The organism is Uliginosibacterium sediminicola (assembly GCF_039631295.1).
GTDB classification, from domain to species: domain Bacteria; phylum Pseudomonadota; class Gammaproteobacteria; order Burkholderiales; family Rhodocyclaceae; genus Viridibacterium; species Viridibacterium sediminicola.
In genome coordinates this window covers 113,111-206,825 of the sequence record NZ_JBDIVE010000009.1, presented here as the reverse complement: position 1 = coordinate 206,825, position 93,715 = coordinate 113,111, and the positions used below count along the sequence as shown (strand labels likewise).

The following is a 93,715-nucleotide window of genomic DNA, read 5'->3' as shown; positions in this document are numbered from 1 at the left end:
CCGAAGACAGAAACCCAACCAAAGACCAAGCACCCACACCTATCGGTTGTCACATTTTTAAAGAGCTTTACTGCCTTATTCTTTACCGCCAACCGCTGCTGCTTACGCTGCATCTCGTTTAGCGAGGGGCGAATTCTACACGCTATATTCAAGGAGTCAAGCACTTTCGAAATTTATTTCTCAGTACTTAGCAAGAAAATTTCTCTTGCAAAACAACAGCTTGAACAGCCTTTTCTTCGCCCCGCTGCCGTAGCAGCAGAGAAGCGAGATTATGGACAACCACGCACATCTCGTCAAGCCTTCTGTCACAAAAAACCCAAGTTAGTGCAAAAAAACTGTCTCAATTGGTGCGCCGCATGAATGCCCGTGCTTTCAAGCCAGAAATCAGGCGTGCACAAGCTCTTGTAAGATGACAGATCAGCCAAGGAGCAAGATCGTGTCAGAGCTATTCATAGGAATTATGTCGGGGACCAGCCTGGATGGCATCGATGTGGTGCTTGCCGACTTTTCTGCGGCCCCACGCTTGCTCGCCTCGCATTCGATTCCCATGCCGCAGGACTTGGCCGCACAACTACTGGCGCTCAATGCCCCCGGCTTTGATGATTTGCGTCTTGCTCAGGAGGCCTCGGTCGCAGTGACACGCCTGTATGCGGAGGCTACGCAGCAGTTGCTCGACCAATCTGCGCTCACCACCAAGGAGATCCAGGCGATTGGCTGCCACGGCCAGACCGTACGCCATCGCCCGCAGGACGGTTACACCGTGCAGCTGCAACAACCGGCCTTGCTCGCAGAGCTGACCGATATCTGTGTGGCAGCGGACTTCCGCAGCCGCGATATCGCAGCGGGCGGTCAGGGCGCGCCGCTGGTACCCGCCTTCCACCAATGCGTACTCGGCGATGCACAGGAACACCGCGCCGTACTCAACCTGGGCGGCATCGCCAATGTGACGCAGCTCAAACCCGGCGCGCCAGTGATCGGCTTTGATACCGGCCCCGCCAATCTATTGATGGACGCCTGGTGTCAGCAGCACCGCGCACAGCGCTTTGATGCGCACGGCGCATGGGCCCGCAGTGGGCAGGCGGATGAGGCACTGCTGGCACGCTGCCTGAGTCATCCGTTTTTTGCGGCGACACCACCCAAGAGCTGCGGACGCGAGGAATTTTCGCTCGCCTGGCTGACAACCCAGCTAGGCGGCAAGGAAGCGGCGGCGGATGTCCAGGCGACTCTGGCGGAACTGACTGCACTCAGCGCAGCCAGCGCCATCAAGGCCTGGTATGGGGCGCCGGAACGCCTGCTGCTCTGTGGCGGCGGCGCGCGGAATGATTTTCTGCGCGAACGCCTGGCGCAGCACCTGCCTGGCGTGATCGTCGAGCGCAGCGATGCGCTGGGCGTGCCGGGCGACTGGCTGGAGGCGTTCGCCTTTGCCTGGCTGGCCTACCGTCTGTGGCATCGCCTGCCCGGCAACCTGCCGGAAGTCACCGGAGCCGCCGGGCTACGCCTGCTGGGCGCCATCTACCCGGCGTGAAAAAGGCGCCCGCAGGCGCCTTTTTGAGTACAGCTTGATCGAGCGACTCAGACCGAGAAGGACGAACCGCAGCCGCAGGTGGTGGTGGCATTCGGATTGCGAATGACGAACTGCGAGCCTTCGAGGCTGTCGGTGTAATCGATCTCTGCGCCAACCAGGTACTGGTAGCTCATCGCATCGATCAACAGGGTGACGCCGTTCTTGCTCAGCACGGTGTCGTCTTCGTTGGTTTCTTCATCGAAGGTGAAGCCGTACTGGAAGCCGGAGCAGCCGCCGCCCGAGACGAACACGCGCAGCTTGAGCTCGGCATTGCCCTCTTCTTCGATCAACTCTTTGACCTTGTTGGCCGCGTTGTCGGTGAAGACCAGCGGATCAGGCAACTCGGTGACAGCGTTCATGTTGGGCGCTCCTAGAAAACAAAGGGGATGAATTCATTATCGAACCGGCTCATGCAGGCGTCAATGAACTTCATGTGGGGGCAAGATCAGATTTTTCAATGCAAAACGCCTCGCAGAGCGAGGCGTTTGCGGAGTCAAAGCACTCAGGCCTTGCGTGCCACCAGCTTTTCCTTGATACGTGCCGACTTGCCGGAACGATCACGCAGGTAGTACAGCTTGGCACGGCGGACATCACCGCGGCGCTTGACTTCGATGCTGGCAACCAGCGGCGAGTAGCTTTGGAAGGTACGTTCCACGCCTTCGCCGGAAGAGATCTTGCGGACGATGAAGCTGGAGTTCAGGCCGCGGTTGCGCTTGGCAATCACGACACCTTCGTAAGCTTGCAGACGCTCGCGGTTACCTTCCTTCACCTTCACTTGCACGACGACGGTGTCGCCGGGCGAGAATTCGGGAATGGTCTTGCCCAGACGGGCGATTTCTTCTTGCTCAAGTTGCTGAATGATATTTGCCATGTCGCGTAACTCCATTTCATCAATAGTGGTGGCCGAGTGTGTTTACCGGCCTCACATGCAGAGCAGGTCGCCACCTGATACATGCTTTTCTTCTACGCAGCCTTGCGGCTACGTGCCTTGCTCCCGCTTGAAAGCTTCAAGCAGTTGCATTTCTTCGCGGCTCAAGACCCGCCCCTGCAACAGGTCGGGCCGTTTGAGCCAGGTTCGGCCCAGCGACTGTTTGAGCCGCCAGCGCCGGATTTCCGCATGGTTGCCGGACAGCAGAACCGCCGGCACTTCCTGATCCGCAAACACTTCGGGTCGCGTGTAGTGCGGGCAATCGAGCAAGCCCGCCGCGAACGAATCCTCAACCGCCGAATCCGCATCATTGAGCGCCCCGGGCAGCTGGCGGACGATGGCGTCCATCAGCAGCATGGCGGGAAGCTCACCGCCCGATACGACAAAATCCCCGATCGATACTTCCTCATCCACGCAACGGTCGATCAGCCGTTGGTCGACGCCTTCATAGCGCCCGCAGAGCAAGGTCAGCGCGTCTTCCTGCGCCAGCTGCAGCACACGTTCGTGCGTCAGCGGACGGCCTTGCGGCGACAGGTACAGCACCCGCCCCACGCGCCCCTTGTCGGCCAGCTGCGCGGCCTGCGCCGCGTTGATGGCACGCTCCAGCGGCGCCGGCAACATCACCATGCCGGGACCGCCCCCGTAGGGCCGGTCATCGACCGTGCGATGTGCATCTGTCGTGAAGTCACGCAGCTGCCAGCAGTGCAAGGCCCACAACGCGCGCTCATGCGCGCGCCGCGAGATGCCATGCTCGCGCAACGCGGCGAACATCTCGGGAAACAGCGTGATGACATCAAAGCGTGGCTTCACTGCATTCATGAGGCCGTGCCTACCAGTCCGCTTCCCACTCCACGAGAATCTCGCGTGTCTTGAGATTCACATCCTTGATGAACGCAGCCACAAAGGGAATCAAACGCTCGCCCTTGGCCTCTGCCTCACCGTATTCCATCACCAGCACGTCGTGCGCACCGGTTTCCAGCAACTTGCTGACGACGCCCAGATTGACGCCTGCCGTGTTGAGCACCGTCAGGCCGATCAGATCGCCCCAGTAGTACTCATCAAAGCCGGGCCGTGGCAGATCTTCACGCGGCGCTGCGATGAACAAGCCATCGAGCTGCTCGGCCGCGCTGCGGTCTGGCACGCCATCAAAACTGGCCACCAGGCTGCTGCCTTGCTCGCGCAAGCTCAGCAGACGATAGGCTTTCCAGTCAGCTTCATCAGTGGACTCGGGATTACGCCCCAGCCACCAATAAATCATCTTGCCCCAGGACAGCGGATCGTCCCCGAAGGGATGGATCTTGACGCCGCCCCGCACACCGTGCGGTGTGACGATGCGCCCCAGCACAATCATGGCGCGCTCCGCCAGGCGATCAAGCGGCAGCCTTGGCGCCTTGCTTGACGAGACGAGCAACCGTCGGCGACAGCTGAGCGCCTTGTTGTTGCCAGTAAGCCAGACGCTCGGCATTGACCGAGAGGCTGGTCTCAGCACCCGAAGCAACCGGGTTGTAGAAGCCCACGCGCTCGATGAAACGGCCATCACGGCGGTTACGCGAATCGGTGGCAACGATGTTGAAGAAGGGGCGCTTCTTGGCGCCACCACGGGAAAGACGGATTACGACCATGATTGGGTTCCTGTCGCGGAATCGGAAAAACCAAGCATTCTAGGAGAAAGCCGCCAGTAACTCAAGCTAAAGCTGCGAAGAGATGCGCGAGCCCCTGCCCGCTCCGCGCCAAGCGCCGCTCAGAAGCCGCGCCAAGCCTTTACAATAGGCTCGATTGCCAAGCCAACCTCCTTGCGGATTGCCCATGTCAGCTGAAGACTTGCCCGAGCCAGCCCCCGCAGACGACATCATCCAATGGCTGACCGCGCCGATGTCCGGCGATCTGCACGCACAGACAGAGGCCCTGGCGCAGCATCTGGACACCCTGCATGAGCCGGGCATCAGCCGCGCGCAATTTCACCGCTGCATCGAACTCTTCTATAGCCGGGCCCTGCAGTTATCCGGCAATGTCCGCGATGCCCTGCGTGGCGCGCAACTGCCACTCAGCACTGAATGGCAAACGAGCAGCGCCCGCCTGACGGCCAGCCTGCTGCAGATTGCCGAGGGCTTCGGACAGGTACTGGCCGAAGCGGGCCGCACGGCCTTGCGCACACGGGGACGACTCAACGAGACAGCCTCGGCGCGCGCCCTGCGCCTGCTGTTTGAGTACTACATCATCAGCTGCCAAGCCGGGCGAGAGCCCGAGCTCCTGATCTGGCGCAGAGCGCATGAGCTGTACGAGCTGTCCCACTCTGAGAATGACAGTGCCCCTGAGGAGAGCAGTCCGGCGGAAACCTCGCTGTTCAACTACAAGCGCCTGCTGGCGCTGGGCACGCTGGACCCGCACAGCCTGTCGGCCGGCGAACTCGATTGGTCGGCCGAGTTCATCACCCGCACCTGCGGCCTGCTCAATCTGCAGGACACGGCGCCCGAACCGCTCGACAGCACCTGGTACTGGATCGATCTGCTCAAAGGCGCCGAGCCCCAGGCTTGCGCGCGCCGTGCGCCCCCTGAACTGACGCGTCTGCTGTTTTTCTCCAGCCTGCCTCTGGCGCGGCGCGCCTCCGAACTGCTCAGCCGTCATGAGGGTGGGCGCAAGACACCGGAGCTTGAGCGCAGCGAACGCCTGCCCGGCGTACATCCAGCCAGCTTGCTGAGCAATCTGCGCCAGCGCTGGCATGCCGCCCCCAAGCGTGAATATCCGCGCCGTGCGCAAAGCTACCGCATCGAGGCCTGCGTCGGCCTGGCCGGCATCTGGCAACTGCTGCGCCGGGGCAGCGAAGCCGCGCCACTGTCATCCTGGGAGGTGGTCAACGAGAGCCCAGGCGGCTACGCCATCATGCTGGTGCGTGGCGCCGGACCGGGCTTATCCGCCGGCGCTGCCGTCGCCCTGCGTCGCACAGCCGAGGAGGTATGGAGCATTTGCGTGGTGCGCTGGCTGCGCAGCGAGGGGCCAGACCAGATCGAGATGGGTCTGCAGATCGTCTCCCATGGTGCGGCGCCAGTGCAGGTCGGCTTCCGCAATGGCGATGTACGCCGCGCGCCGATGGTCGATGCCCTGGTACTTCCGGTCCTCCCCGTGCTGCGTCAGCATCAGGCCGTGCTGGCCCCGGCCGGTACCTACACATCGCGACGCTTTTCCCTGGTTTCGGATGTAGATCGGCTGTATGTCGCACAAGGGCGACTGCTCAGTCTGGACATGCAAACAGCGAGCATCGAGCTGTTCCAGTTCGAGATCGACCCCTACCCGCTTTAAGCGCGCTCAGGCTTTGGCCTCATCTTCGAGCAGCGAAGCGACCGGCGCATCGAGCGCGCTGCGCAGGCGGGCCAGCGCATGGCGAATGACGCGCTGCTCCTCGATGCCGGCATCCGGCTCGGGCCCGCCTCCCAGCGCCAGCCAGGCCATCACATCACCCAGACTCAGGCTGTGTGCCGAACGACTGAGGGCCCAGTCGCCATCCTCGGTACGCAGCGCCCAGCCGGCCAGCTGCATGTCGTCGAGCATCTGCTCGGCGCCCACCTGGCTTTGCCCGCTGCGCTCGGCCAACAGGCTCAGCGCACTGGCCCGCCCCTGCTGCTGCGCCTCAGCCAGCGCCACGACAAGGCGCAAGGCAGCATGGATGCGGCCGGAAGGCGTCTCCGGCAGCAAGTTGAAGCGCTTCTGGAAGTCAGGCAGGACAGCCGCCACCACCGCACCGGTGAGCACCGCAACCCAGGTGAAATAGAGCCACACCAGAAAGATCGGCACCACCGAAAAGGTGCCGTAGATCAGGGTGAAGTTCGGCAGCTTGGCCAGATACAAGCCGAACAGACGCTGCACCAGCGCCACCCCGATCGCCGCTACGACACCGCCTATCACACTATGGCGCAAGGCCATCGGCCGATTGGGCACCTTGTGGAACAGATAGCTGAACAAGCCGCACAGCAGGACAGCAGGCATCAAGGCATGCACGCTGGAGGCGACCCAGGACGGCTCATCGACCATGCCCAGCGAGCTATTGACCAGCTGCCCGAGGGCGCTGATGCCGGCCGCCAGCAGGAAGGGGCCGATGGTGAGGATCAGCCAGTAAGTCGGCATGCGCACCCACCAGGGCCGCGGCCGACGGATGCCCCAAATGCTGTTGAGCGTCTGGTCGATGGTTTGCAGCAGCATGACCGCCGTCACCAGCAACATGGCCGTGCCGACCAGGGTGAGGTTGGAGGCCTTCTGGCTGAACTGCACGGCATAGGTGGCGATGACTTTGCCGGCGCGGTCGGGCAAGAGATTGTCGAGCAGGAAGCCACGCAAGCCGCTGCCCAGATCTGCAAACTGGCTGAACTTCGACATCAGCATCAGCACAATGGTCAGCAAGGGCACCAGGGACAGCAGCGTCGTGAAGGTCAGGCTGCCCGCCGTCTGTGCAATGCGCGCCTCGGTGGCCTTGGCGCGCATGCGCTGCCACAACTCCCGTGCGTCCTGCAGTAGCGTGTTCGTCGGATCGCGTTGCGGCGATTGCGGCATCTCGGGTCTCCATGAGGCCTCCGCCCTATAATGCGGAGCCATCCAGCCAAAAAAAGAAATCAGAGCATGACGCTCCAGCCCCGCAAGCATAGCCCTGAACCGGACCGTCCCGGCAGCCATACGGCTGGCATACTCGAACTGGCACGCTACACGGCGCTGTTCTGCCTGCTCGCGCTGATCGCCCTGGGCCTTGCCTGGGAGCTCGGTCTGGCACCGCTGCGGCCGGGCGGCTCGTGGCTGGTGCTCAAGGTGCTGCCCCTGCTGGCCGCCCTGCGCGGCATGCTCTACGGGCGGCGTTACACCTTTCAGTGGATGAGTCTGGCGATCTTGCTGTACTTCACCGAAGGCGTGGTGCGTGCGACGAGTGACAAGGGCCTGTCGGCAACGCTCGGCGGCATCGAGACTGCACTGAGCCTGCTGATGTTCGCCACCTGCCTGGCCTTTTCCTGGTACTCAGCGCCGTCACGACAAGGCCGCGACGGGCCGATTCAGACCACACGCAGCGAACCTTAGTCGCGCCAAGACGCGACGCCGAGGTCGCGACTCAGACCGTCTCGCCTTGCGGATCGACGCGCTGCGTGGAGTCGTGCAGGCGGTTAAGGGCATTGATATAGGCCTTGGCCGAAGCGATGATGATGTCGGTATCCGCGCCCTGCCCGTTCACCACGCGATCATTGCGCGCCAGGCGCACGGTCACCTCGCCCTGCGCGTCGGTGCCGGAGGTGATTGCATTGACCGAGTAGAGCAGCAGCTGCGCTTCGCTCTTGGCGATCAGCTCGATGGCCTTGAAGATCGCATCCACCGGGCCCGAACCGTTCGCTTCGGCGCGCTGCTCAACACCGCCAAGCTGCACGGTGATCGCCGCTTGCGGCGTCTCGCCGGTCTCCGAATGCACGCTGGAGGCAATCAGCTTGAAGAACTCCTGCGCCGGCGTCACTTCTTCGTCGGACATCAGGGCATGCAGGTCTTCGTCGAAGATTTCCTGCTTCTTGTCGGCCAGCGCCTTGAAGCGCGCAAAGGCGATATTGAGCTGCTCTTCGGACTCGACCGTGATGCCGATATCCTGCAGGCGCGAACGGAAGGCGTTGCGGCCGGAGAGCTTGCCCAGCGTCAGGCGATTGGCGCTCCAGCCCACATCTTCAGCACGCATGATTTCGTAGGTTTCGCGGTGCTTGAGCACGCCATCCTGGTGGATGCCGGACTCATGCGCAAAGGCATTGGCACCGACCACCGACTTGTTCGGCTGCACCGGATAGCCGGTGATCTGCGAGACCAGCTTGGAAGCCGGCACGATCTGCGTGGTATCGATACGCGTGGTCACCGGGAAGAAGTCGCCACGCGTGCGCACGGCCATCACCACTTCTTCCATCGCCGCATTGCCGGCGCGCTCACCCAGACCATTGATCGTGCATTCGACCTGACGCGCACCAGCCACCACGGCCGCCAGGGAATTGGCCACGGCCAGACCCAGGTCGTTGTGGCAATGCACCGACCACACCACCTGGTCGCTATTGGGCACGCGCTCGATCAGGCTGCGGATCAGGGCCGCATACTGGTCGGGCATGTTGTAGCCGACGGTGTCCGGCACATTGATGGTCTTGGCGCCGGCCTTGATGACCTGCTCGAAAATGCGGCACAGGAAATCGATCTCGGAACGGCCAGCGTCCTCGGCCGAGAACTCGACATTGTCGGTGTACTCGCGCGCCCAGCCGATGGCCTTGACTGCCTGCTCGACGACCTGATCGGGCGTCATGCGCAGCTTCTTCTCCATGTGGATCGGGCTGGTGGCGATGAAGGTGTGGATGCGGCCAGAGTTCGCCGGTTTGATGGCCTCGCCGGCACGGCGGATATCGTTCTCGTTGGCGCGCGCCAGCGAGCAGACGGTGGAGTCCTTCACCGCTTCGGCCACCGCACGAATCGACTCGAAATCGCCATTCGACGCCGCAGCAAAACCCGCTTCGATCACATCGACGCGCATTTTTTCCAGCTGGCGTGCGATGCGCACTTTCTCTTCACGCGTCATGGCGGCGCCGGGGCTTTGCTCACCGTCGCGCAGCGTGGTATCGAATATGACGAGTTGGTCTTTCATGGCAGAACTCCAGTCAGCTTCAGGCCGAGGGCTGGCGCGGCCCGCGCTTGCGCACGCGCCGCAAGGCCGCCATCACGTACCCCGAGAGCGCGTAGCAGACGAATACACCGAACAGCACGCCCGGCGGATAAGAAGAGACCAGCAGCAGGATGATCACCAGCACGATGGCTGCCGCAAAGGGCACGCTCTTGCGCAGGTTGAAGTCCTTGCCACTGTAGAAGAACACATTGGTCACCATGCTGATACCGGCAAACGCGGTGATCGCACAGGCCAGATAAGGCATCGACAGGCCGAGGAAATCTGCCTGGCCCGCAATGTTGTTGTCGATCATCACCCACACGAAGCCGGTCACCAGCGCCGCTGCAGCCGGGCTGGGCAAGCCCTGGAAGAAGCGCTTGTCGACAACATCAATATTGGTGTTGAAACGCGCCAGGCGCAGTGCTGCGCAGACGCAGTAGATGAATGCGGCGATCCAGCCCAGCTTGCCTAGATCGCGCATCGCCCACTCGTAGATCACCAGCGAGGGCGCTGCGCCGAAGGACACCATGTCGGAGAGCGAGTCGTACTCGGCACCGAATGCACTCTGGGTATTGGTCAGGCGCGCGACACGACCGTCGAGCGCATCAAGAATCATGGCGATGAACACGGCCACGCAGGCATGTTCAAAGCGCCCGTTCATGGCCTGCACGATGGCGTAGAAACCGCCGAACAGTGCTGCCGTGGTGAACAGGTTGGGCAGGATGTAAATGCCGCGACGACGACTTTCGGGACGACCCGCAACCACTTCATCGTTCGACACTGCACGTCTCCTTTTTTACTGCCATCAAAACCTCATCGGCTGCCGACCAGGCGGCCGGCAGCGATGAGCTTGCTAGGTCTTAGTTCTTCGACTGGTCGACCAGCTTGTTCTTGGAAATCCAAGGCATCATCGAACGCAGTGTGCCGCCGACCGTTTCGATCGGATGCACGGCGTTGAGGCGACGACGCGCCGTCATCGACGGGTAGTTGGTCTTGCCTTCCTGGATGAACATCTTGGCGTATTCACCGGTCTGGATGCGCTTCAAAGCATTGCGCATGGCTTCGCGGGACTGGGCGTTGATGACTTCCGGGCCGGTCACGTACTCGCCGTATTCGGCGTTGTTGGAGATCGAGTAGTTCATGTTGGCGATACCGCCTTCGTACATGAGGTCAACGATCAGCTTGAGTTCGTGCAGGCACTCGAAGTAGGCCATTTCCGGCGCGTAGCCGGCTTCGACCAGGGTCTCGAAGCCCATCTTCACGAGTTCGACAGCGCCACCACACAGCACGGCTTGTTCGCCGAACAGGTCGGTTTCGGTCTCTTCACGGAAGTCGGTCTCGATCACACCACCCTTGGTGCCGCCATTGGCAGCAGCGTAGGACAGGGCGATGTCCTTGGCCTTGCCGGACTTGTCCTGGTAGATCGCGATCAGGGACGGCACGCCGCCACCCTTGAGGTATTCGGAACGCACGGTGTGGCCCGGGCCCTTCGGCGCGATCATGATCACGTCGAGGTCAGCGCGCGGCACGACCTGGTTGTAGTGCACGTTGAAGCCGTGGGCGAAGGCCAGGGTGGCGCCTTGCTTGATGTTGGGCTCGACGTTGTTCTTGTAGACGTCGGGGATGTTCTCGTCCGGCAGCAGGATCATGACGAGGTCAGCCGCCTTGACGGCTTCATTGACTTCCAGAACCTTGATGCCAGCGGCTTCGACCTTGCTCCACGAAGCACCGCCCTTGCGCAGGCCAACGACCACGTTGACGCCCGAATCGCGCAGGTTTTGTGCGTGTGCATGGCCTTGCGAGCCGTAACCGATGATGGCGACCTGCTTGCCCTTGATCAGGGAGAGGTCGGCGTCCTTGTCGTAATAGACTTTCATGGTTTTCCTTTGTAGAAGATGAGAGTCGAGAGTCGGGAGTTGAGAGTCGGAGATCAACAACAGCGTCGATACTGCGCCACTCACAACGCCCTACGCCCCACTCACTAGACTTTAAGAATGCGGTCGCCGCGCCCGATCCCGGTGGCGCCGGAGCGCACGGTTTCGAGAATCAGGCCTTGGTCGATCGCGTTGATGAATGAATCGAGCTTGTCTTGCGTACCGGTGAGCTCGACAACATAACTGGACTCGGTGACATCGACGATACGGCCACGGAAGATGTCGGCCAGGCGCTTGAGTTCATCGCGATCCTTGGCCACCGCACGCAGCTTGATGAGCATGAGCTCGCGCTCGATGTGCGGTGCTTCGGACAGATCCACCACCTTGACCACTTCGATCAGCTTGTTGAGCTGCTTGGTGATCTGTTCAATGACTTCATCGGAGCCGGATGTCACGATGGTCATGCGTGACAGCGAGGGATCTTCCGTCGGCGCCACGGTGAGGGATTCGATATTGTAACCACGTGCCGAGAACAGGCCGGCTACGCGCGAGAGCGCGCCAGCTTCGTTTTCGAGCAAGAGGGAAATGACATGTCGCATGGTGTGTTGTCTCTTACAGGTCTTCAGCCAGGATCATCTCGGTCAGGCCCTTGCCGCCTTGAACCATCGGGAAGACATTCGCGGTCGGATCGACCTGGAAGTCGATGAACACCAGCTCGTTCTTGTGCTTGACGAAGGCATCGCGCAGTGCGCCCTCGACATCCGCCGGCTTGGTCACCTGGATGCCGATATGGCCGTAGGCGGCTGCCAGCTTGGCAAAATCGGGCAGGGAATCCATGTAGGACTCCGAGTAGCGGTTGCCATGGAAGAACTCCTGCCACTGCCGCACCATGCCGAGGTAGCGGTTATTCAGCGAGATGATCTTCAGCGGAATGCGGTACTGCTTGCAGGTGGACAGTTCCTGGATGCACATCTGGATCGAGCCTTCGCCGGTGATCACGGCGACCGGTTTGTCCGGATTGGCCAGCTGGATCCCCATCGCGGCGGGCAGGCCGAAGCCCATCGTGCCCAGACCGCCGGAGGTCACCCAGCGGCGCGGCTTGTCGAAGCCATAGTATTGCGCCGCCCACATCTGGTGCTGGCCGACGTCGGTGGCCACGAAGGCATCGCCGCCGGTGATTTCCCAGAGTTTCTGCACGACGAACTGCGGCTTGATGACTTCATCGGAGTTCTTGAACTCCATGCTCTTCTTGTCACGCCACTCGCCGATCTGGCGCCACCAGGCTTCGGTATTGCCGGGATTGAGCTTTTCAGCGTCAATCAGGCGAGCCAGCTCTTCGAGCACTTCCTTGACGTCGCCAACGATGGGCACATCGACCTTGACGCGCTTGGAGATCGACGAGGGGTCGATATCAACGTGAATGATCTTGCGCGCTTCCGCCTGGAAGTGCGCGGTATTGCCGATCACGCGGTCATCAAAACGCGCACCGACCGCCAGCAGCACATCACAGTGATGCATCGCCATATTGGCTTCGTAGGTGCCGTGCATGCCGAGCATGCCGACAAACTGCTTGTCCGAGGCTGGGTAAGCGCCGAGGCCCATCAGCGTATTGGTCACCGGAAAACCCAGAGCACGCGCCAGACGGGTCAGCTGCTCGGAGGCATTGGAGAGCACCACGCCACCGCCGGAATAGATCATCGGCCGCTTGGCTTCCAGCAGCAGCTGCGCCGCCTTCTTGATCTGGCCGTGATGGCCCTTGACCGTCGGGTTGTAAGAACGCAGCGAAACGGTCTCGGGATAGACGAACTCCGCCGTCTGCGCCGAAACATCCTTGGGAATGTCGACCAGCACCGGGCCGGGACGGCCAGTACGTGCGATGTAGAACGCCTTCTTGATCGTGTCGGCGATGTCCTTGGCGTCCTTGACGAGGAAGTTGTGCTTCACACAGGGACGCGTGATGCCCACTGTGTCGACTTCCTGGAAGGCGTCCAGACCAATGGCCGCAGTCGGCACCTGGCCGCTGATGATCACCAGCGGGATCGAATCCATGTAAGCCGTGGCAATGCCGGTCACCGCATTGGTCGCGCCGGGACCGGAGGTCACCAGCGCCACGCCGACGCGCTCGGTCGAACGCGAATAACCGTCCGCCGCGTGCACGGCAGCCTGCTCATGACGGACCAGTACGTGACGTACTTTGTCCTGCTTGAACAATTCGTCGTAAATGAAGAGGACTGCGCCGCCAGGATAGCCGAATACGTAATCGACCTTTTCTTCCTGAAGACACCTCACTACAATCTCGGCACCCGTCAGAACCATTGCCATTGAATTTCCGCCGTTCTCACGCTTAGATATACAGGTTTCAGGCAAGCCGGGGCTTCACAGAACTGCCGCACACGCATGTTTGCCAAGGCAAACCAAGGTGTAGCCGAAGCGACCCGACTCAAAAGAACCCGCTAAGTTACCGGCCGCGGCAGCTTTGGTCAAGGCGCAAGCGTTCGTTGCACGGCCGCAATCCATCTGGAACAAAGGTAAAACCCTGTCTTCCCGCGCTGAACTGTCGGACTTTCTGGCCTCGGTCGAACGACGCGCCTTCAAGCAAGCTCAGTACGCGGTGCGTGACGAGCAGGCGGCGCTGGACATCGTGCAAGAGTCGATGATGCGACTGGCTGACAAATACAGCCAGCGTCCGGTGACCGAATACCCGATGCTGTTCCAGCGCATCCTGCAGAACGCCATCCGTGATCACGGCCGCCGCCACAAGGTGCGCAGCACCTGGGTCAGCCTGTTCTCAGCCTTTTCCCGCGAGGAGGATGAAGAAGACTTTGACATACTTGAAACTCTTGAGAGCGCCGACGACTCCAAGCACACGGATACACCCCACGGCCAGTACCAGCAGAACGAAACCCTGGCCCAGATCGAGCGCGAAATAGAAAAACTGCCGGCACGTCAACGCGAAGCCTTCCTCATGCGTTACTGGGAGGAAATGGACATCGCCGAGACAGCTGCCGCGATGGGATGCTCGGAGGGCAGTGTGAAGACACACTGCTCCCGGGCTGTTCACACGCTGTCTGCCGCATTACGCAGTAAAGGGATCGTGCTATGAGCACCTACTTTGAACCAGACAATCAGGAAGAACTGCTGTTTGCGCACAAGCTGCGCAACAAGCTCAATGCAGCCTCGGCCACGCTGGACAAAGACACGGCCGAGCGCCTCTTTGCCGCCCGTCAGGCCGCCTTGGCACGTCATACGAACACGGCTGGCGTGTTATCGCTGGCAGGCTTTGGTCGCAACGCGATGAATTTCGGTGCCGATTACCTGCGCCCGATGCTGGCTGCGCTGGCGCTGCTGGCCTTCATTTTCTGCGGCGACTACTTCGGCTCGATCGAGCACATCTCGGAGCTCGAAGAAGTCGACAGCGGCCTGCTCGCTGACGACCTGCCCATCAACGCCTACTTGGACCGCGGCTTCGATACATGGCTCAGTTCCTCCGCGCAGCGCTGATCGGCCTCGTCCTGCTGTTTAGTGCAGCAGGCTGGGCAGCGACCGGCGCCACGGTTACCACAGCACCCGACTGGGCGGCGCTAACGCCAGCGCAGCGTGAATTGCTCAAGCCCCTGCAGGCGGAATGGAACAGCTTCTCGCAACTGCGCCGCCTCAAATGGATCGGCATTGCCGACCGCTACCCGCGGATGAGCCCGCCCGAGCAGAACAATGTGCGTGAGCGCATGGCTGACTGGTCCAAGCTCACCCCGGAACAACGCGAAAAAGCCCGCGAGCAATACAAGAAACTGCGCAGCACCTCGCCCGCAGAACGCCAGCTGCTGGAACAGAAATGGCGTGAGTACGAGGCCCTGCCCGAAGAGCAGAAGCGCGCCCTCAAGGCCGCGCCCAAGCCGACGCCGAAAGTCCCTGCCGCCGGCAGCGCCCCGCTCGCGGGTAAGCAGACACCCAAGCCGCTGGCCGTCGCACCGCATATCGTCAAGCCTTCGCGCAAGCCGGCCAAGGCGCCGGACGCCGCCAGCGCGCCCAAATGAACGCCCCTGCCGGCACACTTCCGGCAGGCACCCTGCCTGCCGTCGAACTGGCGTCGCTACGGCGCCGCCTGGCCTGCATGCTCTATGAAAGTCTGCCGAGTTTCGGCGTCGGCGCGGTGTTCTGGTTCGCGCCGCTGGTCGCCCTGCATGGCCTGGGGATCAATGTCTCCGGCAGCATCGAATGGCTGCTGCTGTTCAGCGTGATGGGCGCCTACTTCGTCTTTGTCTGGTACAAGCTGGGTCAGAGTCTAGCCATGCAGACCTGGCGCCTGCAGCTGGTCGATGCGCGCACGGGGCGCCCGCCCAGCCTGCAGCAATGCCTCATCCGCTACGTAATGGCCTGGCCCTCGCTGCTGCTGATCGTCAGCGGTGTCGGCATTCTGTGGGCCGCTTTTGTTGATCGCGAACGCCAGTTCCTGCACGACCGGGCGGCCGGCACCTGCGTGATTTTTGATCCACCACGCAGCACCCCCCGCTGAACATGCTGATCCGCCCTTTTGCGCTGCCCGACGAGGCGGCGGTGATTGCGCTGTGGCAGGCCTGCGGCCTGCTGCGGCCCTGGAATGATCCGCACAAGGACATCCAGCGCAAGCTCACGGTACAGCCGGAGCTGTTCCTGGTCGGCCTCATCGATGAACAGATCGTCGCCTCGGCGATGGCCGGCTTTGACGGGCATCGCGGCTGGGTCAATTACCTGGCGGTTGATCCGGCGCGGCAGCAACAGTCTCTGGGCCGCCAGCTGATGGACGAAATCGAGCGGCAATTGACCGCCATGGGCTGCCCCAAGCTCAATCTGCAAGTACGCAGCAGCAATACCCAGGTGCTCGCCTTCTACCGCAAGCTCGGCTACCTGCCGGACGAGGCGATCAGCTTGGGCAAACGCCTGATCGCTGACTGAGCGCCCGGCATCAGCCTAGCGTCGTTCCACCCAGCGCAACATAATCAGCGCTGCCAGCAGGAACATCATGCTGGGCGCTGCTGCCGTCGGAATGGGCGGCCAGCCATTGATGACACCCAGATTGGACGACAAGCCATTGAGCAGGTAGAAACCCATGCCGAGGAAAACACCGAGCATCACCCGCGCATTGACGCTGCCCGAACGCTGACTGCCCAGACACAGCGGCAAGGCCAGGCCCAGCATGACCAGGGCGGTGAAGGGGTAGATCAGCTTCTTCCAGAAGGCCAGACCATAGCGTCCGGTACGCTGGCGGTTGTCTTCGAGATGCCTGACGTATTCGTAGAGACTGCTGATCGCCATGCGCTCGGGCGCCACCATCATCAGGCTGAGCATGTCCGGCGTCAGTTCGGAATCCCAGGGCATGCTGGCAAAACGCTGCACCTCGGTGCGATCCGCCTCAAAATGCGTCTGCACCACATTGAACAAGGTCCAGCCCTGGCCACGCTTGTATTCGCCACGCTCGGCCTGACTGGATGAGCGAAGACGGTAAGCATCATCCAGCTCGAAAATCCGCACACCTTCGATGGCCGCGTCCGGCTGAGCTTTGCGTACATTGACGAAGCTGTGTTTGTCACGCAACCACACACCGGTGCGCAGATCGGCCGGCACGCTGGCATTGGTGCTACGCAGGCGCCACTTTTGCGCCACCCGCTCCAGCGGCGGTGCGACATATTCGCCGAGCACAAAGGTCACCACAACGAACAACAACCCCACGCGCATCAGACTACCCAGCATGCGCATCGTCGACACACCGGCCGCGCGCATCACCGTCAGTTCGGAATGCCGCGCCAGCTGGGTCAGCGCGTAGAGGCCGCCGATCAGCACGGCAATCGGCATGATCTCGTAGGCACGGCTGGGAATGGTCAGCAGCACATAGATCAAGGCATGCTTGAGCTGGTAGGAGCTGCGACCCACCTGATCAAGCTCGCCGAGAAAATCGAAAAATGCGAACAGCGCCACAAAGGACAGCAAGACCAGCAAGCTGGCCAGCACGATCTCTCGACGCAGGTAACGACTGAGGGTTTTCAAGACATCACTTTCTGATCAGCATTCACGCGGCACAACCTATTTGCGCCGCACACAGGGCGCCAGACGCAGGAAGAACATCAGCAGCAAGAGCAGCAGCATCACGCCGTGCACACCCCAGGTTCCCTCGTTGGGACCGAGCTTGCCTTGCGTCACCCAGGCTTGCGCGACGCCCAGCAGATTGAAGTAGACGGTGAAAATCAGCACCGCGAAGATCAGGTTATTGGTCCGCCCGGCACGCGGATTGGCAAACGACAAGGGAATCGCCAGCAGCGCCAGGAGAATGGTCGCCACCGGCAGACCAATGCGCCGCACCAGCTCACCACGGCTGGCCTTGTTGTCGCTGGCGAACAGCTCGATGGTTGGCGCCACCGCCGGCGTGTGTTCGACGGCACTCATCTCCTTGGGTTCAATCCGCAGCAAATAGCGCTCAAATTGCAGCACGCGGTAGTCCGCCTGGCCCGGCTCGCCCTCGTAGCGGCGGCCGTTCTGCAGCACGACAAAGCGCTCGCCATCGGGCAAGGTGCGTATCGTGCCTTCTGCCGCCACGGTGATGTTCTGCTTGCCGTTCTGCACGGCACTGATGAACACATTGCGCACGCGGCCGGCCTTCTCGTCGAGGGTCTCGACGAAAAACACCCGGCGCGAATCGACCGATTCACGGAATACGCCCGGCGCCACGCGCGTCACTTCGTCACGCGTATCGAGGCGCTTGCGATACTCGGCCGCTTTTTGCTGCGCCCAGGGCGAAAGGAAGAAGGACAGGCCGGCGACCACCGCCGCCACCGGCAGCACGAAACGCAGGGTCGGCCAGATCCAGGCGGTCAGCGGCACGCCCGAGGCGAACCAGACCGCCATTTCGGAATCGCGATAGCTGCGCCCCATCGACATCAGCACCGCGACGAAGCTCGCCAGCGCCAGCACGATGGGCAGGTGGTTGAGCGTCGAGAAACCGATCAGCGCCAGCAGCGCATCGGCCGGCACGCGCCCGCCAGCGGCTTGCGCGAGCAAGCGGATCAGCACCACGGTCATCAGGATGAACAGCAGGGCCACGGAAATGGCACCGGCGGTGGAGGCGAACTCGCGCATCGCTGCGCGGCGGAAGATGCTCATGGAGGCAGGTCAGAGGACTCTGGTTTTGACTGCGCTGGAAGCCTGCGGACATAATGCTGTCAAACTGCATCCTCGCAAACGCCAGCGTCGGTTCTTAATTGGAAAAGCTCATGGAATTTAGCATAAAAGCCAGCACCCCCGAAAAACTCAAGACAGCCTGCCTGGTCTTGCCCTGCTTTGCCGACAAAGCCTTCGGTGCCCAGGCTCAAGCCGTCGATACCGCCAGTGGCGGCGAACTGGCCCGTCTGGCCAAGCGCGACCTCGAACACAAGGTCGGCAGTCTGCTGCTATTGCCGGTGCTCAAGGGCGTCGCCGCCGAGCGCGTGCTGCTGGTCAGCCTGGGCAAGCAGGCCGATTACTCGGACAAGGCTGCGCGCGCAGCGTTCAGCAGCGTCGGGCGCTGGCTGTCGAACGCCCATGCGGCGGATGCGGCGGTGGCGATCACCGACGCGATCCCGCCGGAGAGCGATCTGCCCGCCACCCTGCGCAATGCGGCATGGCTGATCGGCGATGCCGATTACCGATTCGACGTGCCGCGCGCCAAGCCCGAGCCGCGCAAGAGCGGCGTCCGCAAGCTTGAATTCCTGCTTGTCGGACGCAGCGACAATGCCGCCAAGGCTGCCGTGGCCGAAGGCGCGGCGATTGCCGAAGGCATCGCCCTGACGCGCACCCTGGGCAATCTGCCGGCCAATGTGTGCACGCCCAGCTATCTTGCCGAGACGGCCAAGAAGCTGGGCCGCCAGTACAAGTTCAAGGTCACCGTGTTCGACCGCGCCGGCATCGAGAAGCTCGGCATGGGCTCCTTCCTGTCCGTCGCCAAGGGCGCCACCGAGCCGCCGCGCTTCATCGTCATCGAATACAACGGCGCGCCGGCCAGTGCAGCCAAGTCGCGCAGCAAGGCCGCCGCCGCACCGATCGTGCTGGTCGGCAAGGGCGTTACCTTCGACACTGGCGGCATCTCGCTCAAGCCCGGCCTGGGCATGGACGAGATGAAGTACGACATGTGCGGCGCCGGCACCGTGCTCGGTACGCTCAAGGCGATTGCGCAGATCGGCCTGCCGCTCAACCTGGTGGGCATCATCCCGGCCACCGAGAACATGCCGGCTGGCAATGCCACGCGCCCCGGTGACGTGGTGCGCTCGATGTCCGGCCAGACCATCGAAATCCTCAATACCGACGCGGAAGGCCGCCTGATCCTCTGCGATGCGCTGACCTACGCCGAGCGCTTCAAGCCCGACACGGTGATCGACATCGCCACCCTCACCGGCGCCTGCATCACCGCCCTGGGCCACCAAACTTCGGGCCTGATGAGCAACGACGATGCCCTGGCCCGCGAACTGCTGGAGGTCGGCACCACCTGTGGCGACCGCGCCTGGCAGCTGCCCTTGTTCGACGAGTACCAGGATCAGCTCAAGAGCAACTTCGCCGACATCGCCAACATCGGTGGCCCACCGGCCGGCACCATCACTGCCGCCTGCTTCCTGTCGCGCTTCACCAAGGCCTACAAGTGGGCGCACCTGGACATCGCTGGCACGGCCTGGCGCTCCGGTGCGGAAAAAGGCGCAACCGGTCGCCCGGTGCCGCTGCTGACGCATTTCCTGATCGCCCGCGCCAAGGCCTGAGCGGCACGCCCGTGAGCGAAATCAAGTTCTACTTCAATGCGCCGGACCGCCTGACGACCGCCTGCTCGATCACCAGCAAGGCGGTCCGTCAGGGCCATCGCATTCTCGTCCATGCGCCGGATACGCAGCTGGCGCGGCGCTTTGACGCGCTCTTGTGGACCGGCCAGGCGCTCTCCTTCGTGCCGCATGTCGCCGCCAGTTCGCCGCTGGCACCGCGTACGCCAGTGGTCATCGCCAGCGATCTGGACAATGCCGCGCATCATGATGTGCTGCTCAACTTGGCCGACACGCCGCCGCAAGGATTCGAGTCCTTCGGCATGCTGATCGAGATTGTCTCCACCGACGAGGCCGACCGCCAGCTGGCGCGCCAGCGCTGGCAAAGCTTCAAGCGGGCGGGGCACACCATCACCGCCCATGACCTGGCCCAGCGCGCATGAACCCAAGTGAGTCCGAGCACGAGCAGGATCCCGACATGGCCGACCAGCTACTGGGCAAGGCCGATGCGCTGATCCGCCGCAACCGCGTCGATGGTGTCAGCTCCGGCTCCGAGGAATTGCCGCTGCTCACCGAGATCGTCGAGCCGCCACCGCAGGCCTTCAGGGGCGAAGCGGATGTCGACATCCCACCGGTGGCTGAAGCGCGCCACACGGTGGTGATCGGCCTCAGCCAGGATCAAGCATCGGTGATGGTCAAACAAGCCGTCGACCGTACCCGCCAGGAACTGCTGCAACAGCAGGAGAAGATGGTTCAGGAGAGCATCGAGCGCGCGCGCCAGGAGCTCATCACGTCGCAGAGCGCGATGCTGCAAGCCGCTATCGCACGCGGCCGCGCCCTGGGCTTTGCCGAAGGCCAGACTCAGGGCCGCAATGAAGCGCAGGCGGAAGCACAGGCCTTGGGCCAGGTCGCGCCTGCGGAGCAGATCGAAAACGCCCGCCGCGAGGCGCAACAGACGCTCAACCTGCATTTTTCGGAGCGCCTGATCGAGCTCGATGCCTACATCACCCAGGCCATCGACGGCTGGCTGGCGCGCGAACTGCCACATCTGGTGGCCAGCGAGTTCGAGGCCATCGCAGAGCGTCTGCGCACCAATACCGCCGCGCATATGCGCGCAACCTTGCTGCCGGAAATCTCCAACAAGCTCTCTGCCCTGCTCGACAGCAAGCCTCAGTAAGCACTTCACCGCAAAGGCGCAAAGAGAACGCAAAGGGCCGCCAAGGGATTCAAACACTTCGCGGGGCTTTCCTTGACAGCTTTGCGGTGAGACTTTTCGCGCACCGGTATAATCGCCGGTTCCCAAGCATTTACACGCTTTACTGCGTTTAGCCCCAATGGAACTTGCCAAGAGCTTTGAACCGGCCGATATCGAGTCGCGCTGGTACCCACAATGGGAACAATCCGGTTACTTCGGCGCTGGTCTCGACACCAGCAAGCCGGCTGACGAATCCTTCTGCATCCTGCTGCCGCCGCCGAATGTGACCGGCACCCTGCACATGGGTCATGGTTTCAACCAGACCATCATGGATGCGCTGACCCGTTACTACCGCATGGGCGGCCACAACACCCTGTGGCAGCCGGGCACCGACCACGCCGGCATCGCTACGCAGATCGTCGTCGAACGCCAGCTCGACGCACAGAAGGTTTCGCGCCACGATCTGGGCCGCGAGAAGTTCATCGAGAAGGTGTGGGAGTGGAAGGAATACTCCGGCGGTGCCATCACCAAGCAAATGCGCCGCCTCGGCACCTCGCCCGACTGGAGCCGCGAGCGCTTCACGATGGACGCCGGTTTGTCGAAGATCGTCACCGAAACTTTCGTGCGTCTCTACAACGAAGGCCTCATCTATCGCGGCAAACGCCTGGTGAACTGGGACCCGGTGCTGGGCACCGCCGTGTCCGACCTCGAAGTGGTGAGTGAGGAAGAAGACGGCAAGCTGTGGCACCTGCACTACCCGCTCGCGGATGGTTCCGGCCAGCTGACCGTTGCCACCACGCGTCCTGAAACCATGCTCGGCGACACCGCCGTGATGGTTCATCCGGAAGACGAGCGCTACAAGCACCTGATCGGCAAGATGATTTCGCTGCCGCTGTGTGATCGCGAGATCCCGATCATTGCCGACGACTACGTCGACAAGGAGTTCGGCACCGGCTGCGTCAAGGTTACGCCGGCGCACGACTTCAACGACTATGCGGTCGGCCAGCGTCACGGCTTGCCGATGATCTCCATCCTCTCGCTCGACGCCAAGATCAACGACAACGCGCCCGCCAAGTACCAGGGGCTGGATCGCTTCGACGCGCGCAAAGCGGTTGTCGCCGACTTCGAAGCCCTGGGCCTGCTCGGCGAAATCAAGCCGCACAAGCTGCAAGTGCCGCGCGGCGACCGTACCAATGTGGTCATCGAGCCGATGCTCACCGACCAGTGGTTCGTCGCCGTCAACAAGCCCGGCGCGGACGGCAAGTCGATTGGCCAGAAGGCTATCGAAGTCGTCGAGTCGGGCGAAGTGAAATTCGTGCCCGAAAACTGGGTCAATACCTATTACTCGTGGATGCGCAACCTGCAGGACTGGTGCATCTCGCGCCAACTGTGGTGGGGCCACCAGATTCCCGCTTGGCATTCGGAAGACGGCCGCGTGTGGGTTGCCCACGATGAAACGGAAGCCAAGGCGCTGGCCGCCAAGGATGGCTACAGCGGCAATCTCAAGCGCGACAATGACGTGCTCGACACCTGGTACTCGTCCGCCCTGTGGCCGTTCTCGACGCTTGACTGGACACCCGAGTGGCCGGAGAAATCCAACCCAGCGATGGACCTCTACCTGCCCTCCTCGGTGCTGGTCACCGGCTTCGACATCATCTTCTTCTGGGTCGCCCGGATGATCATGATGACCAAGCACATCACGGGGAAAATCCCGTTCAAGCACGTCTATGTGCACGGTCTGATCCGCGATGCGGAAGGCCAGAAGATGAGCAAGTCCAAGGGCAATGTGCTGGACCCGATCGACCTCATCGACGGCATCGGTCTGGAAGATCTGATCGCCAAGCGCACCACCGGCCTGATGAACCCGAAGCAAGCCGAGAGCATCGCCAAGAAGACGCGCAAGGAATACCCGGAAGGCATTCCCGGTTTCGGCACCGACGCGCTGCGCTTCACCTTTGCCTCGCTCGCCTCGCCCGGCCGCGACATCAAGTTCGACCTGCACCGCTGCGACGGCTACCGCAATTTCTGCAACAAGCTGTGGAACGCCACGCGCTTCGTGCTGATGAATTGCGAGGGCAAGGACTGCGGCCTCGATAACCACCAAGTCAATGCTTGCGATGGTCAGTACCTCAGCTTCTCGTTCGCCGATCGCTGGATGACCAGCCGCCTGCAGCGCGCCGAAGCCGAGATGGCGCAGCACTTCAAGGAATACCGTCTCGACCTCGCCGCACGCGCGATCTACGAACTGGTGTGGGATGAGTACTGCGACTGGTACCTGGAACTCGCCAAGGTGCAGATCAACACCGGCGACGAAGCTACGCAGCGCGGCACACGCCGCACCCTGGTGCGCGTGCTCGAAACCATCCTGCGCCTCGCTCACCCGCTGATTCCCTTCATCACCGAAGAGCTGTGGCAAACGGTGTCCGTGGTTGCGGATCGCAAGAAGACTGATTTCATCGGCACGGCGCCCTACCCCACCTGCGAGCCGACACGCATCGACGAGGCCTCGGAAGCCAAGGTCGCCCAGCTCAAGGAGATCATCAACGCCTGCCGCAGCCTGCGCAGCGAGATGAACCTGTCGCCCGCGCAAAAGGTGCCCCTGCTGGTCGCCGGCGACGAGGCCACGGTCAAGCTCTACGGGCCCTATCTGGCCGCGCTTGCCAAGCTCAGCGAAGTCACAGCCGTCGGCGCCGAACTGCCGCAATCGCCGGCGCCGGTGCAAGTGGTGGGTGACTTCCGATGCATGCTGAAGATCGAGATCGACGTCGCCGCCGAACGCGAACGCATTGGCAAGGAAGTCGCCCGCATCGAGGTCGAAGTCGGCAAGCTGGATGTCAAGCTCGCCAACGAGGGCTTCGTTGCACGCGCACCGGCGGCGGTGGTAGACACCGAGCGCAAGCGCCTTGCCGACTTCAAGTCTACGTTGGACAAACTGCGCGAGCAGCTCAGCCGCCTCGGCTGATTTTGGCCTCCGGCACTACACGCGAGGGCCGCAGAGAGATCCGCAAGGAGATCTCTGCGGCCCTTGTGCTATCCGCCCGCCGGCTGCAGCGCCGCAAGCAAGCTGATCTCCAACACATCCTGCGGCACAGGCTTGCCGAACAGATAGCCCTGGAAGCAATCAACGCCCAGCTGGCACAGCAGCGAGAGCTGATCCTGCTGCTCCACCCACTCGGCCAGGACCGGCAATTCCATCGCCGCAGCGATGGAGACCACGCCTGACACGGCCGCCTGACTGACGCGGCTAGTGGTGACATCGCTGACAAAGCTGCCATCGATCTTGATCTGGTCGAAGCCCAGATGCTTGAGGCTCTCCAGCGAGGAATAACCGGTGCCGAAATCGTCCAGCGCGAAGCACACCCCGCGTGCGCGCAGCTGATCGATCACCCGCGCGACATCCGTGAAGGAGCGTGCGCGCACGTGCTCGGTCACTTCCAGACACAGCTTGCCCGGCGCCAGCTGGTATTTATCGAGCAAGTTGATGACGGTGGCCACAAAGGCGGGATGCTCGAAAGCCTGGGCACTGATGTTGACCGAGAGACTGAGTGTTCGAAGCTGGGCGTCACGCTGCCATGCCCCCAGCGTGGCGCAGGCCGTGTCGAGCACCCAGTAATCAATGTCGTGGCTGAGACCGCAGGCCAGCGCATCGGGCAGAAAACTCATCGGCAGCAGCAAACCCCGCGTCGGGTGATGCCAGCGCAGCAGCGCCTCGGCCCCTACCGGCCGCTGCTGACGATCCACCTGGACTTGGTAGTACAGCTCCAGCTGACGCGACGTGAGTGCGACGCGCAATTCCTTCTCGACACGATCCTGCCGTTCCAGCTCGGTCTCCATGCTTGTTTCGAAAAAGCGGTAGAGATTGCGGCCCTCACGTTTGGCCTGGTAGAGCGCGATGTCGGCACGCTTGCTGAGCAGCTCGACGCTGCCGCCGTCCTCAGGAAAGCGGGCGAGACCAATGCAACCATAGGCCTTGAGCTGCAGCTCGCCCACCACATAGGGCTGCGCCAGGATGCCAAGCACGCGCTGGCAGATGGCCTCCAGTCGCGCGCGGAAGGCCGACGCATCCGCGTCACGCCTATGCAACAGCAAGACGAATTCATCGCCGCCGAAGCGCGCAATCAGTTCGCTGGCGTCGATGCAGGCCTGTAGACGCTGCGCCACCAGGCAGAGCAGCGTGTCGCCCACATCGTGACCGTAGAGATCGTTCACCTTCTTGAAGTCGTCCAGATCGACAAACAACAAGGCAAAGGGCTGCGCGCCCTCACCCACCAGGCACTGCAGGCGGTCATTGAGCGCACGGCGGTTATGCAGGCGGGTCAGCGGATCGGTGGTCGACAGCACGTCCAGATGCTTGTTCATCTGGTCCAGCTGCTGGTTCTGCATCGATAGCAGGCTGTTGATGCGCGCGAGCTCCTCCTCACGCTGCTTGCGATCATCGATATTGAAGGTGACGCCGATGAAGCGTGTGTTCCCGGTTTCGTCCGACGTCCCCATGAACTTGCCGTAATTGGCGAACCAGACCCAACGCCCGTCGACGCTGCGCAGCCTGAATTCACTGCGATAGTTCTCTACACGCCCCTCACTGTAGGCCAGCAGCGCAGCGTCGATGCCGGGCCGGTCATCCGGATGCACGATCGACAGCCAGAACGCGATTTGGTCCACCGCCTCATCGAGCACATAGCCCAGTTCGCGCAAGGTGCGCCGGGCAGGATAGGTCACCTTGCCGGTGGCAAGGTCGTTTTCCCATAGATCCAGGCCGGCAGCCTCAAGCGCCAGCTGAAGTCGGTTCTGGTCATTACTGAAAGACATAGGCTCCAAACTCTGCACAAGATGTGCTCAAGCACTGCACCGCCTGTGCAGCAGCAATGACACAAATCCCGCCACACGAGCACGCACTCAGAGGACAGCACGCGCCCACGAGGATTCTGCAGCTATATCGTGACAAAAACCCCACGACTTGAATACCCATGCGGGTAGCAAGCCGGCGGTAAACCACAGGACAGGCGTTCAGCGCTAGAAACGGAGCGGCGCGTCGGGCAATTCGTTGTCATTGCCCTCCAGCGCCGGAAAATGCAGCGCGAGCAAGGCACTGATCGCTTCGACGGCAGCGATCAAGCCGGCGAGATGCTGAGCTTGTGCGAAGCTTTGCGTCGCCAGCTGCGCGATCAGATCCCACTGCGCTTGCGGCACACGGGCGTGGATGCCACGGTCGGCAAGGATCTCCAGCTTGTGCTCGGCCATCAGCACATAGATCAGCACGCCGGAATTCTCGGCGGTATCCCACACGCCTTGATGTGCAAACTGTTCCAGCGCCAGCGCGCGGCTATCCGGCACACCACGCAGCGCCGCCCAACCGAGGCCACCCTGGATGACGACGCGCAGCTCGCCACGATGCAGGCGTTCGGAGGCCGCCACGGCGTCGGCAATACTCTGCAGCGCGGCCGGCGAAAAGGCTCGGCGCGCCTCGCGCTCGCCGGCCCACAGATGCCGCCAGAGTCTGTTCAGCTTACTCATCTACCAGCCTCCCGAGGCGCCACCGCCACCAAAACCACCGCCGCCACCGCTGAAGCCTCCGCCTCCGCTACCACCACCCCAGCCGCCGCCAAAGCCACCACCGCTGAAGCCGCCGGGCAAGACGCCACTTCGCGCCCCGCGACGCGAGACAGTACGGTAGCCACTGCCGCCGATGTCGAACAGCTTGATCAAGGCCATGATGATGACGACCAGAACGATCAAGGCAATCGGCCCGAGCGAAGAGACCTCGTCATGCTTGGCAGCGGCAGGCGGCGGCAAGGGTTCAGCGCCGATGCGCTCGGCAATGCGATCAACGCCGGCCGCCAAGCCACCATGAAAATCGCCCTGCTTGAAATGCGGCGCGATGTCTTCGCTGATGATGCGCTTGGCGATGGCATCGGGAATCGCGCCTTCCAGGCCGCGCCCGACCTCGATGCGCAGTTTGCGGTCCTGCAAGGCGACGAGCAGGATCACACCGTCATCAACCTTGCCACGGCCAATCTTCCAGGCATCGGCAACACGAATGCCGAAGGCGGCAAGATCCTCGGGCTGCGTACTCGGCACCAGCAGGATGACGACCTGGCTACCCTTCTGCGTCTCGATGGCCGCGAGGCGCGCGTCCAGATCCTGGCGCGCTTCGGCCGACAGCGCTCCGGTGGTGTCGGTGACACGCCCCTGCACAGGCGGCACGGCGACCTGCGCCTGCACCAGGCAAGCGACAGACAGCAGGCAAACGGCAATCAGGCTGCGCAGCAGGCTGAGCATCAGCGCTTATTTCTTGCTGCCGAAATCGACGGCCGGCGCATTGCTGATGGTCGCCTCGTTTTCCACCGTAAAGCTGGGTTTGGGCTTGTAGCCCATCACCATCGCCGTCAGGTTATTCGGGAAGGTGCGCACGCCGATGTTGTAGGTCTCGATGCTCTTGATGAAGCGGTTGCGCGCCACCGTGATGCGATTCTCGGTGCCTTCGAGCTGCGCCTGCAGGTCACGGAAATTGGCATTTGCCTGCAGCTGTGGATAGTTCTCACTGATCACCATCAACCGTGACAGGGCACTGGAAAGACTGCCTTGCGCCTTCTCGAAGCGCGCCAGCGCTTCCGGATCATTGGCCAGCTCGGGGGTCGCCTGGATGCTGCCAACACTGGCGCGCGCCTCGGTGACCTTGATCAGCACCTCTTTCTCGTGCTCGGCATAGCCCTTGACCACGTTGACGAGGTTGGGCACCAGATCGGCGCGGCGTTTGTACTGGTTGAGCACCTCGGCCCACGAGGACTTCACCGCCTCGTCATTGATCTGGATATCGTTGTAACCGCATGCACTGAGCAGACTCAGACACAGGGCCAGCAACAACACGCGCATCTTCAGCATTGATTCCTCCTGACAGGGCAATAACAGTGCATTCGCTCTCGCTGCAAGCGCGGCGAGACTCTCATCATACGCGCAGCCTGCCACGCAGATTGTGGATTGCCGCAACTGGTGCGGGTCGGGGAATTGCTTTCAAATCAGCCAACAACACCCACGCAAGCACCCGGATGCCAGCATGGCCACGACAGGGTGCCGCCCGCCATCATCAGGAGAACACCATGAAGCTGCTCAACACCCTCGTTGTGTCCGTCGCCGCGCTGGTCTCTTTCAGCGTTTCCGCGCAGGAAACCATCCGTCTCGGCAATCTGCGCTTCGCCCATTACGGTGCAATATCCTACCTCAAGGAACTGGCGCCCAAATGCGGCTTCAAGATCGAGGAACGCATGTTCGCCAAGGGCCTGGACATCGTGCCGGCGATCATCGCTGGCGAGATCGACCTGGCCGCCAGCGCAGCCGATGCGGCCGTCGCCGGTCGCGCAGCGGGCGCGCCGATCTTCGCCGTTGCCGGTTTTGCCAAGGGCGGCGCGCGGGTGGTGGTCGGCAAGGATTCGGGCATCAAGTCGGTGCAGCAATTCAAGGGCAAGAAAGTCGGCGTGGCGCGTGGCGGTGCGCAGGAACTGCTGCTGGTTGCCGAGCTGGCCAAATACAACCTGACTTGGTCCGATCAGCCGGGCAAGGACGTGCAGATCGTCTATCTGCCCTTCACCGACCTCAACCAGGCGCTGATGCAAAAGCAGATCGACGCCATGGTGCAATCCGAACCACAAGCCTCGCAGGCGCTGAATCTCAACTGGGGCGTCGAGCTGCTCAAGCCCTATGACACGCCGCTGGGCGAGCCGATCCGCGCGCTGGTGATGACTGAAAAGCTCTACGCCAACAAGCCGCTCGCTGAAAAGCTGATGAAGTGTTTCGTGCAGTCCACCAAGCTGTTCATGGACGACCCCAAGCTCGCCGAGAATTACGTGCGCGCCTCGATGTTCAAGAATCAGATCAGCTCCGACGACTACCAGGATGCCATTGGCAACAGCCCGTTCTCGTATGACCTGAGCGTCGAGCACATCCAGCTCACCACCGACATGATGGTCAAATACGGTGTCGGCAAGCTCAGCAATCCGCCGGTCGCGAAGGACTGGGTCAAGCTCGATCTGCTCGACAACGCCAAAAAATCCCTCGGAGTGAAATGACGCGATGCCTGCCTCACGCCTGAAAAACAGCTTGCGTGGCCTGATCGTGCCGCTGGCGCTGATCCTGCTCTGGCAGGCGGCGTCCAGCCTCGGCTGGGCCAAACCGCAGATTCTACCCTCGCCCTGGGCGGTACTGACCAAGTGGTATCAGTACGCGACGCCGCTGGTGCCCTACGATCCGGCGCAAGGCAGCCGGCTGGCCTGGTATTTCTCCGGCGAGCTGATCCAGGACGCCATCGGCAGCCTCTACCGCGTGCTGGTCGGCTTTGCGATTGGCGCCGTGCTGGCGCTGCCGCTGGGCCTGCTGATGGGCGCCAGCCGCCGCGTCTATGGCTTGTTCAACCCGCTGGTGCAGGTGCTGCGCCCGATTCCGCCGATTGCCTGGATTCCGCTCTCCATCCTGTGGTTCGGTCTGGGCAACCCGCCGGCGATCTTCCTCATCGCCATCGGCGCCTTCTTCCCGATCCTGATGAATACCATTGCCGGCGTGCATCATGTCGACGGCATCTACCTGCGCGCCGCACGCAATCTCGGCGCCAATCAGCTGACGATGTTCACGCGGGTGATCCTGCCCGCTTCGACACCCTACATCCTCTCCGGCGCGCGCATCGGCATGGGCACCGCCTTCATCGTCGTCATCGTTTCGGAGATGATCGCCGTGAACAATGGTCTGGGCTTCCGCATCCTCGAAGCGCGTGAGTACTTCTGGTCCGACAAGATCATCGCCGGCATGCTGTCGATCGGCTTCGTCGGCCTGGCCATCGACACCCTGATGAGCGCCCTCAACAACTATCTGCTGCGCTGGCATCGCGGCCTGGAGCACTGAGCCGATGACGCAGATCAGCATTCAACATGTCGACAAGGTGTTCAAGACGGCGCACAGCGAGGTCGTCGCCCTGCGCGACATCAATATCGAGATTCCGCAAGGCCAGTTCGTCTGCCTGCTCGGCCCCTCGGGCTGCGGCAAATCGACCCTGCTCAATGCCGTCGCCGGCTTTTCGCTGCCCAGCAGCGGCAGCATCCTCGTCGATAGCAAGACGGTCAGCGAGCCGGGGCCGGATCGTGGCATGGTGTTCCAGGAGTACGCACTGTTCCCCTGGATGACTGTCGCCGAAAACGTCGCCTTCGGCCTGAGCATCAAGAAAGTCCCCAAGGCCGAGATCAGCCAGAAGGTCGACAGCCTGCTCGACAAGCTCAAGCTCGGCGAATTCCGCAACCGCTATCCCAAGGATCTCTCCGGCGGCATGCGCCAGCGCGTGGCGATTGCCCGCGTACTCGCGCTCGACTCGCCAATCTTGCTGATGGACGAGCCCTTCGGCGCGCTCGACGCGCTGACCCGGCGCACCCTGCAGGAAGAGCTGCTGCGCATCTGGGCGGAGTGGAAAAAGACCATCCTCTTCGTCACCCACAGCATCGACGAATCGATCTTCCTCGCCGACCGCATCATCGTGCTCAGCTACCGGCCGGGCACACTGAAGAAAGATGTCGTCGTCGAACTGCCGCGCCCACGCGACGCCAGCTCCGAATCCTTCAGCGCCCTGCGCCGCGAACTCTCACTGCTGGTGATGGAAGAGCAGCAAAGACACGACCATGCCGAGCTCAGCGGACTGACGGCTGACTGAGGCAAGCCCGCTCTGGCCTGCCCGGTGCGCCGGCCAGGCCCGACAAGACTCAGACCGTGAAGCGCTTGATGGTGGAATCGAGCCGTTCGGCGACGCCGAACACAGCGCTCGAATGCGCCTGCGCAGCCGAAGCCGACTCACGATTCTCCTGGCTGACGCTGGCGATGCGCTCGATGTGGCCGGCAATCGCGTGGCTGGCGCTGCTCTGCTCGTGGATGGCGCCGGCGATATCGGCGATGTGATGGGCTGTGCTGCGCGCCAGCGCTTCGATGTTTTGCAGCACGGCGGCCACTTCCTGCGTGCAGCTGACGCCCTTGAGCACCATCTCGCTCGCGTGCGTCATGCCTTGGGCGGCGGTGCCGGTATCGCGCTGCACGGCTTCGATCTTGTCGTTGATCTGGGTGGTTGCCAGGGTGGTGCGTTCAGCCAGCTTGCGCACCTCGTCCGCCACCACCGCGAAGCCGCGCCCTTGCTCGCCCGCCCGCGCCGCTTCAATCGCCGCATTGAGCGCCAGCAGATTGGTCTGCGCGGCAATCTCCTTGATCACCATGACGATCTCGCCGATTTCGCCGGAGCGCTGATCGAGCATGCGCATCACTTCGGCGGAACGGCCAATCGAGTCAGCCACCTGCTGGATCTCCTCCGCCGCACGGCGTGCGGTCTGTGCGCCGGCACCGGCGGTGACCGAGGCATCAGCGGTTTCCTGCTCCAGCGTGCGTGCGCTGTCGGCAATCTGCGCCACGCTGCTGGTCATCTCCTGCACGGCGGCGGCCGAGGATTCGGCAGCGGCCGACTGCGAGGACGATGCCTGGGCAATCTTCTCGGCGGTCTTGTCCAGCTCGCGCGCAGCGCGCAGCAGCTCGGTCGAATTGGAATTGGCCGAACCGATGATCTGACTCATGCCTTCGAGCAGATGATTGACGGCACGCGAGGTCTCGCCGATTTCATCACTGGCCTCGACCGGCATGCGCTTGCCGATGTGGCCGGTGGTGCTGATGTTCATGATGGTGCTTTGCATCTGCGCCAGCGGGCGGCGGATGCTGACAATGATGCGCCAGGCCGCCACAGCGCCCAGCGCCAGCCCGGCGAGGATCAGCACGATGCTCCAGGAACTGGCTTGCTTGCGGATGCTGTCGAGTTCCTCATCGATTTTCTGCACGCGCTTGGCCACTTCCACCGATACCCCGGTGAGCGACTGCAGGGCGACCTGCATGAGCTTCTTCTGCGGCTCGAAGGCCATGTTCACATCGTTGGCCGTGGCATAGCTGCCATCATCAATCTTCGCCACTGCCTCATCCATACCCGCGTAATAGCCCTTGAGCTGGGTATCCATGTCAGCGATTTTCTGCCGTTCGGCATCGCTGGCCTTGCCGCGGATGGTGTTGAGCGAATCATTGACCGCGTCGAAAGACTTGCCCCACTTGCCACGGTATTCCTTGACCTTGGCCGGCATGCCGACCGACAGGAATACGTCTTTTTCATCACGGCGCATCTTCGAGATGCGCATCTGCGCTTCAAGCATCGAGAGATGCAGGCTCAGATCGCGCGCCAGCAAGGACTTCACCTCCGCATACTGACGATTGAGGCCCACCAGGCCCACGACGCCGACGGCAATCATCAGCCCCAGCATGAATGCAAACCCCAAACCGACGCGCTGTGCGATCGTGATGCGACTGAACATTTCTGTATCTCCTGAACAAGCTCGAAAAGCAGGCGCCGTGGCGCATGACAAGCAAGAGGGTGCGCAGGAAGCGAGCCCGTGAAGCATTAACGTCGCCCGCCGAAAATATTTGAGGAGAATTTTCAAGCCTTTACGCGAGCCCCTGAGCGACGATCAAAGCACTTGGCCTTCAGGCACTTAGGCCCTGCCAACGCCACAACAAGGCTTTGCCCACGGCACGCGCACGGGTATAGTGTGCGGTTTTCCAAAAACGGCGCACAGCCATGACAGCAAGCATTCTTGACGGCAACGCACTGGCCGCAACAGTTCGAGCCGAAATCGCCCAAGGCGCCAGCGCGCTGATCGCGCAAGGCGTCACGCCCTGCCTCGCGGTTCTCCTGGTCGGCGACAACCCGGCTTCGGCGGTTTACGTCCGCAACAAGGTCGCCGCCTGCGAAAAAGCCGGCGTCCGCTCGCTCAAGTTTGAATATGCCAGCGATGTCGCGGCAGAGACGGTGTTCGACAAGATCGCCGAGCTCAATGCCGACCCCAGCGTGCACGGCATCCTCGTGCAGCTGCCGCTGCCCAAGCATTTCGACGAGAACAAAGTGCTCGAAGCGATCTCGCCGGCCAAGGACGTCGATGGCTTTCATGCCGAGAACTTCGGTCTGCTGCTGCAAGGTCGCAAGTCCTTCTACCCCTGCACGCCCTGGGGCGTGATGAAGATGCTTGAGTCGGCCAATGTGCCGCTCAAGGGTGCCGAAGCGGTCGTCATCGGCCGCAGCAACATCGTCGGCAAGCCGATGGCGGTGATGCTGCTGTCGCAAGGCGCGACCGTCACCGTCTGCCACTCGCAGACCAAGGATCTGGCCTTCCACACGCGCCGCGCCGATATCGTGGTCGCCGCCGTCGGCAAGCCCAAGTTCCTCACCGGCGACATGATCAAACCTGGCGCCGTAGTCATCGACGTGGGCATCAACCGCCTGCAGGATGGGCCCGATGCCGGCAAGCTCTGCGGCGATGTCGATTTCGACTCAGCCAAGGAAGTCGCCTCGCTGATCACCCCGGTGCCCGGCGGTGTCGGCCCGATGACCATCACCATGCTGCTGGCCAACACCCTGGAATCCGCACGTCGCGCTGCGGCCAGCCGCTAATCAAGGAATAGCATGTCTGATCAAGCCATCCTCGTCGGTATCGTCATGGGTTCCAATTCCGACTGGCCAACCCTGCAAGCGGCGGCCAAGGTGCTCAAGGACTTCGGCGTGCCTTACGAAGCCCGCGTCGTCTCGGCGCATCGCACGCCCGACCTGATGTTCGAATACGCCGAAAGCGCGCGCGAACGCGGCCTCAAGGCAATCATCGCCGGTGCCGGCGGCGCCGCCCACCTGCCCGGCATGCTGGCTGCCAAGACGCCGGTGCCGGTGCTCGGCGTGCCGGTGCAAAGCAAGGCGCTGTCCGGCGTGGATTCGCTGCATTCCATCGTGCAGATGCCCAAGGGCATTCCGGTCGCCACCTTCGCCATCGGCGAAGCGGGCGCTGCCAATGCCGCGCTGTTCGCCGTCGCCATGCTGGCCAATGAAGACAAGCGCGTCGCACTGATGCTCGACGCCTTCCGTGCGCGCCAGACGCAGAGCGTGCTGGACATGACACTGGATGATCCGGCATAAAAACCAAGACATATTCACCGCAAAGGCGCAAAGAAAACGCAAAGGGCCGCAAAGAAAGACCAACAAAATAGCCCATGCATCCCAATGCGACGCAATTTGAGCCTTGCGCGAATTTCAGCCTGCTTTGCGGTCCTTTCTTTTCCTCTTTGCGCCTTTGCGGTGAAGGGTTTTGATTTTGACGAACACCATCATTCTTCCTCCCGCCACACTCGGCATGCTCGGCGGCGGTCAGCTGGGCCGCTTCTTCGTCCTCGCCGCACATGAGATGGGTTACAAGGTCTGGGTGCTCGATCCTGACCAGAACAGCCCGGCCGGCAAGGCGGCAGATCGCCATCTCTGCGCCGCCTACGAAGACTTCGGCGCGCTCGATCAGCTGGCCCAGCACTGCGCGGCGATCACCACCGAGTTCGAGAACGTGCCGGCCGCCACGCTGGATTATCTGGCCAAGTTCCTGCCGGTGCGCCCCTCGGCCGACGCCGTCGGCATCTGCCAGAACCGCGTCGCGGAAAAGATGTTCCTGCAGGGCAATGGCGTGCCACATGCAGCCTTCGCGGCGATCAACAGCCTCGACGATCTGCACAAGGCGCCTGCGGAGCTGTTCCCCGGCATCCTCAAGGTCGCCCGCTTCGGCTACGACGGCAAGGGCCAGGCGCGCGTCGCCAGCCGCGAGGAAGCCATCGCCGCCTTCCAGGCCTTCCAGCAGGAAGCCTGCGTGCTCGAACAGATGCTCCAGCTCGACTACGAAGTCTCGGTGGTGCTGGCGCGTGACGAAGCGGGCAACACGCAGAGTTTCCCGGTCGCCGAAAATGCACACGCCAAGGGCATCCTCGATGTTTCGATCGCGCCGGCCCGCAGCAGCAGCCCGCAACTGCGGCAGCAGGCGCAGCAGCTGGCCGAACATATCGCCGCGCAGCTTGGCTACATCGGCACCCTGGCGGTTGAATTCTTCGTCTCGCATGGCGCGCTCTACGTCAACGAGATGGCGCCGCGCCCGCACAACAGCGGCCATTACACGGTAGATGCCTGCATCACCAGCCAGTACGAACAGCAGGTGCGTGCCCTCTGCGGCCTGCCGCTGGGCGACCCACGCGCGCACTCGGCCGCGGTGATGGTCAATCTGCTCGGCGACATCTGGTACGACCCCAGCCAGCCGGGGCCGGACAGCTGCGGCGCGTATCGCGAGCCGGACTGGTCGCGTCTGCTGAGCATTCCGAATCTCAAGCTGCACCTCTACGGCAAGCATCACGCCCGCCCTGGTCGCAAGATGGGGCACTTCACCGTGGTCGACGCCGACCCGGTCAAGGCGCACGCTGTCGCGATGGCGGCGCGCGCAGCCATTGGCATCAAGGACGAATAAGCTTGCTTAGGGTGGCTTAGCGCAGCTAAACCCCTCACTTGTCGACGAATCCTCGCCCAATGCTTAATGGAACGCGTGCCCTGATGTATTCAATTTTGCGCGCCCTGCGGGCACGACTGTTTGCGGCCGGCGGATTACGCTCCGCTAAGCCAGCCTACGCAGTCTGGCTGCTGCTTTGGGCGCTGTCGGCCTTGCCTGCTGCGCAAGCCATCGAGCCCGAACAAGTGGCCGTTCCTGTTGGCACATTCTCCTCGTCTCCCGCCCCCCTAACAGCCTTCCTGTTCAAACCGACTGGCCAGGGCCCGCACCCGGCCGTCGTCATGATGCACGGCTGCGGCGGCGCCTACGCCAACTCCGGCAAACTCAATGCACGCCACCTGATGTGGGGCGAATACCTGGCCAGCCAGGGCTATCTGGCGCTGATGCTGGACAGCTTCAGCGCACGCGGCATCAAGGAACTGTGCACCACGCCGCTTGCCCAGCGCACGCTCAAGGAGGCTGATCGCGTTGGCGACGCCTATGCGGCGCTGAGCTTCCTGCGTGAGCGCGCCGAAGTCGATACGCAGCATATCGGCCTGCTGGGCTGGTCGCACGGCGCCGGCGTGGCCTTGGACACCCTCCAGCGCAAACCTGCAGGCATGGCCGGCTTCGCCGCAGCGGTCGCCTTCTATCCGGGCTGCAGCACGCGCAACAAACAAGCTGCGCGCTTCATGCCTTATGCGCCGCTGCTGATCCTGATCGGCGAGGCCGATGACTGGACGCCCGCCGCGCCCTGCCTGGCGCTGACCGAGACCGCGCGTGCCCGCGGCGCGCCGATGCAGATCCACAGCTATCCTGAGACCTATCACGACTTCGACAATCCGGCGCTCAAGGGCCCGCATCTGCGCAAGGAAGTCCCGAACGGCGTCCATCCCGGCCAGGGCGTGACCACCGCACCCAACCCGGTGGCGCGTGAAGACGCCCAACAACGCCTGAGCCGTTTTTTTGCGGAGCACCTCAAATGAGCCCGACCCCTGCCGACATCGCCCAAGCGGCCGCCTTGCTGCGCGCGGGCGAACTGGTCGCCCTGCCGACCGAGACGGTCTATGGCCTCGGCTCCGATGCGGCCAATCCGCACGCCGTGGCCAAGATCTTCGCCGCCAAGGGCCGGCCGGCCGACCACCCGCTGATCGTGCATCTGGCCGAGGCCGAACAGCTCACCGCCTGGGCGCGCGAGATTCCCAAGGAAGCCATCGCCCTGGCGCGTGCCTTCTGGCCGGGCCCGCTGACCCTGATCCTGAAAAAGGAAGAGGACGTGCTGGATGCGGTCACCGGCGGGCAGGACACGGTCGGGCTGCGCGTGCCCGATCACCCGGTCGCCCTGGCCCTGCTGCGCGCCTTCAATGGCGGCATTGCGGCGCCCTCGGCCAACCGCTTCGGGCGCATCAGTCCGACCAGCGCCGCGCACGTGGCCGAAGAGCTGGGTGAGGCGGTGAGCATGATCCTCGACGGCGGCGACTGCGAAGTCGGCATCGAGTCGACGATTCTCGATCTCTCGCGTGGCGAGCCGATCATCCTGCGCCCCGGCATGATCGGCGCCGAAGCCATCGCCGCAGTCATCGGCCGCGCGCCGCGCCTGCCACAGACACGTGAGGATGCACCGCGCGTGTCCGGCGCACTCGCCGCGCACTACGCGCCGCGCACGCCGATGCAATGGCTCAGCCCTGCCGCCTTGTCGCAGGCGCCCGCCGGCGCCGCCGTGCTCAGCCACAGCCAGGCCGCGCCGCCAGCGCACGCCGGGCGCTGGATCCACAGCGGCGGCGGGGCCAGTGCCTACGCCCATAATCTGTATGCCAATTTGCGTGCACTCGACGCCGCCCAGGCAGGGCAGATCTATGTCGAAAGCCTGCCTGCGGACAGCGACTGGGACGCCATCCGCGACCGCCTGGGCCGCGCCATCACAGGATCGGGCAAGGATTGAGGCGCTCTGCCGGGGCGCCGCCAGCAAGGCAAAAACGCCATATCCAGCAAATTCAACAGAGACGAACACAGCGACAAAAATGTGACAAAAGGCGTCTGCGCCCGACAAAGCCTCAAACGGGCAAGGCCTTTTACTTTATATTACGGACTTTTTGGCCGATTCCACGTGAGCTCCTGGAGCATTCTTTGTGATTTCGACGGCACGATCGCCGTTGAAGATGTAACCGATGTGATCCTCGAACGCTTCGCCCGACCGGGCTGGCGTGCCATCGAGGACAAATGGCGAGATGGCCAGCTTAGCTCACGACTGTGCATGCAACAGCAAGTTTCCCTGCTCGACATGAGCCTGGACGAGCTGGACGAGGCCATTGACGATATCCGCATCGACCCCGCCTTTCCGGCCTTCGTGCACGCCGTGCAGCGCACCGGCTGGTCGATCTGCGTGGTCAGCGACGGGCTCGATTACGCCATTCGCCGCATCCTTTCCCAATACGGCCTGGAAGCGCTGCCGATCTACGCCAACCACCTGACGCAGACCGGCACGCGCAGCTGGCGCCTCGATTCGCCCTGGGCCGCCAGCGGCTGCAGCGTCGATAGCGGCACCTGCAAATGCGCCCGCGCACGTCTGGTCAGCACGGCCCAGCAACGCACCTTGCTGGTCGGTGACGGCGCATCGGACTTTTGCGCCGCTGAACATGTAGACTTCGTGTTCGCCAAGCACCGTCTGATCGAACACTGCCGTGCCCACAATCTGCACCATGTCCCCATCGTCGGGTTTGACGACGCCATCCATTTCCTGCCGGCGCTCAAGCACAGCAGCGAAAAAATTCATCAATCTGCCCTGCAGAGTCTGGAACTGAGACCCCATGCGTGATCCACAGCTGTTGGCCGACGAGGCCATGTATTGTTCTTTCGGCGACACCGTCCACTACTCGGAACCGCCGCAAATCTTCGAACGCTGCGAAGGCAGCTACCTCTACGACGGCGAAGGCATTCCCTTCCTGGACCTGCAGATGTGGTATTCGGCGGTCAACTTCGGCTACTCGAATCCGCGCCTCAACGCGGTGCTGAAGAAGCAGATCGACACCCTGCCGCAAGTGGCCAGCCAGTACCTGCACCCGACCAAGATCGAACTGGCCAAGATCGTCGCCCAGGACGCGCAGAAGAAGTTCGGCTACAAGGGCCGCGTGCACTTCAACGTCGGCGGTTCGCAATCGATTGACGACTCGCTCAAGCTGGTGCGCAACGCCTCCAACGGCAAGAGCCTGATGTTCGCCTTCGAAGGCGGCTACCACGGTCGTACCCTCGGTGCCTCGGCAATCACCTCCAGCTACCGTTACCGTCGTCGCTACGGCCACTTCGGTGACCGTGCGCACTTCGTGCCCTTCCCCTACCACTTCCGCGGCCCCAAGGGCATGACCAAGGAAGAGTACGGCGAGAAGTGCGTGGCCGACTTCGCCCGCCTGTTCGAGACCGAATACAACGGCGTCTGGGACCCCAAGGGCAAACAGGCTGAATACGCCGCTTTCTACGTCGAACCGATCCAGGGCACGGGCGGCTACGTCATTCCGCCGATGAACTTCTTCAAGGGTTTGAAGAAGGTGCTCGACCAGTACGGCATCCTGCTGGTGGTCGATGAAATCCAGATGGGCTTCTACCGCACCGGCAAGCTGTGGTCGATCGAACACTTTGGCGTGCAGCCGGATGTGCTGGTCTTCGGCAAGGCGCTGACCAATGGCCTGAACCCGCTGGCCGGCCTGTGGGCGCGTGAAGAGCTGATCAACCCGACGGTGTTCCCGCCGGGCTCGACCCACTCGACCTTCGCCTCCAACCCGCTGGGCACCGCCGTCGGCCTCGAAACCATGCGCATGCTGGCCGAGGAAGACTACGAAACCATGGTCATGAAGAAGGGCGAGTACTTCCTCGCCGGCCTGCGTGAGCTGCAAAAAGCGCACAAGGAAATCGGCGATGTCGACGGTCTGGGCCTCGCCCTGCGCGCCGAAATCTGCCAGGAAGACGGCTTCACGCCGAACAAGGCGATGCTCGACAAGATGGTCGACATCGGCCTGGCTGGCGAGCTGGAGCACAAGGGCAAGCGCATCGGCCTGGTGCTGGACGTTGGTGGTTACTACAAGAACGTCATCACCTTCGCGCCCTCGCTGCACATCAGCTACGAAGAGATCGACCTCGGTCTGTCCCTGCTCGACCAGCTGCTGCGCAAGGTCAAGGCTGCCTGATCCATCCGGACGCCAGCAAAACAAAGGGCCTGCAATTGCGGGCCCTTTTGTTAAGACTTATGCGGTTTTAGCGATGGATCTTTGTCGCCAAGGCCGCAGAGAAAAACAGAAGGTCCGCCAAGGAAAACAAAATCATCTTCCTTTGCGGACCTTTGCGTTTCTTCGCGCCCTTCGCGTCTCAATATCGGCTTACAACAATGCAATCAGCCTGAAACGACGGCGTTGCGAAATTTTTGATTCCGCTGCAGCGTCAGGCAGCGACGACGGCCGGCCTTGCCCCCGATGCAGTCACCACGCGATTGAAGAAAGCCACCGAACGCGCAGCCAGCACATCGCGCTGCTGATCGACCGTCACCATGTGATAACTGTTGTCGAGCACCACGGTTTCGACGGGTGCGGAGACGCGCTTTTCGATCAGCGCGACATTGCGCAGGCTGGCCACATCGTCTTCCTTGGCATGCACGGCCAGACAGGGCACGCGCACTTCGTGCAGACGACGCTGCACATAACGCGAGAGGCGATAGAACTCGGCCAGCGAAGGCCAGGGATTGCCCGGCAAGCCCGCGGCGGCGCTGTCGCCACCGAGCATGCTGCCCGAGATGGAACGCCGGATGCGCTCGTTCTTGATACCGAAGGGATGCGTTTCCATGAACATCTTCTTGCGGCCGATACCCAGGCGGTCGAAGATCGGCAGCAGGAAGGCCAGCCGCCCCGTCGCCGGAATCGCCCAGCCGTCGTAGAAGAAGGTGGTGCCATAAAGCGCCAGGCCATCGACCTTGTCCGGATGCTCGATGGCGTACATCATCGACAGCACCGAGCCCATCGACAAACCACCGACGAACAGATGATCGACATGCTGGCGCAGGCGCTCGGCGCTCTCTTCGACGCTGGCGAACCAGTCGCGCCAGCCGGTCGCCAGCAGATCCGCCTCGGTGCCGCAATGGCCGGCCAGCTGCACGGCCTGGACCGAGAAACCCGCACGCTGCAGATCACGTGCAACGCGCTTCATCTCGTTGGGAGTGCCTGTCAAACCGTGAATCAGCAATACGCCGGTGCGGCCACCGGGCAGGAAAAATTCTTGTGATGCTTGAGACATTCGAACAGGAAATCCGGAAGATGAGAGATACTGCGCGGCCATCCCGTGCAGTGACGAGATCGGCCCTAGTTCATTCATTTTACGCGCATGCGTGCACTTGCAGAAGATCCTTGCCACACGGCGCCGCCTGGCGACGAACGTGACAGCCGCTGGCGCGCGCAGACCGATACAGAAATCCATGCAATCGAGCATCATCTTCACCCTCTGGCTGCTCAACATCGTGCTCGATGCCGGTGGCCAGCTGGCCTTCAAGGCCGCCGCCATGAGCCCCGACAGTGGCAGTCTCAAACAGCGCTGGCTGCACATGGCCGCACGGCCGTGGATCTGGGTCGGCGTGATCTGCTTCGTATTCGAATTCGTCGTCTGGCTGGCCTTCCTGTCCCTGGTGCCGCTGGCCGAGGGCATCTTGCTGGGCATGATCAATATCGTCGTGGTGATGCTCGCCGGCCGCTGGCTGTTCGGCGAAAAGCTCTCGCCGATGCGCGTGCTGGGCGTCTGCCTGATCGCCGTCGGCGTCGCCATTGTCGGAGGCGCCTGAGATGAGCAATCCCACGATGTCGCGCGCGCGCTTCTACTTCTTCGGCTTCCTGATCCTGCTGGCTTTCGACACCCTGGCCCAGGTCAGCTTCAAATACACGGCACTCAATACGCCTTTTGTCGCCAATCTCGACTGGCTGCTCACCGTGCTGCAGTCGCCCTGGTTGTTCGGCTGCATCCTCGGCTATCTGGGCGCCTTCTTCACCTGGATGAGTCTCTTGCAGCACGCCCCGGTCGGGCCGGCTTTTGCCGCCTCGCACCTGGAGATCGTCAGCGTGATGCTGCTCTCGGCGCCGCTGTTCAACGAACGCCTGACGCTGATGCAGCTGCTCGGCGCGGCGGTGATCGTGGCCGGCGTGATCTGCCTGGCAATCAGCGAAACGAGTGATGCCGACTGAAAGCGCAAGTGGATTCGCCCGCCTGGCCAGCCGCTGGGGCGAAATCCCGCCCAGCGCCGGCTTGCCACTGAGCCTCAAAGCGCTCTGGCCAGCCCGGCCGCGCGCCTTTGCCCAGGCGGCAGCTGCTTTTCTAGGCGTGGACAATGCGCAGATCGAGTGTTCGGGCACCGCCTGCCTGGTGCTGGTGCTGGCCACCCTGCAGCGGCTCAGCGCACGCCGCAAGGTGATCATCCCCGCCTATACCTGCCCGCTGGTGCTGCTGGCGATCCGCCACTGCGGCCTGCAGGCGGTGCTCTGCGATGTGCGCGCCGGCAGCTTCGAGTTCGATGAAGTCGCGCTCGCCGCGCACTGCGATGCCGACACCCTGGCGGTGATTCCGACCCATCTGGCCGGCCGCGTGGCCGACACCACCCGCGTCAATCTGATCGCCCGCAACTGCGGCGCCCTGCTCATCGAGGATGCGGCACAGGCTTTCGGCGCGCGGGTGCACGGCCTCAGCGTCGGCAAGGATGCTGACTTCAGCTTCTTCAGCCTGGCCGTCGGCAAGGGCCTGAGCACCTTCGAAGGCGGCATCTGGTTCGCCCGCGATGCGGCACTGCGCACGGAAATCCTCAAGACACGCGAGCAGCTGCTGCGCGGCCGGCCGGCTTTCGAGCTGCTGCGCTGCCTGCAGCTGATCGGCTATAGCGCGCTGTATCGCCCGCTGCCGCTGCGCCTGGTCTACGGCTTGCCGCTGCGCCGCGCACTGCGCCGCAATGATGTGGCCGAGGCGATCGGCGATGTGTTCGACGAGGCCATTCCTCTGCATCACATGAGCCACTGGCGGCAAGGCGTCGGCAGCCGGGGCCTGCAGCAGCTGCCCGCGTTCCAGCACGCGCTGCGCCAGCAGGCTGAACGCCGCGTGCCGGCGCTACGCGCCCTGCCCGGCCTGCAGGTGCTCGACGACAAGCCCGGCGTGCAAGGCAGCTGGCCGCTGATCATGCTCTTGATGCCGACGCAGGCGGCACGCGATGCGGCCCTGGCCGAACTGTGGCCGCTGCGCCTGGGCGCGTCGCGCCTATTTGCCGAGGCGATCGGCGACTACGCCTATCTGGCGGCCGGCGGCGGCACGCAGACGCCGAATGCGCGCGACTTCGCCGCCCGCACACTGAGCCTCAGCAATAGCCTGTGGCTCGATGATGCGCAGTTCGCGCAGATCCTGGCGGTGCTGCGCAAGCACTTGGCGGCTTCAGCGCAAACCTAGGCTCGGGTCTGGGCGGCAATCAGCGGCAGCAAGCGCTGATTGACCGCCGCCTGCTGCGCCTGCCACTGCGCCAGCTGCGCCGGCGAGATTTCGGGTTGTTCGTCGAGCGCACTGAGCCAGCGCTTCCAGGCGCTGCGATAACGGTAGGCGGAGATGTCGCCGGTGATGTCGCTGCCGACCACGCGGCCCGCCAGCAGGGCGATCAGCGCCTCCATCTGTTCGAGCTGCATGCTGCCCTGATCCCAGTTGGTGTGTGCCACCTCGGGCGCCAGCACATCCTTGTCGATGCTCAGGTACAGCGGCGTGGCGGTGGCCTGCAGATGAGCGCTGAAGGCCGCCAGCAAGGCCGCCTGATCGGCATGGGCGTGCATCTGCGCGGCCAGGCCGAAGCGCTGCGCCCAGCGCGTATCAACGCCGACGCTCCAGTAATGCAGCTTGCCGCTGCGCAAGGGCTGCCAGTAGTTCTCCCAGGCGTGGCTCGCGCCGATGTCAGCCGAACAGATGCCGACCACGTCGATGCGCCGCACCTGCGGCAAGCGCGCTGCATGGCGTACCCAGGAGCCGCAGTGGATGCCGAAGGGAAAGCGCATATTGTCCGGGTGGTTGTCGAACACCAGCAGATCGAATTGCGGCGCCTGACAGCGCTCGGTCAGCAGATGGCTGAGGTGGTGCAGATCACCGCTGCCGAGCAGCACCGTGCCATGCTTGTCCGGCATCTGGCGGGCCAGCTGCGCACGCAGCGCACGCCAGCGGCGCAGGCTGCAGCCAAAGCGGATTGCCTCCTGCCAGTCGCGCAAATCGATGCGTTGTGCCGCATCCAGGCCCAGCACCGAGGCGTCGAAATCAAGAACGAGTGGCGTCATCATTGACCGAATCAAACCAGGCGCGGTCGCTCTCGAAAAGGCCGGAGAGGCGCCGCAAGACAAAACGCAGCAGCGGATTGCGCACATAGACCGCGTGGCGCGTGAAGGTGAATCGTGCGCCGAGGTAGGCCTTGATCTGCGGATCAGTCCAGCCCGCCACGTAGTGCGAGAGGCCGTGCTCGCGGGCGTAGGCGAGGTTCTGCAACCAGCTCACGAAGTACAGGTTGTAGTCGCGCGCATCCGGGTAGTGCAGGCCGATGTACTTGTCGATCAGCATGCCGCGATGCTCGAAACACAGGTTGTAGCCGATCATCCGCCCGGCCACGCGGTAGAAGAACACCTGGCCCTTGAGCGCGGCGTCCTGCAACACGGCGCGGAAAAAGCCGGCATCGAGGCAGTCGAAGTGAATCTCGCTCTGCGCGAAGACTTCAAGGTAGCGCTGGTACATCTCGTCGAGCAGGGCCGCATCTGCAAAGCGCGCGTCGCCGGTGGGCCACACCTCGATCTGCAGATCGGCGCGGGCGCGCAGCTTGCGGCGGATGTCGCGGCGGCGGCCGGAGGACAGGCTGGCCAGCCAGGCCTCTTCGCTGGCGAAATCAATCGGCAGATAGGCCAGCGCCTGCCCTTCGACGATGATGAAATCGCGCGCCTGGCAGGCGGCGACAAACTCGTCAGCAAAGGCATTCTCTTCAGCGGACAACAAGGGCGAGCGCTCGGGCACATCCTTGACGATCAGCAGCGGCGAAGCGCGCTGCCAATCCTTGAGGATGCTGGTGCACAGCGCCTCGGCGCTCAAGCCGGCTGGCATCGGCGCGTATTCGCTGACCGTGGTGCCGTAAAAGCAGGTGTTCCAGCGCAGCAGGCGACGCAGCTGGCGCGCACAAGGCAGGCGCATGAATTGCTGCAGATCTTCGGCATCGACCGTGGTCAGCAGATCGAAGCGGGCAAGAAAACTCGGCCCGCCCTCGGGCGAGCGGCGCGGCAGAAAATCTTTGGGCGGGTGCTCGGCAAAATGCTGCAGCAGACCGGCCGGTTCCAGGGCATTGAGATACTGCGGCATCGTCACGGTAGGCGTCGGTGTTGCAGGGCGGGCAAGCGGTGAAGCTCCTTGAACAGCCGCAGCCGGGTCGCCAGATCCGGCGCCAAACCCCTCGGCTGTGCGGCGAGCGCGTGTTGCTCAGGCATGGCTATTTCTCCTGACTCGCAGGCGGCACGCTTTGCGGTGCCGCTTCCACTGCGCGGCTGGCCGACGTCAGCTTCTCGACTTTCGGATCGCTCCAGCTGCCGGTGACCGAGTAGTCGAAGCTGAACAGTTTTTCGAATGGATCGCGCAGCACCTTCTGCGCCACATAGACGCCCACCCCCACCACCGGATTGAGCGCCGCCGCGCCGATGCCGACGGCAAAGCCTTCGGAGAGCGTCGGCTGCACGGTCAGGCGCAGGTTCTGCGTCTCGTTCACGATGTCGGCCGAGCCCTTCATGAAGAACTTCGCCGCCGGGCCGCGCACTTCGAGATTATTGCTGTAGAGCTGGCCACGCTGCAGCTTGAAGTCGCCGCTGATCGCATCGAAGGCAAAGCCTTCGCTGAACACATCGCGGAAATCCAGGGTGATCCGCCGCGGCAGCGACTGCAGGCTGAGGATGCCCAGGAGGCGCGCCGCGCCCGGATCGAGCTTGTTGAACTGGCCATCCTCGGCATCGAGGTGCAGCTCGCCGCTGAGGCTGGGGTAGTCGATGCTGGTCGGCGCCGAGTTCCAGGACAGCTGGCCGTGCAGGTCAGCCTTGCCCTTGCGCAGCGCATTGGGCAGGCCGATGCGCCCGAGCAGGCCGCCGACATTGTCGCTATTGAGCTTGAGGGTGATGTCGGTGCGCCGCCCGCCATCGCTCAGGCGCCGGCTGCTGCCCTCGCCGCTGATCACGCCGTCGCTGCTCTCCACGCGCAGCTGCGGCAAGCGCCACAGGGCGCCCTGGTTTTCGGCATGCAGGCTGAGCTTGCCGAGCTTCATGTCATGCAGTTCGAACTGTTCGGCCGTGACATCCAGCGCTGGCAGATCGCCCTGCGCTTCGCTCTCGGCCAGCGCGGTGCTGTCTTCAAAGGACTGCAGGCGCAGCACATCAAGCTTGGCTGCCAGGCGCCCCTTGCCCTCGCCCAGCCAGCTCAGATCACCCGCGATGTCGGGACCGCTGAGCTTGACCACCCAGTGCGCGTCCTGCTGCACCGCGCGTGCCGTCACATTGCGGAAGCGATGCCCGCCGGCAATCACTTCATCGGCCTGGAACACTGCACCACCGAAGCTATTCGGATCGCTGGGCGCGCTGGGTTTGCCGTCGCCGGCCAGCGCTGCCACCAGCAGGCTGCGCCAGGGGTCGAGCTGCAGGCGCTTGAAGCGGCCCGAGACGCGCATGCCGCGCGCGGGCATGCTGAGGCTGTCATTGACGGCGATGGCGCCGCGCAGGAAAGCGCAGCTGTCCTTGCCGCAGCGATCCTGCCACTGTGCCTGGGCACGGCCATCGAGGCTCAGATGCCAGTCCTGCAGGCTGTTGCCGGCCGCCGCGCCGGGCTCGTCGCCCAGGCTCCAGCCAAAGCGCAGCGGTAGTCGTTCATCGCCACGCTTGGTGAGCGGACTGGGCAGGCGCGAGACGATGCCGAGCAGATCGGAGCTGACCTGCACATCGGCCTTGGCGCGCGTGATGGTGATCCGCGCCGTGGTTTGCGTCTGCCCGCTGAGTTCGGACCACAGCGGTGTATCGACGATCTGGCGCAAACCGCTGGCCGGCAGCGTACCGCTGCCATCGAAGACAATCGTGCCGTCCGCCAGGGTACGCCCGCTGATCACCGCCGAGCCACCGACGAACTCGGCCGTTGCCTGGGTCGGCCCGATGCCGGTATCGCTGAAACTCAGGGTGCCCTTGAGCTGGCGCATCGGCGGCAGGCCGTCGGCGATCCGCAGCACATTGCCATCGGCGCGGTAACTGCCTTGCACGCGCGTGGCATTGGCGTCGAGCAGGGGCACGGCGATGCGCAGATCGAGCTGGCCATCACCTTCCAGACGCATGTGCTGCACGGCGCTGCCCAAGTGTTCGGCCACCGGCGTGGCGCGCAGGTAATCGAGCATGTCACCGCCCGAACCACTGGCGCGGCCGACGATCAGCAAGGGCGCTTGCGCCGGGTGTTCGAGATTGGGCAGATCCGCCGACACCTCGCCCAGGCGCACCTGGCGATAGCGGCCACGGTGCGAGCGAATGGCCATGCGGACGCGGTCGAACAGCAGCTCGCCGCCGACGCCCTCCAGCGTCGGCCAGCCCGGTGCGAAAGCCAGATTGACCGCATTGAAATTGCCTTCGACGCGGAACGTCGCCTGCGGCGTATTCTGGAACGGGAACTGGTCGAGCGGCCCCACCACGCGGATGCGCAGATTCTCCGCCGCGCCGCTCTGCAAGCCATGCTGCAACCAGTCACGCGTATCCTGCGGCACTTCCAGCGGAATGTAACGCCACACCGCCGGCGCTTCGAATCTGCGCACGCGGCCCGTCAGGTCCAGAGTGCCGGCGCCGCCTGGCTTGCTACGCCAGTTGCCACTGAACTCGGCGGCCGTGATGTCAGGATTGCTCAGCGCCAGCTGGGCCAGTTCGACGACCAGCTCCGGGCTGCTTTCGGCCGGCTTGCTGTCGCGCCGCCAGCTGCCGCGCAGCTGCAGGCTGTTGAGCGCCAGGCGCGGCTGGGCGAAGACTGCGGGCAACTGCAGGGCACCATCACGCACACTGAGTGCGAAATCGCCCTTGCTCTCCGAGCCACGCAGGCTGCCACTGAGGCCCTCGACCCCCGGTGAGCCCTCGCTGCTGGCGAGACTCAGCTTGTCGAGCACCGCATCGATATTGAAGCGCGGTGGCCAGCTTTGCTGCCCGTCCAGCGGATCTTGCCAGCTCGCCTGCAGGCGCTGCACCAGGCCATGCGGATCGGCGCCCTGCAGACGCTGGCGCAGCGTCGCCGGCAAGGGCAGATAGGCGGCCAGCTGGGCCAGCACACGCACATCGAGACGTTCGCCGGCGAGCTCGCCGCCTGCTGGTTTGCCGGCCGGTGTATTACGCCGCAGGGAGAGCTGCGTCGGCGCCACCCGCAAGCCATCATTGGTCGCCAGCGTCAGGCGCTCGGCGGCCAGCGAGAAACCATCCGGACGCTGCGACAAGCGCAGACGGCCGGACAAAGTGTGCAGCGAAAGCATCGGCAAATCCTGCGCGAACTGCACATCGACATCAGCCAGGGCCAGATCCGCCGTCACGCTGGCAGTCTGCGCGCCTTCGAAATTGAGCCAGGCGCGCAGGCCACCGCGCCCGCGCGGCAGGTTGATGGGGTAATCGACCCAGTTGCGCCACACCGCCAGATCGGTGCTGTCGGTCGCGACATAGAGCGCGCCACGCCAGTTGTCGAGACTCGCCAGATCGGCGCCACGCAGATCGCCGCGCAGATCCAGCGGCCCCGACATGCGTGCGGCCGGGCTGGCCTTGAGGGCGAAACGATGACTGTCACCACGGTTTTCCAGCTGCAGCGAGAGCTTGTCGAAGACCAGTTCGGGCGCGCCGCGCAGGCGATCGACCCAGCGCACCCGCGCGCCGTCGATGAGGATTTCACGCTGATGCAGCAGCATGTTGGCGAAGTCGGCCTTGCCGCCCTGCTGCGTCTGCACCAGCAGACCGGCGACGTAGATCTTGCCATCGGCTTCGCGACGCACGCTCAGTTCCGGCTGGCCGATGTAGAGCCGATAGAGTTCCAGGCGCCAGCGCAGCAGCGAGCTCCAGGCAATCGTCGCATCGACACGTGGCAGTTCCAGCGCCTCGCGCCCGGCCTGGTCGAAAATGCGCAGGCCGCGCATGCCCAGCTCCGGCCGCAGGCTATGCCAGTGCGCCTCAAGCGCGCTGATCTGGACCTTGGCACCGAGGGCCGTGGACAGCGCTGTTTCGATCTCGCCCCGATGCTCGGCGACCTGCGGCATCAGCGCATAGCGCACAATGAGGAAGCAGATCGCCAGCACGATCCACAGCGCCAGCAGGACGCGCCACAGCCAGCGTCCGGCAGTGCGCGGAATGTGCAAACCCAGGCGCAAGGCGTGCAGACACCAGCGCCAGCGCCACAGCCGGGCTGGCATATGACGGGGGGGCGGTGCAGAATGCGGCGGGGACGAGTCTTCAGACATAAGCTTGCGCAGGAATCGGGCCAGCAAAAGGCGTAGCGCACAGAGACGCGATTCTAACCCAGTGTCACCCCGGCTCCCCGCAAAACGGACAAACGCCGGGCCTTGCAAGATAAAACCACCTCCAGCACAGACCCGCAGGCATGATCGACCACGACCAACTCATCGCCCAAGCCGCCCGCCACAGCCGCTTCCTGACCCGCCAGCTCGCCGCGCGCAGCTGGCTGGCGCCACGTCTGGGCCCGCTGCTTGAACGCGCACTGACGCGCGCCGAGCTCGACGCCTTCCTCGCCGAGGAAGTCCTCACAGCCGCCAATCTGGGCGCCCGCCTGCGCCAGCTGCGCGCCCTGGTCTACGCCCACGTCATGGTGCGCGATCTGGCCGGCCTGGCGCCACTGCACGAAGTCACCGGCGCGATGAGCCTGCTCGCCGAAGTCGCGGTGCAGACCGCACAGGCGGTGATCAGCGCCGACCTGGCCACCCTGCACGGCGTGCCGCGCAATGCGCAAGGCCAGGAACAGGCGCTGATTGTGATCGGCATGGGCAAGCTCGGTGGCCGCGAGCTGAATGTGTCCTCCGACATCGACCTGATCTTCGTCTACCCCGACGAAGCGCACAGCGATGGCCCGCGCCCGCTGGATGCCTTCGAATACTTTGCCCGCCTCGGCAAGCGCCTGATCGCCGCGATCTCCGAAAACACCGGCGAGGGCTTCGTGTTCCGCGTCGACATGCGCCTGCGCCCGAATGGCGATTCCGGCCCGCTGGTGGCCAATTTCGACATGCTCGAACAGTACTTCATCGCCCAGGGGCGCGAATGGGAGCGCTATGCCTGGATCAAGGCGCGGGCGCTCAGCGGCGAACGCCACGCCGAGCTGGACACCATCGTGCGGCCCTTCGTCTATCGCAAATACCTCGACTTCGGCGCCATCAATGCCATGCGCGCCCTGCATGCGCAGATCCGCCGCGAGGTGGCGCGCCGCGAGATGGCCGACAACATCAAGCTCGGCCCGGGCGGCATCCGCGAGATCGAGTTCATCGCCCAGGTGTTCCAGCTGATCCGTGGCGGGCGCGACACCAGCCTGCGCGAGCGGGCCACCTTGCAGGTCCTCGAACGCCTCGCCCAGCGCGGCCTGCTGGCGGACGAGAGCGTCGCAGAACTGGCCGCCGCCTACGACTTCCTGCGCCGCCTGGAGCACCGCATCCAGTATCTGGATGACGCGCAAACCCACATGCTGCCGGCCTCGCCGGAGGACCGCCAGCGCCTCGCCGAGGCCATGGGTTACGCCAGCTTCGAGCCGCTGCTGAGCGCGCTGGACGCGCACCGGCGCATCGTCAGCCGCCATTTCGATGCGGTGTTTGCCGACCCCTCGGCCGGCGAACACGTGCTCGATGAAGCCTGGTCGCCCGAATGCGCGGCCGACAACCAGCTCGACCTACTCGGCACCCTGGGCTTTGCCGAGCCGGCTCAGCTCGCCGAACGCCTGCGCAGCTTCCGCAACGGCCCGCGCTACCGCGCCATGAGCGACGATGCGCGGACCCGCCTCGATGCACTGGTGCCGCGCGTGCTGCAGCTCTGCGCCGCCGGCCCGCGCCCCGACCAGACCTTGCTGCGCGCTCTCGACCTGCTCGAAGCCATCTGCCGCCGCGCCGCCTACCTCGCCATGCTGCAGCAGTATCCGCAAGCACTCGGCCGCGTCGTCGAACTGCTGTCCAGCTCCAGCTGGGCGGCCAGCTATCTGACCCAGCACCCGCTGCTGCTCGACGAACTGCTGGACAGCCGGCGCCTGGCCGAGCCGGACAGCGCGCAGCTCTCCGGCGAACTGGCGCAGGCGCTCGACGCGCTCGGCGATGACACCGAGAGGCAGATGGACCTGATGCGCGAATGGCACCACGCCCAGGTGTTTCAGCTGCTCGGGCGCGATCTGGCCGGCGAGCTCAGCGTCGAAGCGCTGTCCGACCGCCTCTCGGCGCTGGCCGACATCGTCCTCGAACAAACCCTGCGCCTCTGTTGGCACAAGCTCAGCACACGGCACAACCATCAGCACCGCTTCGCCATCATCGGCTACGGCAAGCTTGGCGGCAAAGAACTGGGCTATGCCTCGGATCTGGACATCGTGTTCCTCCACGACGACCCGGACCCGGAAGCTCAGGCGATCTATGCGCGCCTGTCACAGCGCATCAATACCTGGATCGGCAGCCGCACCAGCGCCGGCCTGCTGTTCGAGACCGATCTGCGCCTGCGCCCGAATGGCGAGGCCGGCCTGCTGGTCAGCTCGCTCGAAGCCTTCGAACGCTACCAGCGCGAATCGGCCTGGGTGTGGGAGCATCAGGCGCTGACCCGCGCCCGCTTCTGTGCCGGCGATGCTGCGCTGGGCCAGCGCTTCGAGCGCCTGCGCCACGACTTGCTCTGCCAGCCGCGCGATATCGAGACGCTGCGCAGCGAGGTGCTGGCAATGCGCCAGAAGATGCGCGACACGCACGCCAACAAGGCGCCGGGCTTCGAGCTCAAGCACGATGCCGGCGGCCTCATCGATGTCGAATTCATCGTGCAGTTCCTCGTGCTGGCCTATGCCAGCCAGTGGCCGGAGCTGGCCGCCAACAGCGGCAACATCGCCCTGCTCGAACGCGCCGCTGCCGCCGGCCTGCTGCCCGCCGATCAGGCAGCTGCCGTCGCCGAGGCTTACCGCCAGCTGCGCCGCGAGCAGCACAGCCTGCGCCTGAACGAACTGGGCCGACGCGTCGATGGCGCTCACCTGGCCGAGGCGCGCGCGGCAGTCGAAGCCCTGTGGGTGCAGATTTTCGGCGCTACACCCTGATACGATAGAAACGTTTGATTTATGCCATAGCCTAGCCCTATCATGAGCTGCCATGATGCTGTGCCATCCACTCTGACTACGCGCAAGGCTTGACACTCCAACCAACCGACGATGCCCATAAGACCAACAAAAATTGTGCATCACGCGACCCAACTCTGGCAGCAGCGGCCAGCGGCTGAGGCGCTGCTGGGGTTTACCGAACATCGCTGGCTGGTCGCCATCCGCCGTGGTTTCCTGCAAGTGCTGCCGCTGATCATGCTCGGCGCCTGCGCCCATATCTGCGCCGCGATCAGCCTGCCATCCTGGCAGGCGGCCATGCAGGCCCTGCTGGGTCTGAGCTGGCATGAGCAAATCCTGCTGCTCTGGCAGGCCAGCTTCGGCGTGATGTCGCTCTGGCTGCTGATCAGCATCAGCCATACACTGGCCGAACTGGTGCCACGCCGCAACCAGGACCCCGACACCAATCCGATCAGCGTCGTGCTGGTCAGCCTGGTCTGCTACATGCTGCTGGTGATGCCCGGCAACGGCCAGATCAGCCTTGAAGAGCTTGGCGCGCGCGGCAGCTTTGTCGCCATCTGCACCGCCCTGCTCGCCAGCGAATTGTTCATTGCGCTGCGCCGCCTGCGTGCGCTGCAGGTACGCTGGATCAGCGATCTCGATCCGCTGCTGCCCGACGTCGTGCACAACATCCTGCCGGCGATCCTCACCGCGGCGCTGTTCTTCCTCCTGCATACGGCGCTGGCCGAGCTCGACACCCCGATCGAGCGCCTGTTCGACAAACAGCTCTTCGCCCTGTTCAGCAGTCTTGAAAGCGATCTGCTGCGCGCCATGCTCTACAGTCTGATCTCCCAGATACTGTGGTTCTTCGGCATGCACGGCACGCTGATGCTGCAGGACGTTGCACGCAACTGGTTCACCCCGGCGACCCATGCCAACGAACTGGCGGTCTCGCTCGGTGCCGCGCCCTATGAAATCTTCACCGAACCGGTCATCCGCAGCTTTGTGCTGATTGGCGGTTCAGGCGCCACGGCCGGCCTGCTGCTGGCCTTGTTCCTCAGCACCCGACATCGCAACAGCCGCAATATCGGCAGCCTGGCCCTGCTGCCTTCGCTGTTCAATATCAATGAGATCCTGCTGTTCGGCCTGCCCGTCGTACTCAACCCGCTGCTGCTGATTCCCTTCGTACTCACCCCCATCGTGCTGACCCTGGTCAGCTATGTGGCGCTGAGCAGCGGCTGGGTACCGCTGAGCGTTCATTCGCAAGCATGGGTGCTGCCGCTGGGCATCAATGCCTGGGAGGCCAGCAATGGCTGGCGCGGTCTGGCGCTGCAAGCGGTCAATATCTTGATCAGCGCCGGCCTCTACCTGCCCTTTCTGCGCCGTTTCGAGGCACGCCTGGACGCCGCCGGCAAGGCCAGCTTCCGCCAGCTGATCCATTCGCTGGAGGAGAGCCTCAGCAGCTCGCGGCAGTTGCTAGTCAATCGCCAGGATGCGGTCGGTCGCCTGGCTCGCCAGTTGCTGCTCGATCTGGAACGTGATCTGACCAATGGCGCGATCTACATGGTCTACCAACCCAAGCTCAATGCGCAGGGCGCGGTGGTTGGCGTCGAAGCCCTGCTGCGCTGGCAGCACGCCGTCTTCGGCATGGTGCCGCCGAACGTGCTGGTCGGCATTGCCGAGGACGCCGGCTGTATCAGCCGCATCGGCCACTGGACCATCGCCGTGGCCTGCCGCCAGCTGGCCAGCTGGCAGGCGGCCGGCATCACCAAGGTCTCGATGGCGGTCAATGTCTCGCCCCTGCAGCTCTCCGACCCGCAGCTACTGGTCAATGTGCGCGAAAATTTGGGGCGCTACGGCCTGCATCCGGGCGATCTGGAACTGGAGATCACCGAGAGCCGCAGCGTCAGCAATGACGAGCAATCGAACCGCAGCCTCAGCGCCCTAAACGAGCTGGGCGTCAGCCTGGCGATGGACGATTTCGGCATGGGCTACAGCTCACTACTTTATATGCGCCGTTTCCGCATCGACACCATCAAGCTTGATGGCTCACTGACCCGCGAAGTGGAGAGCAACAGCTCATGCTGCGACATCATTTCGCAGGTAGCCCAGCTGTGCCAGACCATGAACGTGCGCGTGGTGGCCGAGTATGTCGAGACCGAATCGCAGCGCGCCCTGCTGCAGAAACTCGGCTGCACCGAATTCCAGGGCTACCTCTACAGCCCACCGCTGCGCGCCGCAGACTGCCTGCAGTTCATCGAGCAACGCGCCCGATCCGCCGGGCAACACGCAGCCTGAATCCCTCCCCTCTGCTGACCAAAGCTGGTGCAGCCCGCTCCGTGCTGCGCCGCCATGGCGCATCAGCGCCTTCAGTACGCGGCAAACCCTGAGCAAGACGGCTTTCCGATCATGCACTTAGCCGCCAAGCCAAACATCGGCACGCGCTTTGCTTGGCAGCACCCTATCGCGACATCTGCCCCACGGGCACGCTTCTCTCCAGCAACGGCGCTGGCGATTGCGGATCAACGACGATCTCTGTCAAAGCTGAATTCGATTCTCAGGGGTTTCCCCGGCTTTCTTACAGAGGTATCACATGCGCAAGCTCAAACTCGTCATGGTCGGCAACGGCATGGCCGGCGTCCGGACACTTGAAGAACTCCTCAAGACCGCGCCCGACATGTACGACATCACCGTCTTCGGCGCCGAACCCCATCCGAACTACAACCGCATCCTGCTCTCGCCAGTGTTGGCCGGCGAGATGACGATCCAGGACATCATCCTCAACGATCTGGACTGGTACAAGGACAACGGCATCCGCCTGCTGACCGGCCGCACCGTCACCCAGATCGACCGCAAAGCACGCACCGTGACGGCCGACGACGGCACCGTCGCCGAGTACGACCGCCTGCTGCTGGCCACCGGCTCGCTGCCTTTCATCCTGCCGGTGCCTGGCAAGGACCTGCAGGGCGTGATCGCCTACCGCGACATTGCCGATACCGACACCATGATCGCCACCGCCGCCACCCACCGGCATGCGGTGGTGATCGGCGCCGGCCTGCTGGGTCTGGAAGCGGCCAATGGCCTCGCCATTCGCGGCATGGACGTGACCATCGTGCATATCGGCGACTGGATCATGGAGCGCCAGCTCGACAAGACCGCCGGCCAGATGCTGCAGAAGGCGCTCGAAGCCAAAGGCATGAAGTTCAAGCTGCCGGCGCAGACTGCCGAGCTGATCGGTAACGAAAGCGGCCGCGTCGCCGCCGTCAAGTTCAAGGATGGCGAGACGATTCCCGCCGATCTGGTCGTCATGGCCGCTGGCATCCGCCCCAACACGGCACTCGCTGAAAAAGCCGGTCTGCACTGCAATCGCGGCATCGTCGTCAGCGACACCTTGCAGACCTTCGACCCGCGCATCTACGCCGTCGGCGAATGCGCCAATCACCGTGGCATCGCCTACGGCCTGGTCGCGCCGCTGTTCGAGCAGGCCAAGGTCTGCGCCAATCACCTGGCAATGTTCGGCATTGGCCGCTACCAGGGCTCGGTGACCAGCACCAAGCTCAAGGTCACCGGCATCGACGTGTTCTCTGCCGGCGATTTTTCCGGCGGTGAAGGCACCGAGGACATCGTGCTCTCCGACCCCGGCATGGGCGTCTACAAGCGCGTGGTGCTCAAGGATGACAAGATCGTCGGCGCAGTCATGTATGGCGACACGGTCGACGGCTCCTGGTACTTCCAGATGATGAAGGACGGCCAGGATGTGCACGAGATCCGCGACCACCTGCTGTTCGGCAAGTCGCACCTCGGTGACGTCGGCCACAAGGGGCAGAACTCGGCCGCATCGCTGCCCGACACGGCCGAAGTCTGCGGCTGCAATGGCGTCTGCAAGGGCACCATCGTCAAGGCGATCAAGGAAAAGGGCATCTTCACGCTCGAAGACGTGCGCAAGCACACCAAGGCATCGAGCTCCTGCGGCTCCTGCACCGGCCTGGTCGAACAGATCCTCGCCTCGACCATCGGTGGCGCCTACACCCCGGCGGACAGCAAGAACAAGGCGATCTGCGCCTGTACCGATCATTCGCATGGCGATGTGCGCGCCGCCATCGTCAATCAGCACCTGACCAGCATTCCCGCCGTGATGCAGGCGCTGGGCTGGAAGACGCCCAATGGTTGCGCCACCTGCCGCCCGGCACTCAACTACTACCTGATCTCCAGCTGGCCGCACGAGGCGCAGGACGATCCGCAATCGCGCTTCATCAACGAGCGCGCACACGCCAACATCCAGAAAGATGGCACCTACTCGGTGGTGCCGCGCATGTGGGGCGGCCTCACCACGCCGAACGAATTGCGCGCGATTGCCGACGCCGCCGAGAAGTACAAGGTACCGACCGTCAAGGTCACCGGCGGCCAGCGCATCGACCTGCTCGGCGTGAAGAAGGAAGACCTGCCGAAGATGTGGGCCGACCTCAATGCCGCAGGCATGGTCTCCGGTCATGCCTATGGCAAGAGCCTGCGCACGGTGAAAACCTGCGTCGGCGCCGAGCACTGCCGCTTCGGCACCCAGCTGGCGATGGACATGGGCGTCAAGCTCGAAAAGATGCTGTTCGGCATGTGGAGCCCGCACAAGGTCAAGCTCGCCGTCTCGGGTTGCCCACGCAACTGTGCCGAAGCCGGCATCAAGGACGTTGGCATCATCGGCGTGGATTCCGGCTACGAGCTCTACGTCGCCGGCAATGGCGGCATCAAGACCGAGGTGGCCGAATTCTTCTGCAAGGTGAAGTCTGACGAAGAGGTGATGGAATACTCCGGCGCCTTCCTCCAGCTCTACCGCGAAGAAGGCTACTACCTGGAGCGCACGGTGCATTACGTGCAGCGCGTCGGCCTCGACTACGTCAAGGCCAAGGTCGTCGAAGACGCCGCCAATCGCAAGGCGCTGTTCGAACGCATGCTGTTCGCCCTGCAGGACTACAAAGACCCCTGGCTGGAACGCAGCGCCGACAAGGGCGAAGCCGAGCTGAAAAAGCCCTTCGAAGACCTGACGGTCTGATGCCACCGGGTGCGCGCCGTGCGCACCCGCCCCTCACTCTTCACGCCTCACTCACCACCATGACCGACTGGAAAAAAATCTGCGCCCTCACCGACATCCCGGTACTGGGCTCGCGTGTGGTCAAGAGCACGCAACACGGCGACATCGCCATCTTCCGAACCAGCGCTGACGAAGTCTTCGCCCTGCATGACAAATGCCCGCACAAGGGTGGCCCGCTGTCGCAGGGCATCATCGCCGGCCGCCAGGTCACCTGCCCCCTGCACAGCTGGAAGATCGAACTGGACAGCGGCAATGTGGTCGCGCCCGATAGCGGCTGCAGCAAGTCCTTTGCCGCCAAACTCGTGGATGGCGATGTCTATCTGAGCGTCTGAACCGCACCGCAACATAAAGCACTGAGCCGCCCTCAGGAAGCGGGGGCGGCTCAGTGCATGGCGAAGGCATTCTATAAATTATGTAAATTCACTCTGAAACCCAAACCAAGATGCTTGACAAAGGCATCTTGATGAACTTTGAAGTACATAGTCATTTCATCCCGCAGTACGCTCGCCCCCCATCCGCGCCACCTGGGCCGTAAAACCTGCACCGCCCGAACCGTGGAAAACCCCTAGGCAATTCCATCATACGAGTGCCTGCCACGCCATCCACTCCGCTTGGCTAGCGCCTCCCGCAGCGCCGGGAACGTCACCCGAAGTTTCAGCGCACTACACTGAAAACCATTGCCTGGCAAGGGTTTCAGAGGCGCGCTCACCACAAAGCTGGCACGCAGCGCAGCGCAACTCAGCACGAGCGGCGGCGCCACCCGCGGCCCCAAGCTGCAGCCCCCAAGTCGCCCCCTGCCGCCCAGGGGAACAATACCCCACGCGGAAACCATAAAGTTTCCCGCGCAAGCTCCGTTAGTCAACATGGATACCGATTGTGCACAAAGTCCAGTAAGGACGTCACACAGCGGCCAGCAGACAACAACCCGGACAGACCTATCGATCATGAAACCAAACCAAGCCCGTACCGCGCTGCTCGTTGTCGCAGCCGTCAACCTGGTGTTCGCCCTGGCCCTTGCCGAAACATGGTGGCTGGGCGGCCTCTGCGGAGTGCTGGTCGCCGCCGCCATTGCCTGGCTCAGCCACGCGGCAAAGACCGAGACCGCGGCCCAGACCCTGCAGTTTTCTAACGCCCCCGCCACCCCCAGTTTCAGTGAACCGCTCAAGCGCAATACCGAGCGCCTGCCCGAGCTGGTGGCCGAGGTGGTGCCGCTGTGGAATCGCCATGTTTCGCTGGCCCAGAGTCAGGTCAAGGAAGCCATCGATGCGCTCGCCATGCGCTTCGCCTCCTTGTCCAGCCGGCTCTCCGAGGGGGGCAGCAATCAGCAATCGGGCAGCGAAGCCATCGCCCTGCAAACCATCCGTGAAGCGGAAGACTCGCTGCGCGAGATCGTCGCCAAGCTCAACGCCACCCAGGAATTCCGTACCGCCCTGGTCGCCGAGATGGGCGGCGTCGCCTCGCACACCGATGATCTGCGCAAGATGGCCGAGGAAGTCGCCAATATCGCCAAGCAGACCAATCTGCTGGCCCTCAACGCGGCCATCGAGGCTGCGCGTGCCGGCGAGGCCGGCCGTGGCTTCGCGGTGGTGGCGGATGAGGTGCGCAAGCTCTCCAGCCAGTCCGGCGAGACCGGCAAGCGCATCCACCAGACCGTCAACACAGTCAGTGCGGCCATCGCCCAGGCCCTGCAGATGTCAGAGCAATTCGCCAACCGCGAGGCCCTGGCAATCAGCGCCTCACAAGAGAGCGCCGAGAAGATCATCGTCAATTTCAACAGCACCGCCAGCGCCCTCGGCCAGTCCTTGCAAACCCTGCAGGATGAGCGCCGCGCCGTCGAACACGATGTCGGCGAAGTGCTGGTCAACCTGCAATTCCAGGACCGCGTGCATCAGATCCTCGATCACGTGCTCTCCGACATGAGCCGCATGACCAGCGCCGCACAGGCGATCCATGCCGACCCCTCGACGCCGACGCCCGATGCGCGCGAATGGCTCAACGATCTGGCCAAGACCTACACCATGCTGGAGCAGCGGCAGCTGCACCCCGAGCACGCCACGACCCAGGTCGAACAGCAAGGCATCGTGTTCTTCTGAGCCGCCCCCCTATTCAAATAACCGGGAACCGCCATGAGCAAAACCATCCTGATCGTAGATGACTCCTTCAGTCTGCGTAAAACCCTGGCCATCGCCCTGCGTGACGCGGGCTATGCGGTTGAAGAGGCCAGTGACGGCAAAGACGGCCTGAGCAAGCTCGACGGCCGCAAGTACAACCTCATCATCTCCGACGTGAACATGCCGAACATGGACGGCATCAGCTTCGTCAAAGCCGCCAAGCAATTGCCGAACTACCGCTTCACGCCGGTGATCATGCTCACCACCGAGAGCGACCCGACCAAGATCCAGGCCGGCAAGGATGCAGGCGTGCGCGCCTGGGTGCTCAAGCCCTTCCAGCCGCCCGCTCTGCTCGACGCCGTAGCCAAACTCGTCATCGCCTGAGGAGACCCGCATGAGCGACTTCGAACACACACAGACCGAGCCGGGACATCTGGCGCTGGCTGGCGACATGAACATCTTCGCGGCGCATGCCATGAAAGATGTGCTGCTCGACAACCTCAATGCCACCGACATCCTCAAGCTGGACCTCTCCGGCGTCACCGAGATCGACACCACCGGCATCCAGCTCCTGCTTTTGCTGCAAAAGGAAGCCGAGCGCCGTGACAAGCAAGTGCATGTTCTTGCACTGAGTCCGGCCGTACAACAAGTCGTCAGCCTGCTCAAGCTGGAAGCCAGCCTTGGGCACGTCTCAATTGTCTGGAGCTGAGCATGGATCTGTCTGCTGCCCGTAATGCACTTGTCGAAGAAGCCCGTGAACTGCTCGACGCGATGGAAGCCGCCTTGCTTGAAATTGAAGCCAGCGGCCAGGATCCGGAGCGCGTCAACGCCATCTTCCGCGCCGCCCACACCATCAAGGGCTCGGCCGGCCTGTTCGGCCTGGACCTGATCGTCGGCTTCACCCATGTCATGGAAAGCGTGCTTGACCAGGTGCGCAGCGACGAACTGGTGCTCGACGCCAGCCTCGTCTCCACCCTGCTGCGCTGTGGTGACTACCTCGCCCGCCTGGTCGACAGCATCGAGAGCGGCGCCGATGGCGTCGACCCCGACGCCGCCGAGCGTGCCAGCCTGCTGGCCGTCCTCGAAGCCCTGCTCGCCAAGCCGGCCGCCGCCGCCACGAAAGCCATTGTCAGCCAGCCGGACGACGTCAAACTCGAACGCGAAGAGAGCGGAGACCAGCTCTCCAACGAGCACTGGCACCTCTCGCTGCGCTTCGCGCCCGAAGTGCTGCAGCACGGTCTGGACCCGATGTCGTTCATCAATTACCTCGGCGGTCTGGGCGAGCTGATCTATGTGTACACCCTGCACGAGCAGATTCCGCCGGCCGACGAAATGGACCCCGAGCATTGCTATCTGGGCTTCGAGATCGACCTGCAGGCCGATGTCACCAAACAGCAGCTTGAGGATGTGTTCGAGTTCGTACGCGAAGACAGCAGCATCCGCATCCTGCCGCCGAATGCCAAGATCCAGGAATACATCGCGCTGATTTCCTCGATGCCGGAATCCTCGCAGCGTCTGGGCGAAATCCTCGTCGCCGGCGGCACCCTGACCCAGCGCGAACTGGAGCAGGCACTCGCCCTGCAAGAGCAGACCGCCACGCCGGATACGCCGCCGGCACGCCTCGGTGAGTTGCTGATTCAGGAGCAGATGGTGCAGGCACCGGTGGTCGCCGCCGCGCTGTCCAAGCAGAAGCAATCCGAAGAGCGGCGCAGCCAGGAACAACGCGTGATCAAGGTCGACGCCTCCAAGCTCGACCAGCTGATCACCCTGGTCGGCGAGCTGGTCATTGCCAGCGCAGGCGCCACCATCACCGCACGCGGCCTGCGCCAGGCGGTGATGATCGAAGCGATCAACGAAGTCGGCACCCTGGTTGAACAGATCCGCGACTGCGCGCTCGATCTGCGCATGATCCCCATCGGCGAAGTGTTCCAGCGCTTCCCGCGCGTGGTACGCGATGTCTCCAAGGAATTGGGCAAGCGCATCGATCTGGAAATCACCGGCGCCGACACCGAACTCGACAAGTCGATGGTCGAAAAGCTCGGCGACCCGCTACTGCACATCGTGCGCAATGCGATCGACCACGGCATCGAATCCATCGAACAGCGCGAGGCCGCCGGCAAGCCGGCGCAGGGCCATATCCGCCTGCACGCTTATCACGAATCGGGCAATGTGATCATCGAAGTCAGCGACGACGGCAAGGGCCTCGATGCCAAGCGCATCCGCGCCAAAGCCATCGAGCGCGGCATGATCACGCCGGACGCCGTGCTGAGCGATGCGGAAGTCCATCAGCTGATCTTCGCCGCCGGCTTCTCCACCGCCGAACAGGTGACCAATCTCTCCGGGCGTGGCGTCGGCATGGATGTGGTCAAGCGCAGCATCGAACAGCTGCGCGGCGAAATCGAACTGCACAGCACGCTGGGCGCCGGCACCTGCCTGCGCATCCGCCTGCCGCTGACCCTGGCCATCATCGATGGCTTCCAGGTCGGTGTCGGCAACAGCACCTTCGTCATCCCGCTGGACATGATCGAGGAATGCGTCGAGTTCTCCTCGGTCGACGGTCACGACTACACCGATCTGCGCGGTCAGGTCTTGCCCTTCATCCGTTTGCGGCAGCTCTTCGACCTGCCCGACCCGAAGGTCAAGCGCGAGAACATCGTGGTGGTCAAACACAGCGGCAAGAAATTCGGTTTAGTGGTCGACAAGCTGATGGGTGAGGCGCAAACGGTGATCCGCCCGCTCTCAAAAATGTTCAGTCAGGTCAAGGGCATCAGTGGTTCCAGCATCCTGGGCAGTGGCGAAGTCGCCCTGATCCTCGACGTGCCCTCATTGATGCAACAAGCCTCCCTCTCGCTCTCGGCGCTCACTGAGCGTACGCAAAACTCGTAACAAGGAGTTCTAAATATGTTTGCCAACATGAAAGTCAGCACACGTCTCGGCATGGGCTTTAGCGTGGTGCTCCTGCTACTGGTGATTGTTTCCCTCACCAGCATTTTCAAGCTGTCCAAGATGAATGACAACATGACCGATCTGGTCGACGACAAGGTTGCCAAGGAGCAGCTGGCCAGCACCATGCTACGGCGGACCATCGACAACGGCCGCCAGATCCGCGCCATGATTACCAGCACCGACCCGGCAGAAATCAACCGCCGCAAGACGCGCATGGAAGACAACCGCAAGAAGAACACGGAAGCAATGGCGCAGCTGGACAAGCTGGTCAACACCGAGCGCGGTCGCGCACTCTTCAAAGTCGTTGCGGAAAAACGCGCACTGTTGAGCAATGAATACGACGCCATGTACGCGCTCGCCGAAAAATCCACGACGCCGGCCGAGATTGCCAAGGCACAGGAACATCTGGAGCTGAAATTCACACCGGCCAACGTGGCCTTTGAGACCGCCTTGAACGAGATGGCGCAGTTCCAGCTGGAACTGATGATGCAAGCCAAGAAGAACGCCGCCGACGAGTTTGCCGATACGCGACTGATCGTGATCACGCTGTCAATCACGGCCATCCTGATCGGCATCGTCATGGCCGTGATGATCACCCGCAACCTGCTCAAGACGCTCGGAGGTGAACCCGCCTATGCATCTGAAGTGCTGCAGAAGGTGGCGTCTGGCGACTTGAGCGTCGAAGTCATCACCCGCGCCAATGACAATAGCAGCCTGCTGTTTGCCGTCAAAAATACGGTCACCCGCCTGGCCGATATCGTGCGCGAGGTCAATAGCAGCTCTGAAGCGCTGAGCAGCGCCTCTGAAGAAATCAGCGCCACCGCACAGACCCTGTCGCAAGCGGCAAGCGAACAGGCCGCCGGCGTCGAAGAAACCAGCGCGTCGATTGAGCAGATGACCTCCTCCATCGCGCAGAACACCGAGAACGCCAAGATCACCGACGGCATCGCCACCAAGGCGTCCAGCGAAGCCAGCGAGGGCGGCGAAGCCGTCAAGGCGACGGTCGCCGCGATGAAGCAGATCGCACAGAAGATCGGCATCATCGACGACATCGCCTACCAGACCAATCTGCTGGCGCTCAATGCCGCCATCGAGGCCGCCCGCGCCGGCGAACACGGCAAGGGCTTTGCGGTGGTCGCTGCCGAAGTGCGCAAGCTCGCCGAACGCAGCCAGATTGCCGCGCAGGAAATCGGCAGCGTGGCTGGCAGTAGTGTCGAACTGGCCGAGCGCGCCGGGCGCCTGCTCGACGAGATGGTGCCCAATATCAAGCGCACCTCCGACCTGGTGCAGGAGATCACCGCCGCCTCCGAAGAACAAACCTCGGGCGTCGGCCAGATCAACGCAGCGGTGAGCCAGCTCAGCCAGACCACGCAGCAGAATGCCTCCAGTTCCGAAGAGCTGGCCGCCACGGCCGAAGAAATGAGCGGCCAGGCCGAGCAACTGATGCAAGTGATGTCCTTCTTCAAGCTTGGCGGCAGCCCGGCGCGACAAGCTGCACGCAAAGCTCCGCGGAGCGCCCCCCAGCGGGCAAGCACACCAGTCCAAGCGTTCAGCACGGTAACGCAAGACCGTCCTGACGAAAGCAATTTCACCCGGTTCTGAGAGGCGCCATCATGAGCAATCTCGTTGAAACCTCAAGCGCCCTGGTCAGCAAAACCCAGGCCGCTGAAACCGAACCCGAGCAATACCTGACCTTCCTGCTCGGCGGCGAACTGTTTGCCATCGGCATTCTGCGGGTCAAGGAAATCATCGAGTACCACAGCATCACCCAGGTTCCGATGATGCCCGCTGCAGTGCGCGGCGTAATCAATCTGCGCGGCGCCGTGGTGCCCGTGCTCGATTTGCAGGCGCGCTTCGGGCGCGCGCCCTCTGAAGTCGGCAAACGTACCTGCATCGTGATCGTCGAGGTCAAGACCAGTGAGGACGATGACGCGGCCCATCAGGTGATCGGCATCATGGTCGATGCGGTCAGCGAGGTGCTCGAAATACCCGCTGCGGATATCGAGCCGCCCCCCGCTTTTGGCGCCAGCATCCGTACCGACTTCATCCTCGGCATGGGCAAGGTGAAAGGGAAATTCGTCATCCTGCTTGAGCCCGACCATGTACTGGCCGTCGAAGAAGCCACCGCTATCGCCAACTCGACCGAGCTCGCTGCTATGCACTGAGCACGCCACACCCCGACTGGCGCGCAACAGAGAGACAAGGCGAAGCCAGGCTGCAGCAGTCACCGGCGACAGGATAACAAGCCGGATCAGGGCAGCCAGGCACGCCAAACCGTTTTCACCGGAGGAGGAACACCATGTTGCAAAGCCTGTTCAGGAACGCGCACGACGAACGATCAACCATTGCGCTCAATGCTCTGGCGACCAATGTGATGATCGCCGACGCCGAGTTCAATATCGTCTACGCCAATCCGTCGGTCATCGAAATGCTGACCGTTGCTGAGGCCGATATACGCAAGGACCTGCCGCACTTCTCGGCACGCACCGTAGTCGGTTCGAGTATCGACCTGTTCCACAAGAATCCGGTCCATCAACGCAGCATGCTGGAGCACCTGCGCGGCCAGCACATCGCCAATCTCAAGCTGGGGCAACGCTCGTTCCGCCTGACCCTGACCCCGCTGTTTGACCAACGCAAAAAGCGCATCGGCGCCGTTGTCGAGTGGCAGGATCGTACCGCCGAGCTGGCGCTCGAAAATCACATCTCGGGCAGCATCACCCAGGTGGTCCGCGCAGCCTCTGCCGGAGACCTCTCGCAGCGCATCGATTCGAACGGCATGCCCGACTATTTGCATGCGGTCTGTGATGGCGTCAATGCCATGCTCGATACCGTGCAGAAGATCAATGCCGAGCTCAATCACATGTCGGCCGAGCATGAAAAAGGCGATATCGATGTCACCATCGATACGCAGAAATTCAATGGCGAGTTCCGCGCCCTCGCGCAGAGCGTCAATACCATGGTCGGTTCGCATATCGCGGTGAAGAAAATGGCGATGGGCGTTGTCCAGGAGTTCGGACGCGGCAATTTCGACGCACCCTTGCAACAGTTGCCCGGCAAAAAGGCCTTCATCAACGACACCATCGAACGCGTGCGCAGCAGTCTGAAAGGATTGATTGCCGAGATGAACAACATGTCGGCCGAGCATGATCGCGGCGATATCGATGTCGCCATCCACAGCGAGCGTTTTGAAGGCGAGTTCCAACGCATGGCGCAGGGCATCAATGACATGGTGGCCAGCCACATCAGCGTCAAGAAAAAAGCCTTAGCCTGCGTTGCCGAGTTCGGACGTGGCAACTTCGACGCCCCGCTGGAGCAGTTCCCGGGCAAAAAAGCCTTCATCAATGACACCATCGAGCGGGTGCGCAGCAATCTGAAAGGATTGATTGCCGAGATGAACCATATGTCATCCGAGCACGACCATGGCGAGATTGATGTCGTTATTGACGCTGAAAAATTCGACGGCGACTTCCGCAGCATGGCTCACGGTATCAACAGCATGGTGGGCGGTCATATCGCGGTGAAGAAAAAAGCGATGGCCTGTGTGGCGGAATTCGGGCGCGGCAACTTCGATGCCCCGCTCGAACAGTTCCCGGGCAAAAAAGCCTTCATCAATAACACCATCGAACAGGTACGCAAGCATCTCAAGGCGCTGATCACCGACACCACGACCCTGGTCGACGCCGCGCGCGCCGGACATCTGGATGTGCGCGCCGACGCCAAAGTACATGACGGGGACTTCCGCCGCATTGTCGAAGGGATCAATCTCACCCTGGACAACATTGTCGGGCCGCTCAACGAAACCGGTCGCGTGCTCAAAGCAATCGAAATAGGCGACCTTACACAAACCACACAAGTCCAGTGCGATGGTCAGCTGCGTGCCCTGTGCGACAGCGTCGACAGCACCGTGGTCAAGCTGGCCAATGTGGTCGAGGAGATCAACAGCAATGCCGAAGCCCTGGCCAGCGCTTCCGAAGAAGTCAGCGCCACTGCGCAATCGCTCTCGCAAGCGGCCAGCGAACAAGCGGCCGGCGTCGAGGAGACCAGCGCCTCAATCGAGCAGATGACCGCTTCGATCACTCAGAACACCGAGAATGCCAAGGTCACCGACAATATCGCCACCAAGGCCGCATCGGAAGCCGTTGAAGGCGGCGACGCGGTCAAGGCCACAGTAGCGGCGATGAAGCAGATCGCGCAGAAGATCGGCATCATCGACGACATCGCCTACCAGACCAATCTGCTGGCCCTCAATGCCGCCATCGAAGCGGCACGTGCCGGCGAACACGGCAAAGGCTTCGCGGTCGTCGCTGCCGAAGTGCGCAAGCTTGCCGAGCGCAGCCAGGTTGCCGCGCAGGAAATCAGCACCGTAGCCAGCAGCAGCGTGGAGCTGGCTGAAAAAGCCGGCAAATTGCTCAATGAGATGGTGCCCAACATCAAGCGCACCTCTGACCTGGTGCAGGAAATTACCGCGGCGTCCGAAGAACAGTCGTCCGGCGTCAGCCAGATCAATACAGCGGTCAGCCAGCTCAGTCAGACCACACAGCAGAACGCATCGAGCTCCGAAGAGCTGGCCGCCACGGCAGAAGAGATGAGTGGCCAGGCTGAGCAGCTACAGCAGGTGATCTCCTTCTTCAAACTCGCGCAGAACCTGGGGCCGGCGCAAGGACAAGCGCCCGCAGCTCGCAAGTCCAAAGCCGTCGCGCCGCCCCCGCAGCGCCGAACCAGCCTGGCACGGGTCAGTAAACAGAGCGACGAATTCGATATAGACGAACAGCATTTCACCCGCTACTGAAAAGGCCGCCATCATGACTGAACGTGTAGAGATGTCGGCCAGCAATGCTGTCGCTCATGCGGCCAAGCTGCGTATCGCCGAGGCTGCGCCGGCGCAATACCTGACCTTCCTTCTGGGCAGCGAATTGTTTGCCATCGGCATTTTGCGCATCAAGGAGATCATCGAATACCACAGCATCACCGAGGTCCCGATGATGCCTGCGGCCGTTCGTGGCGTGATCAATCTGCGTGGCGCCGTCGTACCCGTGCTCGACCTGCAGGCGCGCTTCGGCCGCCCCGCCTCGCAAGTCGGCAAACGCAGCTGCATCGTGATCGTGGAGATCAATGCAGGCGGCGAAGACGCAGGCGCACATCAGACCATTGGCATCATGGTCGATGCGGTGAGCGAGGTGCTCGACATTGCAGCCGCCGACATCGAACCGCCGCCAGCCTTCGGCGCCAGCATCCGCGCCGATTTCATCCTGGGCATGGGCAAGGTGAAAGGAAAATTCGTGATTCTGCTCAATGCCGATCACGTTCTGGCCGTTGACGAAGTCAATGCCCTGACAACGGTTGTCGAAGGCAACACAGCACACTGAGCAGTCCAGCGATAACACGTCGCGCAGCAGTCCCTGTTTTACACGCGATCGCCATATCGCCATTCGCGTATTAAGGAGTCTGAAATGAACTGGTTCTTACGTCTGAAGCTGGCCAACAAGTTGTTGGTGACCTTCCTCATCTGCTCAGCCCTGACGGCCGGGGTCGGCATCTACAGCCTGACGCGCATCGTTCAACTCGGTGAGATGATACATACCACCTATGCCGAAAACGTTTTGCCGCTGCAATACGTATCCGAAGCCGCCGCACGCCTGACAGCGCACTCACGTGCCTATGTGCGACTGCCAGCACAAAAGGACAAGGAGGTACAGAAAGACACCGTCAAACGCGCAGCCACCCACATGGACAAATTCCATGCGGCCCTGCAAAAGTACCGCGCAACCAATCTGAGCGACAAGGAAAAGGCTTTGCTCAAGGACGTTGATGCCGCCCTGCCCAACTACCTTGCGCAGAACGACAAGGTCGCGCAGCTGGCGCTGGACGGCAAGTTCGACCAGGCCTCAGTACTCAGCAATGCTGACGCTCGCCTGGCCATCAACACCATCGAAGGCTCGCTCTCCAAGTTGATCGAAGAGCTGAGCAACCAGACCGCTGCCACCAACGAAAGTGCAAGTGAGACCGTGTCGCAAACGCAGATCATCATGATCTCGGTCATCGCCGTTTCAGTCTTGCTGGCCATCGCGCTGGGCCTGCTGGTCACGCGCATCGTCACCCGCCAGCTCGGCGGCGAACCTGATTACGCGGCCTCACTGCTGCACAAGGTGGCACAAGGTGACCTCTCTGCCGAGATCACGCTGCGCCAAGGCGATAACGTGAGCATGCTCTACGCCGTGCAGCAGATGGTGGGACGCCTGCGCCAGGTCATCGATGGCCAGCGCCGCGTCGTCACGGCCGCCAACAATGGCAACTTCGAGGAGCGCGTCGAGCTGGACGGGCTGCAAGGCTTCCAGAAGGAAATGGGCGAAGGTCTGAACAACCTGGTGGCGATCACCGGCGAGAGCATCAGCGACGTGGTACGCGTCATGGGCGCCGTCTCGTCCGGCGACCTGACCAATACCATCGACAGCGAGTACGAAGGTGCCTTTGCCGAGATGCAGGAATACGTCAACAGCACGGTGCACAAGCTCGCCGAGGTGGTCAGCGAGGTCAACACCAGCGCTGAAGCCCTGGCCAGCGCCTCTGAAGAGGTGAGCGCCACGGCGCAATCGCTGTCGCAAGCGGCCAGCGAGCAAGCGGCCGGCGCTGAAGAGACCAGCGCAGCGATCGAAGAGATGACTGCCTCCATCTCGCAAAACACCGAGAATGCCAAGATCACCGACGGCATGGCGACCAAGTCGGCACAGGAAGCCGCCGAAGGTGGCGAAGCGGTGAAAGCCACCGTGGTGGCGATGAAGCAGATTGCACAGAAGATCGGCATCATCGATGACATTGCCTACCAAACCAATCTGCTGGCGCTCAATGCGGCCATCGAAGCGGCGCGTGCAGGTGAACACGGCAAGGGCTTCGCGGTGGTCGCCGCCGAAGTGCGCAAGCTCGCCGAGCGCAGCCAGATTGCCGCGCAAGAGATCAGCGCGGTCGCCAGCAGCAGCGTGGAACTGGCTGAACGCGCCGGCACCCTGCTCGACCAGATCGTGCCGAACATCCGCAAGACTTCAGATCTGGTGCAGGAAATCACTGCCGCTTCCGAAGAGCAAACGACGGGCGTCAGCCAGATCAATGGCGCAGTCGGTCAGCTGAGCCAGACGACGCAGCAGAACGCATCGAGCTCCGAAGAGCTGGCCGCCACGGCCGAGGAAATGAGCGGTCAGGCTGAAGGGCTGCAGCAAGTGATGTCCTTCTTCAAGCTTGCCGGTGCCGAAGCCCCCACGCCGCTGCGCGCCAAACCCGGCAAGGCCAGAGCAGGAAAGACCAAGAGTCAGCCCGCGCCGCGCAAGGCACACAAAAGCCTGGCCCGCCACGTGGTCGATACCGATGCCCTTCAGGAGCTTGACGAAACGGACTTCACCAAGTTCTGAGCGGGCACAGCACCGGCAGTCCGGCGACATGCTCGCCGGCGGCCGGCCTCTCACGGAACCAGCATAAACGAACAGACCAGACTTCACGCCTCGCGCAATCTCGGAACAAGGGCGCGTGAGGCGGGCAGCACAATGATGGAACTCGAATCATGATCAGCATCAGCGAGAAAGAATTCATCCAGTTCCAGCGCTTCATCTTTGATGCGGCTGGCATCACCCTGAGTGCGTCCAAGAAACCGCTGGTCTGCGGCCGCCTCGAAAAAAGGCTGAACGCAAACCAACTGCGCAGCTACAGCGACTACCTGAATCTGCTGAGCAGTGGCAAGAATCCGGCTGAAACGCAGATCGCCATCGATCTGCTGACCACCAACGAGACCTACTTCTTCCGCGAACCCAAGCACTTTGACCTGCTGCGCCAGACGGCCAGCGCCTCGCGTGGCCAGGGTCGCCCCTTCCGTGTGTGGAGCGCAGCCAGCTCCAGCGGAGAAGAGGCCTATAGCATGGCGATGGTGCTATCCGATGTGCTGCAGGATGGCCCCTGGGAAATCTTCGGTTCCGACATCAGCACCCGCGTGCTCGAAAAAGCACGGCAGGGGCATTACCCCCTGTCGCGCACGACCAATATTCCGCAACCCTATCTCAAGCGCTTTTGCCTGCGCGGAGTCGGGCCGCAGGATGGCACGCTGCTGATCGATCCTGCATTACGGCGGCGCGTGCGCTTCGAGCAGATCAACCTCAACAATCCGCTGCCAAACGTGGGCAACTTTGATGTGATTTTCCTGCGCAATGTGATGATCTATTTCAGCAACGAGACCAAGCAGCAGATCATCCAGCGTCTCCTGCCCACACTGCGCAGCGGAGGCTATTTATGCATTGGGCACTCAGAGAGTCTGAACGGCATCTGCGACAAACTAAAGGCCATTGCGCCTTCGATTTACCAAAACCCCTGAGATTGGATGCAATGCTTCGCGCAACAAAGATCAGCAAAGTATTTCTGCAACCTGGTGAATATTTCGTAGGCAACTCCATGTACCGCATCACCACCCTGCTCGGCTCATGCGTATCGGTCACCATCTGGCATCCTCGTGCCAAGATTGGTGCGATGTCGCATTTCCTGCTGCCCTCACGCGGCGGCACGCCCGCGCAGGAAGCGGATGGCCGCTACGGTGACGAAGCGATCTGGCTGATGCTCAACGACCTGCAGGAGCGTGGCGTCAAACCCTCGCAGTGCCAGGCAAAGGTCTTCGGCGGCGGCGACATGTTCCCGCATCTTGGCGCCAAGGATGAGCAAAGCGTGGGCAAAAAAAATGGCATTGCCGCGCGCGCCATTCTCGATTCACACGGCATTCCGGTTGTCTCGGCCAGCCTGTTTGGAGAAGGATATCGCCGGATCATTTTCGACGTCTCCAACGGACATGTCTGGTCGCGACAAACTCCGGTTCAGAATGCACTACCCATACGCGCAAGGCACTACGCATGAAAACCATCAAGGTTCTGATTGTTGACGACTCCGCCGTCGTCCGCCAGGTAGTCAGCGGCATGCTCGCTGGCTCGCCTGGCCTCGAAGTCATGGCGGCGGTTGCCGACCCCCTGCTGGCCATGGAACGCATGAAGATGCAGTGGCCGGACGTGATCGTGCTCGACGTCGAAATGCCGCGCATGGACGGCATCACCTTCCTGCGCAAGCTGATGAGCGAGCGCCCCACGCCGGTCATCATCTGTTCAACGCTGACCGAAAAAGGCGCCAAGACCACCATGGAAGCGCTGGCGGCCGGCGCCGTATCGATCATCGCCAAGCCCAAGATCGGACTCAAGCAATTCCTCACCGAGTCAGCTAACGAGATGGTGGCGGCGATCAAGGCCGCCGCCGGTGCCAATGTCAAACGCCTGGCCCAGCCGCGCGCGGAGCCGCTGACGGTACAACCCAAGAACACGGCTGACGTGATCCTGCCGCCGGCCAGCAGCAAGGCCATGGTGCAGACGACAGAACGGGTGATCGCCATCGGCACCTCGACCGGCGGCACGCAGGCGCTCGAAGCGGTGCTCACCGCCCTGCCCGCGGTGTCCCCGGGCATTGCCATCGTCCAGCACATGCCCGAAAAGTTCACTGCAGCCTTTGCCGAGCGACTCAACTCCCTGTGTCGCATCACGGTCAAGGAAGCGGCCAATAACGACCGCATCGTGCCGGGACGAGCCCTCATCGCCCCCGGCGGTCGTCACATGCTGGTCAAGCGCAGCGGCGCGCAGTATTACGTGGAAATCGTGGACGGCCCGCTGGTGTCGCGTCACAAGCCTTCGGTCGATGTACTTTTTCGCAGCACGGCCAAGTCAGCCGGCGCCAATGCATTAGGCATCATCATGACCGGCATGGGCGATGATGGCGCACGCGGCATGAAGGAAATGCATGACGCCGGCGCCCACACCGTGGCGCAAGACGAGCAGAGCTGTGTGGTGTTCGGCATGCCCAAGGAGGCCATCCGCACCGGCGGCGTCGACGAGGTGATCAGCCTCGATGCCATTCCCGCCTTAATCGGTCGTTACGGACGTTAGCGCATCATGAACACATCGCTTCCGATAAGTCGTAGCTTGCTCGATCAGGGCGTGCTGGTGGTCGACGACAGCGCCGTGCAGCGCATGCACACCGTCTCCGCGCTGCAGGCCATGGGCATCTCGCTGGTCACCCAGGCCGGCGATGGCATCCAGGCTTTGCAGCAGCTCGACAGCCTGCAGCCCATACCAGCGCTGATGGTGATCGATCTGGAAATGCCGGTGATGGACGGCGTCGAGCTGATCCATCGTCTCGCCCAGCGCGGTGCGCCGCCCGCGGTGATCGTCGCCAGCTCGCGTGAGCAGGTATTGATCGAATCGGTCGAGTCGATGATCAAGGATCTCGGCATCCCCTTGCTCGGCGCCGTGCGCAAGCCGGTGACCGAAGACACGCTGCGCAAGCTGATCGGGCGCATGGACATCACGGTCGGCCGGCGGCGAACCGATGCGGTATCGCGACCCGGGGTCTGCTACAGCCAGCTCTTCAGCGCCATTCACGACGGACAGATCCGCCCGTATTTCCAGCCCAAGGTCGAGCTTGACAGCGGCTTCACGCGCGGCGTCGAAGCACTGGCGCGCTGGGTCACGCCAGAAGGCCGCGTCATCCCGCCGGCGGACTTCATCGAGCTGGCAGAGCAGCACGGCCTGATGAACGAGCTGACGCTGAGCATCCTCGAACAATCCCTCGCAGCAGCGGACCAATGGGCGCAGCAAGGTCTATCCCTGTCGATTGCGATCAATCTGTCACCTTCCTCGCTGGGTGACATGAAGCTCGCCGATGCGATCCTGGCGCGTGTCGAGGCAGCTCATTTTCCGCACCAGCGCATCGTGCTGGAAATCACCGAGAGCGTGATGATGCAGGACGCTGCCGCGCTGCGCGATCTGATCCGCCTGCGCCTGCGCGGCTTCGGGCTGTCCATCGATGACTATGGCACCGGCTTTTCGTCGATGCAGCAGCTCTCCCGCGTGCCGTTCAGCGAGCTGAAGATTGATCGCTCCTTTGTCGACGGCGCCCATCATCGCGAAAACCTGCGCGCCATCCTCGAATCGGCCATCGCCCTGGGTAAGCGCCTGGGAATGAGTACGGTGGCCGAAGGCGTCGAGCAGATCGAAGACTGGAATCTGCTCAAGTCACTCGGCTGCCAATCCTGCCAGGGCTACCTGCTCTCGCCACCCGTTCCAGCCGAAGCCATTCCGAATTTCATTGCCCAGCAAGCCAAAGTGCAGTGATGCACACCGTACAGTGCAGCAAAACACGCCGTCCGTCAGGGCGCGGCATCATTCGCTGCGCGCTGTGACATAAGTTTTCGAAATCAATACAAAAATACTACTTTAGTAGTATTTGTCGGTTTAGAATCCCGCCAGCAGTTGAGCCCAAGCCGCTGCAGTGACACTCTGGCAGGTAAGCATGACGTTCGAGATTGAAACAACTTCACACTGCGAAAACGGCATCAGTCCGCGCTGGATCTGGTGGATCCGCGGCATTGCAGGCACGCCGCGATTTGGCCTGGTCGGCACCGATGAGCAGGGGCAAGGCTTGTACATCTACGAACACGATGGCGACCGCCAACCACGCCGTGAGCCCTTGCCCGGTTGCGAGCGCTTCTCGGTGCCGCTCGATTTCAGCAAGAGCCACGCCAATGCGCTGCTCATCGAACACCTGGTGCAGATCGGCTGGAAACCACCCTCAGCCCCTCCCGGCACAGACAAACAGACTCTGACACTCTGAACAAAAAGCCGACTCTAGGTCGGCTTTTTGTTTAATACCCACAGCATTTCATCATGCCGCGTGCTTAAGTTGCTTCTTGTAGAGGAACTCCAGAATCGCTGCACGATACTCTGCAAACTGCGGGTCGTGCGCCAGGGCCAGACGATTGCGCGGCTTGGCAAGCTTGACCTGCAGAATCTCGCCAATCGTCGCTGCCGGTCCATTGGTCATCATGACCACGCGATCCGAGAGCAGTACGGCCTCATCCACATCGTGCGTCACCATCACCACCGTGGCACCGGTCTTGTCCATCACACCAATCAGCTCATCCTGCAAGCTGGCGCGCGTCAGCGCATCGAGCGCGCCGAAGGGCTCGTCCATCAGCAGGATCTTCGGCTCGATGGCGAAAGCGCGTGCGATGCCGACACGCTGCTTCATGCCGCCGGAGATCTCATGCGGGAACTTGTTCATCGCATGATCCATATGCACCATCGCCAGCGCAGCCTCGGTGCGCTCTTTAAGCTTGGCACGCCCTTCCTTGGCGCCGAAGACGCGCTCGACACCCAGATAGACATTGTCGAAGCAGCTCAGCCAGGGGAGCAAAGAGTGATTCTGGAACACCACGCCACGCTCCGGCCCCGGCCCCGCGATTTCGCGACCATTACAGATCAGCCCGCCCGAGCTCGGCAAGGTCAGACCCGCAATCAGGTTGAGCAAAGTGGATTTACCGCAACCGGAGTGACCGATCAGGGTGATCACCTCACCCTCGCTGATGTCGAGATTGATGTCACGCAGCGCGACGAAGCTGCCGTTCTTGGTGTCGAACTTCATGCCGACGTCTTGTACTTGCACTAATGGCTTCATGGCAGCGCCCTCAGTTGTTTTCGTAAGAGAAGCGTTTGGCAATCTGCAGCAGCAACTGCTCAAGCAGCAAGCCGACGACGCCAATCACGAAAATCGCGATGATGATGTGTTCCACCTTGAGGTTGTTCCACTCATCCCACACCCAGAAGCCGATGCCCACACCGCCGGTCAGCATTTCCGCCGCAACAATCACCAACCAGGCCGTACCAATCGACAAGCGGATGCCCGTCAGCATGTAAGGCAGCACCGCCGGAAAGAGGATCTTGGTGAGGATCTTGTACTCGGAGAGATTGAGCACGCGCGCGACGTTCATGTAGTCGCTCGGAATACGCTGCACACCTTGTGCGGTATTGAGGATCATCGGCCAGATCGAGCAGATGAAGATGGTCCAGGTTGCCGCCGGATCAGCCTTCTTGAAGACCAGCAGACCAATCGGTAACCAGGCCAGCGGCGAGACCGGGCGCAACAGCGAGATGATCGGCTCGAACATCGCGTTGAGAAAGCTGAAACGGCCGATGGCAAAGCCCAGAGGAATACCGACCAGCGCAGCGAAACCGAAACCGATACCGACACGCTTGAGCGAGGACAGGATGTTCCAGCCAATGCCCTGATCGTTGGGGCCATTCACGTAGAAGGGATCAGAAAAGAGTTCAACTGCTGCATGCCAGGTCAGCAAGGGGCTGGGAATGCCGCTGGACTTCATGGCCACCAGGGCCCACAAACCGATCAGCAAACCCAGGCCGATCAGCGGTGGCAATACGCGGCGCAACACATTGAGCAGGCGCGCATTCTTGGCGGGCGGCACAGATGCGGCCGGAGTCGCTGCGGCAGGCGCGGCAGCGGAAGTAGATTGTTCTGTCATAGGGGAAAAGTCAGACATGGTTATGCTGGTCGTCATGATCGGATCGCTCCTGCAGGTCGCTTAGCGTTCAGGCACGAGGAGCCGGCACCCGCAGGCACCCGCCACTCAGACATGCGCCACGCAGCGAGCATCAGCCCGCCGCGTGGTGCGACGGATCAAGCCTTGATCTTGAAGCTGGCGGCGTACTTCTTCGGGTCCTTGCCGTCCCACACCGTGCCATCGATCAGCTTGGAGGTCCGGAAATCAGACTTCGGCACCGGCGCCTTGACGATGGCCGCCGCCTGCTTGTAGAGCGCGGTCTGGTTGATCTGCTTGGCCACACCCAAATAGTCCGGGTCTTCCTTGAGCAGGCCCCAGCGCTTGTGCTGTGTGAGGAACCACATGCCGTCGGAAAGGTAGGGGTAATTGACTGCGCCGTCGTTGTAGAACTTCATGTAGTTCTTCTCCGACCAGCTCTTGCCCAGACCGTTTTCGTACTGACCGATCATTCGGCTGCGAATGACATCCGCATCGGTATTGATATAAGACTTCGCACACACGACGTCTGCCGTCGCGCTGCGATTTGCCGCGCTGGCATCAATCCACATCGAGGCTTCGAGAATGGCGCACATCATGGCACGCGCCGTATTCGGATACTTCTTGACGAATTCTGCCGTGCAACCGAGCACCTTTTCGGGGTGATCGGTCCAGATGTCTTGCGTGGTCACAGACGTGAAGCCGACCTTGTCGATGATGGCCCGCTGCCCCCAGGGCTCGCCCACACAGAAACCGTCCATGTTGCCGACGCGCATATTGGCCACCATCTGCGGCGGCGGCACAACGATATTCTTTACATCGCGGAAGGGATCAATGCCATACGTCGCCAGCCAGTAGTAGAGCCACATGGCATGCGTGCCGGTCGGGAAGGTCTGCGCAAAAGTGTATTCCTTGTCTTTTTTCGCAACCACCTTCGCGAGTGCGGCGCCATCAACTGCGCCCTTTTCTTTCAAGGCGTTGGATAGCGTAATGGCTTGTCCGTTGTTGTTCAGCGACATGAGCACAGCCATGTCTTTCTTCGGACCGCCAATACCCAGATGAACACCATAGATGAGACCGTAAAGCACGTGCGAAGCATGCAACTCGCCATTGACCAGTTTGTCACGCACGGCGGCCCAAGAAGCTTCCTTGCTAGGGATGATCTTGATGCCGTACTTCTTGTCGAAGCCCTTGACGGCCGCCATCACCACCGACGAACAATCCGTCAGCGGAATGAAGCCAATGGTTACTTCTTCAAGCTCCGGCTTGTCGGACCCAGCTGCCCACACACTCCCTGCGGGCAAGCTACCAGCCGCCGCCACTACACCGCTCATCGCTGCTCCTCGCTTGAGAAAATCGCGCCGTCCTGCTGCTTCAAACTTCTCGGTCATTTTAATCTCCGTCGGTGACTCAGAAACTATCGTTCCAAGCGGACAACAAAAAAGGCGTCACGACATGGGAGAGACATTTCAGTCTCCCGATGTCGGACGCCTTTGTCCGCGACGGGCCGCCTTTGGCCCGCACTTGCAGAACAATTAAGCACGCTACGTGCCACCAAACAACAGACTATTTCACATCAAGCACTTAAGCCCGAAAAAGGGATCTCACGTCAATGCTGCGCAAGGTCTCCGGAGCACAATCCGGGGGCACTGCTGCAGTGCCTCGCACCAAAAACGATTTCAGCGTGCGGTCAAACCGTCTTCAACCGAGCAAGAGTTTGGCACTGGCGAGGATCTCCTCTGCCACATCGACTAGGCGCCGGCCACGCTCCATCGCCAGTTTGCGCAGTGCGTGATAAGCCTCGTCTTCCCCCATGCCGCGCGCCTTCATCAGCACGCCCTTGGCACGGTCGATCACCACCCGCTCACTCAGCTTGCGCTGCGCGTCGTCACGCTCGCGACGCAGGGCCATGTATTCGTCAAAGCGCACCGTCGCCACCTTGAGCAAGGCTTCGAGACGCGCCGGCGACAAGCCATCGACGACATAGGACGAGACGCCCGCACGCATCGCCTGACGGATCGCATCGTCACCGCTATCTTCGGAGAACATCAGCACCGGACGCGGAAAGTCCTGGTTCATCACCGCCAGATTTTCCAGCGTGTCGCGACTGGGGGAGTCGGTATTGATCAGCACGACATCGGGCAGGATTTCCTTGATCCGGTCATTGAGCTTGAACGCATCGGAAAGCACCGCCGCCACCATGTGCCCCGAACGCGTCAGGCCCTCACAGATCTCAAGCGCGCGCTCCTGGATTTCATCGATGACCAGCACCTTGAGCATGCATGACCCCTGGGAAGATGAGACAAAACAAGCAGTCAGAACCAATACAGCAAGACACGCGCCACACCGCACGGACGAGTACTGTACAGGGATGCAAGAACTTCAGGACTTGTGCTGAAGAACACGAAACAGAAATTAAAACTACTCGCGTCCGGACCAGACACGAAAAAGGCCACGCGAACGTGGCCTTTTCTTTGAAACTGGTCGGGGTGAGAGGATTCGAACCTCCGGCCTCTACGTCCCGAACGTAGCGCTCTACCAGGCTAAGCTACACCCCGAAATCTACACAGACTAAAACAGCGTACTCATTAATTCTCAGTACTCTCGTGCAACTGCGAAGTCACACAACTTGTTTAGTGCGTCTGCGAAAGCGGAGCATTCTAACACAGAAATTGCGTTGCGCGCAGCTTCTGCTTCACGTTTTGCGTAATCTCTCGTGACAGCCAAGGCATCGGTCGCGCGGATCGCGTCCATCACCTCGGCAAAAGACTCGCGCCCCGTCTCCTCAATCGCACGACGCACTGCGGCAGCCTGCTCAGGCGTGCCATGCTGCATGGCATGGATCAGCGGCAGCGTCGGCTTGCCCTCCGCCAGATCGTCACCCAGATGCTTGCCCGTGGTCTCTTCATCGCCGGAATAATCGAGCACATCATCGATCAGCTGGAATGCAGTGCCGATATGCCGGCCAAACAAGGCCATACGATCCTGCCCCGCTTCGTCGAGCCCGCCCAGAATCCCGCCCAGACGTGCAGCGGCTTCGAACAACATCGCCGTTTTGTAGTGAATGACGCGCAGATACTCTTCGACCGTCGCATCCGCATTGCGCACATTAAGCAGCTGCAAGACTTCGCCCTCGGCGATCACATTAGTCGCATCGGCCAGTACGCTCATCACGCGCATATCTTGCACGCCAACCATCATCTGGAATGCACGCGAGTAAAGGAAGTCGCCTACCAGCACCGAGGCGGCATTGCCAAACAGCGCATTGGCGGTCGAGCGGCCACGACGCAGCGAAGACTCATCGACCACATCATCATGCAGCAAGGTGGCGGTATGGATGAACTCCACCACGGCCGCCAGCTCATGATGACGCACCTCCCCCGGCTTGTCGCCATACCCCAGCGCGCGCGCAACCAACACGACCAGTACCGGACGCAAGCGCTTGCCGCCCGCCCCGATGATGTATTCCGCAACCTGCCGCACCAGCACAACATCCGAGTGCAAGCGCTGACGGATCACACCATTGACTGCATCAAGATCGGCAGCAATCGGTGCGTACAACTGTTCAAGCGAGACAAGGGAGGACAAGGCAGGCGCATGCATGAGGTGGCAAGACGCGGGATGTTATGTGGCCAAGGCAAACCACGTCAAGTCCGCCATAGATCGGGGGCTTGACTTCGGGCTTTGCGCAACACATAATTTCGGGTTCTGCGATCCTTGACTTGGTGCATTGCGCCTGGAACCGGGAAAACAGCTGTGCAGTCAGTGTTTCGCAAACTGCGTCAATTCAAGGACGCGGCGCGGCTCGCCGGCGCAATAAACGAGCAATTCCAAACGAAGTGGAGTCCAACATGTATGCGGTCATAAAAACTGGTGGCAAGCAGTATCGCGTTGCTGCCGGCGAAAAGATTAAAGTAGAACAGATACCGGCAGACGTTGGCGCTGAAGTTACCCTCGACCAGGTTCTCCTGGTCGGTGAAGGCGAGTCGGTCAAGATCGGCGCGCCCCTGGTTGCTGGTGCCTCTGTGAAAGCCGTCGTCCTGTCGCAAGGTCGTCACGACAAGATCACGATCTTCAAGATGCGCCGTCGCAAGCATTTCCAGAAGCATCAAGGTCATCGTCAAAACTACACCGAGCTTCGCATCGAAGCGATCTCGGCCTAATCGGAGGATAAAGCGCCATGGCACACAAAAAAGCAGGCGGTAGTTCCCGCAACGGCCGCGAATCCCATGCAAAACGACTGGGCGTGAAGCGTTACGGTGGTGAGCTGGTGATCGCTGGCAACATCATCGTGCGTCAGCGTGGTACCGAGTACCACCCGGGCGAAAACGTCGGCATCGGCAAGGACCACACGCTGTTCGCGCTGATCGATGGTCGCGTGCAGTTCGTCGTCAAGGGCCCGGCCCGTCGTCGTACCGTTGTGATCGTGCCGGAAGCCGCTCAAGCAGCTGCTTAATTTCCGTCGCACGCAAGCAACACCGAGCCCTGTCGCGACGCGACGGGGCTTTTCTTTTCCAGGGGCAGCCTCATGAAGTTCTACGACGAAGCGCGCATTGAAGTCATTGCCGGCGATGGTGGCAATGGCATGGCCTCGTTTCGCCGCGAGAAATACATTCCTTTTGGCGGCCCCAATGGCGGCGACGGCGGTCGTGGCGGCAGCGTCTGGCTGGTCGGCGACCGCAACATCAACACCCTCGTCGACTGCCGCTACACCCGCGTGTTCCGCGCCCAGCGCGGCGAGAACGGCGGCAGCAGCGACTGCTACGGCAAGGGCGGTGAGGACATCACCTTGCGCCTGCCGGTCGGCACCGTAGTCAAGAACAACGAGACCGGCGAAATCATGGCCGACCTCGATGAGGACGGCAAACGCGTGCTGATTGCCAAGGGCGGCGAAGGCGGCCTCGGCAATCTGCATTTCAAGTCCAGCACCAATCGCGCCCCGCGTCAGAAGACGATGGGCAAACCCGGCGAGCGCTTCGAGCTGTCGCTGGAGCTGAAGATCCTCGCTGATGTGGGTTTGCTGGGCATGCCCAATGCCGGCAAATCGACCTTCATTCGCGCAGTGTCCGCCGCCAAACCCAAAGTTGCCGACTACCCCTTCACCACCCTGGCGCCGAATCTGGGCGTGGTGCGCACGGTCGAAGGTCGCAGCTTTGTGATCGCCGACGTGCCGGGCCTGATCGAAGGCGCAGCCGAAGGCGCCGGCCTCGGCCATCGCTTCCTGCGCCACTTGCAGCGCACCCATTTGCTGATGCACCTAGTTGATCTGGCGCCCTTTGATCCGGAAGCCGATCCGGTACGCGAAGCGCGCGCCATTGTCGAGGAACTCGGCAAGTACGACGAAGGCCTGCTCAACAAACCGCGCTGGCTGATCCTCAACAAGCTCGATCTGATTCCTGAAGCAGAGCGCGCCGGGCGTATCCGCGCCTTCCTCGACGCCTATGGCGAGCCCGAGCACTGGTTCGCCATTGCGGGCATCACCGGTGACGGCTGCAAGGAACTCATTTTTGCCATTCAGGACTATCTGGATGCGCAACCGCGCCGCACTCAGGAAGAGATGCTGGAGCAGATCGCTGGCGGCCCGCAGCCCAAGAAGGTCGAGCCGGCCGCCGACGATGAGGACGAGGAAGACGACGACGATGATTTCGAAGGCGAGATCATCTACGTCCGTGACTGACCGACTGGAATACGAGTACCCCGCGCATGCGTGAAACCATCAGTAATGCCCGCCGCCTTGTCGTCAAAGTCGGCAGCGCGCTGGTCACCAACAACGGTGCCGGCCTGGACCTCGCAGCCATCGCCGGCTGGGCACGCCAAATTGCCGAGCTGCGCAAGCAGGAACGCGAAATCGTGCTGGTCTCCAGCGGCGCCATTGCCGCCGGCATGCAGCGCCTGGGCTGGACCGAGCGGCCGAACGAAACCCACGCCTTGCAAGCAGCTGCCGCCGTCGGCCAAATGGGTCTGGCGCAAGCGTACGAAGGCGCTTTCGCGCAGCACGGACTGAAAACCGCGCAGATCCTGCTCACCCACGCTGACCTTGCGGATCGCCTGCGCTATCTGAACGCACGCTCGACGCTCGCCACCCTGCTGTCGCTGGGCGTGGTGCCGATCATCAACGAGAATGACACCGTCGTCACCGATGAAATCAAGTTCGGCGACAACGACACCCTCGGTGCCCTGGTCGCCAATCTGATCGAAGCCGATGCGCTGATCATCCTCACCGACCAGCGCGGCCTCTACACGGCCGACCCGCGCAAAGACCCGGCTGCCACGCTGATCAGCGAAGGCCGTGCCGAAGACACGCAATACGAGGCGATGGCCGGCGGCGCCGGCAGTGGCATCTCGCGCGGCGGCATGATCACCAAGATCCGCGCCGCACAACGCGCGGCCAGCAGCGGCGCGCACACCCTGATCGCCTCCGGGCGCGAGACCGATCCGCTGCTGCGCCTGGCCGCCGGGGAATCCCTCGGCACCCTGCTCTACGCCAGCAGCACCCCGCTAGCGGCGCGCAAGCAATGGATGGCCGACCATCTGCAACTGGCCGGCAGTTTCAAGCTCGACGCGGGCGCCAGCAAAGCGCTGGGCAACGGTGCCAGCTTGTTGCCGATTGGCGTGACTGCTGTCGATGGCGACTTCGAGCGCGGCGCGGTGATTGCCTGCCGTAACAGCGCCGGCATCGAAATCGCACGCGGACTCAGCAACTACAGCAGCTCCGAAGCGCGCCGCATCGCCGGCCATGCCTCCAGCGAGATCGAGTCCCTGCTCGGCTACATCGAAGAGCCGGAGCTGATCCACCGCGACAATCTGGTCCTGCGCTGACACGCATACGCGGCATGGACGCCCTGCAACGCGCCAAAACGCTGTTCCTTGCCGCACTCGAAGAACAGGCGCGCACCGCCTGGCCACAAGCTGAAACATTACTGCGCGAAGCGCTCAGTCTGGCGCCCGACCGCGAATCGATCCAGGTGAATCTGGCGGCCGTCTTGCTCGCCCAGCGGCAGCATGCGGAAGCCATTACGCTGTGCCAACAAGTGCTGGCAAGCAATCCCGACAACGCCAATGCCTGGCTCAATTTGGGTCTGGGGCTGAATCTGGCTGAGCGCTATGCGGAAGCGCTCAACGCACTACAGCGTGCTGCCGCGCTGGATGCGAATGCCGCCATCAGCGCCGCACACGCTCGCGCCTTGCACGGCCTGGGCCGCTGGCACGAGAGCCTCGCACAGCACCAGGCGGCACTTGCCGAGACGCCCGACGACATCACCCTCATCTGCGGCTATGTCGACACCCTGCTCAAGCTCGAACGCGCCCCCGCAGCGCTGAACTACATTCGCGATGCACTGCAGCGCCACCCCGCTGAGCCCGCCCTGCTCAATGCCTGCGGCAATGCCCAGCTCGCCTTGCGCCTGCGCGAAGAAGCCTGCCAGAGCTATCTGGCAGCATTGCAGCGGGCGCCGGATGAAGCGGCCATCCTGAGCAATCTTGCCAACGCACTCACCCAGCTGGATCGCCCGCTTGAAGCCATTCGCTACTGCGAGCAGGCGCTGAGCCAACATGCGGAGCATTACGAAGCCCTGCAGAACCGAGCCCACGCACTGGCCGAACTCAACCAGGTCGACGCTGCACTAGCTGATTACGAGCACTGCCTAAGCTTGCGACCGCAGGCGGCCGACGCCTACCAACTGCGCTGGAACCGCGCCCAGCTACTGCTGTTAAAAGGGGATTTCAGCAACGGCTGGCTCGCCCACGAATGCCGTCGCCAACGCCCCGAACAAGCCAGCCTGCTTGCCTACACGCAACCACTATGGCTTGGCGAGACGCCTCTTGCAGGGCGCCGTTTGCTGGTCCATGCCGAACAGGGCCTGGGCGATACACTGCAGTTCTGTCGCTATCTGCCATTACTCACAAAGCAAGGCGCAGCAAGCATCACCTTCAGCGTCACACGCAAGCTGCACGGTTTGCTAGCCCAAATAGAGAACGTCGTACTACATGCAAGCGACGCCCCCCTGCCCGAGCATGACTTGCAATGCCCACTGATGAGCTTGCCACTGGCCTTACAAGCCCTTCAGCCCAGCATTCCGGGATGCACACCCTATCTTTCAGCCACACATGATCGACTGAAACATTGGCGCGCACGCCTGCCTCAGGGCAAACCCATTATCGGCCTGACCTGGTCGGGCAATCCGCATTACCCCAATGACCGACAGCGCTCGATGCGCTTGGAACAGTTACTACCTGCCCTTGTCGGGCAGTTCAGTTTCGTGTGCCTGCAACGCGACATCCGCGAGATCGATCAACCCATTCTTGCCGCACATCCAGAGATTCTGGTCTTCGGGGAGCAGATCGACGATTTCGCCGACAATGCTGCACTGGCAGCGCTATGTGACGTGGTGATCAGCACAGATACCTTCGTCGCCCACCTGGCCGGCGCCCTCGGCAAAAAGCTCTGGCTGATGCTCTCATTTGCGCCGGACTGGCGCTGGCAGCTGAAACGTGAAGACAGCCCCTGGTACCCCGGCGCCCGTCTATTCCGGCAGCAAGCCCCCGGTGACTGGGCCGGCGTCGTCGCACGCATCCGCGACGCCCTGCAGGTAGAATTTGCGCCCTGAGCGTCCCGGTCAAGCTGGCGCTGACTGCAAGGCCAGCGCAGCCCGCACTGCGACCGCCACATCATCCCAAACGCCTGGCTGCAGCTGCCTGAACAGGCGTACCGAGGGGTACCACGGTGTTGTCTCTGCGTCGTTCAACCAGCGCCAGCAATGCGGCCGCGCCAGCAGCACCCAACATGGCGCCGCCATCGCTCCGGCCAGATGTGCGACCGAAGTGCAGACCGAGATCACCAGGTGCATCTGCGTAATCAGCGCTGCCGTATCCGCGAAGCTCTCCAGCTCGGCACCGAAATGCGGCACCCCGGCTTGCGCCAGCATCGCCAATTCCGCTTCACTCGCCTGCTGCTGCAAGCTGACAAAGGACACACCAGGTACGCGCATCGCCAACATGCTTGCCAAAGGCAAGGAACGCTTATGGTTGTCCCCTTGTGCGACGTTGCCGGACCAAACGACCCCGACGCGCAGGCCGGGCAAACTCGGTGACAGCCCAGCAATGCGCGCTTGCCATTTGTCACGACTGGCCTGATCTGGCGCCAAGGCCTCAGCCGGTACAGGAATATTGCCCGCATGGTTGCCCAGCGCACCGGGCAAGCTCAGCAACGGACAATGGTAATCAAATGGCGGAATCGCCTCCCCCTCGGCAATCACCGCAGCAAGTCCAGGCAGGCTTTGCAGCAAGCTCTTCAAGGCCGGCTGCACGTGCAGAATGACCTCTGCCCCGAGCTGCGCCACAGACAGCGCAAAACGGCTGAACTGCAAGGTATCGCCCAGACCCTGCTCGTCGTGCAGCAAGATCCGTTTACCGGCCAGGCACTGCTCCCCTGTCCATCGCGCTTGCACAAACGAACGCTGCGGGTGGCGCTCACCAAGCTGCCAGCCCCATTCATATTTGTGCCAGGTTTCACGCGACCAGTCGCCCATACTCAAACGGCACAGCGCCTCGTTCCAGTGCGCACTGGCGTAATCCGGGCTGAGGATCTGCGCCAGCTGGAAGCTGGCTAGCGCATCGTCAAAGCGACCCAACTTTTGCAAGGCATTGCCACGGAAATTATGCCCATCGGGGTGCGCAGGTTCGGCTGAGACCGCTGCATCGAGATCCGCCAAAGCACCGCTGTAATCCTCCAAAGCCATGCGCGTAATCGCACGATTACGCAGCAACTCAGCGGAAGGCACATGTCGTGTGCTCGCCGCATTCAAGATCGCCAGCGCCTCCGCATAGCGCCTCACCACACGCAGCAAAGCGGCCGTTGCCAAATAAGCGGGCTGGAAATCCGGATCTTTCGCCCTGGCCAGCGCATACGCAGCCAACACCTCCTCCAGCGGCGCCGCCTGTGCGGCCAGGGTATTGGCCATATAGAACTGGATTTCAGCGCTATCCGGCTGCAGCAGACTGGCGCGGCGAAATGCCTGCATCGCCTGTTCGGTTTCACCCGCCGTCAAAGCCAGCGAACCCAAGGCGCACTGGACACGTAAAGCTTGGGGATGCATCAAGGCGGCACGCCGCAGCAATTTCAATGCTTCGGCCAGCTCGCCCCGCTCAGCCAGCAGGTGGCTGAGCTCAAGCGTGGATTCGACGTGCCCGGGCTGCTGTTTGAGTGTGCGGCGGAGCTTCTTTTCAAGCACGGCGTACGCCTCATGCATGGGAAACTCCCTCAATGTGCTGACGCAAAGCCGGCATCAGCTGCTCGTCAATCAGCCCCGCCCAATCGCCCTGTCGGTTCTGGCGGAACAGTCGCGCCGTGGGATACCAGGGGCTGTCCTCGCGCTCAAGCAGCCAGCGCCAGTCATGCGCATACTGCAGTAATACCCAGACAGGGCGCTCCATGACGCCTGCCAGATGGGCGACCGAGGTGCACACGGAAATCACCAGATCGACCTGCGTCATCAAGGCCGCCGTCTCTGCGAAATCAGCCAGATCCTCGCCAAAATGGCGAATTGTCCCATCGGCCACCAAGGCGCGCTCCTCATCGCTGCGCAATTCCTTTTGCAGGCTGATGCATTCGATTTCCGGTGCAGTAATCCGCAGCAAATCCCTCAGCGCCAATGAGCGCAAATGATTGTCCTGCTGCGCAGGATTACCCGACCACACCAATCCAACGCGCAGAGTGCCGCGCTTCGGACCCAGGCGTGCACCCCAGGCAGCAACGCGCTGAGCATCCGGCGCAGCGGGCCGGACATTGGGCGGAATCGTATCGAGCCGCGTCGCGAATACATGCGGCAAGCTCAGTAGAGGGCAATGCAGATCAAAAGCCGCTAAGGCGGCTCCACGCGCAAACACGGCCTCGACACCGGGAAAGTCTTTCAACAAAGAAACCAGGGGCGCCTGGACTTCCAGTAGTACTCGCCCACCCCGTGCTGCAAGCAAAGGCAGGTAGCGCAGACATTGCAAACTGTCGCCCAGCCCTTGTTCGGCGTGCAGCAAAATCGTCCGTCCGGCCAGATCCTCGCCTTGCCAGCGCGGCTGCGTGAAGTCGCGGTGCTGGCGAGCGAAACTCGCGCGCCGCCAGCGCCATTCATATTTATCCCAGCCCAGCGCGTAATCGCCCAGTAACAAGCGGCAGCGCGCCTCGTTCCAATGTGCATCGGCATACTCGGGCGCCAGTACGATCGCTCGCGCATACGCCTCCAGGGCGGCTTCAAAGCGCCGCTGATCCTGCAGGATCACCCCGAGATTGCTCCAGCCATCCGCCATGCGCGGATCCAGCGCCAGCGCCTGTTCATAGGCGGCAATGGCTTCGTCCAGCCGGCCAAGCGCCTTCAAGGCCACACCGCGATTGAGCATCGCATCTACATAAGCAGGCTGTTGCACAAGAGCTGCGTCATGCGCCTGCAGCGCTTCAGCGGAACGTCCCAAGCCGTGCAACACCACACCACGATTGTTAAGTGCTTTGGCGGAACGCGGCTGCACCAGCAGTGCGCGATCCAGTGCACGCAAAGCTTCCGCCTGGCGCCCGGACAGATGCTGCACCAGCCCACACAGATGAAGCGCCTCGAAATGCTGCGGTTGCTGCTGCAGCACCAGCCGGCACAGGCTTTCAGCCTCGGCATAACGCCCGGCCTGTGCAGCGCTTAAAGCACGCCGAAAGTACAGATCCACCCCAGAGGGTGGCGGCGCGGCAAAAATATTGGGGGGCTTGTTCGTGCTCATATGCACGCCATCGTAATGCACGCAGACAAACAAAAAGCGGCCCTCGAAAGGGCCGCTCCATGAATCTGTTCTCTCTTGCGAAAGATCAGAATTCCTTGACGATACCAACGCGGGTCAGAGCTGCGTCCGACTTGCTGATCGTGCTGATGAAACCAGCAGCGGTACCATCGTACTTGGCGCCGGAGATCGTGCCTTGGTTGCGCTCGAAATCGGTCTTGCTGCGAGCGACATACACGAAGGTGTTCTTCGTCAGGAAGTACGAAGCGCCTGCCATCCAGGCCTTACCGCTGTTGCGGTTAGCACCCAGGTCGTTCAGGTGCGAAATCGCCAGACCCAGTTCCAGCTTGCTGTTCAGGTTGTAAGCAGCAACGAAGTTGGTGTTCTTTTCCTGGAAGGCGCCGCCTTCAACCGAGTTGTAACCACGGTAGGTATTGAACGAAGCAGCCAGCTTGAGGCCGGTCAGCGGCTTCACATTCACGAAGGTGTGCGTGAAGATCATGCCATTGCGGGTGGCAGCGGCAGTAGTCGTGCTTTGGCGTTGGTTGTAATCCGAACCCAGGCTGAACATTTCACCAATCTTCAGTTCCAGACCGGCAGCGCGGACGTCACCAGCGCTGACGCTGGAAACGTTGTTGAGGCCAGAGGTGCGGCCATCACCAATCGCGTAGGATGTGTGGAACAGCGCGGTCACCGGGCCAACCGTGATCGGGTTGGTAAACAGCGTGGTGTTGCGGCTGGTCAGCGAGGATTCACGCAGTTGCGAGACGCCGAACTTGACGATTTCCAGATCCTTCGGAGCGATCATGTAGGGCTTTTCGGTCACGCCGAAGTAGTACTGACCACCCAGATTGCCCACACCCCAGTATGCATTGAGGATCGGCGAGCGCAGGATCAGCAGGCGCTTGTCGGAGGTCGTCAGACCGGTCTTGCCTTGCTCGTAACCACCCGAGAAACGCAGGTCCATATTGACTTCAGCGGACATGCCCGAACCCAGATCTTCCTTGGCAACGAAGGTGACGCGGGAAGAGGTCGCCGAACCGTCGGTCATCGTTTCGTTGGTGCCGCCACCTTGTGCGCCGCCATTGACGTCAGCATTGACCGTCTTTGCGAATTGGTAACCCACGTCAACCTTACCGCCGATGGTGACGGAAGTTTGTGCGAAAGCGGCGCCAGACAGCAGGCCGGCAACGGCCACGGCGATGAGTTTCTTCTGCATTGAATTTCTCCTCATGATTGAAGACCGGGAGGTGCGTTGTGCTGCCTGCCCGCCTTACCTCTCTACTAATTCGAGAAGTTGTGTCGCATTCTTGCAAAGCGGACAAGCTTCCAGCAAGACCGAACTACCTTTTGTCGCCGGAAGAAAGACTCTTTGTTGCATTCACGCAACAGCCGTCAGACTTGTGCATCACAGCAATTTTCATAATGAAATTGCAATAAAAACAAAAGGCCGCTTGCGCGGCCTTTTAGATGCTGAAAAGCGGGCTAAATACTTAATCAGGCGGGCAAATCTGCCAGATACAGCGCCGGCTCGCCTTCAAAGTCAGACGTAAACAACACGCGCTTGTCGTCCGGCGTGAAAGACGGATGCGGATGGGTGACCTGGCGATCTTCGCGGTACACCTTCCAGGATGTGCGGTGTTCGCAGATCTTGGTGGTCGTCTTGTTCTTCAGATCGAAGAGGTACAGGAAGGGATCGTTCTCGTGGGTGTGCGAGGCGGTATCTGCAACATCCGGCGGCGTATCGCAGCCGTCGCCCACTGCCAGGCTGCCGTCGTAATTGCTGTAGAGATGCGAGCACGCCGGCATGGTGAGAATGGCTTCATTCTCGAGGGTGACCGGATCAGCCACGCAGATCCAGCGATCCGTGCTGCCCTTCTTGTAGGAGACGTACATCATCTTCGAACCGTCCGGCACGAAGAACTCGTGCGTGCAGCTCTCGCCCGGCTCGTGGTCCTTGACCTTGCGTACGTTCTGGCCATCTTCATCGACAAACCACATGCGTGCATCAACGAGGTCATGCGGACCTTCGTGGCAGAACGCAACGGTGTGATCATCGAAGGGACGATACAGCGGGTGACCCATCCACTTGGCTTGTTCAAAGATGACCTTGCTGGTACCCGTGGCGATGTCGATCACGACGAGACGGCAGCGCGGCTTGTTGTGGTACTGAACTGCGAACTCTTCCCAGGTCTTGAGCGGCAGCAGGTCGCCTTCGACCACTTCGATGCCGACCAGCTTGGTACAGGCCGAGTTGGACACCCAGGTGCCGTAGCCCTTGTAGCCTTGCGGCACGGTGTAGAGAACTTGCTCTTCGAGCGAGTCGAGTGCGACGCGACGCAGCTCGCGACCGCCCTTGACGTAATAGAGGTACTTGTCGTCCGGCGAGAGGAAGTTGCCGAACGTGTTATCGACCTTGCCCTTGCCGTCGGTGAGCTGACGCGCCGTTTGCGTGTTCAGGTCCAGCAGGTAGGCGTTCCAGCTGTCGTTGTCGAACAGGCCGCCAAAGAGCAGCTTGCTGCCATCGTTGGTGAAGCACTTCTGATAGAAATAATTGCGGTGACACGTGACGTCAGTCGGCGTCAGGCGCGTGACGCGGGCACCCGTGGAGGGGTCCTTGAAGTCTTCAAACTTGAGCTGAACAATATCGCCCTTGGCCATGAAAGCATCTCCTGAGTGTTCTTGCTGTATGTTGTCTGTCATCCGCCTTGGCGGGCCCAGACAAGGTTATCGGCAGCGGTCGGAAAGGCTTTAATTGTACGCCATGACGACACGCTGCATGGCGCGCCAACGCAAGGCAGACGCCGGAGTTTTGTGTTATGCGGTGCTCAGCACGGCCTGCGCCATCGCATCGATGACCACTTGCGACTCGCCCAGCGCAGCACGCAACTCGATCTGCACGGCAGGATAGCGCGCAGCAATCTCTTCGAGCATGCGTGGCAGATCACGACGCACATGACCGCCTTGCGCCAGGAACACCGGCACCACGATCAACTCACGCGCACCCGCAGCCACGGCCGCATCGGCAGCGGCAGCGAGGTCCGGCGCCATGAACTCCAGAAAGGCTGTCAGCACCCAGTCTTGTGGGCTGGCCGTACGCACCGCGAGCGCCAGGCGCTCAAGCGGACGCGCCCATTCCGGATCGCGGGCGCCGTGGGCAAACAAGATGATGGCACGACTCATACACGCTCCACGCTTTGGTTGATTTGGCTGAGTGCGGCCAGTACGCGCGCAGCAGCGAACAAGCCCGCCGTTGCAGTAACGCAGACATCCGAACCATAGCCCGCACACGACAAGCCCTGGGGACCGGCGCCCGCTTCGCTGCTACAGACATCGGGCTGCTGCACCGGCTCGGTGGAATACACGGCCTCGATGCCGAACTTGCGCCGCACATCGCGCGGAAAGGCGTAGTCCTTGCGCAGGCGCGAGCGCACCTTGGCGAGCAGCGGGTCTTGCTCGGTGCGCGACAAATCATCGACGCACAGACGCGTCGGATCCTTCTTGCCGCCTGCGCTGCCACACATCACCAGATACTGGTTCTGCGCCTTGCAGTACGCAGCCATCGCTGCTTTGACGCGCACATTGTCGATGGCATCGACCACCGCGTGATGGCCGGCAAGCAGCGCATAGAGATTGTCTTCGCTCACAAAGTCTTCGACGCAGTGCACTGCGCAGCCTGGATTGATGGCCAGCACGCGCTCGCGCATCGCATCGACCTTGGCACGGCCCCAGGCATCACCCAGGGCATGCAGCTGGCGGTTGGTATTGGACTCGGCAATCATGTCCAGATCGATCAGGGTCAGCTGCCCGACCGCATTGCGCGCCAGCGCTTCGACGACCCAGGAGCCGACCCCGCCCACCCCGACCACGCACACCCGTGCATGCTGGAATGCCTGCAAGGCGGCATCGCCATGCAGACGGGCAACGCCGCCGAAGCGGCGGGCAAAATCCATCGCCTGCGGATCAGTCATGGCTGGGGTTTGCGCAGACGCGCGAGGGTCTTGCGGAATTTGTCGAGCTTGGGCGCCACCACATAGGCGCAGTAGGACTGCATCGGATGCTGCGCATAGTAATGCTGGTGATAGGCCTCAGCCGGGTAGAAGTGCGGCGCGGCGACCAGCTCGGTAACGATCGGCGCAGCAAATACACGACCAACCGTCAGCTCGTCGATGACGCCCTGCGCTGTATCGCGCTGCGCCTCGTCGAGCCAGAAAATGGCCGAGCGGTACTGCGTGCCGACATCGTTGCCCTGCCGATTGAGCTGGGTCGGATCGTGAATGGCGAAAAAGACTTCGAGCAGCTCGCGATAGCTGACCACATCCGGGTCGAAGCTCAGGCGTACGGCCTCGGCATGCCCGGTGCGGCCGGTGCAGATCGCCTCGTAATCCGGGTCGGGCAGCTCGCCGCCGATGTAGCCGGAGACGACTGCGCTGACGCCGCGCACCTCTTCATAGACAGCTTCGAGACACCAGAAGCAGCCCCCTGCCAGAATCGCGATTGCCGGATTTGCCATGCGTGATTCGCCCCGAAATGAAGACAGTGAAACTCAGAGCGCTTCGCGGTGATAGGCCACGACGCGCTCGACCTCGTTGCGCGAACCGAGGATGACCGGCACGCGCTGGTGCAGACCCGTCGGCTGCAGATCGAGCACACGCTCGCGCCCGGTGGATGCCACACCGCCGGCCTGTTCGACCAGGAAGGACATCGGATTGGCTTCGTAGAGCAGGCGCAGATGGCCGCCATTCTTGCGGTTACGCTCATCGAGCGGATACAGGAAGATGCCGCCGCGGGTCATGATGCGGTGCACGTCGGCGACCATCGAGGCCACCCAGCGCATATTGAAGTCCTGCCCACGCGGCCCTTCAGTGCCCGCTTGCAGCTCGCTGATGTAGCGCGCAACCGGCGCTTCCCACAGCCGGGCACGCGAGGCATTGATCGAGAACTCGCGCGTATCCGGCGGAATCTGCATGTCCGGCTGGGTCAGCACCCAGGCGCCGAATTCGCGATCCAGCGTGAAGCCATGCGTGCCGGTCCCGACAGTGAGCACCAGCATGGTCGACGGACCATACACCGCGTAGCCAGCCGCCACTTGCGTGCGGCCCGGCTGCAGGAAGGCCTCGGCGGTCGGATCAACCACGCCTTCCGGACAGCGCAGCACCGAGAAAATGGTGCCGACCGAGATATTGACGTCGATATTCGAAGAGCCATCGAGCGGATCGAACACCAGCAGATATTCACCCTTGGGGTAGCGATTGGGAATCAGCGAGGGGCCTTCGAGCTCCTCGGAAGCCATCGCCGCCAGGTGGCCGCCCCATTCGTTGGCGTGCAGCAGCAGTTCATTGGCGATCACGTCGAGCTTCTTCTGCACCTCGCCCTGCACGTTTTCAGTTTCCGCGCTGCCCAGCACGCCGGCGACCGCGCCCTTGCCCACGTGCACACTGATGGTCTTGACCGCGCGCGCCACCACTTCGATGAGCAGGCGCAGATCGGCGGGAATATGGTTTTCGTTGCGCTGCTGTTCAATCAGGAACTGGGTAAGGGTGACTCGACTCATAGCGGATGTCTTTGATCAATTGTTGCTGAGCATCAATTATCCCTGCTTTTTTGCTGCGCAGGTGCGCCCTGCCCCTTATTCCGTATTTGTCAGATGCCGCGCTTTGCAGGAAACTTGCACCATGCGGGCACAGAAATATCCACGCCCGCGCTTGAGGTAGCCTCCCCATGCATATCGCGATCATCGGTGCCGGCATCACCGGCATCACCTCGGCCTGGTATCTGCGCCGCGCAGGTCATCGTGTCACAGTCATCGAACGCCGGGCCGAAGCCGCACTGGAAACCAGCTTTGCCAACGGCGGCCAGGTGTCAATCAGCCACCCCGAACCCTGGGCCAACCCCGGCGCCCCGCTGACCATCCTGCGCTGGCTGGGCCGTCGTGATGCCCCCCTGCTGTTCCGCCTGCCCGCCGAAGCAGCACGCTGGCGCTGGGGCCTGGAGTTCCTTGCCGAGTGCCTGCCCGCGCCGACGCGGCGCAACACCCAGGCCATCGGCAATCTGGCCGCCTACAGCGGCAAGATGCTGCAAGCGCTGCGCAGCGAGACGCAGATCGAGTACACCCAGCTGCAACGCGGCATCCTGCATCTTTATTTCACCCCTGGCGAGCTCTCGCATGGCCAGTCGCAGCACCGCATCCTGCAAGGGCTGGGCATCGGCTCACGCATGCTGACGCCCGAGCAATGCCTGGCTTACGAACCTTCGCTGAGCCATATCGGCAGCCGCCTGAGCGGCGCCATGCTGGGCGACGACGACGAAAGCGGCGATGCCCATTTGTTCAGCGTGCGCTTGGCCGCCCTGGCCCAAGCCGAGGGCGTCGAGTTCCGCTACAACACCACGGTCGATGCCCTGCAGCACGACGCCAAGGGCATCACCCGGTTGCAGCTGCATGACGAGCGCGGCGCGGCGGAAGCTTTCGTTGCCGATGCTTACGTCATCTGCGCAGGCAGCTACAGCCAAGCGCTGGTGAAGACGACCGGCGAGCGCCTGCCGATTTACCCGGTCAAAGGCTATTCGGCCACCGTACCGGTGCGCGATAGCGCCCGTGCGCCAACCGCCAGCATCACGGACGAATCGCGGCGCATCGTCATCTCGCGCCTGGGAGATCAGCTGCGCATTGCCGGCACGGCTGAACTCAATGGCTTCAATCTGGAGCTCGATCCGGTGCGCTGCGCAGCGCTGACGCAATGGGTCGAAGACGTCTTTCCCGGCGCAGC

85 protein-coding genes, 1 tRNA gene and 1 pseudogene (1 of these 87 only partly in view) are annotated in these 93,715 nt (G+C 62.4%); 51 read left to right on the top strand and 36 right to left on the bottom strand.

Translation table 11 applies throughout. The annotated features are described in order from the left end of the window. Both ABDB84_RS15980 and ABDB84_RS15975 read left to right on the top strand, forming a co-directional pair. A partial coding sequence (locus ABDB84_RS15980; protein ID WP_345920753.1) for a hypothetical protein occupies nucleotides 1–360 on the top strand: 360 nt, incomplete at its 5' end. 49 nt (nucleotides 361–409) lie between these two features. After that, nucleotides 410–1,525, top strand: coding sequence for an anhydro-N-acetylmuramic acid kinase (locus tag ABDB84_RS15975; protein ID WP_345920752.1), 1,116 nt, complete (start codon nucleotides 410–412; stop codon nucleotides 1,523–1,525). 47 nt (nucleotides 1,526–1,572) lie between these two features. On the opposite strand, the gene erpA is transcribed toward ABDB84_RS15975, so the two are convergent. From erpA to rpsP, 5 genes are all read right to left on the bottom strand, one after another. Beyond that, a complete protein-coding gene (erpA, locus tag ABDB84_RS15970) occupies nucleotides 1,573–1,923 on the bottom strand; it encodes an iron-sulfur cluster insertion protein ErpA (RefSeq protein ID WP_345920751.1) in 351 nt (116 codons plus the stop codon). Nucleotides 1,924–2,066: 143 nt separating this feature from the next. Then, nucleotides 2,067–2,435 (bottom strand): 50S ribosomal protein L19, encoded by a 369-nt coding sequence (gene rplS / locus ABDB84_RS15965; RefSeq protein WP_345920750.1) that lies wholly within the window; start codon nucleotides 2,433–2,435, stop codon nucleotides 2,067–2,069. Between the two features lie 108 nt (nucleotides 2,436–2,543). Then, a complete protein-coding gene (gene trmD / locus ABDB84_RS15960; RefSeq protein ID WP_345920749.1) occupies nucleotides 2,544–3,311 on the bottom strand; it encodes a tRNA (guanosine(37)-N1)-methyltransferase TrmD in 768 nt (255 codons plus the stop codon). 10 nt (nucleotides 3,312–3,321) lie between these two features. Then, nucleotides 3,322–3,843, bottom strand: coding sequence for a ribosome maturation factor RimM (gene rimM, locus ABDB84_RS15955; protein ID WP_345920748.1), 522 nt, complete (start codon nucleotides 3,841–3,843; stop codon nucleotides 3,322–3,324). 19 nt (nucleotides 3,844–3,862) lie between these two features. Beyond that, complete coding sequence (gene rpsP, locus ABDB84_RS15950) at nucleotides 3,863–4,114, bottom strand: 30S ribosomal protein S16 (RefSeq protein WP_345920747.1); 252 nt, start codon at nucleotides 4,112–4,114, stop codon at nucleotides 3,863–3,865. A 184-nt stretch (nucleotides 4,115–4,298) separates the two neighbouring features. Between rpsP and ABDB84_RS15945 the strand changes: the two genes are divergently transcribed. After that, complete coding sequence (locus tag ABDB84_RS15945; RefSeq protein WP_345920746.1) at nucleotides 4,299–5,789, top strand: hypothetical protein; 1,491 nt, start codon at nucleotides 4,299–4,301, stop codon at nucleotides 5,787–5,789. Nucleotides 5,790–5,795: 6 nt separating this feature from the next. Here the strand turns inward: ABDB84_RS15945 and ABDB84_RS15940 are convergent, their stop codons facing one another. Next, nucleotides 5,796–7,034: a YihY family inner membrane protein gene (locus tag ABDB84_RS15940; RefSeq protein WP_345920745.1), complete on the bottom strand. Its 1,239-nt coding sequence runs from the start codon at nucleotides 7,032–7,034 to the stop codon at nucleotides 5,796–5,798. Between the two features lie 66 nt (nucleotides 7,035–7,100). Here ABDB84_RS15940 and ABDB84_RS15935 point away from each other — a divergent pair, with 66 nt between their 5' ends. After that, nucleotides 7,101–7,547, top strand: a complete 447-nt coding sequence (locus ABDB84_RS15935) for a DUF2069 domain-containing protein (RefSeq protein ID WP_345920744.1) — start codon at nucleotides 7,101–7,103, stop codon at nucleotides 7,545–7,547. A 31-nt stretch (nucleotides 7,548–7,578) separates the two neighbouring features. Here the strand turns inward: ABDB84_RS15935 and ABDB84_RS15930 are convergent, their stop codons facing one another. The 5 genes from ABDB84_RS15930 to ilvB form a co-directional block, all read right to left on the bottom strand. Then, complete coding sequence (locus ABDB84_RS15930; RefSeq protein ID WP_345920743.1) at nucleotides 7,579–9,123, bottom strand: 2-isopropylmalate synthase; 1,545 nt, start codon at nucleotides 9,121–9,123, stop codon at nucleotides 7,579–7,581. Nucleotides 9,124–9,142: 19 nt separating this feature from the next. Beyond that, nucleotides 9,143–9,922, bottom strand: a complete 780-nt coding sequence (pssA, locus tag ABDB84_RS15925; RefSeq protein ID WP_345920742.1) for a CDP-diacylglycerol--serine O-phosphatidyltransferase — start codon at nucleotides 9,920–9,922, stop codon at nucleotides 9,143–9,145. 79 nt (nucleotides 9,923–10,001) lie between these two features. After that, nucleotides 10,002–11,018 (bottom strand): ketol-acid reductoisomerase, encoded by a 1,017-nt coding sequence (gene ilvC, locus ABDB84_RS15920; protein ID WP_345920741.1) that lies wholly within the window; start codon nucleotides 11,016–11,018, stop codon nucleotides 10,002–10,004. Nucleotides 11,019–11,122: 104 nt separating this feature from the next. Continuing rightward, the gene (gene ilvN / locus ABDB84_RS15915) at nucleotides 11,123–11,614 is read right to left on the bottom strand and encodes an acetolactate synthase small subunit (protein WP_345920740.1); all 492 of its coding nucleotides are present in this window, start codon (nucleotides 11,612–11,614) and stop codon (nucleotides 11,123–11,125) included. Nucleotides 11,615–11,627: 13 nt separating this feature from the next. Beyond that, nucleotides 11,628–13,331 (bottom strand): biosynthetic-type acetolactate synthase large subunit, encoded by a 1,704-nt coding sequence (gene ilvB / locus ABDB84_RS15910; RefSeq protein WP_345920756.1) that lies wholly within the window; start codon nucleotides 13,329–13,331, stop codon nucleotides 11,628–11,630. Nucleotides 13,332–13,491: 160 nt separating this feature from the next. On the opposite strand from ilvB, the gene ABDB84_RS15905 reads away from it, so the two are divergent. From ABDB84_RS15905 to ABDB84_RS15885, 5 genes are read left to right on the top strand one after another with little or no spacing between them, the layout of a single operon-like run. Next, entirely contained in the window at nucleotides 13,492–14,118 is a 627-nt protein-coding gene (locus tag ABDB84_RS15905; RefSeq protein WP_345920739.1) for an RNA polymerase sigma factor, read from the top strand. Beyond that, nucleotides 14,115–14,516, top strand: a complete 402-nt coding sequence (locus ABDB84_RS15900) for a DUF3619 family protein (RefSeq protein ID WP_345920738.1) — start codon at nucleotides 14,115–14,117, stop codon at nucleotides 14,514–14,516. The genes ABDB84_RS15905 and ABDB84_RS15900 overlap by 4 nt, the downstream gene beginning before the upstream one ends. Beyond that, nucleotides 14,489–15,049 carry a DUF3106 domain-containing protein gene (locus ABDB84_RS15895; protein ID WP_345920737.1) on the top strand — a complete coding sequence of 187 codons (561 nt, stop codon included), beginning with the start codon at nucleotides 14,489–14,491 and terminating at the stop codon, nucleotides 15,047–15,049. The genes ABDB84_RS15900 and ABDB84_RS15895 overlap by 28 nt, the downstream gene beginning before the upstream one ends. Then, a complete protein-coding gene (locus tag ABDB84_RS15890) occupies nucleotides 15,046–15,528 on the top strand; it encodes an RDD family protein (RefSeq protein WP_345920736.1) in 483 nt (160 codons plus the stop codon). The genes ABDB84_RS15895 and ABDB84_RS15890 overlap by 4 nt, the downstream gene beginning before the upstream one ends. Nucleotides 15,529–15,530: 2 nt before the next feature. Continuing rightward, nucleotides 15,531–15,947, top strand: coding sequence for a GNAT family acetyltransferase (locus ABDB84_RS15885; RefSeq protein ID WP_345920735.1), 417 nt, complete (start codon nucleotides 15,531–15,533; stop codon nucleotides 15,945–15,947). Nucleotides 15,948–15,962: 15 nt separating this feature from the next. On the opposite strand, the gene lptG is transcribed toward ABDB84_RS15885, so the two are convergent. Next, nucleotides 15,963–17,036: an LPS export ABC transporter permease LptG gene (lptG, locus tag ABDB84_RS15880; RefSeq protein ID WP_345920734.1), complete on the bottom strand. Its 1,074-nt coding sequence runs from the start codon at nucleotides 17,034–17,036 to the stop codon at nucleotides 15,963–15,965. Nucleotides 17,037–17,072: 36 nt separating this feature from the next. Beyond that, on the bottom strand, nucleotides 17,073–18,146 hold the full coding sequence (gene lptF, locus ABDB84_RS15875; RefSeq protein ID WP_345920733.1) for an LPS export ABC transporter permease LptF: 1,074 nt from the start codon (nucleotides 18,144–18,146) through the stop codon (nucleotides 17,073–17,075). Between the two features lie 110 nt (nucleotides 18,147–18,256). On the opposite strand from lptF, the gene ABDB84_RS15870 reads away from it, so the two are divergent. The 4 genes from ABDB84_RS15870 to ABDB84_RS15855 all read left to right on the top strand — a co-directional run bounded on the left by ABDB84_RS15870 (nucleotide 18,257) and on the right by ABDB84_RS15855 (nucleotide 23,919). Continuing rightward, complete coding sequence (locus ABDB84_RS15870) at nucleotides 18,257–19,768, top strand: leucyl aminopeptidase (protein ID WP_345920732.1); 1,512 nt, start codon at nucleotides 18,257–18,259, stop codon at nucleotides 19,766–19,768. An 11-nt stretch (nucleotides 19,769–19,779) separates the two neighbouring features. Continuing rightward, nucleotides 19,780–20,205, top strand: coding sequence for a DNA polymerase III subunit chi (locus ABDB84_RS15865; protein WP_345920731.1), 426 nt, complete (start codon nucleotides 19,780–19,782; stop codon nucleotides 20,203–20,205). Next, nucleotides 20,202–20,939, top strand: coding sequence for a hypothetical protein (locus ABDB84_RS15860; RefSeq protein ID WP_345920730.1), 738 nt, complete (start codon nucleotides 20,202–20,204; stop codon nucleotides 20,937–20,939). Before ABDB84_RS15865 ends, ABDB84_RS15860 begins: the two co-directional genes overlap by 4 nt. Before the next feature lie 157 nt (nucleotides 20,940–21,096). Beyond that, nucleotides 21,097–23,919: a valine--tRNA ligase gene (locus ABDB84_RS15855; RefSeq protein ID WP_345920729.1), complete on the top strand. Its 2,823-nt coding sequence runs from the start codon at nucleotides 21,097–21,099 to the stop codon at nucleotides 23,917–23,919. A gap of 68 nt (nucleotides 23,920–23,987) precedes the next feature. On the opposite strand, the gene ABDB84_RS15850 is transcribed toward ABDB84_RS15855, so the two are convergent. The 4 genes from ABDB84_RS15850 to ABDB84_RS15835 all read right to left on the bottom strand — a co-directional run bounded on the left by ABDB84_RS15850 (nucleotide 23,988) and on the right by ABDB84_RS15835 (nucleotide 27,830). Continuing rightward, nucleotides 23,988–25,766 (bottom strand): putative bifunctional diguanylate cyclase/phosphodiesterase, encoded by a 1,779-nt coding sequence (locus ABDB84_RS15850; protein WP_345920728.1) that lies wholly within the window; start codon nucleotides 25,764–25,766, stop codon nucleotides 23,988–23,990. Nucleotides 25,767–25,970: 204 nt separating this feature from the next. Continuing rightward, a complete protein-coding gene (locus ABDB84_RS15845; RefSeq protein ID WP_345920727.1) occupies nucleotides 25,971–26,471 on the bottom strand; it encodes a TPM domain-containing protein in 501 nt (166 codons plus the stop codon). After that, the gene (locus ABDB84_RS15840; RefSeq protein ID WP_345920726.1) at nucleotides 26,472–27,236 is read right to left on the bottom strand and encodes a TPM domain-containing protein; all 765 of its coding nucleotides are present in this window, start codon (nucleotides 27,234–27,236) and stop codon (nucleotides 26,472–26,474) included. A 6-nt stretch (nucleotides 27,237–27,242) separates the two neighbouring features. After that, nucleotides 27,243–27,830, bottom strand: a complete 588-nt coding sequence (locus ABDB84_RS15835) for a LemA family protein (RefSeq protein WP_428715101.1) — start codon at nucleotides 27,828–27,830, stop codon at nucleotides 27,243–27,245. A gap of 224 nt (nucleotides 27,831–28,054) precedes the next feature. On the opposite strand from ABDB84_RS15835, the gene ABDB84_RS15830 reads away from it, so the two are divergent. Genes ABDB84_RS15830 through ABDB84_RS15820 form a run of 3 tightly spaced genes read left to right on the top strand, consistent with a single transcriptional unit; the run spans nucleotide 28,055 to nucleotide 30,642 of the window. After that, nucleotides 28,055–29,020, top strand: coding sequence for an ABC transporter substrate-binding protein (locus ABDB84_RS15830; protein WP_345920724.1), 966 nt, complete (start codon nucleotides 28,055–28,057; stop codon nucleotides 29,018–29,020). 4 nt (nucleotides 29,021–29,024) lie between these two features. After that, complete coding sequence (locus ABDB84_RS15825) at nucleotides 29,025–29,846, top strand: ABC transporter permease (protein ID WP_345920723.1); 822 nt, start codon at nucleotides 29,025–29,027, stop codon at nucleotides 29,844–29,846. 4 nt (nucleotides 29,847–29,850) lie between these two features. Beyond that, the gene (locus ABDB84_RS15820; RefSeq protein WP_345920722.1) at nucleotides 29,851–30,642 is read left to right on the top strand and encodes an ABC transporter ATP-binding protein; all 792 of its coding nucleotides are present in this window, start codon (nucleotides 29,851–29,853) and stop codon (nucleotides 30,640–30,642) included. 49 nt (nucleotides 30,643–30,691) lie between these two features. On the opposite strand, the gene ABDB84_RS15815 is transcribed toward ABDB84_RS15820, so the two are convergent. Next, on the bottom strand, nucleotides 30,692–32,323 hold the full coding sequence (locus ABDB84_RS15815; RefSeq protein ID WP_345920721.1) for a methyl-accepting chemotaxis protein: 1,632 nt from the start codon (nucleotides 32,321–32,323) through the stop codon (nucleotides 30,692–30,694). 263 nt (nucleotides 32,324–32,586) lie between these two features. Between ABDB84_RS15815 and folD the strand changes: the two genes are divergently transcribed. The 7 genes from folD (at nucleotide 32,587) to ABDB84_RS15780 (ending at nucleotide 39,522) form a co-directional block, all read left to right on the top strand. Continuing rightward, nucleotides 32,587–33,456 carry a bifunctional methylenetetrahydrofolate dehydrogenase/methenyltetrahydrofolate cyclohydrolase FolD gene (folD, locus tag ABDB84_RS15810; RefSeq protein WP_345920720.1) on the top strand — a complete coding sequence of 290 codons (870 nt, stop codon included), beginning with the start codon at nucleotides 32,587–32,589 and terminating at the stop codon, nucleotides 33,454–33,456. A 12-nt stretch (nucleotides 33,457–33,468) separates the two neighbouring features. Continuing rightward, a complete protein-coding gene (gene purE, locus ABDB84_RS15805) occupies nucleotides 33,469–33,969 on the top strand; it encodes a 5-(carboxyamino)imidazole ribonucleotide mutase (protein ID WP_345920719.1) in 501 nt (166 codons plus the stop codon). A 187-nt stretch (nucleotides 33,970–34,156) separates the two neighbouring features. After that, nucleotides 34,157–35,326 (top strand): 5-(carboxyamino)imidazole ribonucleotide synthase, encoded by a 1,170-nt coding sequence (locus tag ABDB84_RS15800; RefSeq protein ID WP_345920755.1) that lies wholly within the window; start codon nucleotides 34,157–34,159, stop codon nucleotides 35,324–35,326. A gap of 83 nt (nucleotides 35,327–35,409) precedes the next feature. Continuing rightward, entirely contained in the window at nucleotides 35,410–36,330 is a 921-nt protein-coding gene (locus ABDB84_RS15795) for a dienelactone hydrolase family protein (RefSeq protein WP_345920718.1), read from the top strand. Continuing rightward, entirely contained in the window at nucleotides 36,327–37,286 is a 960-nt protein-coding gene (locus tag ABDB84_RS15790; protein WP_345920717.1) for an L-threonylcarbamoyladenylate synthase, read from the top strand. Before ABDB84_RS15795 ends, ABDB84_RS15790 begins: the two co-directional genes overlap by 4 nt. A gap of 165 nt (nucleotides 37,287–37,451) precedes the next feature. Next, nucleotides 37,452–38,159 carry an MtnX-like HAD-IB family phosphatase gene (locus ABDB84_RS15785; protein ID WP_345920716.1) on the top strand — a complete coding sequence of 236 codons (708 nt, stop codon included), beginning with the start codon at nucleotides 37,452–37,454 and terminating at the stop codon, nucleotides 38,157–38,159. Further along, entirely contained in the window at nucleotides 38,152–39,522 is a 1,371-nt protein-coding gene (locus ABDB84_RS15780; protein WP_345920715.1) for an aspartate aminotransferase family protein, read from the top strand. Before ABDB84_RS15785 ends, ABDB84_RS15780 begins: the two co-directional genes overlap by 8 nt. 250 nt (nucleotides 39,523–39,772) lie before the next feature. Here ABDB84_RS15780 and ABDB84_RS15775 read toward each other — a convergent pair whose 3' ends face one another. Beyond that, the gene (locus ABDB84_RS15775; RefSeq protein ID WP_345920714.1) at nucleotides 39,773–40,618 is read right to left on the bottom strand and encodes an alpha/beta hydrolase; all 846 of its coding nucleotides are present in this window, start codon (nucleotides 40,616–40,618) and stop codon (nucleotides 39,773–39,775) included. 178 nt (nucleotides 40,619–40,796) lie between these two features. Here ABDB84_RS15775 and ABDB84_RS15770 point away from each other — a divergent pair, with 178 nt between their 5' ends. From ABDB84_RS15770 to ABDB84_RS15760, 3 genes are read left to right on the top strand one after another with little or no spacing between them, the layout of a single operon-like run. Beyond that, nucleotides 40,797–41,156, top strand: coding sequence for an EamA family transporter (locus tag ABDB84_RS15770; protein ID WP_345920713.1), 360 nt, complete (start codon nucleotides 40,797–40,799; stop codon nucleotides 41,154–41,156). 1 nt (nucleotide 41,157) lies between these two features. Then, a complete protein-coding gene (locus tag ABDB84_RS15765; RefSeq protein WP_345920712.1) occupies nucleotides 41,158–41,553 on the top strand; it encodes a DMT family transporter in 396 nt (131 codons plus the stop codon). Continuing rightward, entirely contained in the window at nucleotides 41,543–42,796 is a 1,254-nt protein-coding gene (locus ABDB84_RS15760; RefSeq protein ID WP_345920711.1) for a DegT/DnrJ/EryC1/StrS family aminotransferase, read from the top strand. The genes ABDB84_RS15765 and ABDB84_RS15760 overlap by 11 nt, the downstream gene beginning before the upstream one ends. On the opposite strand, the gene ABDB84_RS15755 is transcribed toward ABDB84_RS15760, so the two are convergent. The 3 genes from ABDB84_RS15755 to ABDB84_RS15745 all read right to left on the bottom strand — a co-directional run bounded on the left by ABDB84_RS15755 (nucleotide 42,793) and on the right by ABDB84_RS15745 (nucleotide 48,803). After that, a complete protein-coding gene (locus tag ABDB84_RS15755) occupies nucleotides 42,793–43,662 on the bottom strand; it encodes an arginase family protein (protein ID WP_345920710.1) in 870 nt (289 codons plus the stop codon). The two genes, ABDB84_RS15760 and ABDB84_RS15755, sit on opposite strands and share 4 nt — an antisense overlap. After that, nucleotides 43,640–44,719 (bottom strand): GNAT family N-acetyltransferase, encoded by a 1,080-nt coding sequence (locus ABDB84_RS15750; protein ID WP_345920754.1) that lies wholly within the window; start codon nucleotides 44,717–44,719, stop codon nucleotides 43,640–43,642. The genes ABDB84_RS15755 and ABDB84_RS15750 overlap by 23 nt, the downstream gene beginning before the upstream one ends. 127 nt (nucleotides 44,720–44,846) lie before the next feature. Then, nucleotides 44,847–48,803 carry a YhdP family protein gene (locus ABDB84_RS15745; RefSeq protein ID WP_345920709.1) on the bottom strand — a complete coding sequence of 1,319 codons (3,957 nt, stop codon included), beginning with the start codon at nucleotides 48,801–48,803 and terminating at the stop codon, nucleotides 44,847–44,849. 188 nt (nucleotides 48,804–48,991) lie between these two features. Between ABDB84_RS15745 and glnE the strand changes: the two genes are divergently transcribed. The 19 genes and pseudogenes from glnE (at nucleotide 48,992) to ABDB84_RS15655 (ending at nucleotide 73,477) form a co-directional block, all read left to right on the top strand. After that, the gene (gene glnE / locus ABDB84_RS15740) at nucleotides 48,992–51,664 is read left to right on the top strand and encodes a bifunctional [glutamate--ammonia ligase]-adenylyl-L-tyrosine phosphorylase/[glutamate--ammonia-ligase] adenylyltransferase (RefSeq protein ID WP_345920708.1); all 2,673 of its coding nucleotides are present in this window, start codon (nucleotides 48,992–48,994) and stop codon (nucleotides 51,662–51,664) included. Between the two features lie 135 nt (nucleotides 51,665–51,799). Continuing rightward, a complete protein-coding gene (locus tag ABDB84_RS15735) occupies nucleotides 51,800–53,959 on the top strand; it encodes an EAL domain-containing protein (protein WP_345920707.1) in 2,160 nt (719 codons plus the stop codon). 295 nt (nucleotides 53,960–54,254) lie between these two features. Further along, nucleotides 54,255–56,705, top strand: a complete 2,451-nt coding sequence (gene nirB, locus ABDB84_RS15730; protein ID WP_345920706.1) for a nitrite reductase large subunit NirB — start codon at nucleotides 54,255–54,257, stop codon at nucleotides 56,703–56,705. A 59-nt stretch (nucleotides 56,706–56,764) separates the two neighbouring features. After that, nucleotides 56,765–57,076 carry a nitrite reductase small subunit NirD gene (nirD, locus tag ABDB84_RS15725; protein ID WP_345920705.1) on the top strand — a complete coding sequence of 104 codons (312 nt, stop codon included), beginning with the start codon at nucleotides 56,765–56,767 and terminating at the stop codon, nucleotides 57,074–57,076. Between the two features lie 612 nt (nucleotides 57,077–57,688). Further along, a complete protein-coding gene (locus ABDB84_RS15720; protein WP_345920704.1) occupies nucleotides 57,689–58,837 on the top strand; it encodes a methyl-accepting chemotaxis protein in 1,149 nt (382 codons plus the stop codon). Nucleotides 58,838–58,870: 33 nt separating this feature from the next. Then, nucleotides 58,871–59,239 carry a response regulator gene (locus tag ABDB84_RS15715; protein WP_345920703.1) on the top strand — a complete coding sequence of 123 codons (369 nt, stop codon included), beginning with the start codon at nucleotides 58,871–58,873 and terminating at the stop codon, nucleotides 59,237–59,239. Nucleotides 59,240–59,249: 10 nt separating this feature from the next. Continuing rightward, a complete protein-coding gene (locus ABDB84_RS15710; protein WP_345920702.1) occupies nucleotides 59,250–59,564 on the top strand; it encodes an STAS domain-containing protein in 315 nt (104 codons plus the stop codon). 2 nt (nucleotides 59,565–59,566) lie between these two features. Beyond that, nucleotides 59,567–61,741, top strand: coding sequence for a chemotaxis protein CheA (locus ABDB84_RS15705; protein ID WP_345920701.1), 2,175 nt, complete (start codon nucleotides 59,567–59,569; stop codon nucleotides 61,739–61,741). A 15-nt stretch (nucleotides 61,742–61,756) separates the two neighbouring features. Next, the gene (locus tag ABDB84_RS15700; protein ID WP_345920700.1) at nucleotides 61,757–63,403 is read left to right on the top strand and encodes a methyl-accepting chemotaxis protein; all 1,647 of its coding nucleotides are present in this window, start codon (nucleotides 61,757–61,759) and stop codon (nucleotides 63,401–63,403) included. A gap of 11 nt (nucleotides 63,404–63,414) precedes the next feature. Beyond that, nucleotides 63,415–63,966, top strand: a complete 552-nt coding sequence (locus ABDB84_RS15695; RefSeq protein ID WP_345920699.1) for a chemotaxis protein CheW — start codon at nucleotides 63,415–63,417, stop codon at nucleotides 63,964–63,966. 134 nt (nucleotides 63,967–64,100) lie between these two features. Next, a pseudogene (locus tag ABDB84_RS20095) lies at nucleotides 64,101–65,024 on the top strand (HAMP domain-containing protein); the annotation flags it as partial. Further along, entirely contained in the window at nucleotides 65,007–66,590 is a 1,584-nt protein-coding gene (locus tag ABDB84_RS20090) for a methyl-accepting chemotaxis protein (protein WP_428715100.1), read from the top strand. The pseudogene ABDB84_RS20095 and the gene ABDB84_RS20090, both read left to right, overlap by 18 nt. Nucleotides 66,591–66,603: 13 nt before the next feature. Beyond that, nucleotides 66,604–67,167, top strand: coding sequence for a chemotaxis protein CheW (locus tag ABDB84_RS15685; protein ID WP_345920697.1), 564 nt, complete (start codon nucleotides 66,604–66,606; stop codon nucleotides 67,165–67,167). 84 nt (nucleotides 67,168–67,251) lie between these two features. Next, nucleotides 67,252–69,201, top strand: a complete 1,950-nt coding sequence (locus tag ABDB84_RS15680) for a HAMP domain-containing methyl-accepting chemotaxis protein (protein ID WP_345920696.1) — start codon at nucleotides 67,252–67,254, stop codon at nucleotides 69,199–69,201. A gap of 149 nt (nucleotides 69,202–69,350) precedes the next feature. Then, nucleotides 69,351–70,151: a CheR family methyltransferase gene (locus tag ABDB84_RS15675; RefSeq protein ID WP_345920695.1), complete on the top strand. Its 801-nt coding sequence runs from the start codon at nucleotides 69,351–69,353 to the stop codon at nucleotides 70,149–70,151. A 77-nt stretch (nucleotides 70,152–70,228) separates the two neighbouring features. Continuing rightward, nucleotides 70,229–70,681: a chemotaxis protein CheD gene (locus ABDB84_RS15670; RefSeq protein ID WP_345920694.1), complete on the top strand. Its 453-nt coding sequence runs from the start codon at nucleotides 70,229–70,231 to the stop codon at nucleotides 70,679–70,681. Further along, nucleotides 70,678–71,751: a protein-glutamate methylesterase/protein-glutamine glutaminase gene (locus tag ABDB84_RS15665; RefSeq protein WP_345920693.1), complete on the top strand. Its 1,074-nt coding sequence runs from the start codon at nucleotides 70,678–70,680 to the stop codon at nucleotides 71,749–71,751. Before ABDB84_RS15670 ends, ABDB84_RS15665 begins: the two co-directional genes overlap by 4 nt. A 6-nt stretch (nucleotides 71,752–71,757) precedes the next feature. After that, nucleotides 71,758–72,978 (top strand): EAL domain-containing response regulator, encoded by a 1,221-nt coding sequence (locus ABDB84_RS15660; RefSeq protein ID WP_345920692.1) that lies wholly within the window; start codon nucleotides 71,758–71,760, stop codon nucleotides 72,976–72,978. A gap of 178 nt (nucleotides 72,979–73,156) precedes the next feature. Further along, nucleotides 73,157–73,477, top strand: a complete 321-nt coding sequence (locus tag ABDB84_RS15655; protein ID WP_345920691.1) for a hypothetical protein — start codon at nucleotides 73,157–73,159, stop codon at nucleotides 73,475–73,477. Between the two features lie 51 nt (nucleotides 73,478–73,528). On the opposite strand, the gene ABDB84_RS15650 is transcribed toward ABDB84_RS15655, so the two are convergent. From ABDB84_RS15650 to ABDB84_RS15625, 6 genes are all read right to left on the bottom strand, one after another. Then, entirely contained in the window at nucleotides 73,529–74,320 is a 792-nt protein-coding gene (locus tag ABDB84_RS15650; RefSeq protein WP_345920690.1) for an ABC transporter ATP-binding protein, read from the bottom strand. A gap of 10 nt (nucleotides 74,321–74,330) precedes the next feature. After that, nucleotides 74,331–75,218, bottom strand: a complete 888-nt coding sequence (ntrB, locus tag ABDB84_RS15645) for a nitrate ABC transporter permease (RefSeq protein WP_345920689.1) — start codon at nucleotides 75,216–75,218, stop codon at nucleotides 74,331–74,333. A gap of 119 nt (nucleotides 75,219–75,337) precedes the next feature. Continuing rightward, the gene (locus ABDB84_RS15640; protein ID WP_345920688.1) at nucleotides 75,338–76,588 is read right to left on the bottom strand and encodes a CmpA/NrtA family ABC transporter substrate-binding protein; all 1,251 of its coding nucleotides are present in this window, start codon (nucleotides 76,586–76,588) and stop codon (nucleotides 75,338–75,340) included. A gap of 310 nt (nucleotides 76,589–76,898) precedes the next feature. Next, nucleotides 76,899–77,477, bottom strand: coding sequence for an ANTAR domain-containing response regulator (locus tag ABDB84_RS15635; protein WP_345920687.1), 579 nt, complete (start codon nucleotides 77,475–77,477; stop codon nucleotides 76,899–76,901). Nucleotides 77,478–77,678: 201 nt separating this feature from the next. Further along, nucleotides 77,679–77,755: transfer RNA gene (locus ABDB84_RS15630), tRNA-Pro, on the bottom strand. Between the two features lie 37 nt (nucleotides 77,756–77,792). Further along, complete coding sequence (locus ABDB84_RS15625) at nucleotides 77,793–78,785, bottom strand: polyprenyl synthetase family protein (RefSeq protein WP_345920686.1); 993 nt, start codon at nucleotides 78,783–78,785, stop codon at nucleotides 77,793–77,795. A 263-nt stretch (nucleotides 78,786–79,048) separates the two neighbouring features. On the opposite strand from ABDB84_RS15625, the gene rplU reads away from it, so the two are divergent. The 5 genes from rplU to ABDB84_RS15600 all read left to right on the top strand — a co-directional run bounded on the left by rplU (nucleotide 79,049) and on the right by ABDB84_RS15600 (nucleotide 83,803). After that, nucleotides 79,049–79,360 carry a 50S ribosomal protein L21 gene (gene rplU, locus ABDB84_RS15620; RefSeq protein WP_345920685.1) on the top strand — a complete coding sequence of 104 codons (312 nt, stop codon included), beginning with the start codon at nucleotides 79,049–79,051 and terminating at the stop codon, nucleotides 79,358–79,360. 17 nt (nucleotides 79,361–79,377) lie between these two features. After that, complete coding sequence (gene rpmA, locus ABDB84_RS15615) at nucleotides 79,378–79,653, top strand: 50S ribosomal protein L27 (protein WP_345920684.1); 276 nt, start codon at nucleotides 79,378–79,380, stop codon at nucleotides 79,651–79,653. Nucleotides 79,654–79,725: 72 nt separating this feature from the next. After that, nucleotides 79,726–80,874 carry an Obg family GTPase CgtA gene (cgtA, locus tag ABDB84_RS15610; RefSeq protein ID WP_345920683.1) on the top strand — a complete coding sequence of 383 codons (1,149 nt, stop codon included), beginning with the start codon at nucleotides 79,726–79,728 and terminating at the stop codon, nucleotides 80,872–80,874. A 26-nt stretch (nucleotides 80,875–80,900) separates the two neighbouring features. Continuing rightward, nucleotides 80,901–82,016, top strand: a complete 1,116-nt coding sequence (gene proB / locus ABDB84_RS15605; protein ID WP_345920682.1) for a glutamate 5-kinase — start codon at nucleotides 80,901–80,903, stop codon at nucleotides 82,014–82,016. Nucleotides 82,017–82,030: 14 nt separating this feature from the next. Continuing rightward, nucleotides 82,031–83,803 carry a tetratricopeptide repeat protein gene (locus ABDB84_RS15600; RefSeq protein ID WP_345920681.1) on the top strand — a complete coding sequence of 591 codons (1,773 nt, stop codon included), beginning with the start codon at nucleotides 82,031–82,033 and terminating at the stop codon, nucleotides 83,801–83,803. Between the two features lie 9 nt (nucleotides 83,804–83,812). On the opposite strand, the gene ABDB84_RS15595 is transcribed toward ABDB84_RS15600, so the two are convergent. The 8 genes from ABDB84_RS15595 to ABDB84_RS15560 all read right to left on the bottom strand — a co-directional run bounded on the left by ABDB84_RS15595 (nucleotide 83,813) and on the right by ABDB84_RS15560 (nucleotide 92,502). After that, complete coding sequence (locus ABDB84_RS15595) at nucleotides 83,813–85,444, bottom strand: tetratricopeptide repeat protein (RefSeq protein ID WP_345920680.1); 1,632 nt, start codon at nucleotides 85,442–85,444, stop codon at nucleotides 83,813–83,815. Next, nucleotides 85,437–86,951 carry a tetratricopeptide repeat protein gene (locus ABDB84_RS15590; protein WP_345920679.1) on the bottom strand — a complete coding sequence of 505 codons (1,515 nt, stop codon included), beginning with the start codon at nucleotides 86,949–86,951 and terminating at the stop codon, nucleotides 85,437–85,439. Before ABDB84_RS15590 ends, ABDB84_RS15595 begins: the two co-directional genes overlap by 8 nt. A gap of 85 nt (nucleotides 86,952–87,036) precedes the next feature. Beyond that, nucleotides 87,037–88,167: a porin gene (locus ABDB84_RS15585; protein WP_345920678.1), complete on the bottom strand. Its 1,131-nt coding sequence runs from the start codon at nucleotides 88,165–88,167 to the stop codon at nucleotides 87,037–87,039. A 278-nt stretch (nucleotides 88,168–88,445) separates the two neighbouring features. Next, entirely contained in the window at nucleotides 88,446–89,609 is a 1,164-nt protein-coding gene (locus ABDB84_RS15580) for an oligogalacturonate lyase family protein (protein WP_345920677.1), read from the bottom strand. 156 nt (nucleotides 89,610–89,765) lie between these two features. Next, nucleotides 89,766–90,131, bottom strand: a complete 366-nt coding sequence (locus ABDB84_RS15575) for a sirohydrochlorin chelatase (protein WP_345920676.1) — start codon at nucleotides 90,129–90,131, stop codon at nucleotides 89,766–89,768. Then, a complete protein-coding gene (locus ABDB84_RS15570) occupies nucleotides 90,128–90,919 on the bottom strand; it encodes a tRNA threonylcarbamoyladenosine dehydratase (protein WP_345920675.1) in 792 nt (263 codons plus the stop codon). Before ABDB84_RS15570 ends, ABDB84_RS15575 begins: the two co-directional genes overlap by 4 nt. Further along, nucleotides 90,916–91,461: a peptide-methionine (S)-S-oxide reductase MsrA gene (gene msrA, locus ABDB84_RS15565; RefSeq protein WP_345920674.1), complete on the bottom strand. Its 546-nt coding sequence runs from the start codon at nucleotides 91,459–91,461 to the stop codon at nucleotides 90,916–90,918. The genes ABDB84_RS15570 and msrA overlap by 4 nt, the downstream gene beginning before the upstream one ends. Before the next feature lie 33 nt (nucleotides 91,462–91,494). After that, on the bottom strand, nucleotides 91,495–92,502 hold the full coding sequence (locus ABDB84_RS15560; RefSeq protein ID WP_345920673.1) for a class 1 fructose-bisphosphatase: 1,008 nt from the start codon (nucleotides 92,500–92,502) through the stop codon (nucleotides 91,495–91,497). Nucleotides 92,503–92,669: 167 nt separating this feature from the next. Between ABDB84_RS15560 and ABDB84_RS15555 the strand changes: the two genes are divergently transcribed. Continuing rightward, nucleotides 92,670–93,715, top strand: partial view of a D-amino acid dehydrogenase gene (locus ABDB84_RS15555; protein ID WP_345920672.1) — the 5' portion only. The gene runs 217 nt beyond the window's last position; 1,046 of the gene's 1,263 nt are visible here — the first part of the coding sequence; the start codon lies at nucleotides 92,670–92,672; its stop codon lies off the right edge, out of view.

Bases quoted from the DNA above. Each gene is read 5' to 3' on its own strand.
- erpA (WP_345920751.1), bottom strand. From the start codon at position 1,923: ATGAACGCTGTCACCGAGTTGCCTGATCCGCTGGTCTTCACCGACAAC.
- ABDB84_RS15695 (WP_345920699.1), top strand. From the start codon at position 63,415: ATGAGCAATCTCGTTGAAACCTCAAGCGCCCTGGTCAGCAAAACCCAG.
- ilvB (WP_345920756.1), bottom strand. From the start codon at position 13,331: ATGGTTCTGACGGGTGCCGAGATTGTAGTGAGGTGTCTTCAGGAAGAA.
- ABDB84_RS15655 (WP_345920691.1), top strand. From the start codon at position 73,157: ATGACGTTCGAGATTGAAACAACTTCACACTGCGAAAACGGCATCAGT.
- ABDB84_RS15765 (WP_345920712.1), top strand. From the start codon at position 41,158: ATGAGCAATCCCACGATGTCGCGCGCGCGCTTCTACTTCTTCGGCTTC.
- ABDB84_RS15760 (WP_345920711.1), top strand. From the start codon at position 41,543: ATGCCGACTGAAAGCGCAAGTGGATTCGCCCGCCTGGCCAGCCGCTGG.
- ABDB84_RS15780 (WP_345920715.1), top strand. From the start codon at position 38,152: ATGCGTGATCCACAGCTGTTGGCCGACGAGGCCATGTATTGTTCTTTC.
- ABDB84_RS15680 (WP_345920696.1), top strand. From the start codon at position 67,252: ATGAACTGGTTCTTACGTCTGAAGCTGGCCAACAAGTTGTTGGTGACC.
- rpmA (WP_345920684.1), top strand. From the start codon at position 79,378: ATGGCACACAAAAAAGCAGGCGGTAGTTCCCGCAACGGCCGCGAATCC.
- ABDB84_RS15975 (WP_345920752.1), top strand. From the start codon at position 410: ATGACAGATCAGCCAAGGAGCAAGATCGTGTCAGAGCTATTCATAGGA.
- ABDB84_RS15820 (WP_345920722.1), top strand. From the start codon at position 29,851: ATGACGCAGATCAGCATTCAACATGTCGACAAGGTGTTCAAGACGGCG.
- ABDB84_RS15940 (WP_345920745.1), bottom strand. From the start codon at position 7,034: ATGCCGCAATCGCCGCAACGCGATCCGACGAACACGCTACTGCAGGAC.
- ABDB84_RS15590 (WP_345920679.1), bottom strand. From the start codon at position 86,951: ATGAGCACGAACAAGCCCCCCAATATTTTTGCCGCGCCGCCACCCTCT.
- ABDB84_RS15840 (WP_345920726.1), bottom strand. From the start codon at position 27,236: ATGCTCAGCCTGCTGCGCAGCCTGATTGCCGTTTGCCTGCTGTCTGTC.
- ABDB84_RS15855 (WP_345920729.1), top strand. From the start codon at position 21,097: ATGGAACTTGCCAAGAGCTTTGAACCGGCCGATATCGAGTCGCGCTGG.
- folD (WP_345920720.1), top strand. From the start codon at position 32,587: ATGACAGCAAGCATTCTTGACGGCAACGCACTGGCCGCAACAGTTCGA.
- rplS (WP_345920750.1), bottom strand. From the start codon at position 2,435: ATGGCAAATATCATTCAGCAACTTGAGCAAGAAGAAATCGCCCGTCTG.
- ABDB84_RS15755 (WP_345920710.1), bottom strand. From the start codon at position 43,662: ATGATGACGCCACTCGTTCTTGATTTCGACGCCTCGGTGCTGGGCCTG.
- ABDB84_RS15705 (WP_345920701.1), top strand. From the start codon at position 59,567: ATGGATCTGTCTGCTGCCCGTAATGCACTTGTCGAAGAAGCCCGTGAA.
- ABDB84_RS15675 (WP_345920695.1), top strand. From the start codon at position 69,351: ATGATCAGCATCAGCGAGAAAGAATTCATCCAGTTCCAGCGCTTCATC.
- msrA (WP_345920674.1), bottom strand. From the start codon at position 91,461: ATGGCAAATCCGGCAATCGCGATTCTGGCAGGGGGCTGCTTCTGGTGT.
- ABDB84_RS15945 (WP_345920746.1), top strand. From the start codon at position 4,299: ATGTCAGCTGAAGACTTGCCCGAGCCAGCCCCCGCAGACGACATCATC.
- ABDB84_RS15575 (WP_345920676.1), bottom strand. From the start codon at position 90,131: ATGAGTCGTGCCATCATCTTGTTTGCCCACGGCGCCCGCGATCCGGAA.
- ABDB84_RS15830 (WP_345920724.1), top strand. From the start codon at position 28,055: ATGAAGCTGCTCAACACCCTCGTTGTGTCCGTCGCCGCGCTGGTCTCT.
- nirB (WP_345920706.1), top strand. From the start codon at position 54,255: ATGCGCAAGCTCAAACTCGTCATGGTCGGCAACGGCATGGCCGGCGTC.
- ABDB84_RS15670 (WP_345920694.1), top strand. From the start codon at position 70,229: ATGTACCGCATCACCACCCTGCTCGGCTCATGCGTATCGGTCACCATC.
- lptF (WP_345920733.1), bottom strand. From the start codon at position 18,146: ATGAGCATCTTCCGCCGCGCAGCGATGCGCGAGTTCGCCTCCACCGCC.
- ABDB84_RS15560 (WP_345920673.1), bottom strand. From the start codon at position 92,502: ATGAGTCGAGTCACCCTTACCCAGTTCCTGATTGAACAGCAGCGCAAC.
- ABDB84_RS15795 (WP_345920718.1), top strand. From the start codon at position 35,410: ATGTATTCAATTTTGCGCGCCCTGCGGGCACGACTGTTTGCGGCCGGC.
- proB (WP_345920682.1), top strand. From the start codon at position 80,901: ATGCGTGAAACCATCAGTAATGCCCGCCGCCTTGTCGTCAAAGTCGGC.
- ABDB84_RS15700 (WP_345920700.1), top strand. From the start codon at position 61,757: ATGTTTGCCAACATGAAAGTCAGCACACGTCTCGGCATGGGCTTTAGC.
- ABDB84_RS15640 (WP_345920688.1), bottom strand. From the start codon at position 76,588: ATGACCGAGAAGTTTGAAGCAGCAGGACGGCGCGATTTTCTCAAGCGA.
- ABDB84_RS15660 (WP_345920692.1), top strand. From the start codon at position 71,758: ATGAACACATCGCTTCCGATAAGTCGTAGCTTGCTCGATCAGGGCGTG.
- rpsP (WP_345920747.1), bottom strand. From the start codon at position 4,114: ATGGTCGTAATCCGTCTTTCCCGTGGTGGCGCCAAGAAGCGCCCCTTC.
- ABDB84_RS15720 (WP_345920704.1), top strand. From the start codon at position 57,689: ATGAAACCAAACCAAGCCCGTACCGCGCTGCTCGTTGTCGCAGCCGTC.
- ABDB84_RS15890 (WP_345920736.1), top strand. From the start codon at position 15,046: ATGAACGCCCCTGCCGGCACACTTCCGGCAGGCACCCTGCCTGCCGTC.
- ABDB84_RS15710 (WP_345920702.1), top strand. From the start codon at position 59,250: ATGAGCGACTTCGAACACACACAGACCGAGCCGGGACATCTGGCGCTG.
- ABDB84_RS15900 (WP_345920738.1), top strand. From the start codon at position 14,115: ATGAGCACCTACTTTGAACCAGACAATCAGGAAGAACTGCTGTTTGCG.
- ABDB84_RS15750 (WP_345920754.1), bottom strand. From the start codon at position 44,719: ATGCCGCAGTATCTCAATGCCCTGGAACCGGCCGGTCTGCTGCAGCAT.
- ABDB84_RS15815 (WP_345920721.1), bottom strand. From the start codon at position 32,323: ATGTTCAGTCGCATCACGATCGCACAGCGCGTCGGTTTGGGGTTTGCA.
- ABDB84_RS15770 (WP_345920713.1), top strand. From the start codon at position 40,797: ATGCAATCGAGCATCATCTTCACCCTCTGGCTGCTCAACATCGTGCTC.
- ABDB84_RS15835 (WP_428715101.1), bottom strand. From the start codon at position 27,830: ATGCGCGTGTTGTTGCTGGCCCTGTGTCTGAGTCTGCTCAGTGCATGC.
- ABDB84_RS20090 (WP_428715100.1), top strand. From the start codon at position 65,007: ATGGCGCAGGGCATCAATGACATGGTGGCCAGCCACATCAGCGTCAAG.
- ABDB84_RS15775 (WP_345920714.1), bottom strand. From the start codon at position 40,618: ATGTCTCAAGCATCACAAGAATTTTTCCTGCCCGGTGGCCGCACCGGC.
- rimM (WP_345920748.1), bottom strand. From the start codon at position 3,843: ATGATTGTGCTGGGGCGCATCGTCACACCGCACGGTGTGCGGGGCGGC.
- ABDB84_RS15895 (WP_345920737.1), top strand. From the start codon at position 14,489: ATGGCTCAGTTCCTCCGCGCAGCGCTGATCGGCCTCGTCCTGCTGTTT.
- nirD (WP_345920705.1), top strand. From the start codon at position 56,765: ATGACCGACTGGAAAAAAATCTGCGCCCTCACCGACATCCCGGTACTG.
- cgtA (WP_345920683.1), top strand. From the start codon at position 79,726: ATGAAGTTCTACGACGAAGCGCGCATTGAAGTCATTGCCGGCGATGGT.
- ABDB84_RS15635 (WP_345920687.1), bottom strand. From the start codon at position 77,477: ATGCTCAAGGTGCTGGTCATCGATGAAATCCAGGAGCGCGCGCTTGAG.
- ABDB84_RS15585 (WP_345920678.1), bottom strand. From the start codon at position 88,167: ATGCAGAAGAAACTCATCGCCGTGGCCGTTGCCGGCCTGCTGTCTGGC.
- rplU (WP_345920685.1), top strand. From the start codon at position 79,049: ATGTATGCGGTCATAAAAACTGGTGGCAAGCAGTATCGCGTTGCTGCC.
- ABDB84_RS15935 (WP_345920744.1), top strand. From the start codon at position 7,101: ATGACGCTCCAGCCCCGCAAGCATAGCCCTGAACCGGACCGTCCCGGC.
- ABDB84_RS15845 (WP_345920727.1), bottom strand. From the start codon at position 26,471: ATGAGTAAGCTGAACAGACTCTGGCGGCATCTGTGGGCCGGCGAGCGC.
- ABDB84_RS15825 (WP_345920723.1), top strand. From the start codon at position 29,025: ATGCCTGCCTCACGCCTGAAAAACAGCTTGCGTGGCCTGATCGTGCCG.
- ABDB84_RS15595 (WP_345920680.1), bottom strand. From the start codon at position 85,444: ATGCATGAGGCGTACGCCGTGCTTGAAAAGAAGCTCCGCCGCACACTC.
- ABDB84_RS15685 (WP_345920697.1), top strand. From the start codon at position 66,604: ATGACTGAACGTGTAGAGATGTCGGCCAGCAATGCTGTCGCTCATGCG.
- ABDB84_RS15850 (WP_345920728.1), bottom strand. From the start codon at position 25,766: ATGTCTTTCAGTAATGACCAGAACCGACTTCAGCTGGCGCTTGAGGCT.
- ilvC (WP_345920741.1), bottom strand. From the start codon at position 11,018: ATGAAAGTCTATTACGACAAGGACGCCGACCTCTCCCTGATCAAGGGC.
- ABDB84_RS15600 (WP_345920681.1), top strand. From the start codon at position 82,031: ATGGACGCCCTGCAACGCGCCAAAACGCTGTTCCTTGCCGCACTCGAA.
- ABDB84_RS15745 (WP_345920709.1), bottom strand. From the start codon at position 48,803: ATGCCAGCCCGGCTGTGGCGCTGGCGCTGGTGTCTGCACGCCTTGCGC.
- glnE (WP_345920708.1), top strand. From the start codon at position 48,992: ATGATCGACCACGACCAACTCATCGCCCAAGCCGCCCGCCACAGCCGC.
- ABDB84_RS15580 (WP_345920677.1), bottom strand. From the start codon at position 89,609: ATGGCCAAGGGCGATATTGTTCAGCTCAAGTTTGAAGACTTCAAGGAC.
- ABDB84_RS15790 (WP_345920717.1), top strand. From the start codon at position 36,327: ATGAGCCCGACCCCTGCCGACATCGCCCAAGCGGCCGCCTTGCTGCGC.
- ABDB84_RS15570 (WP_345920675.1), bottom strand. From the start codon at position 90,919: ATGACTGATCCGCAGGCGATGGATTTTGCCCGCCGCTTCGGCGGCGTT.
- ABDB84_RS15885 (WP_345920735.1), top strand. From the start codon at position 15,531: ATGCTGATCCGCCCTTTTGCGCTGCCCGACGAGGCGGCGGTGATTGCG.
- ABDB84_RS15715 (WP_345920703.1), top strand. From the start codon at position 58,871: ATGAGCAAAACCATCCTGATCGTAGATGACTCCTTCAGTCTGCGTAAA.
- ABDB84_RS15930 (WP_345920743.1), bottom strand. From the start codon at position 9,123: ATGAAAGACCAACTCGTCATATTCGATACCACGCTGCGCGACGGTGAG.
- ABDB84_RS15860 (WP_345920730.1), top strand. From the start codon at position 20,202: ATGAACCCAAGTGAGTCCGAGCACGAGCAGGATCCCGACATGGCCGAC.
- ntrB (WP_345920689.1), bottom strand. From the start codon at position 75,218: ATGACGACCAGCATAACCATGTCTGACTTTTCCCCTATGACAGAACAA.
- ABDB84_RS15870 (WP_345920732.1), top strand. From the start codon at position 18,257: ATGGAATTTAGCATAAAAGCCAGCACCCCCGAAAAACTCAAGACAGCC.
- ABDB84_RS15665 (WP_345920693.1), top strand. From the start codon at position 70,678: ATGAAAACCATCAAGGTTCTGATTGTTGACGACTCCGCCGTCGTCCGC.
- trmD (WP_345920749.1), bottom strand. From the start codon at position 3,311: ATGAATGCAGTGAAGCCACGCTTTGATGTCATCACGCTGTTTCCCGAG.
- purE (WP_345920719.1), top strand. From the start codon at position 33,469: ATGTCTGATCAAGCCATCCTCGTCGGTATCGTCATGGGTTCCAATTCC.
- ABDB84_RS15650 (WP_345920690.1), bottom strand. From the start codon at position 74,320: ATGAAGCCATTAGTGCAAGTACAAGACGTCGGCATGAAGTTCGACACC.
- ilvN (WP_345920740.1), bottom strand. From the start codon at position 11,614: ATGCGACATGTCATTTCCCTCTTGCTCGAAAACGAAGCTGGCGCGCTC.